The following is a 112,017-nucleotide window of genomic DNA, read 5'->3' as shown; positions in this document are numbered from 1 at the left end:
TTCTCAGCGGGGTCTTCTGGCAGTGGATCCCCGTCGGCGTGGTCCTGCTCATCACGGCGATCACGATGATCATCACGCCACGGCAGGCGCGCGCGTTCGGATACCAACTGCGGCGCGATGACCTCGTGTTCCGTCGGGGGATCCTGTGGCAGCGCGTCGTCGCCGTGCCGTACGGCCGCATGCAGTTGGTCGACATCACGCACGGTCCGCTCGACCGCGGCTTCGGGATCGCGCAGCTCAAGCTCGTCACGGCGGCCGCCTCCTCGGGCATCACCATCCCGGGCTTGACGCAGTCCGCCGCGGAGCAGTTGCGCGACACCCTCATCGACGTCGCCGAGACCCGCCGGACCGGGCTGTGACCGATCCGTCGCGCGCGGGCGGGGCGCTGCCCGGGGACGGTGCGCCGGGCTGGTCGGTTCCGGGGGCCGCGGGGCCGGACGCCGGGGTGTCCGGGGCCGCGCTACCGGGCGACGCCGTCCCCGGTGCCGCGGTGCCCGGCGATGCTCCGTCCACTCACGAGGGCGCGCCTCCCCGGGCGCTCGTGCGGTCGCCGCTGAGCGACGGTGAGTGGCAGCGTCTGCACCCCCTCACGCCACTGCTGCGGGGTGGGCTGTTCCTCGTCGTGATGATCGGTGTGATCGTCGCGAACCTGCGCGAGCGGTTGATCGAGCTGTTCCTGCCCGCCGTGACGGACCTGCCGCCCGGTGTCGTCCCACCCGACCCGGTGGACTTCATCCTGGCCCATAACCTGATCCTGATCGCTGGGGGTGGGGCGCTCGCGGTGCTCATCGTGCTCCTCGTGATCTTCCGGCTGTCGTGGCGGTTCCACACGTTCCGCATCAGCGACGACGACGTCGAGGTGAGGTCGGGAGTCCTCTTCCGCACGCATCGTCGGGCCCCGCTCGACCGCGTCCAGGGGGTCAACCTGACGCGGCCGCTGGTGGCTCGTCTCCTCGGACTCGCGAAGCTCGAGGTGGTCGGCGCCGGTCTCGACTCCAACGTGAAGCTCGAGTACCTGTCGGCGCCTGCGGCCGAGACGGTCCGGGGCGACATCCTGCGGTTGGCATCCGGTCGTCGCCTGGCGGAGCGCGGCGCAGCTGCGGTCGCGTCCGGGTCTCCGGTCCAGCAGGCGGCCGGTGCGGTCGCCGCCGGCATCCAGGGCATCGTCGACGGTGAGGACTTCTCCGACGCCGAACCCGAGAGCATCGTGCGGATCCCGTTCGGACGTCTCGTCGCGTCGCGGGTGCTGAGCGGCTCCACGTTGACGCTCGTGGCGTTGATCGCCGTGATCGTCGTCGCGGCCTCGTTCTCGACGCTCTGGGTGCTGTTCACGATGGTTCCTGCCTTCCTGGCCTTCGGGGCCTACTACGTGCGCTCGATCGCGCGGGGGCTGCGGTACGCGATCGCCCCGAGCCCCGACGGGGTACGGCTCACGTCCGGTCTGTTCACGACGGTGAGCGAGGTTCTGCCCCCGGGTCGTGTCCACGCGATCGAGGTGCACCAGCCCCTGATGTGGCGCCCGTTCGGGTGGTGGAGCATCTCGGTCAACAGGCTGACGGGGCACAGCCGCGGGTCGTCGGACTCGAACGCGGATCCGTTCGCCACAGTGCTCCCCATCGGGACGCGCGAGGACGTCGAGCGCGTGCTGGGGATCCTCGTCCCCGCCCTCCCCGCAGACGAATGGACGTACGTGTTCCGCCAAGGCATCCTGGGTCCGGTGGACGACGATCCCTACGTGAGCACACCTCGCCGGGTCTGGCTGCTGCGGCCCCTTTCGTGGCGGCGCAACGGCGCCGTCGTCTCGGCGGACGCGATCTTCCTCCGCCGAGGTTGGGCGCACCGCACCCTCACCGTCATCCCCTTGGCGCGGCTGCAGTCCATCGGGCTGCGGCAGGGGCCGCTCGCCCGAGCGACCCGCACGGCGACGCTCGCCGCGCACGTGATCCCCGGCACGGTTCGGACCTCGGTCGGGGCTCTCGATCGGGATGCCGCGCTCGCGCTGTTCGACGACACCGCCCGCGCCACGGTCGCGGCGGCGGCGGGCGACCGGAGCCACCGGTGGGCCGGATGAGCGGCGGACGCGACGGTCGGCTCGGTGTCGGCATCATCGGTGCGGGGCGCGTAGGGCCGGTGATCGGGGCCGCCCTCGCGGGCGCGGGCCACGCCCTGACCGGCATCACGTCGGGATCGGACGACGACCGCGTGGAGGCGATCCTTCCCGCTCTCCCGGTGCTGTCGTCGGAGGAGGTCGTGCGCCGCAGCGAACTCGTCGTGGTGGCGGTGCCGCACGACCAGCTCCCGGGGCTCGTGGCCGGGCTCGCTGATATCGGCGCGTGGCAGCCCGGGCAGCTCGTGCTGCACACTGACCCGGCATACGGCGTCGGGGTGCTGGCGCCGGCACTCCAGCGCGGGGCGATCCCGCTCGCCATCCATCCGGCGATCGTGTTCACCGGGGCGTCGTCCATCGACCTCCGCCAGCTCTCGCAGGCGTACGCGGCGGTCACGGCCCCCGCTCCCGTTTTGCCCATCGCCCAGGCGCTCGCGGTCGAACTCGGGTGCGAACCGGTGGTGATCGCCGAGGCCGACCGTCCCGCGTACGCCGAGGCGGTGGCGACGGCGACACAGTTCTCTCGGTCGATCGTTCGCCAGTCGGCCAAACTCCTCGCCGGCGTCGGCGTGGAGAACACCCGGGGCGTACCTTTCGGCGCTCGTGCGCTCCAGCGTCGACCAGGCGCTGGCGGAGGGGACGGGGTCGACCGGCGCGGACGGCATCCCGCCGGACGCTACGATCGACGGATGATCCGCACCATCTCGGATCTGCGCACCCGACTGGCCGAGGCCAGAGGCGCAGATCGCCCGGGCGGTGCTGCGCGCGTCGCTCTCGTCTCGACGCTCGGGGCCCTCCACGACGGACACGTCGACCTCATCCGCACCGCGCGTGAGCGGGCCGACCTCGTGGTGGTGTCGACGTTCGTCAACCCGCTGCGGTTCCGCACGGCGGAGGAGACCGCGGCCTACCCCCGCACCCCCGACGCGGACGCCGATCTGCTGGACGAGCTCGGCATCGATCTCGTGTTCGCGCCGACAGCGGGGGAGTTCCTCCCTGCCGGGACGGCGACCACGCGCGTTTCCGCGGGCGACCTGGGGTTGCGCTACGAGGGACGCACGCGGCCGTTCTACTTCGACGGGGTCCTCACGGTCGAGGCGAAGCTGTTCCACCTCATCCGCCCGGACGTCGCGGTCTATGGCGAGCGCGACCTGCAGCGGGAGTTCCTGGTGCGGCGCATGATCCGCGACCTCGACTTCGGGATCGAGACGGCACTGGTGCCGACCGTGCGCGCGGAGGACGGGCTTCCGATCTCCAGTCGCGTGGGTCTGCTGGAACCGGCGGATCGTCGCGCTGCCGCGAAGCTCCCGGTCGCCCTGGAGGCCGCGGCATCCAATGCCGATCTGGGTGTGGACTCCTGCATCGCCGCCGCGCAGTCCTCGCTGATGGGGGAGCCGCGCATCGGTCTGGAGTACCTCTCGGTGGTCGATCCGGAGACCTTCCTCCCCGTCGACGACGGGCACCGCGGGCGAGCCATCGCGCTCATCGCCGCGACGGTCGGTGGCCACCGGTTCATCGACAACGCGGAGATCTCGCTGCGCTGAGCGGATCCCCGCTCCGGGAAAACGCCCGGCGCCTCGCGGATAAACTCGACGAGACCCCGAGGAGCCTTCACGATGACCGACGCGCCCGCGAACGACGCCGAACCGACCGAAGACGACGTCTTCGAGCAGAAGGCGGTCCGACTCGCCAAGCGGGAACGCCTGCTCGCCGAGCGTGCGGATGCCGCGGGCGGCCCGTACCCGGTCGCCGTGCCGGTCACTGACACGATCCCCGCGCTGCGCGAGCGATACGGCGACCTCGAGGCCGGCGCCGAGACGGGTGTGACCGCGGGTGTCGCGGGGCGCGTCGTGTTCAGCCGGAACACCGGGAAGCTGTGCTTCGCGTCGCTGCAGTCCGGCGACGGCAGCCGCATCCAGGCGATGGTGTCGCTCGCGAACGTGGGCGAGGAGTCCCTGCAGGCGTGGAAGGAGCTCGTCGATCTCGGCGACCACGTGTTCGTCTCCGGCGAGGTGATCTCGAGCCGCCGCGGCGAGCTGTCGATCATGGTCTCGGAGTGGGAGATCGCCGCCAAGGCCGTCCTCCCCCTTCCCAACCTGTACTCGGAGCTCAGCGAGGAGAGCCGCGTCCGCAGCCGCTTCCTCGACCTCATCGTTCGGGATCGTGCCCGCGAAACGGTGCTCGCGCGCGCCAAGGTCAATGCGAGCCTGCGCCGCACGTTCGCCGAGCGCTCGTTCGTGGAGGTCGAGACTCCGATGCTGCAGGTGCAGCACGGTGGTGCCAGCGCCCGCCCGTTCATCACCCACTCGAACGCCTTCGACGCCGACCTCTACCTGCGCATCGCGCCGGAGCTGTTCCTCAAGCGTGCGGTCGTGGGCGGTATCGATCGGGTCTTCGAGATCAACCGCAACTTCCGCAACGAGGGAGCGGACTCGACACACAGCCCCGAGTTCGCGATGCTCGAGGCCTATCAGGCGTACACCGACTACAACGGCATCGCCGACCTCACCCAGACCCTCATCCAGGACGCGGCCGTCGCCGTCGCGGGTTCCACGACCGTGACGTGGGCCGACGGCACCGAGTACGACCTCGGCGGCGAGTGGGACCGCATCTCGATGTACGACTCGCTCTCCGACGCGGCGGGGCGGGCCATCACCCCCGAGACGACGCTCGACGAACTGCGTGCTCTCGGCGCCGAGGCGGGCGTCGACGCGCCCGCTCATGAGACGCACGGCAAGTGGGTCGAGGAGCTGTGGGAGCACTTCGTCAAGGGCGGACTGACCCGTCCCACGTTCGTCATGGACTTCCCCCTCGACACCAGCCCGCTCGTACGTGAGCATCGCTCGATCGCCGGCGTCGTGGAGAAGTGGGACCTGTACGTGCGCGGCTTCGAGCTCGCCACGGGGTACTCCGAGCTGGTCGACCCCGTCATCCAGCGCGAGCGCTTCACCGAGCAGGCGAAGCTCGCGGCCCGCGGTGACGACGAGGCGATGTCCATCGACGAGGAGTTCCTCCGCGCGCTCGAGCACGGCATGCCGCCCACCGGCGGTATGGGGATGGGGATCGACCGCCTGCTGATGGCCATCACCGGGCTCGGGATCCGTGAGACGATCCTGTTCCCGCTGGTGAAGTAGCCGCGGGGCGTTCGAACACCCACTCGGGCAGACGCCCGTGACCCACGAGCGTGCGCACGATCCCGGCGAGGCCGTGCTCGGCGTCGATCGCCAGGGCCTGGTCGGCGTATGCCCCCGCGTGCGTCGATCGACCACCGGCCCATGCGAGCCACGCGCACGCGGCGAGCGGACCGGGACGCTCCGCGCGCGGGCTCGCCGCGGCGACCTGACGGCAGGCCTCGAGCGCGCGGAGAAGCCGCGTCGGTTCGGGCCGCGCACCCTCGCCGCACATCGGGCGGGCGAGGTCAGCGGGGAACGCGCGCCCCTCCGCGAAGGCGAACTGTGCGCGGTAGGTGGCGTCGCCGGTCGCGAGGTCGCCGACCCATTGCATCAGGGCGACGTCTCGGAGCGCGGGCCTCTGGAGGCAGAACGACATCGCGGCCAGCTGCTGGACGTCGAGCGGGGAGTCGGAGGCCACGGCGGCCTCGAATACGGCCGGGGGATCGCCGAGGACATCGATGAGCTTCGCGGCGTCGCTGCGATGGCGTCCGGATAGTCGCTTCGCCGCGCGCGAACGCGAGAGGAGATGCTCGACGTCGGTCAGGAGACGTGCCACGGTTTCGACAGACGCCCGCGCGATCTCCGGGAGCGCCACCGCGGAGAGCTGGTCGCCGTCCACCGCGGGCAGATCGTCGCGCGCCTCGATGTCCGCGAGCGGGAGCGGGCCGTTCTCTGCGGGCGTCAGGTAGCTGTCCCACCCGTCGGCGCCGACGACGAGTGCGTCCGTCACGCGGAGGCCGCAGATGTCGGCCCGCGACCGAACGGCATCGACGAGCTGACGGTGCGGCAGGTCTTCGGCATCCGTGAGACGGCGATCGGAGTAGACGACGGCGGCAATGGCATCCGCTCGCGAGATCTTGCACGCCATCCCGATGACGGTGGAGGCCACGCTGTCGACGTCGACGTCGGCGCCGACCGCCGGGTCGGGCAGATCGACGCGCAGTGCTCCGATCGAACGCCCATCGGCGAACGCGACGAGGGCGAGACTCCGGTGCGGCGTGCACTCGAGCAGGTGGGGGACGAGGGCGAGGAATTCGGCCGAGGATCCGGCGCGGACGATCGTTGACATGCCCATGAGGATGGCCGGGACGATCGGTCGGCCGCCCGGCGAGAACCCCGATCTGGGGAGGGATCGGAAAGTCCGCCGGGTGTGAGGGAGGGGTCGTCCTCCCGACCGATGCACAGGAGATGGTCGTATCCTGAACGGGTGGATGACGTCTGGACTGCCGTGCTGTGGCCGCTGCTGCCGACGCTGGCGGTGTCGGTGATCTTCTTCTTCATCCTCCGCTCGGTGATCCGCATGGACCGCACGGAACGTAAGGCCTACGCCCGCATCGAAGCGCAGGAACGCGCGAAGCGCGGACTCCCCGCCTCCGACAGCACCCCGCGCTGAGCGCCGCCGTTCTCCGAGTGTCGGAGCCGGTCACTACGCTGGGGGGACATTCCGCCCAGGAGGTCCCGTGATCGACACCACGTTCGAGGCGAGCTGGCTCGTCATCGCGCTGTTCGTGATCGATCTCGTCGTGCGCATCGCCGCGGTCATCATCGTCCCGCGTAACCGCCGGCCCACCGCGGCGATGGCGTGGCTCCTCGCGATCTACTTCATCCCGTACGTCGGGGTGCTGCTGTTCCTGCTGATCGGAAACCCGCGTCTGCCGCGCAAGCGCCGACGCAAGCAGGCCGACATCAACCGCTACATCCACGACACGAGCGAGTCGCTCGAGTTCGGCACTCTCCGCCCGAACGCCCCCGACTGGTTCCGCGCGCTCGTGCGCCTCAACCGCAATCTGGGCGCCATGCCCATCGCGGGAGACAACGCCGCGACCCTGATCGCCGACTACCAGGAGAGCCTCGACACGATGGCGGATGCCATCCGCCGGGCGAAACGCTACGTGCACGTCGAGTTCTACATCCTGCAGACCGACGCCTCCACCGACAACTTCTTCCGCGCCCTCGAGGAGGTCGCCGAGCGCGGCGTCGTCGTGCGCGTGCTCCTCGACCACTGGGCCAACCGCGGCAAGCCCTACTACCGTCAGACTCTTCGACGGCTGGATGCCATGGGCGCGCACTGGCATCTGATGCTTCCGGTCCAGCCGCTGCGTGGCCGCTACCAGCGTCCCGACCTGCGCAACCACCGCAAGCTCCTCGTCATCGACGGCGACGTCGCGTTCATGGGGTCGCAGAACGTGACCGATTCGTCCTACAACCTGCGGAAGAACATCCGACGGGGACTCCACTGGGTCGACCTCATGGTGCGCGTCCAGGGTCCCGTCGTCGCCAGCATCAACGCGGTGTTCCTCAGCGACTGGTACAGCGAGACCGACGAGACGCTGACCGACGAGATCGACCTGTTCAGCGTCGAATCCGGCCCGGGCGACCTCGACTGCCAGATCGTCCCCTCGGGTCCCGGCTTCGACTTCCAGAACAACCTGAAGCTCTTCCTGGGTCTGCTCTTCGCCGCCCGCGAGCGCATCATCATCGTCAGCCCGTACTTCGTGCCGGACGAGGCGCTGCTCCTCGCGATCACGACCGCGTGCCAGCGCGGAGTGCACGTCGAGCTCTTCGTCTCGGAAGAGGGCGACCAGGCGATGGTCTACCACGCCCAGCGCAGCTACTACGAGGCGCTGCTCACCGCCGGCGTGAAGATCTGGATGTACCGCAAGCCCTTCATCCTGCACAGCAAGAGCCTGACCATCGACGACGAGGTCGCCGTCATCGGCTCGAGCAACATGGACATGCGTTCGTTCGGTCTCAACCTCGAGATCTCGATGCTCGTGCGCGGCGAGGAGTTCGTGCGCGACATGCAGCGCGTCGAAGACGTGTACCGCACCCTCAGCCGCGAGTTGACGGCGGAGGAGTGGCGGCGCCAGCCGCTCCGCTCGACGATCCTCGACAACCTCGCGCGCCTCACCTCGGCGCTGCAGTAGCCCCGCGGCAGCGCCTACCGCTGCACCACCAGCAGGTCGCCCACCTCGCAGTCCAAAGCGCGGCAGATCGCCGCGAGGGTCGAGTAGCGGATCGCGCGGGCGCGGTCGTTCTTGAGCACCGAAAGGTTGACGATGCTCACGCCGACCAGCTCGCTCAGTCGCGTGAGCGTCATGCCCCGTTCGGCGAGCAGCTCGTCGAGCCGACAATGGATGCCGCTGGGCCCGTCGTCCTCGGTCGCGGGGCTCACACGAGTCCTTCCGTGTCGCGCTGCAGGCGGATCCCGTAGGAGAACACCACGGAGAGGGCGAGAACGCCCAGGCCGACCAGTGCCCAAATGGGCTCGAAGGCCGACCCGATGACGAAGACGTCCCCGGCCGATGGATTCAGTTCGGTGGCGGCCATCATGCGTCCGAGCCCGGTCAAGCCCGCCGACAGGATGCCGCCGATCAGCAGCGAGGCCCCGGCAACGCGCGTCGCGACCAGCAGGGCGCGATGGAAGGGGCGTCCCCACGTCACCAAGAGGAAGAACAGCATCACGGCACCGATGGTCAACAGAGTCGTCAACGCTCCCGCAGCGGTCCCTGACACGAGAAGGCTGCGCGCTCCCGCACTCAGACCGTCGGCGACCACCCAGGCCGATTCGTATCGGGCGGAGACCGTCTGCGCGCCGGTGCCCGTGTGCGCGGTGACGACGGCGGCGTCGGTGAGCAGACTGAAACCCCCGTCGCCCGTGGCGATGCCGATCGCGCTGCGCACGGCGGGGAGAGCGAGCACCGAGCCCATGACGGCGCTCGCGGCGACGAAGAGAGCGACGATGCCGCGCTCCATTCGCGGCGAGACCGGTGTCGGGTCGCTCATCACACGAGTCCTTCCGTGTCGCGCTGCAGGCGGTCGCCGACGGTGAAGACCGTGCCGGCCAGAGCTGCGATGAACGCCGCGCCGAATAGCACCGGCAGGTCGATGATCTGCACCAGACCGCGGTCGTACGTGTAGTCCGACAGGCGGGCGAGCGCGCCGTTGGCCACCATGTTCTGGAAGAACGGGACGCCCGCGAGGCCGACGAGGGTCACGGCGCCCGCGGCGGAGACGAGCGTGGTGTTGCGGCGGCTGAAGATGCGGCCACGCAGGATATCGGCGACGAGGAGCAGCAGCAGCACGACGACGGTCACGACGACCGCCGCGAGGAGCACTTCGGCGATCACGAGCGCCCAGAGGGAGGCGATCGGCAGTTCTGGTGCGACGAGGACGCCGGTGACCAGTTCGATCTGCACGGCGGCGCCGTGGGGCCCGAGTGGCGCCTGCGCGACGGTGTCGAGGAAGGGCGCGGCAACGCGCACATCGCGATTGGGAAGCACTTCGGCGATGCGGATCACGCTGTGCACCACAGCCCACACGGCCAGGCCGAGACCCAGCACCACGAAGAAGAGGAACCCCGCGGTGTCACCGCGGGACAGGATGCGCGAGGTCGGACGGGGGGATGCCATGACTCACTCCTTATCGAAAGTCGTTGTTATCGGTTGTCGATAAGTTATCGATCATCGATGTGCCACGCAAGCCCGCGGCTGCGCCGGGTATGCCCACGGCGAACACGGGTCCGTGGCATCCGACCGCTGGTTACTCTCGATGTACGGCGCGCGGAGGCGTGCCTGTCAGCCCATTCCTGGAGGGACTGAGGATGTTCGAGAGATTCACCGACCGTGCCCGTCGCGTGGTTGTGCTCGCCCAAGAAGAGGCGAAGATGCTCAACCACAACTACATCGGGACCGAGCACATTCTCCTCGGCCTCATCCACGAGGGAGAAGGTGTCGCCGCGAAGGCGCTCGAGTCCCTCGGCATCTCGCTCGACGCCGTGCGCGAGCAGGTGCAGGACATCATCGGTCAGGGCCAGCAGCAGCCCACCGGTCACATCCCCTTCACGCCGCGTGCGAAGAAGGTCCTCGAGCTGTCGCTGCGCGAAGCGCTCCAGCTCGGCCACAACTACATCGGCACGGAGCACATCCTGCTCGGCCTCATCCGCGAGGGCGAGGGCGTCGCCGCCCAGGTGCTCGTCAAGCTCGGCGCCGACCTGAACAAGGTGCGCCAGCAGGTCATTCAGCTGCTCTCGGGCTACCAGGGCAAGGAGCCCGCGGGCGTCGCATCCGGCGCCGGCGAGCAGAACCAGGGTGCAGCCCAGGGCGGGTCGGCCGTGCTCGACCAGTTCGGTCGCAACCTCACGCAGGCCGCGCGCGACAACAAGCTCGACCCCGTCATCGGGCGCGAGAAGGAGATCGAGCGGGTCATGCAGATCCTCTCGCGTCGCTCCAAGAACAACCCCGTCCTCATCGGCGAGCCCGGTGTCGGAAAGACGGCGGTCGTCGAGGGCCTCGCGCAGGCGATCGTGAAGGGCGACGTCCCCGAGACGCTCAAGGACAAGCAGGTCTACTCGCTCGACCTCGGTTCGCTCATCGCCGGTTCCCGCTACCGCGGTGACTTCGAGGAGCGCCTGAAGAAGGTCACCAAGGAGATCCGCACGCGCGGCGACATCATCGTCTTCATCGACGAGATCCACACCCTCGTGGGTGCCGGTGCCGCCGAGGGTGCGATCGACGCGGCATCCATCCTCAAGCCCCTCCTCGCCCGCGGTGAGCTCCAGACCATCGGTGCCACCACGCTCGACGAGTACCGCAAGCACTTCGAGAAGGATGCCGCTCTCGAGCGCCGCTTCCAGCCGATCCAGGTCGCCGAGCCGAGCCTGCCTCACGCGATCAACATCCTGAAGGGGCTGCGCGACCGCTACGAGGCGCACCACAAGGTGCAGATCACCGACGGTGCGATCGTCGCCGCGGCGAACCTCGCCGACCGCTACATCAGCGACCGGTTCCTGCCGGACAAGGCCATCGACCTGATCGACGAGGCCGGCGCGCGCCTGCGCCTGTCGATCCTGTCGTCGCCACCGGAGCTGCGCGAGTTCGACGAGAAGATCGCCAAGGTCCGCGAGCAGAAGGAGTTCGCCTCCGAGGAGCAGGACTTCGAGAAGGCGGCCGCGCTCCGCGACGAGGAGAAGTCCCTGCTCGCCGAGCGTCTGCGCCTCGAGAAGCAGTGGCGCTCCGGCGACGTCGCCTCCCACGCGGTGGTCGACGAGGGTCTGATCGCCGAGGTGCTCGCCCAGGCGACCGGCATCCCGGTGTTCAAGCTCACCGAGGAGGAGTCCAGCCGCCTCATGTTCATGGAGAAGGCCCTGCACCAGCGGGTCATCGGCCAGGAAGAGGCGATCGCGGCCCTGTCGCGCACGATCCGTCGTCAGCGCGCCGGCCTCAAGGACCCGAAGCGCCCCAGCGGCTCGTTCATCTTCGCCGGCCCCACGGGCGTCGGAAAGACCGAGCTGGCCAAGGCGCTCGCCGAGTTCCTCTTCGACGACGAGGGCGCGCTGATCTCCCTCGACATGTCGGAGTTCGGTGAGAAGCACACGGTCTCGCGTCTGTTCGGTGCCCCTCCCGGGTTCGTCGGATTCGAGGAGGGCGGCCAGCTCACCGAGAAGGTGCGCCGCAAGCCGTTCTCGGTCGTGCTGTTCGACGAGATCGAGAAGGCCCACCCCGACATCTTCAACTCGCTGCTGCAGATCCTCGAAGAGGGTCGTCTGACCGACGGCCAGGGTCGCGTCGTCGACTTCAAGAACACCGTGATCATCATGACGACCAACCTCGGTTCGTCGGCGATCGCCGGTGGCCCGGTCGGCTTCCAGATCGAGGGCAGCGCGCAGACCTCGTACGAGCGGATGAAGGGCAAGGTCGACGAAGAGCTCAAGCGCCACTTCAAGCCCGAGTTCCTCAACCGCGTCGACGACGTCATCGTCTTCCCGCAGCTGAACAAGGCCGAACTCCGCCAGATCGTCGGCCTGTTCGTGAAGCGCCTCGCCGACCGGCTGCTCGACCGCGACATGACCGTCGAGCTGTCGGACGACGCGAAGGACAAGCTCATCGAGATCGGCTTCGACCCGACGCTCGGTGCGCGCCCCCTGCGCCGCGCCATGCAGCGCGAGGTCGAGGACCGTCTGAGCGAGAAGATCCTGCACGGCGAGCTCGAGTCCGGCGACCACGTCAAGGTCGGCGTCGAGAACGGGCAGTTCACGTTCGAGAGCGGACCCCGCGGCGACAAGGTCGCGATCGGTGTGGGCGCGGCCGGCGAGATCGCCGCGACGCCCGACACCCTCGCCGGCTGATCCGACGACACGACAGGGCCTGGATGCCACGGCATCCAGGCCCTTCGTCGTCCCCGCCGCGAAGACCGGCGCGTGCCGCGATGACGCCGGGGAGGCGCCCGGCTCGTCGTACGCTGGGACGATGACCACCGCCGCGCCGTTCGTCGTCCGCCCCGCCGGGACCCGCGACGTCCGACGCATCCACGACCTGCTCGAGCCGTTCGTGCAGAAGCGCATCCTGCTCGGCAAGGACCTCGTGGTGCTGTACGGCTCGGTGCAGCAGTTCGTCGTCGCCGAGGCCGACGGAGAGGTCATCGGCTGCGGCGCCCTGCACGTGATGTGGGAGGACCTGGGCGAGATCCGCACGCTCATCGTCCACGACGAGTGGCTCCACCACGGTGTCGGTCGCCGCATCGTCGAGGTGCTCGAGGAGAACGCACGGGCGCTCGGCGTCTCGCGGCTGTTCTGTCTCACCTTCGAGGTGGATTTCTTCACGCGGCGCGGCTTCTCGCCCATCGGTGAGCAGGTCGTCGACCCGGATGTCTACTCGCAGCTCGTCCGCAGCCCCGACGAGGGTGTGGCGGAGTTCCTCGACCTCGCGCACGTCAAGCCGAACACGCTCGGCAACACCCGGATGCTCAAGCAGCTCTGAGCGCGGCGTGGCGTGGCCGCTGAGCCACGCGGCCTACGCTGGAACGATGACCGATGCCCCCCGCAGGCGGCGGCAATCCCCGGCGGTCTACCGTCGACGCCGTCTCGCCGCCGTGCTCCTCGCGCTGCTCGTGATCGGCCTCGTCGTGTGGCTCGTCGCCGCCCCGCCGTGGCGCTCCGCGCCGACCGCCGACCCCGCGCCCGCGGCGAGCTCCGCCGCCCCCGCGCCGTCGGCGCCCGCCTCGCCCTCCGCGCCGGTCGCCTCGCCGTCTCCGTCGGCGAGCCCGAGCCCGAGCGTGCCCGCGGGGCCCGCGGAGTGCGCCGCCGCCGACATCAAGGTCGAGGCCCTGACCGACAAGACCGAGTACGGACAGGGCGAGAATCCGCAGCTGTCGATCCGGCTCACCAACACCTCGGCGAGCCCGTGCACGATGAACGTCGGCACGAGCGCCCAGTCCTTCACGGTGACCAGCGGCTCCGACGTGTGGTGGCGGTCGACCGACTGCCAGTCCGAGCCGAGCGACATGGTCGTGACCCTCGCCGCGGGCCAGCAGGTCACGAGCGCGGCTCCCCTCACGTGGGACCGCACGCGCTCGTCGGTGAGCTCGTGCCAGGGCGAGCGGCCGTTCGCCCCCGGCGGCGGCGCGACGTACCACCTGAGCGTCTCGATCGGTGGCATCCCGTCCGCCGGGACGGCCGCGTTCATCCTGCGCTGATCCGGGCCGCTCGCGCATCAGTGTCCAGAACACGCGGATCGCGCGCCGACGCGTCCGCGTGTCTTGGACACTCAAACCGGGACGGGACCAGGCGAAGAGGGGCGGATGCCAATGGCATCCGCCCCTCCGTCGTCAGTGCTTCTCGCCGAAGACCTCGCCCTCCATCGCGTCGTAGCCCTCTTCCTGCGGATCGCGGTGCAGGCCGCCGGACAGGGCGTACTCCTCCTCGGGGGAGAGCACGAGGCGGTGACGGCCGTAGATCGCGAAGCCGATGAAGATGACGGCGTAGACCACGATGATCGCGACGATCGCCGGCAGGTACGCGGGGTTCAGCAGCAGACCGAAGAAGACGATCGCCGCGATGATCGCCGCCGAGTACGCGCCGAAGAGGCCCCACGGGCTCTTGTACGGGCGGATCGCGTTCGGGAACTTCCGCCGCAGCACGATGAACGACACCATCTGCAGGAAGTACGCCACCACCGCGCCCCACACGGCGATGTTCAGCACGATGGCGCCGGCGGGGCTGGCATCCCCACCCGCCGCCTGCACCACGACGAGGGCGACGAACCCGACCACCGCGCCGAAGACGAGTGCGACCCACGGGGTCTTGCGAGCGCCGGTGAGCGACAGCCAGCGCGGGTAGTACCCGGCGCGCGACAGCGAGTACATGTTGCGGCCGTAGGCGAACATGATCCCCATCAGCGACGCGAGCAGGCCGATGAGCGCGAGGAGCGACAGCAGCGCCGCGGCCTGGTCGCCGACCATGGCGCGGAAGCCGTCGAGCAGCGGCTCGAGCGAGCTGCCCGTGGCGTCGGCGCCGAGGACGCCCGTGTTGAGGAACAGCACGATGAGGCCCGTGATGATGAGCGTGCCGCGTGCCCAGAGTCCCGCGCGGGGGATGTCGCGGGCCGGGTTGTGCGACTCCTCCGCGGCGAGGGGGAGCTCTTCGATGCCGAGGAAGAACCACATCGCGAAGGGGAGGGCGAGCAGGATCGAACCGACGCCGAACGGCAGGAACTCCGACTGTCCCGGATCGGGCACCTGGTTCCACAGCGAGCCCCAGTCGAACGCGCCGGACGCGAGCGACATGATGCCGAAGACCACGATGATGCCGATCGAGATCACCGAGACGACGATCGCGAAGACGAAGGAGATGTTGGCGCCGGCGGCGTTGAGGGCGATGAACACGGCGTACAGGATGATCCACCACACGAACGCCGGGAGGCTGACGCCGGTGAGCAGCTCCAGCGCCGAGTCGGCGTACTGCCCCGAGAAGTAGACGACGACGGCGGTCGTCGCGACGTACTCGATCGTCTCGGCGAGGCCGGTGGCCAGACCGCCCCACGGTCCCATCGCGGAGCGCGCGAACGAGTAGGCCCCGCCGGTGTGCGGCATGGCGGCGGCCATCTCGCCGATCGAAAACGTCAGGCCGTAGTACATGATCACCAGCACGACGAAGGCGATCAGCATCCCGCCGAAACCGGCGAAGCCGATGCCGAAGTTCCAGCCGGAGAAGTCGCCGGAGATGACGGCGGCGACGGCGAGGCCCCACAGGCCCCACACGCCGGCGGAGCGTTTGAGGGTGCGTTTCTCGAAGTACGAGGAGTCGGTCGCGGTATAGGTGGCCCCGGCGACCTTTTTCTGTGAACTGCTCGAGGTGGACATGGAGCCTCCTGATAGATGCGGACAGGCTTCGGGAGCGCCTTTGCGGGAAATCATGGCGTTCTATTGGTCGACCTGTCTACCTTTGGCGTGTAAGTTCCTCGTTACGGCCTCCGATCGAGGAGGCGTCGAGCAGGCGAGAGGGAGACCATGGCGGGCAATCTCACCACCGCGGAATTGGATGCCGCGATCGACTCGGGCGAGATCGACACCGTCGTCGTCGCCTTCCCGGACGCGCAAGGGCGCCTCGTCGGAAAGCGCGTCGCCGCGCGGTTCTGGCGCGACGAGGTCCTTCCGCACGGCGCGGAGGCGTGCAACTACCTCCTCTCCGTCGACGTCGACATGAACACCGTCGACGGCTACGCGATGTCGAGCTGGGAGAAGGGCTACGGCGACATGCTGCTCGTGCCCGACCTCGACACGCTGCGCCGCGTCCCGTGGCAGGAGGGGACGGCGCTCGTCATGGCCGACCTCGCGTGGGAGGACCGCGCGCCCGTGGTGCAGTCGCCGCGTGGCATCCTGAACGCCCAACGCGCCCGGCTCGCGGAGCGCGGGCTCACCCCGTACGTCGGGACGGAGCTGGAATTCATCGTCTTCGACGACTCCTTCCGGGATGCCTGGGCCAAGGGCTACACCGGGCTCACGGCCTCGACCGACTACAACGTGGACTACAACCTCCTCGCCACCACGCGGCTCGAGCCGCTGCTGCGCGACATCCGCCGCGGCATGGACGGCGCGGGGATGTACTGCGAGGGCGTCAAGGGCGAGTGCAACGACGGGCAGCAGGAGATCGCGTTCCGCTACGCCGAAGCGCTCGAGACCGCCGACAACCACACGATCTACAAGAACGGTGCGAAGGAGATCGCCGACCGGCACGGCAAGTCGCTGACCTTCATGGCCAAGTTCGACCAGCGCGAGGGCAACAGCTGCCACATCCACCTGTCGGTGCGCGGCGAGAACGGCGAGGCCGTCATGGCCGGCGACGGGGAGCACGGCTTCAGCCCGCTCATGGAGCACTGGATCGCCGGCATCCTGGCCACCCTCCGCGAGTTCACGCTGCTGTACGCCCCCACGATCAACTCGTACAAGCGGTACGCCAAGGGCTCGTTCGCGCCCACCGGCGTCGCGTGGGGCATCGACAACCGCACGTGCGCGCTGCGCGTCGTCGGCCACGGCGGATCGCTGCGCGTCGAGAACCGCGTGCCCGGCGGCGACGTGAACCCGTACCTCGCCATCTCGGCGATCATCGCGGGCGGTCTGCACGGCATCGAGAACGAGCTGCCGCTGCCCGCGCCACTTACCGGCAACGCCTACGCCGCCGGCGTCGACACCCTGCCGACGACCCTCCGCGAGGCCGCGAAGCTCTTCTCGGAGTCGACCGTGGCGCGTGCCGCCTTCGGCGACGACGTCGTCGAGCACTACCTGAACCAGGCGCGCATCGAGGTGGAAGCCTTCGACGCCGCCGTGACCGACTGGGAGCGCGTGCGTGGTTTCGAGCGTCTCTGATCCGGCCCGGACCCCCGTGGTGGGGCTCACGACCTACCTCGAACGCGCCACGCAGGGCGTGTGGGACGTGCGCGCGTCGTTCCTGCCGCAGCAGTACTTCGATGCCGTGACCGCCTCGGGCGCCACCGCCGTGCTGCTGCCGCCGCAGCCCCGGCCCGAACAGGCTGCCGCCGCGGTGCTCGACGGCCTCGACGGGCTGATCCTCACCGGGGGCCTCGACGTGCAGCCCGAGCTGTACGGCGCCGAGCGCCACCCACTCACCGACCCGCCGCGCGCCGACCGCGACGCGTGGGAGCTCGCGCTCCTCGCCGGGGCGCGGGAGCGTGGCATCCCGGTCTTCGGCATCTGCCGCGGACTCCAGCTCATCAACGTCGCCCTCGGCGGCACGCTGCACCAGCACCTCCCCGAGGCCCTCGGCACCGAGCGCTACAAGATCGGCGGAGGGGTCTTCGCCGAGAACGTCGTCGAAGTGGATGCCGGAACCCGGCTGGCCGGCCTCGTCGGTGCCGGAGCGCTCACCGTCCACAGCTACCACCACCAGGGCATCGATCGTGTCGCCGAAGGGCTGCGGGTCACCGCGCGGACGGACGACGGGCTCGTGCAGGCCATCGAGACCCCCGGCGACGAGTACCTCGTGGCCGTGCAGTGGCATCCCGAGGAGAACCCCGAGGACCGGCGTCTGTTCCTCGGGCTCGTCGCCGCCGCGGCGGCCCACCGCGCCGCACGTTCCTCCGCGCACCAGGGAGTCCCCGCATGAGCACCTTCACCGTCACCGACCCCTCGACCGGCACGCCGATCACGACGCTCGACCGCGCCGAGGTCGCAGAGGTGGATGCCGCCGTCGCCGACGCCGTCCGTGCGCAGCGCGCGTGGGCCGCGCTCGCCCCCGTCGCCCGCGCCGACGCGCTGCGGTCCTTCGCGCGGGTCGTCGAGGCGCACGTCGAGGAGCTCGCGGCGCTCGAGGTGCGCAACTCGGGGCACCCGATCGGCTCGGCCCGGTGGGAGGCGCAGCACGTCGCCCAGGTGCTCAACTACTACGCCGGTTCGCCGGAACGCCTGATCGGGAAGCAGATCCCCGTCGCCGGCGGCCTCGACGTGACCTATCACGAGCCGTACGGCGTCGTCGGGATCATCGTGCCGTGGAACTTCCCCATGACGATCGCCGCGTGGGGCTTCGCCCCGGCGCTCGCCGCGGGCAACGCCGTCGTGCTGAAGCCCGCCGAGCTGACGCCGCTCACCGCCGTGCGGCTCGGTGAGCTGGCGCTCGAGGCGGGGCTGCCCGAGGGGCTGTTCCGGGTGATCGTCGGGTCGGGCTCGGTCGTCGGCCAGCGCTTCGTCTCGCACCCCGACGTGCACAAGGTCGTGTTCACCGGCTCGACCGAGGTCGGCACGGAGGTCGCCGCCGGGTGCGCGCAGCTGCTCAAGCCCGTCACGCTCGAACTCGGCGGCAAGAGCGCCAACATCGTGTTCGCGGATGCCGACCTCGAGAAGGCCGCGGCCGGGGTCCCGGGTTCCGTCTTCGACAACGCGGGCCAGGACTGCTGCGCGCGCAGCCGTCTCCTCGTCGAGCGCAGCGTCTACGACCGGTTCCTCGAGCTGCTCGAACCCGCGGTCGCCGCGTGGCGCGTCGGCGACCCGCGCGACGAGGAAACCCAGATGGGGCCGCTGATCTCGGCATCCCACCGCTCGGCCGTCGCGGGGTTCCTCGACGGGGCCGACGTCGCGTTCCGTGGCTCCGCGCCGGAGGGCGACGGCTTCTGGTTCGCCCCCGCGGTGGTGCTCGCGCAGCCCGGCGACCGCGTCGCGCGCGAAGAGGTGTTCGGTCCGGTGCTCGCCGTGCTCCCGTTCGAGGACGAAGCGGATGCCATCCGCCTGGCCAACGACACCGCGTACGGTCTCGCGGGCTCGATCTGGACCGAGAACCTCGGTCGTGGCATCCGGGTCTCGCGCGGGGTGCGCAGCGGTGTGCTGTCGGTGAACTCGCACTCGTCGGTGCGGTACGCGACCCCCTTCGGCGGCATGAAGGCCTCCGGCCTCGGCCGGGAGCTGGGACCGGATGCCGCCGAGCACTTCACCGAGACGAAGAACGTCTTCTACGCCACCGAGTGACCCCTCTTCACCCACATCCCCACCCGTAAGGAACCACAGCACATGACCATCGACCTCACTCAGCGGCTGCGCGACCGCGTCGCCATCGTCACCGGCGGCGCGTCGGGCATCGGCCTCGCCACGGCACGGCGCTTCGCCGCCGAGGGTGCGCGCGTCGTGATCGCCGACCTCGACGAGACCACCGGCACCGCGGCGGCCGCCGAGGTGGGCGGCGTCTTCCGTCAGGTGAACGTCGCGGACGAGGCATCCGTCGACGCCCTCTTCGACGGCGTCGCGGCCGAGCTCGGCAGCGTCGACATCGCGTTCAACAACGCCGGGATCTCGCCCGCCGACGACGACTCGATCGAGACGACCGAGCTGCCCGCGTGGGACCGCGTGCAGGACGTGAACCTGAAGAGCGTGTACCTCTGCTCGCGCGCGGCGCTGCGGCACATGGTTCCCGCGGGGCGCGGGTCGATCATCAACACCGCGTCGTTCGTCGCGCTGCTCGGGTCGGCGACCTCGCAGATCTCGTACACCGCGTCCAAGGGGGGCGTGCTCGCGATGACCCGCGAGCTCGGCGTGCAGTTCGCGCGGCAGGGGATCCGCGTGAACGCGCTGTGCCCCGGACCGGTGAACACGCCGCTCCTGCAGGAGCTGTTCGCGAAGGACCCCGAGCGCGCGCAGCGCCGGCTCGTGCACGTGCCGATGGGCCGGTTCGCGGAGCCTGAGGAGATGGCAGCGGCCGTGGCGTTCCTGGCATCCGACGACGCGTCCTTCATCACCGCCACCGCCTTCGTCGTGGACGGCGGTATCACCAACGCGTACGTGACACCCCTGTGACCTGCGGCATGACAGGCTGACGGCATGAGCGCCGCGCCCCTCGACGACCTGCGGCGGGCCGTGTACCGGCCCGTGCGCAGCGGCAATGCGCTCGAGGACACCACGGCGCGCATCGTGCAGACGGTGCGGCTCGGGCTCGTCGCTCCGGGGGAGTCGCTCCCCGCGGAGCGCGAGCTCGCCGCGCTGTACGGCGTCAGTCGCGACACGGTGCGCGAGGCGATCCGGGAGCTCTCGGATGCCGGCTGGCTCGAGACCCGCCGCGGTCGCTACGGCGGCACGTTCGTGGTCGACCCCGTCCCGCGGCCCGCCGGTCCCGCGGAGGTCTCGGCCGCCGAGCTCGACGACGTCATCGCGTTGCGCGGCGTGCTCGAACCGGGGGCGGCGTGGGCCGCGGCGGGGCGGACGCTCGCGCCCGAGGAACGCGACGTGCTGTGGGCGCGGCACGAAGCAGCCGCGGTCGCGGGGAGCGACGACTACCGCCGACTCGACACGCTCCTGCACCTGACGATCGCGGAACTCGCCGGCATCCCCTCGCTCGTCCCGCTCGTCGCCGACAACCGCGCGCGCGTCAACGCGTGGCTCGACACGTTCCCTCTTCTGCCGCGCAACATCGACCACTCGACGGCGCAGCACGCCGCGATCGTGTCCGCGATCCTCGCCGGGAGACCGGATGCCGCCCACGCGGCGATGCGCGACCACCTCGGTGGCAGCGAGGCGCTGCTGCGCGGGTTCTTGGCGTAGCTGCGGGGCGGGGTGCGGCTCTCGCTCTCGCGTGACGGCGGGAGGAGATGGGGCGGAGGGAGGATGGCGGCGGGGGTTTGGGTCCTCCGCTCGCCGTATGTCCTCCGTTCGGCACGGGGGCTGGGCTTCGCGGCTGCGGCGTTCAGGGCTGCTGCGGTGACGAGGGGAGGAGATGGGGCGGAGGGAGGATGCCGGCGGGGGTTTGGGTCCTCCGCTCGCTGTATGTCCTCCGCTGGGCACGGGGGCAGGGCCGCCGCAACTCGCGGGGGCGGCCGGGCTAGGCGCGGCTGCGGCGTTCAGGGGCGGCCTCGGTGACGAGGGGAGGGGATGGGGCGGAGGGAGGACGCGTGCGGGGGTCTTGGTCCTCCGCTCGCTGTATGTCCTCCGCTCGCTGTATGTCCTCCGCTCGGCACGGGGGCAGGGGCCAGCGCGAGTTACGGCGGTAGCTCTCGCGGTGACGAGGGGAGGGGATGGGGCGGAGGGAGGACGCGTGCGGGGGTTTGGGTCCTCCGCTCGCCGTATGTCCTCCGCTCGCTGTATCTCCTCCGCTCAGCGCGCGAGCAGGTCGCCGCGACTAGCGGGGGCGGCCGGGCTAGGCGCGGCGTCGGCGTTCAGGGGCTGCCGCGGTGACGAGGGGAGGGGATGGGGCGGAGGGAGGACGCGTGCGGGGGTTTGGGTCCTCCGCTCGCCGTACGTCCTCCGCTCGGCACGGGGCAGGGCTTAGCGGCCCACGGGCCCGGGCGATTCGCCCCGACGCGCCGCGCCGCGGGCACCGCGGATAGGCTCGGAGGATGGCCGGTGGCAAGAAGCGCAAGGGGAAGAAGCCCGACGTGGAGTTCAAGAACACCGCCCTGAGCGACGCCCTGCAGACCCAGGACATGGCCGCGATCGCCTTCGCGCTGCGGCACGGGCCCACGGTCGTGCCGCTCATGCGCGCCGGCGACGCCGACAACCCGCTCGACGTCGGCGAGGTCTGGACCTACCGCGACCCGAACACCGGGCAGATCGCGCTGCTGCTGTTCAGCGACGCCACGCACAAGCCCGAGACGCTCCCGCCGCACGTCGCGCTGCAATCGCCGCAGTGGTTGCGGGCGTTCCTCGACCGCCACCGCGACGAGATCACGACGGTGTTCATCGACATCGCGGGTCCGCATCCCATCCAGGCCAGCCCGGCCGACCTGCTCGCCGCCCTCGACGCCTGACCCGCTCGAGCGGCGGAGCGGCGGCCGGCTCAACTCCTGCTGTTCCGGCTTCCGGACGCCCCGTGGCGCGGGCCCGACCCGATCCGCAGGAGTTGTGCGCCGCACGGCTGTGCGCCCCGGGGGATGGATGCCATGACCGCGACGCCGCGTTCCCGCGACACTCCGCGGGTGAAGTACCTAGGTCGCGCGGGTGAGGAGCCCGTGTAAGACTCGAGGCATGGAGTACCTGATCGCCGGCGCCGTGTGCGCCGCCGGACTCGTGATCCCCGCAGTGCTCGGCTTCACGTCGCCGCACCGCCGTCGCCGTTCCGCCCCGCCCGGGCGCTGATCGGGCCCACGGCCGGCTTCGGCGTCAGAACTCGGGCGCGACCTCGTCGCGTGGCATCCCGCGTACCTTCAGCTCGTTCAATGCCTGCGCGAGCTTGCGCGATGACGCGTCGAGCACCGTGTGATACCCGAGCCGCGCCGCCTCCGACGCGCGCTGCGCCGCCTGCGTGACGTTGCGGATCTCGCCCGTCAGCGTCAACTCGCCGATCGCCGCGAGCCGCTTCGACACCTTGCGGTTCTGCACCGCGTTGGCCACGGCGATCGCGATCGCGAGGTCGGCCGCGGGCTCGACCAGGCGCACGCCGCCGACGGTCGAGACGTACACGTCCTTGTCGGACAGGGAGACGCCCATCCTGCTCTCGAGCACGGCGAGCACCATCGCGACCCGCGACGAGTCGACGCCGTTCACGATGCGCCGCGGGTTGGGGGCGGTCTGCTTGACGGCCAGTGCCTGGATCTCGACGGGGAGCGCGCGCCGGCCCTCCATCGCGATCGTGACGCACGTGCCGGGCTCGGGATCGCCGTGGCCGAGGAACAGGGCGCTCGGGTCGCTGACCTCGGCGATGCCGCTGCCGGTCATGTCGAAGCAGCCGACCTCGTCGGTCGGGCCGAAGCGGTTCTTGAGCGCGCGCACGAACCGCAGCGACGTCTGCCGGTCGCCCTCGAAATGGCAGACGACGTCGACGAGGTGCTCGAGCACGCGCGGCCCCGCGATCGTGCCGTCCTTGGTCACGTGGCCCACGATCACGACGGGGAGCCCGCGTTCCTTCGCGATCCGGATGAGCGTGGATGCCACCTCCCGCACCTGCGCGGGCTGACCCGCCGCCCCGTCGCTGAGCGCGGACGACACGGTCTGCACCGAGTCGACGATGAGCAGCTCGGGCTCGACCTGATCGATGTGGCCGAGGATCGTGGCCAGGTCGGTCTCGGACGCGAGGAACAGCTCGTCGTGCAGCGCGCCGGTGCGCTCGGCGCGGAGCCGGACCTGCGCCGCGGACTCCTCGCCGCTCGCGTACAGCACGCGGCGGCCGGCGCGGGCGCTCTGCGCCGCGACCTCGAGAAGCAGCGTCGACTTGCCGACGCCGGGCTCACCGCTCAGCAGGATGGCGGCGCCGGGCACGATCCCGCCGCCGAGCACCCGGTCGAACTCGCCGACGCCGCTCGTGCGCCGCGGGGCGTCCTGCGTGTCGATCTCGGTGATGCGCCGGGCCGCGCGCGACGCGCCGGGCGCGACGGGAGTGACCGACCGCGTGATGCCCGTCTGCTCCGCCGCCTCGACGACCGTGCCCCACGATTGGCACTCGCCGCACCGCCCGACCCACTTGAGCGTCGTCCATCCGCACTCGGTGCACCGGTACGGAGCGGCGGTGGGAGAAGGACGACGGGATGCCATGCGCCCAGGCTACGCGGGCCCTCCGACATCGCCGGCTCGCCGGGTCACCGGCATCCCGATAAACGCGATCCACGGCAAGAAACGGGGTGGCGACGCGTTCCTCGGCGCGAATCGCGTTTCTCGATGTGAGGTGCGCAGCGGGTGCGCACACGCGGCGCTACGGGCGGGGTCCAGTCGCCGCGAGGGCGCGCACAGCGCCCGGCTCAGCCGCGCAGCGAGTCCGCCACCGTCGTCAGCGCGTCGGCGGAGCGCCGGAGCAGCGTCAGCTCGCGGTCGGAGAACGGCGTCCCGGCGAGGGGCACGGCCCCGGCGGAACTCACGACCGACGGCACCGACAGTGCCATGCCGGAGATGCCGTGGAAGTCCTGCAGCACGGTGCTCACCGGCAGGATCGCGTGCTCGTCCCGGAGGATCGCCTCGACGATGCGCGCGCTCGACAGCCCGATCGCGTAGTTCGTCGCGCCCTTGCCCCGGATGACCTTGTACGCCGCATCGCGGACGTCGACGGCGATGGCATCCAATTCGGCTTCGTCGAAACGGGTGCCGTCGGGGAGGTCGTACTCGGTGATCGGGACCGTGCCGATCGTCGCGGTCGACCACAGCGGGAACTCGGTGTCGCCGTGCTCGCCGACGATCCACGCGTGCACGCTCGAGGTCGCGACCCCCGCGCGCTGCGCGATCTTCCAGCGCAGGCGCGAGGTGTCGAGGACGGTGCCGGACGCGAAGATCCTCTGCGTGGGGAGGCCCGTCGCCTGCTGCGCGAGCACCGTGAGCACGTCGCACGGGTTGGTGACGATGACGTAGATCGCGTTCGGCGCGACCTCGAGGAGATCGGGCATCATGCGCTGGATGATCCCGGCGTTCGTCGCGGCCAGCTCGGTGCGCGTCTGCCCGGGATTCTGCTTCGCGCCGGCCGTGATGACCACGACGTGCGACCCCTCGGCGACCGACACGTCGCTGCCGCCGGTGATGTCGCTCGACCCGGTGAACTGGGTACCGTGCGCGAGGTCGAGGACCTCGGCTTCGACCTTCGCCTCGGCGATGTCGTACAGGGCGACGTGCCGCGCCGACCCGCGGATCAGGGACGCGTACGCGACGCTCGCCCCCACGCTCCCCGCGCCGACGACGGTCAGTTTGGAGTTCTCTATCACGCTCATGGCTCGATCCTGGCACCGGTGTGGGACCGGTGCCAGAGCGGTTTCTCGACGGTGGAGAAGTGGATGCCGAGCCTCAGGTGCCGCGCGGATTCGCGGCATCCCGCCGAGTGTCGTAAGCTGGTCGGCGGTGACGTGTCCGAGCGGCCGAAGGTGCAACTCTCGAAAAGTTGTGTAGGGTAACCCCCTACCGTGGGTTCAAATCCCACCGTCACCGCCACTCTCACCAGATCAGCCCCGCTTTCGAGCGGGGCTGATCTGCGTTACAGCGCCTCGCTGTCAGCTGATGACTCGCGCGTGCCGCGTTCGAGCGACTGCCGGTCGCAGCGCCTCCGCCGCGATCTCCACCAGCCGATGCGACCGCTGCTCCTCGTGCGCGGTGATCGTCACCGCCGCGTCGAGGTCGTTGGCGACGTAGACGTACTGCCCGTAGAGTCCGTCGAGGCGCCACCCGTCGCCGGGGCCCGCCCACGTCGCGAGGCCGTAGCGCGCGAAGTCGCCTTCGCCGCCGGTGTCGACGACGTCCGTGTGCATGGCATCCACCCACTCGGCGCTCACGATCCGCTCGCCGTCCCAGCGGCCGCCGTCGCGAAGCACGCGGGCGATCCGCGCGAGTTCCTCTGTGCGCAGCTCGAGGCCGCTGCCGGCGACGATCCAGCCGCGCGGGCACCGGTGCCATTGCGGGTTGTCGATGCCGAGCGGGTCGAAGAGCCGGGGGAGGAGCCAGTCGCGCACGTCGCCGACCGCCGCGCCGAGCATCCGCATGGCCACGTAGGTGCTGGCATCCGAGTACTGGAAGACCGTGCCGGGGCCGCGGGTCGGGCGGCGGAGCATCTCCTGCGCGAGGTCGGGCCACGGCGCGGGCTCGCGTCCGAACCACGCGAAGTCGATGCCGCTCGTCATCGTGAGGAGGTGCCGCAGCGTGACCGCCTCGACGCCCGCGCCGAGCTCCATGTCGGGCATCATCTCGCGGACGCGCGTGTCGAGCGACAGGATTCCTTCGTCCGCGGCGATCCCCGCAGCCAGCGCGCTGACACCCTTCGACACCGAGTAGATGTTGACGCGGTCGTCGCTGCGCCACCGGTGCTCGGCCACGTCGTCGCCGAGGAGGACATGGATGCCATACGCGCCGAGCGACTCTTCGTCGATCGCCGCCACGATGCGTTCGAGCACGGTGGACGCGGATGCCACGGGCAGACCTTCCTTCGTGGACGGGGTGTTTCGTTCAGGATCGCAGGTCCGCGGCGCCGACTCGCGAGGCGGTTCAGTTCTGAACTAATTCTGAATAGAATGGGTGCATGGCTGCCACGATCATCCGCACGGAGTTCCAGTCTTCCGAGCTAAGTCGCAACTCTTCGGAGGTGTTCGAGGCTGCCGAGGAACATCCGGTCGTCGTGACTCGCCGAGGCGCCGAGTCGCTGGTGCTGATGACGGAGCGTGAGGCGGAGGCGAAGCGCAGCCTGCTGGAGTTCGCGGCCGCGCTGATCGCGGTGACCACGGACGACCGCGGGACTCTCGCCGAGCGCATGGCCGACCGGTTCCCGTGGATGTTCGCTCTCTCGGAGACGGATCGGACGGAGTGTGCTCGGGAGCTCGTCGATGCCGCTCGAGCCTCTTTCGCCACTCAGCAGCCGCACCTCGCCGTCGCGACGATGACGAGCTGGCGGGAAACCGCCGAAGCGATCGCCGCGGGTCTCGGTGCCGCGCCGATCGACTGGATCGAGGAGGACGTGAGCGTGGAGCGCCCGTAGGCGTGGCGAAGGAGGAGCCTGTCTCCCGGCCGATCAAGAAGAGCGAGTTCACGATCGTGTGCGCCAGCAGGCAGGTGCGACGAAGTAGCCGGATCGCCGTCCCTCTCGGCCGTCCGCTATGTCAGCAGATCCATCATCGCCGCCGCCGCGGGGGTGCAGCGGCGGGCGGCGGCGATGACGCCGACGTCCCAGCGGACGTCGTCCTCGAGCGGGATCCGGATCAGGTCGCCGAACTGCGCGAGCAGGTGGTCGGGGAGCAGCACGTACGCGAGTCCGCTCGCGACGATCTCGGCGGCGGCGTTCAGGTCGTTGACCTCGTAGGCCACGCGCTGGACCGCCGCCGCGTCGTCGAAGGCGCGGTCCGTGATCGTCCGCAGGGCCCAGAACGGGCAGAACCCGACGGCGTCGCGCTGATGGAGGTCGCGCAGCGCGAGCGATTCCCGGTTCGCGAGCTCGTGCGACGCACCGACCCCGACGCTGAGGTTCTCGGTGTACAGCGTCTTCACGAAGAGCCCGGGCTCGGACGGTCGACGCAGCGGGGCGACGGCGAGGTCGAGCGAGCCGTCGTTCACGGACTCGAAGAGCCTCACGGTCGGTGACTGGCGGAGTTCGATCCGGACCTGGGGGTGGGCGGCGCGGAAGGACGCGAGCGCGGGCGCCATGCCCTTCCACGCTCCCTGGGTCACCCCGATCGACAGGCTCCCGCTGAGCTCCGCGCCGGTCGGCGAGACGAGGTCGCGGGTGTCATCCACGAGCCTCAGGATGCCACGGGCTCGCTCGAGCAGCACGGTCCCCTCCGGCGTGAGGGCCACCCGGTGGGTGGTCCGATCGAAGAGGGGCGTTCCGAGTTCGGTCTCGAGGCCCTTGATCTGCGCGCTGATGGCGGACTGCACGACGTGGCAGCGGCGCGCGGCCCGGGTGAAACTCAGCTCCTCCGCCGCAGAGACGAAGTACTCGAGTTGCTTGAGCTCCACGCGGCTCCTCCGATCGTTTTCGCAGATGACGCAAATCTCGGACGGTCGTCACGAACGGGGCATGGGCGGCCGATGTATGCGTTTGCATGGATAACGGCGCATCCGCCGCACTCATTCCTCGCCCCGAAAGGCATCCCATGAACTCCACCGCCGGTCTCATCGCTCCCGAAGACGCCGTCCTGCTGATGGTCGACCACCAGAGCGGACTGCTGCAGGTCGTGCGCGACATCTCGATCGCCGAACTGCGCATGAACGTCGCCTCGGTGACCAAGGCCGCCACCCTCGCCGGCGTGCCGGTCATCGCGACCGCGTCGGTGCCCGCCGGAACGAACGGCCCGCTGATCCCCGAGGTGTTCGACAACGCCCCGCACACCACCTACGTGTCGCGCCAGGGGCAGATCAACGCGTGGGACGTCGAGGGCTTCCGCGCCGCGGTCGAGGCGACGGGGCGCAAGACGCTCCTCATCGCGGGCATCATGACGAGCATCTGCGTGGTCGAGCCCGCGCTGGCCGCGCTGGCCGACGGCTACACGGTGTACGCGATCATCGACGCGTCGGGCGCGTACTCGGACGCGTCGCAGCGCATCTCGATCGCCCGTCTGACCCAGGCTGGTGTCGTCGTGGTGGACACCGAGGCCGTCATCAGCGAGCTGCAGCAGACCTGGGCGCGCGCCGACTACGCCGAGTGGGGCGCGCTGCACTCCGCCGTCATCCCGTCGTACTTCGCCGCCGCGGAACTCGCGCAGCGGTCGGCCGCCGAGGCGACCGGTGGGGAGGGTGCGGACGCCGAGGTCAAGTGGGCCGAGGCGCGTCGCGTGAGCGCCTGACGCTCCGGGTATCGGAAGAGGCCCCGCGGTGTGCGCGGGGCCTCTTCGCTTCCCGCGGGACCTTCGCCCCTGCCGTTCCCGCCTGCCGCGCCTAGCGTGCGGGGTATCGGAACGGTTCGAGGAGGTGCCCCGTGGAGAGAATCGTGATCGGTGTCGATGGCAGCGCCGCGTCCCGCTCGGCGCTCGCGTGGGTCGCGGAGCGCTGCGGGCGACACCCCGCCGAGGTCGATGTCATCCATGTCTCTCGGCATCCGGGGTCCGGTGCGGACGACCCGCTCGTCGTCGCGGAGCAGATTCTGGGGGACGCGACGCCGGGACAGGTCGTGCGCGTACATCGCGTGGACGGGCCGGTCGCGCAGACGCTGGGGGAGAAGTCCGCCGACGCGGATCTGCTCGTGATCGGCGTCGACCCGGCGCACCCGGTGCGCGCGGCCCTCGGCGGCTGGCTTCCGGTCCGCGTGATCGGCCGGACGCACGCGCCGCTGTGCATCGTCCCGGCGGGGTGGGCGCCGCGACCGGGTCACCGCGTCACGGTCGGGTGGGAGGACGACCTCTCGTCGACGGAGGCGCTCACCTTCGCGGCGACGGAAGCCCTCGGCCGCGACGGTCGGCTCCGCGTCGTCCACGCGTGGCACCTGCCCGAACCCGCGGCCGACGGCGCGGTGGCGCTCCTGGTGCGGCCCGACCATGTCCTGCAGGAGCATCGGGAGCTCCTGGATGCCGCGGTGCAGACGCTCGAGCGCCGGTTCCCGACCCTGCACGTCGAGGCGGAGTTGACGCGCACCTCCGCCGCCGAGGCGCTCGCGCGGCACTCCGAGACCGCGAGCATGACGGTCATCGGGACCCACCGGGACGGCGTGCTCGCGGGCGGCTACCTCGGGTCGGTGGCGCAGGATCTGCTGTGGCGCACGGGCTGCCCGGTGGTCGTCGTGCCGTCGTCGAGCTTCCCGCCGCGCGGGCACTGAGACCGGAGGAGATCCGGGGAGGGGAGGATGCCACGACCCGGGGCCGTCCTCCCGTCGCCGAATCTCCTCCCCTCCGCCGGTTCCACCGCCGGCGCCGGACGCCCGCGCCGGATCAGACCAGCACGCGGGCCGGGGGCACGACGCAGATCGTGCGGTTCAGTGAACCGACCAGGTCCAGTCCGATCGATCCGATGAACCCGCCCACGACGACCCCCCGACCGTGGGTGCCGATGACGACCATGCTGCTGCGATCGGCCGCGCGGGTGAGCGCGGAGGTGGGGTTGTCGCGCACGAGTTCGGTGACGATACCGAGACCCGGGTACTCGCGGCGGACCTCGGCGACGGCGGCATCCAGGATCTGCTCGTGCTCGGCGGCGACGCGCTGGGTGCTCGGCAGAGCGGACGCGTGACCGCGCAGCACGGAACTGCCCATGAGCCACGAGTGCAGGATGCGCAGCGGAACGTCGGCGGCCGCCGCGGCGCGGGCGGCGAAGAGGAGCGCGGACGCGGACGACGCGTCCTCGTCGAGGCCGACCGTGACCGGATCATCGGATGCCACCCACCCGGCGGGGACGAGCACGGTCGGTGCCCCACTGCGTGCGGCGGCGCGGAGAGGCAGCCATCCGCTCAGCGCCGACCGCATCCGGAACCCGGTCTCGATGCCGAGAACGAGGAGCGCGGCCCCCCGTGCGGCCTCCGTGAGGGTCGCGGGCATGAGCCCGTCCAGACGCACCACGTTGGCCGGCAGACCCGGAACGAGGTCGCGCCAGTGGCGGGCGGCGGCATCCAGGATCCGGTCCGCTGCGACCCGATCGGACAGGAACATGTTCGTGACGAGGACGATGTCGAGCTCGAAGCTCTCGACGCGGGCCCTCTCGGCCGTCCATTCCAGCGCCGCCTCCGACGCGGGGCTGCCGTCGAATCCCAGAACGACCCGCTCCATGGCGCTCTCCTCTCGAACGCCCCGAGAGTAGGCGGCGAGAGGGCGGATCGGGCGGGCCGAAAGTCCCGCGGCGTCAGAGGTCGGGGTGCCCCAGCCGGAAGACCGCGGCCTGCGTGCGCGAGTCCACGCCCAGCTTCATGAGCACGGACGACACGTAGTTCTTCACGGTCTTCTCGGCGAGGCCGAGACGCTCGCCGATCTGGCGGTTGGTCAGCCCGTCGGCGATGAGCGTGAGCACCTGCCGCTCGCGGAGGCCGAGCGACCCCCAGCGCGGGTCGTCGTCGCCGGCGCCGTCGCGCAGGCTCGACGCGGCCTTCGCCGCCGCGGCGGTGTTCAGCAGCGAGCGCCCGGTGCTGACGGCGCGGATGTCCTCGAGCAGGCGCATCGCGCCGATGTTCTTGAGGAGGTACCCGGATGCGCCCGCGAGCACCGCGGCGTACGTCGCGGCGTCGTCGTCGTACGCGGTGAGGATGAGGCACGCGACGTGCGGCATCGACGAGCGGATGCGGCGGCACAGGTCGATGCCGCTCCCGTCGGGGAGGCGCACGTCGAGCACGGCCACGTCGGGCCGGGCGGCCTCGATCCGTGCGAGCGCCTGACGGACGGTGCCGGCTTCGCCGACGACCTCGAAACCGTCCGCGCCGTCGATGAGGTCGGACAGCCCGCGTCGCACGATCTCGTGGTCGTCGACGAGGAACACACGGATCATCGGGGGTCCTTCCGGGAGTCGCCGAGGGGGACGCGCCACTCGGCGCGCGTGCCGTTCGCGCCGGTGTCGACGGTGAGCGAACCGCCGCGGGCCTCGGCCCGCGCGGCGACGTTGGCGAGGCCGCTCCGCCGGGTGTTGCGGATGCCGGACCCGTCGTCGGCGACCACGACCGTCACGCGGTCGCCGTCCACGCCGACGTCGAGCGAGATGCTGTCCGCGTCGGCGTGCCGCACGCTGTTGGTCAGCAGCTCGCGGGCCACCCCGACGATGTCGTCGGCCAGGGAGCCGGTGAGGGCTGTGTCGACGGGGCCGGAGAAGCGCAGCGCCGGCGGTCGCGGCAGGGCGCCCGACACCTCCGCCACGACGTCGATGAGCCGGTGGCGGAGCGAACTCCCGTCCCGCGCCGACAGGGCGAAGATCACCGTGCGGATCTGGGTGATCGCGTCATCCAGCTGACCGATGACCTCGTCGACCCGCGTCCGGTCATGCGTCTCGGCGAGTGTCGCGGCCATCGACTGCAGCGTGAGACCCGCGCCGAAGATCTGCTGGATGACGTGATCGTGCAGGTCGCGCGCGATGCGCGCACGTTCCTCGGTGAGCATCGCCTTCTGCTGCGCGCGGCGCGCGTGGGTCAGTTCCAGCGCGATCGCCGCCTGCGACGCGAGGTCGCCGAGCACCGCGCGCTCGACCTCGGTGAACTCGCGCTCGCCGGGGGCGCGCGCGACGGTCACGACGCCCCACGTGCGCCGACGCGTGCGAAGCGGAGCGGCGACCGCGGGTCCGGTCTCGTCGTCGGCGGTCAGTACGGCGGGGTCGGCGGGACCGGTCGGGCGTGCGGCGGTGGGCACCCGGATGCCACCCCGTTCGAGTGCCGCGCCCGCGAGGCCGCTGCCCGCGATGACCGTCATCCCGAGGATGTCGAGTTCGCCCGTGCCGCGCGCGGCCGCGACCCGGAGCACGTCCGCGACATCGGTCGGCACGAGCACCGTGACCCGGCAGCTCGCCGAGAGGTCGAGCACGCGCCCGGCGATCAGGTCGAACACCTCGTCGGGCGGGGTCGACAGGATCGCCGCGGACAGCTCGGCCGTCGCCGCCGTCCAGGCCGCGCGGGTCCGTGCCTCGTCGAAGAGTCGGGCGTTCTGGATGGCGAAGCCGGCGGTGGATGCCAGACCCCGGACGAGTTCTTCGTCTTCGGCGGAGAACGAGCCGCGGCGCGCGTTCGTCAGGTAGAGGTTGCCGAACACCTCGCCGTGGACCGAGATGGGAGCGCCGAGGAAGGAGTCCATGCGCGGGTGGTGCGCCGGGAAGCCGGCGGCCCGCGGGTCGGACTGCAGGTGCGGCAGCCGGATCACGCGCGGGTCGGAGATGAGCGCGCCCAGGATGCCACGCCCCCGGGGCAGGCGTCCGATCTCGGTGGCATTATCCGGCGTGATCCCGACGTGGATGAACTGATCGAGCGACGCCCGATCGGCGGCGAGCACGCCGAGCGCCCCGAACTCGGCATCCACGAGCTCGACGGCCGCCTCGACGACGCGACGCAGGACGACGGGCAGTTCGATCTCGCCCACCACCGTCTCGACGGCGTGGAGGAGACCGCGCAGGCGATCCTGCGACGATGACGCGCTGTCCGACCCCGAGAGCGCGGTGCCGGTGATCGGTCCTCGACTTTCCGTCGTCATCGGACGCCCCCTCTCCCCGTTTCTCCAATCTACGACCGTGCGCGCGAATCCCGCCACGGCGGGGGACCTTCGACCCGCCGCCCGCGGGCGGGGCGCGGTGGACTGGGGTGGGAGGTTCCCATGGACCACGCACCGAAGAAGCCCGCGACCGTCGCCGAGGTCGGCACGGCCGAGTGCTGGCGCCTCATCGAGACGAAACGGCTCGGTCGGCTCGCGCTCGTCGACGCCGCGGGCGAACCCGTCATCTACCCGGTGAACTTCGCCGTCGCGGACGGCATCCTCTATATCCGCAGCGCGCCCGACGCGAAGCTGCGCCTCCTCACGTCGCACCCGACCGTCGCGTTCGAGATCGACGGCGAGGAGGCCGGCGAGCGATGGAGTGTGGTCGTGCGCGGAGAGGCGGCGCACGTCGACCTGGATGCCGAGCTCCGCCGCAGCCGCGAGACCGGTCTGCGGTCGATGAGCCCGACGCCGAAGCCGCACGTCATCCGCATCGCGCCGCGGAGCGTCACGGGGCGCCGGTTCCGGGAGCGCGAGGAGCGTGAGCCGCTTCCGTCGCTGATCTTCCGGCCGCGCGCCGAGACGCTGCCTCCCGCGGCCCAGCCCCCGCACCCGATCGCGAGCCTCGCGCCGCGCGCGGACGTGTGAGGTTCCGCTGACGCCGTGACCGGCACGGGTCGTGCCGCTCTACTCGATCGGGGGATCGGGGCGACCGATCTCGGCCAGTCGATCCTCCAGGAACACCTGCTCCGCGGCGTTCACCGTGAGTTCTCGCGCGCGCCGGTAGGACCGGGCCGCCGCGTCGGCGTCGCCGAGACGCTGCAGCAGATGGGCCCGGGTGCTGTGCAGGTAGGGGTAGTCGGCGAGCCGGCCGTCGGTCGCCAGCTCGTCGAGGAGCGGCAGCGCGGCGGCGGGACCATCGGCGAACGCCACGGCAGCGGCTCGGTTGAGGGCGACGACGGGGGTGTTCCAGACCTCTAGCAGGAGGTCGTAGAGGTGCACGATGCGCGGCCAGTCGATCAGCTCGGGGGAGGGGGCCACCGCGTGCACGCCGGCGATCGCCGCCTGCAGGGTGAAACGGCCCGGCGGGCCGGATGCCAGCGCCCCCGCCGTCACGGTGAGTCCCTCCAGGATCGCGCGCTGGTTCCACCGCGTCCGGTCCTGGTCGGCGAGGAGAAGGAGTCGACCTCGCTCATCGGTCCGAGCGGCTCGACGCGCGTCGATGAGGAGCAGCAGGCCCAGGAGGCCGCGGGCTTCCGCCTGCTCGGGGAGTAGCGCTGCCAGCGTGCGGGCGAGGTGCACTGCCCGGTCGCAGAGGTCCTCGCGGACGAGCGCATCGCCCTCGCCGGCCGTGTGGCCGGCGCTGAAGAGCAGGTGCACCGTGGTGAGGACACTGTCCAGCCGCTCGGAGAGCTCTGCGCGCCCCGGCACTCGATAGGGGATTCGCGCTGCGGCGATCTTCTTCTTGGCCCGGGTGATTCGCGCGGCCATGGTCGACTCGGACACCAGAAAAGCCCGGGCGACGTCGGGGGTGGGAACACCGCAGACCAAGCGGAGGGTGAGGGCGACGCGGACCTCGGGCGCCAGGGCCGGGTGGCAGCAGGTGAAGACCAGCCGGAGCCGGTCGTCCGGCACCGCCGCATCGGGATCGTCCTCGTCGGCGGGATCGTGCGGGTCGGTGCCGGCCGGCTCCACGAGAAGCGGAAGCTTTCGCCGGAGGGAGACCTCGCGGCGCAGCCGGTCGAGCGCCTGGTTCCGCGCCGCGGTCGTGAGCCACGCGCCGGGTCGCGCCGGAATGCCGTCTCGCGTCCAGGCCTGCAGTGCGCGTACGTAGGCCTCCTGGGCGCATTCCTGCGCGAGGTCCAGGTCGCCCGTGACGCGCACGGTGGCCGACAGGACGAAGGCCCACTCGGAGCGGTGCGCCTCCGCCAGCGCGGCACCGACCGCGTCCACCTGCCCGGCGGACGCGGTCGGTTCGTCGCCCCCGGCGATCAGAACGGATTCGTCGTCGGGTCCACCACGGGACGCACCTCGACGCCCCCACCCGGGGCCGGGCACAGTCTGCCGATCTCGATGGCGTGGTCGAGGTCACGCGCCTCGACCACGTAGAAGCCACCTAAGGCCTCCTTGGTCTCGACGAACGGGCCGTCCGTCAGCGCACCGCCCGTCGTGATCTTCGTGGCCGTCGTCGTGGGCGCGAGCGCGGCGCCGCCCTCGATCGAACCACCGAGTTCAGCGACCTGCCGCGTGAACGTGTCGTGGGCGTCGATCACCGCGCCCCACGCTTCGGGCGACATGTTCGTGTAGAAATTCGGGTCTTCGTAGATGAGGATCGCGTACTTGGCCATGGGATGCCTCCTGCACTGGGTCGCGGGCCGGCCTGTCCGGCTCCGTCATCACTGACGACGAACAGCCTGCCGCCGGATCGACAATCGGGCGAGAACTTTTCGGCAGCAGCACTCCGCGGGTGACCGCGCGCTGCCTCCCTCTGACCCGATCGCTCGCCTGGGCGGCCGGCTCCGCCTCACCGGACGACGACGGTGACCGTCGGCAGGTGCGACAGCACCGCGTGGCTGGTCGAGCCGAGCAGGAACCGCGCGACCGCGCCGCGGCCGTGGCTCCCCACGACGAGGAGCCGCGCCGAGTGGGCCGTGCGGGTGAGCACCTGCGCGGGGTACCCGGACTCGACGATCGTGGTCACCGCGAGGTCCGGATAGTCCTGGCGGAGCCCCGCGAGGGAGATGGCCAGATCCTCCGTGGTGATGTCCTGAATGCGGTCGATGTAGTCCTGGGGGTACTCGTCCAATTCGAACGGCACCGGGACGGGGGACCACGTCATCACCGCGGTCAGGCCCTCGCCCGTGCGGTCGGCCTCGGCCGCGGCGAAGGCGATCGCCCTCTCCGACGCCTCGGACCCGTCGACACCCACGACCACGCCCGCGCGCTCGCGGGACACGATCTCGGGCACGACGACGACCGGGCAGCCGGCCGCGGCGGTGATCCGCACTCCGCGGACGCCGCGGAGCGCCGAGCGGTCCTTCGCGAAGTCGCTGCCGATGACCAGCAGATCGACCTGCTGCGAGACGTCGACCAGCCGCGCCACCGGGTCGCCGCGCTCGATCACCGTCTCGGCATCCACCCCCGCCGCCCGGGCCCTCTCGGCCGCGTACTCCAGGATGGCCTCGGCCCGGCGGGTGGCGTGGGCGATGAGGGTGTCCTCCGCGCCGATGCCCCACGCGGTGCCCACCACCGACACCAGTCGGAGCCGCTCCCGCCGCGCGACCGCGCGCTCGATCGCCCACTGCAGGGCGTTCTGCGCCGCCGAGGCGTCGGTCACTCCGACCGCGATCGTTCCGTTCATGATCGTTCCTCCGCTCGTGCCGTTCGGGCCGCTCGTGGTGCGGACCGGCTCGTTTCCGATCCTCTCGCCCGCCGGGTGAAGCCCGCGGGACCTTCGGCCCACCGCGACGAGGGGCACGGGCGAAGACTCGAGGCAGGCAAACGATCCAAGGAGAGATCATGCGCGCAGCAGTCGTCGAACAGTTCGGTTCGCCCGCCACGGTGGAGGAACGGGCGATTCCCCAACCCGGACCGGGGCAGGTCCTGGTCCGCCTGGAGACCTGCGGCCTCTGCCACACCGACATCCACGCGATGAACGGTGACTGGCCCGTGAAGCCGCCCCTTCCGCTGGTCCCCGGGCACGAGGGTGTCGGCATCATCGAAGGGCTCGGTGCCGGCGTCACGACCCGCACCGTCGGGCAGCGCGTCGCGATGCCGTGGCTCGGCCACGCGTGCGGCGAGTGTCGCTACTGCGTCGACGGGCGTGAGAACCTCTGCGAGCAGCAGTACAACAACGGCTACGGCGTCGACGGCGCCTACGCGGAGTACATGCTCGCCGACGCCCGGTTCGCGGTCCCGGTGCCCGACGGGGTCACCCCGCTCGACGCCGCCCCGCTCACGTGCGCCGGCGTCACCACGTACGCGGCGGTGAAGAACGCCCACGTCACGCCGGGCGAGACCGTCGCCGTGTTCGGTATCGGCGGCCTCGGCCACCTGGCCGTGCAGTACGCGCGGCTCGTCGGCGCCAAGGTCATCGCGGTCGACGTGACGGACGAGAAGCTCCAGCTCGCGACCGAGCTCGGCGCCGACGTCGTCGTCAACGCCCGCACCACCGACGTGGTCGAAGCGATCCGGCAGCAGGGCGGAGCCGACGCCGCGATCGTCCTGGCGGTCGCACCCTCGGTGTTCCGACAGGCTTTCGACTCCCTGAACCGCGGCGGCCGACTCGTGCTGGTGTCGCTGCCCGCGGACGGGGAGCTGACGATCCCGGTGTTCGACACGGTGCTCAAGGGCATCAGCGTCATCGGTTCGATCGTCGGCACGCGCCAGGACCTCGTCGAGGTGTTCGCGCTGCACGCCCTCGGTCGCACGCGGGTCATCACCCAGACCCGTGACCTCGCGGACGTGAACCGCTCGGTGGAGGAGGTGCTCGCGGGTTCGGTGCCGGCGCGTCTGGTCTTCGCGTACCACACGGCCGACCTGGTGCCCGTCACGGAGGCAGTGGAGACCGTCTCGTAGCGCGGTCTCTTTCGGGCCTGCCTCCCACGCCGGCCGGCCCCGCGCGGGGCGGGGCCGGCCGGCTTGCGGCATTCGGCGCGGGGAGGGGTCGGAGTCGTACCGTGCCTGGGCGGACTCCTCCGTCATCCCATCCGAGCGCTGCGCCTCGCGAGGAACCGCGCCGCCGCGGCGTTGTAGTGGCGCACCGACGTGAACCCGGCTTCATCGACGATCTTCTCGAAGGTGCGGATCTCGGCGAGGCGACGCTCGACGACTTCCAGCCGGTACCGTTCGATCTCTCGGCGCGGTGTCGTGCCGTTGGCGGAGAAGACCCTGTGGAGGTGGCTCACACTCACGTTGAGCCTTCGAGCAAGTTCGCTGACGTCGAAGTCCGGGTCGTGGAAGTGCTCTTCGATCACGGCCTGCGACTCCGAGAACAAGTCGGCGCCGGAGGAAACATCGACGGATTCGACGTGTCCGCCGATGACGGGCGAGTCTGTGGCGAGTTCGACCGCGTCGACGGGATGAGTGTGGATGTGCTGCCGGGGAAGGTCTCCCGCGCTCAGGTGTGCCTCGCTCATGTGTTCAACTCCTCGTCTGCGAACAGCGACGAGGCAGGGGCGGCATGAGAGCCGGCCAATCGATCGTCGCTCGGCGCGAAAAGGTTGCCATCTCACCCGCTTGCCGTGATCGGCAGGAGGGCGATCCTGGCCAGAACGAGTCGTCGCGTGGCCGAAAGCGGTTCGGGGAGCCAGTTATCAGACGCGACGCAGAGCGGACCGAGCCTGCCGAGCACTGCTGAATCCCGACATTTCAGAAAGATGCTCGAATGCGCGGGTAACGCCGAAATGCTTGAGCAGGTCGTTCAATTCTCGAACGCGACGCCGTTCGATCTCCGTGCGCGGTGTCGTACCCATGGCCGCGAAGGCCCGCCGCAGTGTCCGCTCCGAAACCAGGACCTCTGCGGCAATCGTCGTGGGGGTCAGGGCGACATCGTTGTAGCGCTGTTCGATCACGTGCATGGCCTCTCCGTAGACCAGATCAGGGCGCGAAGATGGGACGAGTCGTGCCGGCTGCCGCACTGTCTCGAAGACGGCCGCAAGCAGGTTCTCCGATGCGTTCGCGAAGTACCCGGACGTGGTGACGGCGGAGTCGGCCTCGAGCGCACTGTTCGTGAGCGCGCCGGCGATCTTCCACACTTCCGGACCCACGGGCAGCGGTTCCCCGATCCGTTCGCGGACGAGAGGATTGTTGAGCACGGTCGGTTTCAGCTTCCACAGATACCGGGCGGACGCCGACGAAAGGTGGATCGTGATATCGGCTTCGGCGTTCATGAAGACCATATGGTCACGGCTGACGTCCATGGATGTGCCGTCGTATGTGAGCGTCCCGCCTCCCTCGATGGTGATGAAGGCGTACATCGCGCCCGGTTCCGGGATTCCTTCGTAGAGGCCGGTGGGTGACCACGCCCGGCCGATGTAGTAGGAGGACGTTCCCACTCCGTCGGCCTGTAGGCCGGTCGTATCGCCAAGGTTTTTCCACCCGAGCCCCGAGATGTGCTCCTCCATGTACTGCTCCCTCCTCAGTCATTCAGGTCGGCCGTGGACACCGTGCGGTTCTCTTCGGGCCGGCGTTCGTCGAAGCGCATATGGCCCGGCGCGCGGACGCGACGACGCGCGTCCGGCTGTTTCGCCTGGGGGAAGCTGACGGCCAGAGGCTCTCCGGGATCCGGCCCAGGTCGTGGAAGCCATGGCCGCTGTCGGTGCCTCGCGGGCGCTGCTGGTCAGTGCGCCGGCTGCTCTCTGGAAGCCGATCGTGGCCGGACGGTCGTTACTCGAAGCCCCAGATTTCGATGGCGGAGCGTGCTGCGTTGAAAACGCGCGCGGATGCCGCTCGCGCGGTCCGTGATCCTTCGGTTTTCTCATCAAATGGGATAGAAGTATTCCACGGAACGGTTCAATGATGTCGCGTGTGCGATCAAGCGAAGCGGTGATGAGAATATCGCGTCACGAGTCCGACAAGAACCTCCCGTGCGTTCTGGATCTTCCCGTGACTGCGGAATATTTCTCGCGGGAATTGCTCGAGCCCTTCCTCCCCAGCGCGCCTTGTGGGCGATCCGTCCCCATCGGGGTGGGTGGGGCGGGTTCGATGTCGGAGGCCGTCGTTAGCATGCATGCATGTCCTTCGATCCGGTTCCGACACCACGCGATGAGGGGGCTTCGGCCCTCTCGTCGGTGCTGGTCGAGGTGCGGGGAGTGGATGCCGAGCTCGCGTCCGCCGAAGCCCGGCGGGTGCGGGCGCTGGCCCGGGCCGGGCACCTCGCCCTCGACTCTTCCGCCGAGGTGCGGGCGTCGTCGAAAGCGGCGGAGCTGGCGTTGCGGGAGGTCGCGTCCGAGATCGCGGCGGCATCCTCGCTGTCGGATCGGTCGGTGCAGGCGCAGATCGGGCGGGCGATGACCCTCGCCGACGACTTCCCCGTCACACTCGACGCGTGGGAGGCGGGGGCGCTGACCCGCACGCATGTGCGGGTGATCGTGGATGCCGGTCTCCCCCTGCCGCAGGAGCGGAGGCGCGAGTTCGATGTGCTCGCCGTCGCCACCGCCGACGAGTTGAGCCCGGGGCGGTTGAAGACCCGACTGGCCGCGTTGGCGGAGTCGCTCCAGCCCACCACGTTGACGGAGCGGCACCAGCGGGGACGGGTGACCCGGTGCGTGCGGGTCGTGGCGGGAGAGGACGGCATGTCCGACCTGATCGCGACGCTTCCCACGGTGCTCGCGGTAGGGATCTACGACCGCCTCGTGCAGCAAAGCGCCGCAATCATCGACCAGCGTCGAGACGCCGCGCGCGGCGCCACCGCCGCGGGGGAACCTGCGGGTGGCCGTGAGGAAGGCAACGACCGCGGCGACAGCCGTGGCGCCCCGCCCGCTCCCGCGCCCGACACCCGCACCGCCGACCAGGTGCGCGCGGACATCCTCGCCAACCTGCTGCTGACCGCAGCGCCCGATGCCGACCCCACCCGCACCGACGATGGCCCGGGCACCCTCGGCGCGATCCGCGCGCGGGTGCCGGTCGTGGTCCCGGCGTTGACGATGCTCCGCCCCGGCACCGAGAACTCCGACCCCGCGCACCTCGTCGGCCACGGACCCATCGACGCTCCCACGGCCCGCGCTCTGGCCGAGACCACCCCCGTCCCCTGGGACCGGGTCATCACCCATCCGGTCACGGGGGAGGTCCTCCGCACCGACACCTACCAGCGGACCACCGCGATCGACCGGCACCTCCGCGCCCGCGACCGCCACTGCCGCTGGCCCGGCTGCATCACCCCTGCCATCCGCTGCGAGGTCGACCACACCCACGACCACGCCCTCGGCGGACCCACCGACGTCACCAACCTCGCCCACCTGTGCCAAAGACACCACACCCAGAAACAATTCACCCGCTGGAAAGTCCACCAACACCCCGGCGGGGTACTCAAATGGACCTCCCCCACCGGACGCGTCTACATCGACGAACCCCTGCCCTACTCACCCGCCGTCCGATTCCTGCCCGACGACCCCACCCCTGAACCGCCACCCGCGACTGACCCGCCACCCCCGACCGACCATAAACGCGAACCAGCACCGTTCTGAACCTCAGCCGGGCCGTTCTGAGCGGCCCGCCCGGGCGGATGCGGAGTAGGCGAAGCGGGCGTCCGACCGTGCGCGATCAGCGCGGCTTGGACAGGAGATGTACGGGTCGACGAAGGGTTCAGTCACGGTATGCGCCGCGCGTGACCTGCGCGATGATGTCCGCGGTGGAGATCTTCCCGTCGATGTAGAGGTTGGGGTCGTCGATCATCTCGCGGGTCCGCTCCATGTTCCGCGGCGCGGTCCTGTCAGCGAACCGTGCGCACGACCGCGGTGGTGACCGGGGCCGTGACGTCGAACGCCGCGCCGCCGGGCACCGATTCGAGCAGACGCCGCGTGTAGGCGTCGCGGGGGTCGGCGAACACGTCCTCGATCGTGCCGTGCTCGACGACGCGGCCGTGCAGCAGCACGAGCACCTCGTCGCACACGTGCTCCACGACCGCGAGGTTGTGCGAGATGAACAGCATGGTCAGGTCGCGCTCGCGCTGCAGCCGCTCGAGCAGGCGCAGGATCTCGGCCTGGGTCGACACGTCCAACGCCGAGGTGATCTCGTCCGCCACGATCACATCGGGGTCGACCACGAGGGCCCGCGCGATCGCGATGCGCTGGCGCTGGCCGCCCGAGAACTCGTGCGGGTAGCGGTCCACGGCATCCTCCCCGAGGGCGACGGATGCCAGGGCCCCGACGATCCGCGCCCGGTGGCGGCGCAGGCGCGCGCCGACGGGATCGATGGCCTCGGCGAGCGTCTGGCCGATCGTGCGCCGCGGGTCGAGGGACGAGAACGGATCCTGCGGGATGTACTGCACCCGCCGCCGCACGGCCGCGACGGTCGCGCGCTTCGCCGACGCGAGCTCAATTCCGTCGAACACGATCGAGCCGGCCGCGACGCGGTGGAGGCCCACGATCGTCTTGGCCAGGGTCGACTTGCCCGACCCCGACTCGCCCACGATGCCGACCGTGCGGCCGCGGTCGACCCGCAGGCTCACCTCGTTCAGGACGCGGGTGCTCCGGATGCCGTGACCCAGATCGACCGACAGGTCGCTGATCTGCAGCAGAGGGATGTCAGACACGGTCGCGCTCCTCGAGGGGACGGGGGACGGTGGTCAGAGTCGGAGTCGCGGCCAGCAGGGCGCGCGTATAGGGGTGTTGCACTTCGCGTCGACGGAGCTGGTCGGCGGTGAGGCGCTCGACGATCTCGCCGGTGCGCATCACCAGGACCCGATCGCACAGGGCCTCCACCACGCCGATGTCGTGCGAGATGAAGAGGACCGCGGTGCCGTGGTCTCGGTTCAGGCGCTTGAGCTGCCGCAACACGTCGGCCTGCACGGTCACGTCGAGCGCTGTCGTCGGTTCGTCGGCGATCAGCAGACGCGGGTCGGTGACGAGGGAGCTCGCGATTCCGGCGCGCTGCAGCATGCCGCCCGAGAGGTGGAAGGGGTGCTGCCCCATCACCCGTTCCGGCTCGCGGATGCGCATCTCGGCGAGGCCGTCGCGCAGGCGGGTGCGGGACGTCCGTCTCGACAGGCCCAGGTGCACGCGGGCCACCTCCGTCAGCTGCGCGCCCATGCGCAGGGCCGGGTTGAAGGTCGAACCCGGGTCCTGGTACACCAGCCCGATCTCCCGCGCGAGGCGCGAGCGGTTCCCCGGTGACAGCAGGTCGAGGTCGTCGAGGCGGAGCACATCGGCATCCACTGCCACCCCGTCGGCCTGCAGCCGCGCGAGCGACATCGCGGTCATCGACTTGCCCGACCCCGACTCGCCCACGAGGCCGAGGATCTCCCCGGCGGCGATCTCGAACGAGATGTCGTCGACGAGCGTCGTGCCGCTCGGGGCGCGGACGGTCAGCCCGCGCACCTCGACGAGCGCGTCGGGGTGCGCCGCGACGCCCGACTCGCGCCGGCGGGACACCAGCGCACGAGTGCCGCGAGAGCTGCGCGGGTCGAGCCACACGGCCAGCCCGTCGCCGGCGAGCATCGCGGCGACGCCGGCGAACACGAGCATCACCGAGGGGCCCACGACCTGCAGCGGCTGCGAGTACACCGCGGGCAGGCCCTCGTTCAGCAGGCGCCCCCAGTCGAAGTCGGGGCTCTGCACGCCGAGTCCCACGAACGACAGGCTGGAGATGTCCAGCAGCGTCAGCGCAAAGCTCGACGCGATGAGGACCAGCAGGGGTCCGGAGATGTTGGGCAGCAGATGGCGCGAGAACAGGCGGAAACGCGGGACGCCGAGCAGCCTCGCGGTCCCCACGTAGTCGCGGGTGGCGACGGCACCGGTCATGTTCGAGGTGATGCGGGCGAAGCTCGGGACCCCGGCGAGCGCGATCGCGACGATCGCGGACAGCGTCCCGGCGCCGAGGATCGCGGCGATCACGAGCGCGAGGATCAGCGAGGGGAATGCGACCGTGGAGTCGATGACGCGCAGGACGGCTTCGCGGAGCCCGCGCGGACCGACCCACACGAGCCCGCCGATGAGCACGCCCAGCACGACGGATCCGGCCGTGGCCGCGGTGGCCATGAGGAGGGTCAGGCGGGTGGCGACGAGCGTGCGGGCGAGCACGTCACGGCCGAGGTCGTCGGTGCCGAGCCAGTGCGCGGCCGATGGCAGGGACCGGGTGTCGGGCGTCACCGTGGTCGCGGCGGCACCCCACACGAGGGGCGCCACGACAGCGATGACCACCAGGATGACGAGCATGACGAGACCGGCGATGAGGGAGGCCGGGACGTGGCGGGAGCGGCGTTCAGACATGCGTCGGGCCTCCGAGGGTGCGGGGGTCGATAAGGCCCAGCACGACGTCGATGAGCAGGTTGATGAGGATCGCGAGGGCGCCGACGGTGAGGACGATGCCCTGGATGACGGGGAAGTCGCGGAAGATGATCGCCTGCACGACCTCGAGACCCAGGCCGGGAAGGCTGAACACCGTCTCGATGACGATGGCGCCGCCGAGCATGCTCGCGAGGATCAGGCCCGTGAGCGTCAGGGTGCTGGCCATGAGGTTCGGCAGCGCGTGCCGGATGTACAGGCGCGCGGCCGGGAGCCGCCGGCCCCGCGCGGTGCGGATGTAGTCCTGATGGAGCACCGCGTAGGTCTCCTGCACCACGACGCGGGCGACGGCGAAGGTGGGGCCGAGGGCCAGGGCGAGGATCGGCAGCACATAGGCGGACTGCGTCGACGCGCCGCCGGCCGGCAGCACCTTCAGCCAGATCGCGAACACGACCACGAGCAGCGTGCCCGCCACGTACGCCGGGACCGAGGCGAAGAACCCGGCGACCGCGCCGAAACCGACGGCCAGCCAGGGGCGGCGACCGCTGCGCGTCAGCACCCCGACGGTCATGCCGACCGGGATGGCGACCAGGAGGACGACGACGATCGCGCCGAGCGCCGTCGTCGCGGTGTACGGGAGCTTGGTGGCGATCGTGTCGGTGACGGGTGTGTTGTACCGGAAGCTCTGCCCCAGATCGAACGTGAACAGCCCCCGCAGGTAGTCGAGGAACTGCACCGGCAGCGGGTCGTTCAGGTGCAGGCGCTCCCGCAGCGCAGCGACCGCGTCGGGCGAGGCGTTGGGCCCGAGGATCGCCACGGCCGGGTCGCCCGGGATGAGCGGCACGATGAGGAACGTCAGCAGGACGAGGAGCCCGAGCGAGAGCGCGAGCCCGCCGAGGCGGCGGAGCGCGAAGGAGCCCCACCCGCTGCCCCCGCCCCGCCGACGCACCGGCGGAGCGGGGGCCTCGGCGATCACCGCGAGGTCGACGGCCGACATCAGTCCCCCGTGTTCCCGGTGAGTGCGACGCCGCGGGCGATCGGAGCCTGACGGTGCTGCCAGTCGAAGACGGGCTCGAGCTCGGCGCCGAGGCGCAGGAGCGTCGCCTCGTCGTACGGTGCGCCGACCAGCTGAGCACCCAGGGGCATCCCGTTCGCCCCGGTGTGCACCGGGAGCGAGATCGCCGGGAGACCCGCGATGTTGCAGAACGCCGTGAACGAGATCGTCGAGAACTCCGTCAGGCGCTCGCCCGCGGGATCCTCGTTCGCCTCGTCGTACACGGAGCCGACGAGCGGCGTCGGGACGGCGGTGGTGGGCGTCAGCAGCACGTCGAAGTCGCGTCCCCACTGGGCGTTCACCTGACGCGTTTCCCACTGCAGGAGCGCCGCGATCTCGGCGTACTCGCCCGCGTGGAAGGACGCCGCGCGGTCGTAGCGGTACCGGATGTAGGGCTCGAGCTTGTCGGCATCCTCGATCGGGGAGGCCCAGGTCGAGGCACTGATGATGAGATCGGCGAAACCGCGGGTCGCGCGCTCGCTGAAGAGGAACGGCGACACCGGCGTGACGTGGTGGCCGAGCGCCTCGAGGGCGCGCGCCGCGACGAGCGCCGCTTCGCGGTTCTCGGGGTGCACGGCCACGCCGGTCGGCGCCTCCAGGAGCAGGCCGACGCGCAGCCGCGGTCCGGCGGCGCGGATCTCCTCGAGGTACGGACGCGCGGGCGCGGGGGCGGAGTACCAGCCGAGCGGGTCGAGCTGGGCGAGGGTGTCGAGCACCCCGGCTGCGTCCTCGATGGTGCGCGTGATGGCGCCCTCCGTGGTGGAGTGCTCCCACGCGCGCACGTCGTTCGGGATGCGCCCGCGACTCGGCTTGAGGCCCACGAGTCCCGTCGCGGCCGAGGGCACGCGGATCGAGCCGCCGCCGTCCGAGGCGTTGGCGATGGGGGAGATGTCGGCCGCGACCGCGGCGGACGCCCCGCCCGACGACCCGCCGGAGGTGTAGTCGAGGTTCCAGGGGTTGCGCGTCTTGCCATGGCGGGTGTTCTCGGTGGCGGTCAGCGCGCCGAACTCGGGGCTGTTCGAGCGCCCGAAGAGCACGAAGCCGGCGTCCTCGATGAGGTCGACGGTGATCTCGTTGGCTTCGGCGGGGCGCTCCGCCACGGACATCGACGAGTAGGTGAGGGGCTGGTTGCGGACCCCCACGAGGTCCTTGATCGGCATCGGCACGCCTTCGAACGGGCGCGCCTCGCCGCGGCGGAGGCGGTCGTCGGATTCACGGGCGCGGCGCAGCACGTCGTCGCGGTCGATCCACACGATCGCGTTGACGGCGGGGTTCACCTCGGCGAGGCGGTCGAGGTAGTGCTGGGCGGTCTCCACGGCGGAGACCTCGCCCGCGCGCAGCTTCCGCGCGAGCTCGGTGGCGGAGATGGAGGAGGAGATCATGATGGTTCCCTTCGGGGCGCCGGGCACGCGGCCCGGCGCCCCCGTGTGATCACTGGGCGATACGGAAGATGGGGTCGTCGAGCGCTCCGCCGAGCATCTGCACGGTGAAGCCGGGGCGGGAGGCGTAGATGAACGCGTCGTTGAGCAGCGGGAGAGTGTCGGAGCGGTCGACGAGCGCCTGGACGGCGGTGTCGAGCTGTCCGCATCGCGCCTTCTGGTCGGCCTCCGCGTTGGCGGCGGCGAACGCCGCGGATGCCGCGTCGTTCGTCACGGCGCCGTAGTTCGTGCCGCCCTGGTCGATGGTCGGACCGGTGAAGTTCAGCAGCGGGCTCGCCAGCGACCCGAGGAAGTTCAGGTCGGCGAACACGGTCAGGTCCCAGTCGCCGGGCTTGGCGACGACGGTCGTGATCCAGCTGCCGACATCGGTGTTCGTCAGGTCGACCGTGGCCCCGGCGGCGCGGAGCGCCTCGGCGATGTACTCGTTGCCGGCGCCGGCGGGGCCGACGATCGTCGGCGCGACGAGACGGATGGTCTTGCCCGACAGGGCGGAGGTCGCGGCGGTCACGTTCTGCGACGGAATGGTGATCTTCGAGTCGGCGACGCAGGCGACGTCGGGGGCGCCGAGGTTCGTGAGCACGTCACCGGTGTCCTGCGACGTGACGTTGCCGAACATGGCGCGGTCGATCGCCTCGACGACGCCCTTGCGGGTCGCCTGGTCGGTGAAAGGGCTGCCTTCGCGCTCGTTGAAGATCAGGTAGCTGTCCGAGAAGTGGTCGACGGTCACGGTGTACCCCGGCTGCCCCTGGAAGCGGTCGCGGGTCGTTGCCTGGATCTTGCCGATGTCGAGCTGCCCGCCCAGGATGAGGTTCGCGGTCGCGGTCGCGTCGGGCGAGACGGTGTATTCGAGGTTCTTCGCGGGAGTGCCGGCGACGGCGGTGCTCCACTTCGGCCACGCGGCGTAGTCGTCGCGCAGAGCGAAGTCGTACTTCACGCCGGGCTCGGCGGAGGTCAGGACGTACGGGCCGGATTCGCTGCCCTTCGCCGTGCCCGCGGCGAGACCCGCGGGGTCGGCCAGGCCGGCGGGGCAGATGATGCCGCTGCTGGCCACCGACATGGCATCCACCATGTACGGCCACGGGTTCGCGATGTCGATCGTGACGGTGCCGGCGGCGTCGTCGGCGGTGATGGTGGGGGTGTTGCCGGGGCCGAAGGTGTAGACGACCTGGGTCGAGCCGCTGTTCGGTCGGGCGAAGTAGTCGAGCGAGTTCTTCACCACGGTCGCGGTGATCTTGGTCCCGTCCGAGCACGTGGCGTCGGTGCGCAGCGTGAACGTCGCCTGGGTGGGCGTGGAGGTCCACGCGGTCGCGATGCCCGGGACGAGTCCCCCGGCGTCGCGTCGGACGAGGGTGTCGTACGCGGTCCGCGCCAGCAGGAAGTCGGGCAGCGAGGTGCTGAGCGTCGGGTCGAACGTCGCGGGGATGTCGATGGTCGTGCGGATGGTGTCGGTGGACGGGGACGTCGTCGAGGACGTCGTCGTGCACCCGGCCGTCGCGATCGCGACGGTCAGTGCGAGGGATGCGGCGATGACGCCGTGTCGCTTTCTCATGGTCTGCCTCTCGGGTGAGTCGGGTCTGGAGGGTCGGGTCGGGTGTGGCGGGTCGGGCGTGTGGCGGGTCGGGTGTCAGTCGAGGACTTCGTAGACGTCGATGGTCGTGTCGCCGTCGTGGGCGTACGCGCGGCCGACGAACATCGAGCGCGTGAGCCACTGCAGGTGGGGCGCGACGGTGCGGAAGCGCGGCGTGGTGAGGAAGTACTCCCCGGCGCCGTCGGTGGCGGGCGGGCGGACGACGCCCACGTTGACCACGTCGATGACGTCTCCGTCGGTGGTGCGGATCAGGTAGCGCGCCTCGACGTCGTAGCTGCCGTCGGCGCGCGCGAGGCACCAGTCGCCCCCGCCCGGGATGATCTCGCCCTCGACGTCTCCCGTCACCGGTCCACCGGTGATCGGGATGAATTCGAGAACGTCGTCACCCCGCTTCTCGAGCGGGATGCCGGGGTCGACGCGAGCGACGACGGTGAAGCAGGGGCGGAGCGATGGAGCGGGTTTCATCTGTGCCTCCACGGCGGAAGAGCGACGCATCGTTGCGTGGTTTCCCCGAGTATCCCGATAGTGGATGGCCTAGTCAACAGCATTCACTAACTCGTAACATCAGGCGACGGCATCCGAAATTTCCCCGAAAAGTCGGGGCTCGGCCCGTGCAGGATGGAACGACGGAGAAGGAGACCCACCATGACCGAGCGCACCAGCGACATCGCGATCGTCACCGGGGCGGGCAGCCCGGAGGGGATCGGCATGGCATCCGCGCTGCTCCTCGGTCGGGCCGGAATGCGCGTGGTCGTCGCCTCGACCACGGATCGCATCCACGACCGCGTCGCCGAGTTGCGCGCCGCCGGAGTGGACGCGCACGGCGTCGCCGCCGACCTGACGCGCGCGGACGGAGTGGATGCCGTCGTGGCCGCCGCCCTCGACGCCTTCGGCGCGCCGACCGTGCTCGTGAACAACGCGGGCATGACCTCGACGTCGAACCCCGACGAGCCGGCATCCATCGACGAGATCTCCATCGCGCAATGGACCGCCTCGATCGACCGGAACCTCACGACCGCGCTCCGGATGACGCGGGCCGTCCTCCCGGGCATGCGCGCGGCCGGCTACGGGCGGGTGGTGAACGTCGCCTCGATCTCGGGTCCCGTCATGGCGTACGCGGGCGACGTGGCGTACCACGCGGCGAAGGCCGGGATGCTCGGTCTGACGCGCGCGGCCGCCGTCGACGTGGCGGCCGCCGGAATCACGGTGAACGCCGTCGCGCCGGGCTGGATCGCCACGTCGTCGTCGAGCGACCACGAGCGCGCGATGGGCAGCGCGACCCCCGTCGGCCGCCCGGGAACGCCGCAGGAGGTGGCCGCGGTCGTCGCCTTCCTGGCGTCGCCCGGGGCGTCCTACGTGACGGGCCAGCTGATCGTGGTCGACGGCGCGAACTCGATCAACGAGGAGCGCGGATGATCGTCGATGACGGCGGGATGCCATGACCGCGCGTCGTCCGGGAGGGCGGTGATGCGCCCGCCCGGGTCTCGGGGGCGCGGGCGACGGGATAGCCTGGCCTCCTCGCCACGCGAGGCCGCCGGTCCGCGGGGCGCGCGAACCGGACGCCAGATCGGGGGGTCGTCATGACCGAGGAAATCAGGACCCGACGCAAGCGGGGGTCCATCACGCGCGCCGAGATCGTCGACGCCGCGCTGCGGCTGATGGACGGCGAGGGCGAGTCCGCCCTGACCTTCTCGCGGCTCGGAGCCGAGCTGAAGTCCTCCCCGACCGCGGTGTATCGGCACTTCACGAGTCGCGACGAGCTGCTCGAGGCGCTCGCCGACCACCTCGACGGCATCTCGCTCGCGGGCTACGTGCCCACGGACGACTGGCGCGCGGATCTGACCGACCTGGCGTGGCGCGCGTGGCACACCGCGGAAGCGCACCCGGCCGCGGCGGCGTTGACGCTCCTCACCGTCGCGAACAGCATCAACGAGCTGCGCGCGGTGGAGTGGATCCTGCGGGCCATGGCGGTCGCCGGGCTCCGCGGGCGCGCGGCCGTGGTGCAGTACCAGGTGTACGCGCAGACCGTCCTGGGTGCCGCGTCCGCCTACGGTGCGCGCCTCGCCAGTGCGCGGACCCGCGAGGTCGCGGACGGCTGGATCCAGGTGTACGCGCCCACGGATCCGTCGCAGTACCCGCACGCTGAGGCCGCCAAGGCCGATCTCGCGATGATCAACTACCGCGAGGTGTTCGCGCAGCAGCTCGAGATGTACCTGTCGGCGCTCGAGCTGACGGTGACGCGGACCGGCTGAGTCGCGGACGCGGGTCCGTCCGGCCGCTCAGCCGAGGGTGACGAGCCGCCCCTCCCAGGGCCCCGGCCGTTTCCACGCCACCTCGTGGTCGACGTCGAGCAGCGCGCCGCAGTGCTCGCAGACCTCGGATCGATCGGATGCCACGCCGCAGGCGCCGCAGATCACCGTGAACGCCGGCTTCTCGTGCTCGGACGGGCGGTGTTCGTGCGCCCAGGCCGCGTACGCCTGCAGGATCGGCAGCGCGTCGGTCGCGGCGCGCGTGGGGAAGTACTCCACACGCGGGCGCGGTCCCGTCGTGTAGGGCCGGGCCTCGAGCAGGCCCGCCGACACCATGCCCGACAACCGTGACGAGAGCACATTGTCGGCGGCATCCAGTCGACGTTTGAAGTCGTCGAAGCGACGTGCGCCCGCGAGCACCTCGCGAAGGATCAGCAGCATCCACGGGTCGCCGACGGCGTCGATTCCGCGCGCGATCGGGCAGACGTTCCCGCTCCAGTCGGACCTCAGGGGCATGGCATCCTCCTCTCACTTGCTTGAAGCAAGCATACGCGCTAGCGTTCGGGTACTTACTCCTTTGAAGAAAGTAAATGACGTGAGCGAGACGACGGCAGTGCTGAGTGCGAGGTCCATCGGCGGCTGGACGGCGCGCTCGCGCGCGTACACGGCGCTGAACCTGCTCGGCTCGGTCGCCGTCGCGGCCGCCGCCGGTGCGGGCAGCCCGCTGTTCGTGTACGAACAGGGGTGCTGGGGCTTCGGCGACGGGACGCTGACCGTGATGTTCTCGGTGTACGCGTTCACGCTGCTGCTCACGCTCCTGACCGCCGGGTCGCTGTCCGACCACGTCGGCCGTCGACCCGTGATGGTGGGGGCGATCATCCTGCTGATCGTGGCCTGCGGCATCCATCTCTGGGCGACGTCGCCCGAGTGGGTGATCGCCTCCCGTGCCGTGCAGGGGGTCGCGACCGGTGCGGCCACCAGCACCTTCACGGCGATGGTGTCGGAGACGGTGCCCCCGCGCTCCCGCGGGCGCCTCACGCAGATCGCCGGCACGGCGCCGATCGGCGGTCTCGCGCTCGGGGCGCTGTTCGCCGGGATCGCCACCGCCGTCGCGCCCGAACCGGTGCTCGCGGTGTTCGCGCCGATCGTCCTGCTGCTCGTCGTCGCGATCGGCGCGGTCTTCTTCACGCCCGAGTCGTCGTCGCGGGTCGCGGGCGCGTGGCGCTCGCTGGTTCCGCACATCGCGGTCCCGCGTCGGCTGCGGCCCGAGTTTCTCCGCGGAGCATGGCTCGTCTCGGCCGCCTGGATGAGCTCCGGCCTGTTCCTCGGCCTCATGCCCTCGCTCGCGCACCACACGCTGCAGCTCGACACCGTCGCGGGGACCGTCCTGGTGTTCCTGCAGCCCGGGGTCGCCGCCGTCGCAGGACTCGCCTCGACGGGACTGGCGCCGCGCACCGCGGCCGTGCTCGGCGCGCTCGGGTGCGCCGTCGGTGGCATCCTGATGGTCGTCGGCATCGCGACGGCGTCCACGGTGATCGTCGTGGTCGCCGCGATCGCGGCCGGTATCGGCAACGGGATCGGGTTCGCGGCGGTCCTGCGTCCCCTCAACGCGGCAGCGCACACGCACGAACGAGGCGGCCTCATGGCGGCGATCTACGTCGTCGCCTACCTCAGCTACGGCGTGCCCGCGCTCGTCGCGGGCCAGCTCGCGACCGTGTTCGCGCTGCCCGCGACGGCGATCGGATACGCGACGTTCCTCGCCGTGGTCGCCCTCGTCGCGCTGGCGCTGCGCGCCGGTGTTCCGGGCCCTGGTGCCACCGATGGCGCCTCGACTCGCGGCGTCGGCGCCGGTGCCCTGACCCCCGCCCGTTCGGGCGGACGAGAACACTCCGCGTGAGCGGACTCGAACAAGGAGAGAAGAAATGACAGAGATCTCGGATGCCGTTGTGCTCGTCACGGGTGCGAACGGCGGGCTGGGCACGGAATTCGTGCGGCAGGCCCTCGCCGGCGGCGCGAAGAAGGTCTACGCGGCGGCGCGCTCGCCGCGGCAGTGGGACGACCCCCGAGTCGTGCCCCTCGCGCTGGACGTGACCGACGAGGCCGCGATCGAACGGGCGGCGCAGGATGCCGCGGACGTCGACGTGCTCATCAACAACGCCGGCATCCTGCGTCAGGGCGACCTGTTGACAGGTGACGTGGCGGACGTCCGCGCCCAGCTGGAGACGAACCTCTTCGGCCCGCTGCTGCTGACGCGTGCGTTCGCGCCGCGCCTCGTGGCCGCGAAGGGCGCGGTGATCAACGTCGCGTCGGTGCTGTCCTGGCTGGCGTGGGGCAAGGGCTACAGCATCTCGAAGGCGGCCCTGTGGTCGGCCACGGAGGGGCTGCGCCTCGAGCTCGAACCGCAGGGCGTGCAGGTCGTGGGTGCGTACCTCGCCTTCACCGATACCCCGATGAACGACGGCCTGACCGACCAGCCGATGAACGACCCCGCCGACGTCGTCGCTGCGATCTACGACGGGTTGCGCCGCGGGCTCGGCGAGGTCCTCGCCGACGACACGACGCGCGCGGTCCGCGCCGGGTTGTCGCGCGTGGCCGACGCGGCCTGAGGTGGGGCGTGGGCGCGTCTCCGCGGAACTTCACCCTCTGCATTTCTCGGTGAGGAAATGCCTGATTCTTGGGTGATTCGTTCAGGTTTGGAGGCGCGTCACCCCTCCTCCCTCCCCACGGTGCTCGCGTCGGCCCGATGCGCGGAGAACGCGCGCAGGAACTGAGCCGCGGATTGCGTAACATCCGCCCGTAACTGGTCGTCCTCGGATTCGTCGCCAGCCAGATGGAGCTGCCGGATAGCTGCTTCGACCCAAGGAGACTGAATGTCGGCGAGACGTGAGACAGCCGACGCGATAGTGGCGTGAACGGGTTCGCTGTGCGATGGCGTCTGCGTCGAGGCCGCCGCGACCGCCGCCGCGGCGGGCCCACCCGGTGAATACATGATGACAAACGCCAGGTCGTAGGCATCCTTTTCTTGCTCACGACTCAGGAAGGCCGCGGATTTCGCCGCTACATAGCCGCCAAGGCTTGCGAACCTCAACCGCACTCGATCTGGGGCATCGGGAAAATCGGCTCGTACCGTATCGGTCACGATCAATTCACGTTCGGTCGGTTCGTGAAGAGCGGCAGCGGGGCCCGCCAGATTCTTGGCAGCCGCTTCCGTCGCTCCGGGCAGGTGGATTGCTTGCCCCGGATGGTCGTACACGTCGCAGAGCAGATCGAGTCGAACGAGAGCCTCGCCGAGACGGCCGACCCACTTCCACCCGGCCGAATTTTCTACCGGAGTGAATCCGCCCTCCGCGAGCGAGCGATCGAGCCATCCGAAGTCGAGATCGTCTCTGTCGTAAACGAAGCCGAGTTCGAACAGGAGGTCGACATCGGTCGTGCCAAGGTGCCGGTGGGGGGCAGCAGAAGCGAGGAAGTCAGGGTTCAGGCCGCCGATGACGACAAAGTCCGTGGAGTGGCTCCCCGCCAGAATGGCGAATCGGATCAGCGCTTCTTCGGCACGAGTGCGGGCCGCGAGGCTTCGTGGCTCAGAATCCAATCGCCACCTCCCGCATGTGCTCGGCTGCGTCGGTGCCGCGGCCGCCGATTCGAAGGAGGTCGGCGTACACGCGGACGGGGGAAGCGACGTTCTTGTGTTTCGATTCCCGGGCGAAATCGAATACATAGTCCGCCGCGGAACGAAGGTGAATCCGTCCGCCGCGGTCGACGGGGCTCACCTCGGCATCTTCAGTCAGCCGTTCAAGAGCATGATCGAATCCGTCCTCGGGTACGTAAAGGATCATGTCGGGCACATTCGTCACAAATGGGGCGATGTCGTCCGCCCCCGCCCAACCCGACATAGCCCAAGGAACGTCTCCGAGTGCCCTGTGGGCGAGCGCCTCCCATTCGTGGGGCTCGCGATGGAGCGTGTGCAAGTCGATGCGTCGTTCCTTATGCGGCGATCGCACATAGTGTCCCGCCCAGTCGCTGAGCAGTCGCCCCTGATCGCGGAGCTCGCGCGTCGACGTAGGGCCTCTCTCGGGACCGAACTTGGCGGTGTAGCCCTCCTCGTCGAACATCGTGAGAATCTTTGCTACCTGTCCGGGTGAGATGCCTGTCGCCTGGGCGATCTGAGCGATTCGGTCGACTCCGTTCCACGTCTTGGCGAGGCCGACGGGATGTTCCTGGCGTCGTGAGAGGACGAATTCGGCGACCGAGCCTGCACTGCGTGACCACGACACCGTGGTGGTAGCGCTCTGAGGTAGCGGTCGTGGCTTGAGCCGCGTGATGAACAGGTGGGGAGGGAGGGAGATATCCGCGTACCCGCTCGCGTCCGCCCAAGATAGGCCTCTTTCGGTCAGCAAACGGATGGATCCGGGGCTCAGGTGGCGCGCGGTCACCACCAGCCCGCTCGAGTCGTCTGACGCCACCCCGTCGATCGCACGGCGGACGTCGGCAGGGAATCCCTCCCCGGCCCAGATCGGTCGCAGCATGACCTCGGGCGCGTTCGCAGCGAGAAGCACTCCATCGGCGACCGCCTCGGGCCTCAGCGCGTGCGGGACAACGCTCATCAAGACAGCGACTCCCGGGTTTATTCCTTTCAGCACGGTTGTCAGTGTATCGAGATAGAACACAGTTGTTTGGAATAAACCCTCCGGATCCTGGAGGAGGAAAGAACCGAAGCCGACATCCGTCCCGGGCGCCCTCTGCCTTGGCATCCAACCTTGCCGCTCGAGAGGACTGATGCGGCGGTTCGCAAGTGCCCCTTCCGGCGGGGCGCCCCTTGCGATGATGTCGGGATGGATGCCCCCACCGACGATGCCGCGGCCGGCACCGTCGCCCCGACCTCGCCCGTCGACCCCGACGCCCGCCGCGCCCACGCGCTCGTCGTCGGCGTCGTCGCGACCGTCGCCTTCGTCGCTCTACGGCTGTTCGTCGCGCTGTCCGGATCGGCCCCGCTGCCGATCGACGCGTGGTGGGACGCCACGATGGCCTCGCTCGCGTCGCCCGTCGTCGTGATCATCGCGTGGGTGCCCGCGATCGTCGGCGGCACGATCGGCATGATCCTCATCGGGGTCGCGACGACCATCGCGTTCCTCATCCTCCGACGGCCGTGGGATGCCCTCAACGTCGGCGGAGCCATCGCCCTCGTCGTCGCGATCGGCGCCCCGATGGCCGCGGTGATCGCGCGGGCACGACCGACGGACTCGCTCGCCGAGACCGTCGCCACCTCGTTCCCCTCCGGCCACACGGCCGTGGCGACGACGATCGTCGTGACGCTCGGCCTGATCCTCCGACGGCGGTGGGTCTGGGCGATCGGGGTGACCTGGGTCGTCCTCATGATGTGGAGCCGGACCTACCTCCACGCCCACTGGCTCTCCGACGTCACGGCGGGCGCCCTGGAGGGTCTCGCGGTGTCCACGCTCGTGTGGGCGGCTATTGAAGTGGCGCGCGAGCGGCGAGCGCAACGGGCTGCCGCTTCCCGCGACCTGAGCGCTACGGTGCACGGATGACATCCGCCAGCGCAGCAGCCGACAAGGCGCAGGATTCCACCGCTTTCCGAGTCGCCGCCCGCATCGGGTACGTGGTCCTCGGACTGTTGCACCTCCTCATCGGCGTGATCGCCATCGCCATCGCCACCGGCGGGGCGGGCGACAGCGCCGACCAGTCCGGTGCTCTCGCCCAGATCGCCGCCGCCCCCGCGGGGATGCTGCTGCTCTGGGTCATCGTCGTCGGGCTCGTGGCCCTGGCGATCTGGCAGATCAGCGAGGCGATCGTCGAGCGGACCCCGGATGCCAAGAAGCGCTGGGGCTACCGCGTGAAGTACATCGGCACGGCGGTGGCGTACGCGGCGATCGCCGGCACGGCGTTCACGGCGGCGATGGGCGGCCGCTCCGAGTCGTCGGCATCGACGCGGAACCTGAGCGCCAATCTGCTCCAGGCCCCGGGCGGCATCTTCCTGCTCGTCCTCATCGGCCTCGTCGTCGCGGCGATCGGCGCATCGTTCGTCGTCCGCGGCATCACCCGAGCGTTCCTCAAGAACCTCTCCGTTCCGAGCGGCCCGGCCGGTCGTGGCATCCGGGTGTTCGGCACGGTCGGTTACGTCGCGAAGGGGATCGCGGTGGGGGTCGCCGGCATCCTGTTCATCGTCGCGGCGCTCACGCACGACCCGAACGCCGCGAGCGGCCTCGACGGCGCGCTCCGTTCGCTCGCGGGTCTGCCGTTCGGGCAGGTCGTGCTGTGGCTCGTCGGGGCGGGGCTCGTCGTGTACGGCGTTTTCTGCTTCGCCCGCGCCCGCTACGCCCGGATGTGAGACGTCAGGGCCGTCCGGCGACGTAGTGCCACCGCACCTCGGCGGCGGTGAGCGCGCGCGTGTAGATCGCGGCGTACTGGATGCTTCCGGTGAAGAACGACGGACCGTCGTAGTCGATGCTGCCGATGGACGTGCCGTTCGCCCACGCGAGGAGCTTGCCGCAGCCGATCTTCCAGTACCCGTCGTACGGCTCCGCGGTGGTGATGCCGGTGTTCGTGGCGACGAGGATGCCATCGACGTACAGCGCCATCCCCGCGGAGGAGAGCGACGCGACCACCGCGTGCCATTTCCCGTCGGCGTACGAGGTGCCGGCCGGCGTGGCGATCGTCACCACCTGACCGGGATAGACGCCGAACACGATCCGGCCGTCCGTGTCGAGGTAGACGTGCCGGTCGTACTGGCCGTCGGCGGCGGACTGATCCGCGGAGCCGAACCCGATGATCTTTCCGTTCGCCTTCGTCGTCGTGCGGAACCAGGCCTCGAGGGTGAAGGTGTCGGGGCTCGACACCTTCCCCGGCACGTACAGGCACTGGCCGTTGCCGAACGCCACCGAGTTCGCCGGCGAGTCCCGCACGCACCCCACGGAGGTGTCTTTGACAGGCGTGATCGCGAAAGTCGCCTTCGGCAGCGACGCGCCCCGAAGATCCGGTTCGTTCGTGCCGCCCGCGCCGCTGACGGCGAACGCGCCCTTCGTCGCGGACGAGGTCGCCGTCGAGCTCTCGGCGGCGGCGCACGTGAAGAAGGGGTTGGTGGCGGCCGTGTCCGTCGTGTTGCCGATCCGGGCGCCGAACGCCGCGGTCGTCGTCGCGACCGTGGTGAGCAGGACCACCGCGGCGACGGTGACGACCAGCACCGGCACGAGGATGCGGCGAGCCCGACGGTCCGGGCGCACGCGGAGCCCGGATGCCACGGCCACCGGGTCGTCGTCCCGCACGAGCAGCGCGGCGGCGAGCGGGATCAGGCAGAACGCGATGAGCAGCAGCCGCGTCGCGAGATCGGGGTCGGGTACCGGGACGAGCGAGAACGCCCCGGTCGTGAGGCGTTCCGTGGTCTCGACCACCGCGTCCTCGCCGCTCACGAGCCGCACGGTGCCGGCGAGGACGGGCAGGAGGCCGGTGTTGACGACGTGCAGCAGGGCGCCCGCCCCGTCGTCGGTGCCGCGGTAGTCCAGGAGCCGCACGTCGAACCAGGGCCGGAGCCACAGCGTGACCAGCGTGACGGTCACGGCCCAGCCGGTCAGGCGCACGCTCCAGATCCAGCGGACGTCGGCACGGCGGGCCCACGTGATCGCCTCGGTGAGGACGCCGCCGAGGAGCAGCCAGGGTGCGGCCGTGAGGAGGAAACCGGCGCCGGGCACGAGGGCGACCGCGCGGCCGATGACCTGTGCCGGCGCGACCGTCCACCCGTCGGGTGCGCCGTTGAGATCGCCGCGCGTCGTCAACCCGTCGGGACCGACATCCACGACGCGGTGCGTGACCGTCCGGTCGCCGACGGTGAACGTGAGGACGTCGCCGGTCGAATACGTCTCGGCCGGCGCGGTCACGACGAGCGTTCCGACCGGCGCCGTCGTCCCCATGCTGGGCGTCTGGATGGCGAACAGGCGGATGCCGGAGACGGCGAACACCGCGGCGACCGTGAGGGCGAAGAAGACGACGGCGATCGCGACGACGAGGGCCGCGCGTCTTCCTCTCGCCGGGCGATCGGTCGCCGCGGTGTCGGACGTCACGGAGGAGCTCAGGCGTCGGTGCTGAAGTCCCAGGTCAGCGGCTGCGAGACCTGGAGACCGGCGTACGTGTTGCCCGCGCTGGAGGGGAGCGTGACCGCGAAGGTGAACGGGATCGTCGCTCCGGCGGCGACCGAGGTCGCGTTGATCTTGTTGAGGATGTCGATCTTCGCGGAGAAGCCGGAGAGGCTTCCGGAGTAGATCGTGGTGCTGCCCTGCGTGATCACCAGGGTCAGCGTGGCGCACAGGTTCGTGGCGGAGCCGTTGGGGGAGCCGTTGTTCGACTGCGTGCAGCTGCCGGGGGTGAGGCTGAAGGCCTTGGCCGCGGCGGTTCCGGTGTTCTTGATCTTGATGTCGGTCGACACCGTCTGACCTGGCACCATCGTCACGCTGCCGCCGTACTTGTTGATCGTGGCGCACGTCGCGGCGTTCGTGGAGACCGAGCCCCCGTCGGTGCTGTTGCAGATCACGGTGTTGTCGGCGTTCGTCTCCTGCATGATGAGCGTTCCGGTGGCGGCGGTGTCCGCGGTGTTGCGGATCTGCGCGGTGAAGGCGGCGACGGTCGGCGAGAGACCGAGCGCGAGGATCAGTGAGGCGACGCTGCCGGCGAGCAGCACGGGCAGGGACAGCCGGCGTCGGCGCGACGGCGTGGGGTTCTGGGCGGACACGAGGACTCCTGTCGGTGCGGGCGATGCGGGTGCTGCCCGGTCTATCGCGGCACCGCGGGGGCTCGGCGGAGTGGCGTTCGGTCCGTGGGCGGGTGGGATGCGGGCCGCGCAGGAGCGCGCGCCGACGGGGGAGGGGCGTCGCCGCGCCGACGGGAACGGGCGCTTCACCCGTGGCATCCCCCGATCGAGCCCGGGTTCGCCCTCTGCCGGACTCAGCCGCGCGGGCGCGCGCCCGCGATGAGCAGCGCCAGTCCCAGCTCGAACGCCCGCGTCGCCACCGGGTCGACGGGATCGTGGTGCTCGAGCGTCGCGTAGGCCGCGGCGAAACGGGGCACCGTGTCTTCCTGCCCGGTGGGGTCGAACATCACGGTCGGTCCCGACATGTCGAGGACGCTCCCGAGGATGAACGACTCGAAGGCCGTGAGGAGGGGCAGGATGTCGTCGCTCGTCCACCCCACGCGTTCGGCCGCCCGCGCGAAGTCCTCGTACTGCGACATCAGCCGGGGCACCGAGGAGCGGTGCGACATCAGCAGCGGGATGGTCTTCGGATGCCGACGGAAGGCGTCGCGGTACGAGCGCGCCCAGAGGGCGAGGCCCTCCTCCCATTCCCGCTCGCGCAGCGCGGTCGAGTCGATGCGGGCGGACACGAGCGCGCGCACGTCCTCGATGAGCGCCGCGAGGTTCGGTACGTGGTTGTACAGCGACGTCGGGTGCACCTTGAGCCGATCGGCGACGCGGCGGATGCTCGCGCCGTCCGACCCGTCCCGGTCGATGAGCGCGAGCGCGGCGCGCGCGATCGCGTCGCGGGACAGTTTCGGGTGCGACGGTCGGGGCACGACGGTCCTTTCCTCGGAACACCGGAACACGTTTTAACCTACGCCGTATGTTTCCTGTTCGGTATGCTTCACAGCGATCCCGCGCCCCATGGAGCCCCGCATGACCGACACCCTGTTCGACTACTTCGCCCACGGTGAGCTGCCCACCCCGACGCTCCCGGCCGCCGAGGCCGTCGCGCTGCTGCGCGAGGTGCACGGCCTCGACGTCGAGCTGCACAGCCTCGGCAGCCAGCAGGACCAGAACTTCCTCGTCCGGCCGGCGGGCGGGGGTGAGCCGCTGGGTGTCCTCAAGATCAGTAACCCGGTCTTCAGCGAGACCGAGATCGACATGCAGGATGCCGCGGCGGCCGCCGTCGCGAAAGCCGAGCCCGGGCTGCGCATCCCCGAGATTGTCGTGGGTCCCCGCGGCCCGCTGACCGGGTGGTGGGAGACGAGCCAGGGCCGCCTGCACGCGCGGATCATCTCGTTCGTGCCCGGCGCGACTCTCACCGGCTCCGGCTACCTCGCCCCGCGCGTGGTCGAGCGTCTCGGCGAACTCGCCGCCGCCGTGAGCGTCGCGCTCGCGGGCGAGACCCACCCGGCCTCCGGACGCGTGCTGCAGTGGGACCTCCGGCACGCCGAGCGCGTGATCGCCGAGATCGCCGAGACCGAGCCCGACGCCGAGGTGCGGGAGTACTGCGCCGCGACGACGGCCGCGGCGCTCGCCGCCCTTGCTCCCGTCGCCGACGGCCTGCCGCGCCAGCTCGGTCACTTCGACGTCACCGACGACAATGTCCTGCGCCCGCACGGCGTCGGGACGCTCCCCGACGCCGTGATCGACTTCGGCGACGTCATCGACTCGTGGGCCGTGGGCGAGATCGCGGTGACGGTGTCGTCGGTGCTCCATCACGACGGCGCGACCTACGCGTCGACGCTGCCGGCGATCGCGGCGTTCGACCGCCGTCGCCCGCTCTCCGACGACGAGATCACGGCGCTGTGGCCGCTCGTCGTGCTGCGCGGGGTCGTCCTGGTGCTCAGCGGCCGCCAGCAGGTGCGGCTCGACGACGCGAACGACTACGCGAGCGGCGCGCTCGACCGCGAGTTCGAGATCCTCCGCCGGGCCGCCGCGGTGCCGCTCGAGGTCGCGACCGCGCGCATCCGCCACGTGCTCGGCCGCCCCTCCGCCGACGCCGCCGTATGGGCGGGCCCGGCGATCCTCCCCGCCGGCATCCATCCCGTCGTGCTGGATGCCACGACCCTGTCGCCCCTGTCCGACGAGGGGGCGTGGCTCGACGCGGACGCCCTCGAGTCCGCGGCGCAGCGCCTGCTCGACGACGGCGCCGACGCGGTCGTCCTCCCCGCCCTCGCCCCGGTTCTCCTCGGCGCCCCCGCCCGCACGCCCGAGGAGCCGGCAACCGTGCCGACGGCCGCGTCGGTGTGGTTCGCCCGGCCGACGCGCCTCGAGCTCCCGGGCGGTGCCCTCTCGGTGCGGGTGGGGGATGGCATCCTGAACTCCTCCACGGAGGTTCCCGCGCGAACCCGCGTCCGCGTGCTGCTCACGACCCTCGATCCCGCCGACATCCCGGATGCCGTGCGCCCGAGCGACCTGCCCGGCTGGCGCGCCGTGATCGGCGACGCGACCCCTGCGCTCGGCGTCGCCGCGCCGACGGCCGCCCCCGACGACCTGCTCGAACGGCGCGAGGCCGTCGTCGCCGAGGTGCAAGAGCACTACTACTCCCGGCCGCCCCGCATCGAGCGCGGCTGGCGCGAGTACCTCGTCGGCGTCGACGGGCGCGTGTACCTCGACATGGTCAACAACGTCGCGTCGGTCGGACACGCGCACCCGCGCATCCACGCCGCGGTGTCGCGTCAGTCGCGGCTGCTGAACACCAACTCGCGCTTCCACTACGCCGCGATCACCGAGTACGGTGAGCGACTCGCGGCGCTGCTGCCCGACGAACTCGACACGGTGTTCTTCGTGAACTCGGGCTCCGAGGCGGTGGACCTCGCGATCCGCCTCGCGATGGCCGCGACGTCCCGCCAGCACATCGTCGCGATGGCCGAGGCGTACCACGGCTGGACCTACGCGAGCGACGCCGTGTCGACCTCGATCGCCGACAACCCCAACGCGCTCGAGACCCGTCCCGACTGGGTGCACACGGTCGACGCCGCGAACTCGTACCGCGGTCGTCACCGCGGATCGGATGCCACGCGCTACGCCCCCGAAGCCGTCGAGCGCATCCGCGCGCTGGCCGCCGACGGCCACGCGCCCGCGGGCTTCCTCAGTGAGACGTTCTACGGCAACGCCGGCGGCGTCGCCCTCCCCGACGGCTACCTGCGCGAGGTCTACGCCGCGGTGCGCGAGCTCGGGGGCCTCGCGATCGCCGACGAGGTGCAGGTCGGGTTCGGCCGCCTCGGGTCGTGGTTCTGGGGCTTCCGCCAGCAGGGCGTGGTGCCCGACATCGTCGCGGTCGCCAAGTCGATCGGGGCCGGCTTCCCGCTCGGCGCGGTCATCACGCGCCGCGAGATCGCCGACCGGTATCGCACCCAGGGCTACTTCTTCTCCTCCACGGGCGGCTCGCCGCTGTCCTCCGTCGTCGGCATGACCGTGCTCGACATCATCGAGGACGAGGGGCTGCAGGAGAACGCCCGCGTCGTCGGCGGACACCTCAAGGCCCGTCTCGAGGAGTTGGGGGAGCGGCATCCGCTCGTCGGCACCGTGCACGGATCGGGGCTGTACCTGGGCCTCGAGTTCGTGCGCGATCGCGAGACCCTCGAGCCCGCGACCGAGGAGACCGCCGCGATCTGCGACCGCCTGCTCGAACTCGGCGTCGTGATGCAGCCCACCGGCGACCACCAGAACGTGCTCAAGATCAAGCCGCCGCTGTGCGTCTCGCGCGAGTCCGTCGACTACTTCGCCGACATGCTCGACCGGGTGCTGTCGACCGGGTTCTGATCGCGCAAGCCCCGCACGACGCGAAGCTCGGGGGAGTACACCGGAACCAGTCACTTTCCACCCGAGAGGAACCGCCATGCGTGGAGTCATCATGCACGCCGCCGGAGACGTCCGCGTCGAAGACCGCGACGACCCGACCATCCAGGAACCGACGGATGCCATCATCCGTCTCGCCGCGTCCTGCATCTGCGGGTCCGACCTGTGGCCGTACCGCGGGGCGGACACGGTGGATGCCACCCCCATGGGCCACGAGTACGTCGGGGTCGTCACCGAGATCGGCGACGCCGTGAAGAACGTGAAGGTGGGCGACTTCGTCGTCGGCTCCTTCATGGCCTCGGACAACACGTGCGAGATCTGCCAGGCGGGCTACCAGTCGCGCTGCGTCCACGTCGTCCCGATGGGACGCGTCGGTACGCAGGCCGAGTTCGCCCGCATCCCGCTCGCCGACGGCACGCTCGTCGCGACCCCCGGCCAGCCGGACCCCGACCTCATCCCGTCGCTCCTCGCCGCGAGCGACGTCCTCGGCACCGGTTGGTTCGCCGCGGTGGCCGCCGAAGTAGGCCCCGGGAAGACGGTCGCGGTGGTCGGCGACGGAGCCGTCGGACTGCTCGGCATCCTGGCCGCGAAGCAGCTCGGCGCGGAGCGCATCATCGCGATGTCGCGGCACGCCGACCGGCAGGAGCTCGCGCGCCGCTTCGGGGCCACCGACATCGTCGAGGAGCGTGGCGACGAGGGCATCGCGAAAGTCAAAGAACTGACGCACGGACTCGGCGCGCACTCGGTCATCGAGGCCGTCGGCACTCAGCAGTCGATGGAGCAGGCCGTGCGCTCGACCCGCCCCGGCGGGCACATCGGTTTCGTCGGCGTCTCGCACGACGTCACGCTCGAGGGGCAGGAGCTGTTCCGCTCCGCCGTGCACCTCCACGGGGGTCCCGCGCCCGTTCGGCGGTTCCTGCCCGAGCTGATCCAGCTCATCTGGGACCGCAAGATCGACCCGGGTGCCGTGTTCGATCTCACCCTCCCGCTCGAGGAGGCCGCAGAGGGCTACCGCGCCATGGACGAGCGCCGCGCGACGAAGGTCCTGCTCACGGTCTAACCCGCCTCAGCGCCGCGACACGTACGCGCGCCACAGCAGGCGCGCGTGTCGCACCTTGGCGCGTTCGACGCCGTCCTGGTCGCGGCGTAGCGCGCTGACCCATTCGGCGACGCGGCTCGCCGTGGCATCCAGGATCATCCGGAGGTCCTTGTGCCGCGCGGGCGGGACGCGCGCCTCCTCGGACGTCAGCCGTCCGCGGGCCGCGAGGTCGTCGTCGAGGTGCTGCCGCACCAGGCGGGCGACGCCGACGGCGTGGCCGTTGATGATCGAGTGCGCCGCGCCCTCGATCTCCCAGCGCCGCGCATCGCGGGTCCGCGCGACGAGACGCGAGTGCAGGCGCCGCGGGGAGGGGCGGTCGAACTCGCCGCGGATGAGGAGCAGTCGCGCGTCCACGAGACGGATCCGGTCCGAGATGCGGTATCGCAGCATGTGGGGCAGCGCCTCGGCGAAGTACAGGAATCCGCACAGCAGGTAGGCCGAGACCGCCATCACCGCGATGTGCAGGGACTCCCGCGCGGTGGACTGCACGAAGCGCACGCCCTGCACGATCGCCGACGCCTCGCTCTCGTCCACGACGGGGCTCACGAGCACCGCGTGCGACAGATCGTGCCGGCGCGTGAGCACCTCGGTCACGACCTGCGTCCCCATCGAGTGTCCGAGCAGCACGGGATTCTCGAGCCCGTAGTGCGCGATCACGCCCTCGACCTGATCGGCGAAGAACGCCGCCGTCGGTTCGCCACCGGATGCCGGCATCCCGGCGAATCCGGGGAGGTCGAGCGCGTACACGTCACCGTGCTCGGCGAGCAGCGGCGCGATGAACTCGAAATAGCTCGCGGCGACGCCGATCCCCGCGACGAGGACGAACGCGCGACCGGCGGCTCCGGTCGACACGATCGTGACCCGCGTCTGCGCGGTCCCGCGCCGGAACGTCTGCACGTCGACGTCGGCGGGGCGGGTGTCGTCGGGCATCCGTCCAGGATGCCGCACTCCGCGGCGGAGGCTGTCAATCCCGGGGCCCGTTGTGTCGCGCCGACCTAGCGTGTCGCCATGACCGATGCTCCCCGTGACCATGAAGAAGAGACCCTCGGCGCCGTGCACGAGGGACAGGACCCCGTAGAGAAAGATCCCTCGGACTGGGTCACCGGCGACGAGCCGATGACCGCGCCGCAGCGCAGCTACCTCGACACCCTGGCCCGCGAGGCTGGGGAGGAGATCACCGCCGACCTGACGAAGGCCGAGGCCTCGGAGCAGATCGACCGCCTGCAGCAGGAGACCGGACGCTCGAACGGCTGACCCGTGCCCGCCCCGTCGCTCAGGCGGGGCGGGATTCGTCGGCCAGGGGGCGCAGCCGCTCCATGTGCTGCTTCTCGGCGCGGGCCACTTCGTCGAGGAAGTCGGCGACGACCCGACGCTGAGAGGCATCCAGGCGGGAGGCGGCCTCGGCCACCGACGAGCGGCGCACCGCGAGGAGATTACGGGCGGGCGAATCCTCGTCGATCGTGGCGCGCACCACGATCGAACGCCGGTCCCCGGGGAACGGCACGCGCTCGACCCAGCCGGCGTCGGCGAGACGGTCGATGAGGGCCGTGGTCGCGGCCGAGGAGATGCCGAGCATCTCCGCCAGGAGTCGGGGGGTCACCGGCTCGTCGCCGGCCTCGCGGTCGAGGAGGAACCGCAACACCTTCGCGTCGTTGGGGCCGATCCCGAGGGAGTGCAGCGCTTCGCGCTCGGAGACGGCACCGGATTCGGACAGGTCGCTGACGGCCTTCACCACTTCTTCTTCCGTGGTCATGTGTTCGTCACCCCCTGGACGGGTTGTCTCGTCGTTCTGGTATCTCGCGTTCTGATCAAGTAGCGAACCGATATATTCACCATCGTACCTGTCAGCCACGCGAAGCGGCAGGGCCCTTCGCATGCCCCGCTGACGTAGGATGCGGAGGTGGAGAACGGCTCGCAGACGTCGCGCTATTGGTACGGCGCGAGCGAAGACGACCGCCGCCGAAAGGCGGTGGAAGTCCTTCAGGCGTTCCGCGTCTACCGCGCGGCGGAGGTCGCGATGCGGCGCCGCACGCGTGAATCCATGTCGATGGGCGAGAACGAACTGCTCGTGCTCCGCTACCTCCTTCGGGCCTCCGGCCAGGGACGCCAGGTCTCGCCGAGCGAGCTGACGCGTTATCTCGGGGTGTCCACCGCCTCGACGACCGCGATCATCGATCGCCTCGAGAAGTCGGGCCACGTCACCCGCGTCCCGCACCCGAGCGACCGACGCAGCATCTACATCGTCGCGACGGCCGCGAGCGACGCCGAGGTGCGCGCCACGCTCGGGTCGATGCACTCGCGCATGATGGCGGCCGTGATCGACATGACGCCGGAAGAGTGCGAGACGGTCATCGCGTGTCTCGGCCGACTTCAGGATGCCGTCGACCAGGTCGACCCGCATCACGAGGTCGCGGAGTCGCCGATGGAGGCCGACGTCACCCTCTGATCAGAATGCGCATCCTGCGTAAGAAACTAGGAAGCCTAGTTGAATTCTGAGTATTAGGAATCCCCTCGGGTCCGTGAAACCATGAGGGCATGGACGAAAATGCGATCGAGGCACGCCTCAGCGTGACCGCCGTCGACACCGTCCAGACGGTGGACGGGGTGCCCGTGGCATCCCTCCATTCAGTCGTTTCGCGACTTCGCCTGGACTACCCGGGAGAGGACCCGGCGCACATCGAGACGGTGGTCCTGCGGGAGTGGGAGGCCTTCTCCGCGGGGCGTCCGCTCGTCGTCCCGACGGCCGTCGAAGAGGGCGCGCGCGAGATCCTCGACCAGCGGACGGCCTGACTCAGGCCTTGCTCTCTCCGGTCCCCGGTTCCGGGACCAGGAGCAGACCGCCGGAGGAGTTCGCCGAGTTCGCGAGGTCTTCGATCCACGCGCGGCTGAGCAGCGCTGGCTCCGGGTCGTCGAACACGAACCGCAACGGGATCGACGGGTGCAGCCACACGGTGCTCCGCCCCACCTCCTGGCCCGGGCCGTGCGTCCACGAGAGCGTGAAACTCTCGCCTCGGCGCAGCTTGGTCGCGATGACGACCTTGACGTGCGCGAGTGCACGATCCTCGATTTCGATCGGAGTCGCTACGTCGCCGTAGAAAAGCGTTCCCACGTCGTTAGTTAACCCCGCACAAACGTCCAGCATCGGGGGGTTGATTCTGCACCCGGTGCCGTGGCATTCGCGCGTCGGCCATCGTTTCGCTCGGATAGGCTCGCATTCATGGGCCGATTCATCTACGACACCGTCGCGAACGCCGTCGACATCGATGACCGCACGCTGGCGCATCTCCGCATCGTGGTGATGAACAAGCTCCGACGCTCCGAGTCGTTCATGTTCGACGTCGAGGTCGGCGACGGCAGCGGTCGACGCAGCTTCTGGATGCACCCGTCCGTGCCGATCCAGTTCCACTTCTACGGCAGCCGCCAGCCGCGCATCAACCGCGTGTGGGTCGAAGACCTCATGCTCGCGGCATCCGGTCCCAACGGCCTCGCGATCACGCCGGAGCCGTCCGAGGACACCCTCGTCGAAGAGGGCTGACCTCAGCTCTTCGACGTGCCCTTCGCGGCGCTCTCGGGGGCGATGTCCTCGGGGACGAGCATGATCCCGCCCGAGGAGTTGGCCGAGTCGGCCAGACGCTCGATCCACTCACGGCTGAGCTTGGTGGGCTCGGCGTCCTCGAAGACGAACCGGAGCGGGATCGCCGGGTGCAGCCACAGCGTGCTCCGGCCCCGCGGCTGGTCCTCGGGGTGCTGCCATGACAGTGTGAAGCTCTCGCCGCGGCGCAGCTTGGTGGAGATGACGACCTTGAGGTGCGCCAATGCGCGGTCTTCGATGTGGACTGCCGTCCCGCCGCCGCCGTAGAAGATCGTGCCCATGGCATCCACGATACCGGCGGGATTCCGGGGATCTATGTGGCCGCCGCCGGGGTGTCAAGGCCACCCATTGCGCGAGGCGGCTCTGTCAGTGTGGGTGGCGACCACGGAAGGACCCCCGTGATGGATTCCCGCTTCCCCCTCATGCCCGAACCCGGTGGCGCCGACGACCTCCCCGACGTGTTCGATCAGTTGACCGGGATCGACGTCGTCGACGGCGAGCTGATCCCGCGCTCGTCGCCGCCCGCCGCAGAGTGATCTCCCAGGCCCCTCGAAGTCGGCGCCGCTAGCGTCGGGAACATGTCCGACCCGCTGGACGACCAGCAGATCACCGTATCCGGGGCCTCGCTGCGCGCCATGCGCGACGAGTTCCAACGCTTCCTCATGGAGTACCGGTTCGGTCTCGCCGAGGTCGAGACGAAGATCTCGATCCTGCGCGAAGAGTTCCAGGAGATGCACGACTACAACCCCATCGAGCACGTCTCGAGCCGGGTCAAGTCGCCGGACAGCCTCGTCGACAAGGTCCGCCGCAAGGGGATCGAGGCCGACTTCGACTCCATCCGCGCCGCGATCACCGACATCGCCGGCATCCGGATCACCTGCAGCTTCGTCGACGACGCATACCGCCTGTCGAACCTGCTGACGCAGCAGGACGACATCACGGTGCGCGACGTGAAGGACTACATCGCCCGTCCCAAGGCGAACGGCTACAAGAGCCTGCACGTGATCGTCGATGTGCCGGTGTTCCTCTCGACCGGCCGCGTCGACGTGCCGGTCGAGGTGCAGTTCCGCACGATCGCGATGGACTTCTGGGCGAGCCTCGAGCACAAGATCTATTACAAGTACGACCGCCTCGTCCCCGACGAGCTGCTGGCCGAGTTGAAGGATGCCGCCGACACGGCCGCGGAGCTCGACGCACGCATGGAGCGACTGCACCGGCAGATCCGCGGACCCCGCCCCGGGGTGGTCTCGCTCTGACCCGACGGGTCACAATGGGGGGATGAGCGACGCGGCGGCCCTCCTCGATGCGGCCGCCGCCGACCTGCTCGCCCTCCCGCCCGCGCAGTTCACCGCGGCCCGCAACGCGCGCGCCGAGGAGGTCGGCGGAACCGTCGGACGGCGCATCGCGAAGCTCCGAAAGCCGACGCTCGCGGCGTGGGCGGTGAACCTCCTCGCTCGCGACGGGCAGCTCGGCGAAGCCGTCGAGCTGTCGCAAGCGTTGCGCGAGGCGCAGGACGACGCGGATGCCGCGGAGATGACGCGTCTGGGGCGCCAGCGCCGTCAGCTGGTGGCCGCCCTCGCGCGGCGCGCGGCCGACCTCGCGGCCGAGGCCGGTGCGCCCCTCAGCGCGACGATGCGGGACGCGGTCGAGAAGACCGTCAACGCGGCGATCATCGACCCGCACGCGGCGGCGATGATCCTCACCGGGAGGTTGGTGGCATCCGTCGATCTCGCCGACGACACGGATCCGAGCGCGGCGGTGGCCGGTTCCGTGCCGGAGGGTGCCCCCGTCGTCGAGGCTCCCGCGCGGGACGACCTCGCGCAGCGCCGGGCGCGCAAGGCGGCGGAGCGCGCGGTGCGCGAGGCGGAGCGGGCGCGCTCGGACGCCGACCGCGCGCTGACGGGCGCGAAGACGCGGGAGGCGACCGCTCGCGAACGGGCCGACCGGGTCCGCGAACGGCTGGAGTCGCTCCGCGCCGAGATCGCCCGGGTGGAGAAGGATGCCGAGGCGGCCGACGCGGCCGTCGACGCGGCGCAGGAGGCGACGACGGCGGCGCGGGAGACGGCGACCGCCCGGGGGCGGGACCTCGACCACGCCCGCTCCGCGCTGGAGGGACTGTCGTGAGCGCTGTCGACGACCTCCTCGCCACGGCGCGGGGCCGGCTCGCCGACGCCCCGCGCGAGCGGATCGGCGAACTGCAGGAGGGGCGGCGGTTGCTCGGCATCCCGCGCGCTCCCCGCATCGTCGACCGCGGGCGCGCGTGGCACCTCGGTGTGCTGCTCCTTACCGACGACGCCGTCCTCGCGACCGGCGACATCGTGCGCTCCCGGGCGGAGGTGCGCCGGGGGTTCGCGGCCGAGTCGCAGCGGCGTCGCGCCGAGCTCGCGGCCGCCGCCCACCGCGGGGGCGTGCCCGAGGGGCAGACGGTGCACATCGGGTGGCATCCGCTCGATCTCGAAGCCCTCGACGACCGGTCGGCGCCGCTCGCGCTGCGCGCCGGCGAGCCCGTGGTGCGGTGGAGCGCGCAGGGCGGGTACATGCCGCTCGCGCGATATCTCGACGAGCGCATCGACCTGCTCGTGCATCCGCCGGAGCGCGCATAGGAACCCGCGCGCATAGTCGGGGGTCGGTCGGGTGTCAACAGCGGTGACACCGACGCTTCGTGGAAACGACGCTGGTCTATCGTGAGCGACGTGCAGCAGGTATGGCCAGGATCCAGTTATCCCCTCGGGGCCACGTACGACGGCAACGGGACGAACTTCGCTCTCTTCAGTGAGGCGGCGGAGCGCGTCGAGTTGTGCCTGTTCGACGAGGACGGGACCGAGACGTGCTTCGAGCTCGTCGACGTCGACGCCTTCGTCTGGCACGCGTACCTCCCCAACATCCAGCCCGGGCAGCGGTACGGCTACCGCGTGCACGGTCCCTACGACCCGGCGAACGGCCAGCGGTTCAACCCGAGCAAGCTCCTGCTCGACCCGTACGCCAAGGCCGTCGAGGGACAGATCGATTGGGGCCAGCCCGTCTTCAGCTACGAGTTCGGCGACCCCGACTCGTTCAACGACGAAGACTCCGCCGCGCACATGATGAAGGGCGTGGTCATCAACCCGTTCTTCGACTGGAGCGGCGACCGCCGCCCCAAGACCCCCTACGCCGAGAGCTTCATCTACGAAGCGCACGTCAAGGGCCTCACGCAGCTGCACCCCGACGTGCCCGAGGAGTTGCGCGGCACCTACGCCGGCATCGCGCACCCCGCGGTCATCGACCACCTGCGCAAGCTCGGCATCACCGCGATCGAGCTGATGCCCGTGCACCAGTTCGTCAACGACTCCACGCTCGAGGAGAAGGGGCTGTCGAACTACTGGGGCTACAACACCATCGCGTTCCTCGCGCCCCAGAACACCTACTCCTCCACGGGTGACCACGGTCAGCAGGTGCAGGAGTTCAAGGCCATGGTGAAGGCCCTGCACGCGGCGGGCATCGAGGTCATCCTCGACGTGGTCTACAACCACACCGCCGAGGGCAACCACATGGGCCCCACGCTCTCCATGCGCGGCATCGACAACGAGGCGTACTACCGCCTCGAAGACGACGACAAGCGCTACTACACCGACTACACCGGCACCGGCAACAGCCTCAACGTCGGCAACCCCCACACGCTGCAGCTGATCATGGACTCGCTGCGCTACTGGGTGCTCGACATGCACGTCGACGGGTTCCGCTTCGACCTGGCATCCACCCTCGCCCGCGAGTTCTACGAGGTCGACCGTCTGGCGGCCTTCTTCGAACTCGTGCAGCAGGATCCGGTGGTCTCGCAGGTCAAGCTCATCGCCGAGCCGTGGGACGTCGGCCCCGGCGGGTACCAGGTCGGCAACTTCCCGCCCCAGTGGACGGAGTGGAACGGCAAGTACCGCGACACCGTCCGCGACTTCTGGCGCGGCGAGCCGCAGGCGCTCGGCGAGTTCGCGTCGCGCCTCACCGGCTCGGCCGACCTGTACGAGCACTCGGGGCGTCGGCCCGTGGCATCCATCAACTTCGTCACCGCGCACGACGGGTTCACGCTCCGCGACCTGGTCTCGTACAACGAGAAGCACAACGAGGCCAACGGCGAGGACAACAACGACGGCGAATCGCACAACCGCTCCAGCAACATGGGCGTGGAGGGGCCGACCGACGACCCCGAGGTGCGCACGCGCCGCGCGCAGCAGCAGCGCAACTTCATCGCGACGCTGCTGCTCAGCCAGGGCGTGCCGATGCTGCTGCACGGCGACGAGCTGGGCCGCACCCAGGGCGGCAACAACAACGGCTACGCGCAGGACAACGAGATCACGTGGGTGGACTGGTCCAGCGTCGACCATCCGCTCATCGAGTTCACCGCGGCCCTCGCGCGCCTCCGCAAGGAGCACCCCACCTTCCGCCGCAGCCGGTTCTTCGACGGCCGTCCGGTGAAGATGGAGGAGGGGGACAACATCCCCGACGTGGTGTGGCTGCGGCCCGACGGCACGCTCATGCAGCCCGAGGACTGGGACTCCGGCTTCGGCCGCGCGGTCGGCGTGTTCCTCAACGGCCAGGGCATCCGCGAGCGCGACCGCCGCGGCGAGGCCATCAGCGACGACCACTTCCTCGTGCTCTTCAACGCCGGCGACGAGCCGGTCGACTTCCACGTGCCCGACATCCAGTACTCGCCCGAGTGGGACGTGTACGTCGACACCGCGGGCGAGCGCGCCAACACCGAGCCGATCGCGCCCGGCGAGGCGCTCAAGCTCGAGCCGAAGTCGCTCATCGTGCTGCGCGAGCACCACCTGCCCGAGCCCGAGATCGACCACACGGTCGCTGCCTCGCTCACGGCGCAGATCGCCATCACCGCCACCGACGACCTGCCCGGGCAGGCACCCAAACCGGAGCTCTGATCGAAGAATGCGGCATCCGCTTTCGACCTACCGCCTGCAGATCCGCGAATCCTTCCCCCTCGGCACCGCCGCCGAGGTCACGGGCTATCTCCGTGACCTCGGGGTGTCGTGGGCGTACCTGTCGCCGCTGCTCGAGGCGACGCCCGGGTCCGACCACGGCTACGACGTCGTCGACGTCACGCGCGTCGACCCCGCGCGCGGCGGCGCCGAGGGGCTGGCGCGGTTCGCCGAAGCCGCCCGCGCCGAGGGGCTCGGCATCCTGATCGACATCGTCCCGAACCACATGGGCGTCTCCGAACCCCGGACGAACGCCTGGTGGTGGGACGTACTCCGCCAGGGACGCGCCTCCGCCCACGCGGACGCGTTCGACATCGACTGGGAGTTCGGCGGCGGCAAGGTGCGCGTGCCCGTGCTTGGCGCCGACCTCGCCGACGTGATCGACGAGATCTCGTACGACCCGACGCCCGCGGCCGACGCCCCCGACGGCCTGATCCGGTACTACGACCACGTCTTCCCGGTGGCCCCGGGAACGGGGACGCCGGACGTCCGCGCTCTCCTCGACGCGCAGAACTTCGAGCTGCGGTTCTGGCAGGACGAAGCGGCCGACCTCAACTACCGCCGCTTCTTCGCCGTCACGACGCTCGCGGGTGTGCGGGTCGAGCGTCCCGAGGTGTTCGACGCGACGCACGCCGAGATCCTGCGCTGGGTGCGCGAGGGCCTCGCCGACGGCCTGCGCGTCGACCACCCGGACGGTCTCGTCGACCCCGGCGGCTACCTCGACCGGCTCGCGACGGCGCTGCGCGAAGCGGGCGGCGAGGACGCCGGGTACGTGCTGGTCGAGAAGATCCTCGAGCACGGCGAGGCGCTGCCGTCGTGGTGGAAGACCGCGGGCACCACCGGGTACGACGCGCTCGCCGAGGTCGACCGCGTGCTCACCGACCCCGCGGGCGAGGCGGCGCTCGATGCGCTCGACGCGCGGTTGCGCGTCGACAGCGGCCTCCCGGCGCTGACCGGCTGGCACGACCTCATCCACGACACCAAGCGTCGCATCGCCGACACGATCCAGGTGTCCGAGATCCGGCGCATCGTGCGCGGGCTCCCCGCCGCGCTGCGCGAGGAGTTCGGCGCCGAGGCGCTGCAGGACGCGCTCGCCGAGATCCTCGCGTGCTTCCCCGTCTACCGCTCGTACCTCCCGGCCGGACGGTCGCACCTGGATGCCGCCGTCGGCGAGGCCGAGGAGCGTCGGCCCGAGCTCGGCGACGTGCTCGAGGCACTCGTGCCGGCGCTGACCGACACCGATCTCGAGATCGCGTGGCGCTTCCAGCAGACGACCGGTCCGGTGATGGCGAAGGGCGTCGAGGACACCGCGTTCTACCGCTACACCCGCCTCGGATCGTTGACCGAGGTCGGCGGCGACCCGGCGGAGTTCTCGCTCGACGTCGACGGTTTCCACGCCGCGCAGGCGGCGCGGCAGGCGTCGTGGCCCACCGCCATGACGACCCTGTCGACCCACGACACCAAGCGCGGCGAGGACACCCGCGCCCGCATCGCCGTACTTGCGGAGATCCCGGCGCGGTGGGCCGAGGTGCTCGAGGAGTTCCGGGGCATCGCCTCGACCGGGCACGGCCCGTTCGACGCGCTGCTGTGGCAGGCGATCGTCGGGGCCTGGCCGGGCTCGGCATCCACGCGCTCCGGTCTCGCGGAGTACCGCGAGCGGCTGCACGCGTACGCCGAGAAGGCCGCACGCGAGGCGTCCGAGGTCACCGGCTGGTGGGAGCAGGACGAGGCGTTCGAGGAGCGCATGCACGCCGTCGTCGACGCGGCGACGGGCCCCGCGGCATCCCGTGTCCAGGCCTTCGTGGACGAGATCGCCGCCGACGGCTGGTCGAACGGACTCGCCGCGAAGCTGCTGCAGATCACCGGACCCGGCGTGCCCGACGTCTACCAGGGCTCGGAGCTGTGGGAGCAGTCGCTCGTCGACCCCGACAACCGTCGGCCGGTGGACTTCGCGGAACGGGCGCGCCTGCTGGCGGCGCTGGACGCCGAGGACGCGACGCTTCCCCCGGTGGATGCCACCGGCGCGGCGAAGCTGCTCGTGACCTCGCGCGCACTGCGCGTGCGGCGCGACTGCCCCGAGCGGTACGCGCTGTACCGCCCGCTCGAGGCCGCGGGCGCGGCATCCGGGCACGTCGTCGCGTTCGATCGCGGCGGTGTCTCCGCCGTCGCGACCCGCCTCCCGCACGGCCTGCGGGCGGCCGGAGGCTGGCGCGACACCGTGCTGCTGCGCCCCGACGTCGCCGCGGTCGATGTGCTGACGGGGCGCCGGTTCCCCGGCGGCCCGGTGCCGCTCGCGGAGCTGCTGAGCGACCTCCCGGTCGCTCTCCTGGTCGACGAACCGGCCTGCTCCTGATCGATACATCCCGCCCGGGCGGAAGAGAGGATGCCATGAGCGTCGAACTGTGGGCACCCAAGGCCGACCGCGTGCGGCTGCGGCGGCTGGACGAGAGCGGCGAGAGCGTCGTCGAAGACGTCGAGCTCGCGCCGACGGAAGGCGGTTGGTGGAGTGCGGACGTGCGCCTCGCGGACGGTGAGCGCTACGGCTTCGTCCTCGGCGACGGCGACGACCTGCGCCCCGACCCGCGGTCGCGGCGGCAGCCGGGCGGGGTGCACGAGGCATCCGCGTGGTTCGATCCCTCGACGTTCTCGTGGACGGATGCCACCTGGACCGGGCGCCAGCTCGCGGGCGGCCTCATCTACGAGCTGCACCTCGGCACCTTCACGCCCGAGGGGACCCTGGATGCCGCGATCGACCGGCTCGACCACCTCGTCGATCTCGGCGTGACCCACGTCGAGCTGCTCCCGGTCAACGGCTTCAACGGCGTCTGGAACTGGGGCTACGACGGCGTCCTCTGGTACACCGTGCACGAGGCGTACGGCGGCCCGGCCGCGTACCAGCGCTTCGTCGACGCCGCGCACGCCGCGGGGCTCGCGGTCGTGCAGGACGTGGTCTACAACCATCTCGGACCGTCCGGGAACTACCTGCCCGAGTTCGGCCCGTACCTCCGCGAGGGCAGCCGCAACACGTGGGGCGACTCGATCAACCTCGACGAGGACGCCGTGCGCTCCTACATCGTCGAGAATGCGCTGATGTGGATGCGCGACTACCACGTCGACGGACTCCGCCTGGATGCCGTGCACGCGCTGCTCGACCATCGTCCGGTGCACGTGCTGCAGGAGATCGCCGAACGCACCGACGCGCTGTCGGCACATCGTGGCATCCCGCTCACCACGATCGCCGAGTCGGACATGAACGACCCGAAGCTGATCCTGCCGCGCGAGGCCGGCGGGTACGGGCTCACCGCGCAGTGGTCGGACGACTGGCACCACACGGCCCACGTCGCCCTGACCGGCGAGACGATCGGGTACTACGAGGACTTCGCTGCGCTCGAGGCGTTCGAGAAGGTGTCGGAGGGCGGGTTCTTCCACGACGGCACGTACTCGTCGTTCCGGGGTCGCGCGCACGGCCACGTCGTCCCCGCGGAGGTGCCGAACTGGCGTCTCGTGACGTTCGCGCAGGACCACGACCAGATCGGCAACCGCGCCGCCGGCGACCGCCTGTCGCAGAGCCTGCCGTTCGACCGCCTCGCCGCGGCCGCCGTGCTGACCCTCACCGCCCCTGGCACCCCGATGCTGTTCATGGGCGAGGAGTGGGGCGCCACGACCCCGTGGCAGTTCTTCACGTCGCACCCCGAGCCCGAGCTCGGCGAGGCCACCGCCAAGGGCCGCGTCGCCGAGTTCGAGAAGATGGGCTGGGACGAGTCGGTGGTCCCCGACCCGCAGGACCCCGAAACGTTCCGCCGGTCGAAGCTCGACTGGGCCGAGCCCGCGGCCGACGGCCACGCCGAACTCCTCGCGCTGTACCGCGAGCTGGCGAAGCTGCGGCGCGCGCGTCCCGAGTTGACCAACCCCTCCCGCCACGGCCTGTCGGCGCGCACGACCGAGGCCGTCGGCGGCCGCGTGTACGAGCTGCGCCGCGACGACCTCGTCGTGCTCGTGAACCTCTCGGATGCCGCGGCCTCCGTGCCCGTGGCATCCGGTTCCGGGGTTCTCCTGGCAACGGTCGACGGCGTGACGCTCGACTCCGGTGTGCTCGAGGTGCCCGCGGGGGGCGCCGCGATCGCGGGCCCGGCGCTCTGACCGGGAACGCCCCGGCGTCGGCGCCGCTAACTCGACGGGGGCGAGGAGGCGGACCGGGTCCACGCACCGCCGGTCAGCGTGTGACGGAACCACCCCGAGATCCGGGCAGCTTCCTGGGGGTCGTCCAGATCGTAGATGGGCGCTTCGTACGTGAGGATGTCTTTGCCATCGAGCACGGGCGTACGTCCATCCAGGGTGCCGATCTTCGTAGGCACCGGCCCTTCCGATGACGCGAGTGAGCCTCCGGTGATCGGGTTTCCAATGAGAACAGGATTCGCCCCCGCGAGATCCAGAGCGATCACCGTCGGGAGTATCGATGCGCGCCCCGCGCAGCAGTGCGCAGCGGGCGTGCCCGTGCAATCGATCAGAAGGACTGCGTCATCCGCCCCGTCGCCCGTGAGATCCTTCGCCCCGATCAGACGGGTGTCGAGGATGCCGGTCCCGGAACCTGAGCTGTCGAAGGTCTCTCCCTTCCCCCCGGAGAGCTGCACGGGTTTCGATGGGCCCCACCCGACGCAGGCTCCGGCGGGGACGAGCAGGGTGCCCACAGACTGGTCGGATATCGAGGGCACCGCGGTAGAGGCGGCGTCGATGGTGATGGAGAGTGCCCTCGCATTGCGGGGCAGATTCGTCTCAGCCAGGTAGTCGAACGTCGAGATCACCGCGGGAATGAAGGCGAGCGCGAGCGATACCCGTCCGACGAGTTTCCCGGCGAGCTTGCCCGCAGCGTTCTCCTGCATACCTCGCTGTCGCAGAACTTCACCGAGCAGACGCGCGACCTTTTCATCGGCATTGTTCACGCACGTCAGTACGGCGCCGGAGACCTTGCCGACATCGTCTGCTGAGGCGAAGGAAGACCAGCAGTTCGCCATCGCGAGCGCTGCGGCCAGCTGTCCCTCCGCCTGGCCGACTCCCCACGCGACGAGTTGCTGGGCGATCGTCGACGAGACGAATTGTGCGACGGACGGTGCGGGTAGCTCCATGAGGTACTGAGCGGAGTACCCCCGCAGTGCGCTGGCGGGGATACCGAAGCTGACCTCTTTGCCTGCGGCGACGTAGCGGCCGTGGTTGAGCAACTCCGCCATGGACGTCGCGACCGTCTTGTCGAGGTTCCCCACGGTGTCGATCATCGATCCGAGAGAGTTCTCGGAGCTGGAGTTGTACTCCCACGCAGGAGTGACGGCGAGACTCACGGGGAACCCGTATCCGCGGTTTGCACGTGCCTTCACGACGAGAAGGCCGGGGTTGGCCTTGTCGTATCCGGCGCAGAATCGTACCGGGTCGTCCACCGCGGTCCCGACGGGGAGATCGATCACCCAGTTCGGCGTCGGGAAATCGCACTCGGGTAGCTCCACCCGTGTTGTGAAGATGTTTCCGAGCGACCAATGCAGGGCCTCAGCAGCCGTGGTCGCCGTGTCCGTTGCCCACTGGCTGACGGCTTGGCCAGCGCTCTTGGCAGCGTCGACGACCTTGCCGATGGCATCCTTCGATCCGGCGATGAAGTCGTTCCACCACGACAGGTGGTGCACCACGGCGGTGACGGTCCGTCGGTCCGGCGACAACGTCGACGTCACCGCGCGCCAGGTGCCGTATTCAGCGTCCCAGTACGCGAAGGTCGCAACGGCGTCCTCCGGCAGAGGCGCCGCGTAGGTGCGTGTGAGGGTGACACCGCTGTCGGGAAGCGGGCCGTCGAACTCGATACTCATCGCGGTACCTACGACGAAATCCGTCATCATGCCCGCATCGGTGATGCCCTGGGTGGCTTCCGGATCGAGAACCGCGGGCTCGATCGTCGGCTGCACCGGGCCCTCTACCGACGCGCGGATCGCCGTGGGCCGACCTGTGGCGGTGTCCGGAGTGCACGCGACGAGGATTCCCGCGAGGAGAACGACGGTGGCGAAAGCCCCGAAACCGCGAAGTGGAACAGCGCGCCGACGGGTCTTCCTCAACCTTGTTGTGTCGACCATCACACGCGCCCTCGATCTCGCTTCGCGTCGACCCGGGATCGGGTGCGCCCCCACGGTGCAGGATACCGGCGAAGCGAAGATGCGTGTTGCGCGCCGTCAGTCGACCGAGGGTCGGATCAGGCGCAGGCCCGACACCACCGCCGGGGGCAGCAGCACGATCAGCGCGACGATGACCGCCGTGATCGCAATGGGCGTGCTCAGCGGCGTGCCCGTCAGGCGCTCCACGGCGAGCCACGACAGTCCCCACGCGAGCGCGAGGGCGGGAGCGACGCGCCACCCGCTGCGCCAGGCGATCGCGAGGCCGATGATCGCGACCACGACGAGCACGACGACGCCGATCGCGCTCGCCGCGTCCTCCCACGACGGCGGTGCCACGGTGGTCAGCCAGGCCGAGATGTTGGCGACGGTGGCGAGCGTCACCCACCCCAGGTGCAGGCCCGTGACCCCGTCGATCAGCACCGAGTCGACGACGCCGCCGCGCGGGTCGCGCGTGACGACCGCGGTCCGGAACGCCCAGCCCAGCGCCGCGAGCAGCAGCACGATCACCACGACGGTGAGGAACAGCGTGCCGAAACGCGCGGCGACCAGCCACAGTCCGTTCAGCACCATGGTCACCGCGATCGGCCAGCCCATCGCACGCTGACGCTCTGAGGCGCGCTGGCGGGGGAGGGCCTGACAGATCGCGTACGCGATGAGGCCGAGGTAGATGACGGACCAGATCGAGAAGGCCGGGCCCGCGGGCGCGAGGTACGACCCGCTGGTGTCGAGCGCGCCGCCCTGCTGATCCTGGACGGCGGTGTTGCCGAACGCACCGGCACCGATCACGGCCGCGATGAGCATGAACGACACCGCGGACAGGACGACGATCTGTCGAACGAGGTCCGAGCCGCGGGCGTTCGAGGAGGTGTGACGCGTCGAGTACATACCGAAACACTAGAAAAGCGAGACAGTTTGCGCACGCGGTTGACACAGCGCGCGTGATCGAGCCGCGTCAGGCGGCCAGCGCTCGCGCGGCGAACGTCCGGAGCAGCAGCGTCGGCTGCTCGACGGACACGGTCCGCACGAGTGCGGCGACGTCGTCGAAGGCATCCGCGTCGAAATACCCCGCGGCGCGGTACACGGCCATGCGTGCCACGAACGCCTCCGCCGTGGGCTCGGGATGGAACTGCGTCGCCCACAGCGAGACGCCCGCGCGATACGCCTGAACCGGACACGCGTCGTTGCGCGCGAGGAGGGTCGCGCCCGGTGGAACCTCCGCCGTGCCCTCCTTGTGCGCCGTGAGCGCCTCGAAACGGGGGTTCAGGATGCCGAACAGCTCGTCGTCCGCGCCCTCCGCGGTGAGCGCGATGTCGGTGGGGCCGGTGCCCTCGGGATGATCGAGCGTCACGACGCCCCCGAGCAGACGCGTCACGACCCCGATCCCGAAGCACGTGAACATCACGTTCGTGCGGCCGTCGAGAGCCGTGGATGCCAGGGACTCCAGGTCGCGCTCGAGCCGCAGCTGCACGTCGGTCTTGTCCGGATCGGTGACGTTGAAGGGGCTTCCGCCCACGACGACTCCGGTGTAGCGCTCGAGATCGGCGGGGAGGGGTTCGCGGACCAGGTCGTGGTGCACGAGCTCGTCGCTCGCCACCCCGAGACCGTCACGGAACGACGCCCACTCGGCGACCGCCGCCTCGCGCTGCGGGCGCGCGCAGACGTACAGCAGTCGACCGGTCATCCGAGGATTCTATTCGCCCCGGGCTCGCCGCCCCGAGGCCGTGACCTGCCGCGACAATGGGGGTATGACCACCGCGACCCTGCTCGTGACCGACGTCGAGAACCTCGGCGAGGTCGTCGCCCTCCTGCGCGAGGCCGCCGCCGAGCTCGACTGCGGCCTCACGGTCCGCACCCTCGCCGGAGACGACGTGGACGAAGCCGAGACGGCGGCGGCGGCGCGCCGCGACCGGGAGCGCAAGCGCCTCCCGATCCCGGTGAAGGTCGACCTCCACGCCCTTTCGGACGGACCCGTGGATGCCGAAGCGGTCCTGCGCGGCGCGCGAGTGCGGGGGCTGCGCGGCGGCGCGACGGTCGACGAGGTGCGGCGCACGACGAAGCGCTGAGCGGTAGCGGCCTCCGCCGGTGGGCGGCGTCGTCAGCGAGACGACCGCGCGGTGCGGCCGCGGACGATGCCGACGAACGTCTCGACGTCCTCGGTCGTCGCATCACGCCGCCACGCGAGGGCCACGGTCGACACCGGGCCGTCGGCCAGCACCCGGTACTCCACGTCGCGGCGCTGGTGCGCCCGCGCGAGCGACATCGGGACGATCACGACACCGACGCCCGCCGCCACGGTCGCGATCGCCTCGGCGGTGTCGACCGGGGGCGCGAACGCCGGGGGAATGGCATCCGGGATCTGCGCTCCCAGGACATCGTCGGCGGGGACGATCACGACCTCGCCGGCGATGTCGGCCGCCGTGATCTCCTCGTCGGCCGCGGTCAGCGGCGACTCCGTCGACATGACGACCACGGGGAGCTCGTCGTACAGGGGGATGACGTGCAGGTCGTCTGCGCCGTCGATCGGGAGGCGCACGAGCGCCGCGTCGACGTCGTCGAGGGCCGCGCGTTGGGTGGACGCCGCGATCTCACGCAATTCCAGCGACACGTGCGGCATCCGCTCGCGCCACACGCCGATCCACTTCCCGGGGGTCGCGCCCGGGACCGCGCCGAGGGTGAACGTCCGCGGCTCTTCGCGAGGTGCGGGAGCCGGTTTCCGCGGCCGGCGCGCCGGGGCGGCCTTGCGCGCCGGCGCTGCAGCGCGCGGACGGCCCGTGCCACCGCGCGAACCCCGTGGTCCGCTCCCGCTCTTCGCCATCCCCCCAGGCTAACGTGGGGGAATGGTCGGCATCCTGGCTCTCGTCTTCGCGGGGCTCGCGGCCCTGCTCCACGTCTACATCTTCGTGCTGGAGAGCGTGCGCTGGTCGCACCCCAGCGTGTGGCGCATCTTCGGACTCACCTCGCAGGAGGCCGCCGACACCACCAAGCCCATGGCGTACAACCAGGGCTTCTACAACCTCTTCCTCGCGATCGGCGCGGCGGTCGGTGTGGTTCTCTGGGCCGTCAACGGTGTCGGCGATGTCGCCGGCCGGACGCTGCTGCTGTTCTCGCTCGGATCCATGCTCGCGGCGGCCCTCGTGCTCATCACCTCGGGGCGGAAGTACCTCCGGCCGGCCACGATCCAGGGGACGCTCCCGCTGATCGGTTTCGTGCTGACGCTGCTCGCCTGATTCTTCGACGTCGAGGGAATTCGCGGCGGGAATCTCGACGTCGAGGAAATCGCGAGCCCGGAATTCGTTCGACGTCGAGACGAATCCGCCCCGGAAAAGGCGAAACCCGCACGTTCCGGAGAACGTGCGGGTGATGGATGCCGTGAAGCGTGTGCCTCAGGCCGCCAGACGAAGACCCCGTCGATCGGTGGCGACGGCTTCGCCGTCGTTGATGATCTCGTCGTCCCCGATGAGCGAGCCGACCGCCACGCGGGCGTTCGACCCGACCTGCGTGCGGACGCCGATGTGCGCGCCGGCGCCGATCACCGCGCCCGAGCAGATGTGCGCGTGCGGTTCGATGTGCGCCTCCGGCCCGATCACGGCATCCGACTCGATCCAGGCGCCGCGGCCCACACGGACACCGGCCGCGATCTGCACTCCGGGTTCGACGTACGCGCCGTTCTCCACCAGTGCCGACGGGTGGACCTTCGCGCCGTGCGCGACGAGTCCACGACCGTTGACGTGCTTGCGGTAACGCAGCGTCTCGCCGTGGTCGTTCTCGATGTCGATGTAGTTCTTTCCCACGATCCCCTCCGATCGGCTCTCGGGTGAGCCGACTTGTGTGACAACCGATGCGGGCTCGATCTCATTCCCGTGCATGGTTGTTCGGCGCGGACGCCCGGTCGGATTCCCGCCGGACCACGGTATTTTCCGCTGCGCCGGTTTGTCTCAGACCGTTGTCGCACGCTCGAGCGCACAGTGACGGCGGGTTGACAGCGGGGCGGAGAACACTCACTGTCCGCCGCGCCCGTCAGCCGATACGGTGACCCCATGCCGTGGCGGACGTACTGGCCTGCACTCGCTCTCTCCGTGCCTGTGGGGAGCGCCGTCGGTGCGCTGTGCGGTGCTCTCCTCTTCGCCGCGGGTTCCGGCTGGGGATCGGCTCTCGCGCTGATCTCGACGGGAGTGATCGGCGGCGCCGTGAACGCGTCCTTCGCGGCCGCCGGTGGACTCGTCGCGGTGGCGATGGTGACACGGCGAGGCGGTACGCGCGTGATCGGCGCGGCCGTGGGGGGAGCAGCCGCGGGCGCGTCCGCCTTCTGGGTGGTCGCCGTCGTGTACTTCGCGATGCTCGGCGGTGCGTCCGCGATCCTCGTCGTCATCCCCGCCGTTGTCCTGGCGGGGGTCGCCGCCGCGGTGGCGTCGGCCGCGTGCGCCGTGTTGACGTCGGGGGCGGAATTCCTCGACCAGCGGTTCGGCCGACGGTCGCTCACGCCCGGCGCCTGACCGCTCCGAGCACAGCCCTCGTCAGCGCGGCGCCTCCGGCCACGTCACGGGCGGAGGGCGTCGAAAGCTTCCCGGACGTTGGCGGTGTCGTACACGATGTGCAGCTCGCTGATCCGTCCGTCGTCGTCGACCTCCGCGATGTCGACCACCCGGAACGGTGCGGGGGTGCCGTTCGACAGCGTCCAGTCGAAGTCGAACCAGAACGCGATCGACTTCTCCGCGTGGAAGACCGTCCGCAGGGTCAGCTTCGATTCGCCGGTGTCGGCGAACAGTCGCGGGTAGAAGTCCTGTGCGCGGAGGTCGCCGTACAGCGGGGAATGCACGATCGCGTCGGGGGCGAAAAGCTCGAGCACGCGGCGCGGATCGCCCGATTCCAGCGCGGCCAGGTAGTCCTCGGCAAGGGGCATGCGTCGATGCTATTGCCCGTCGGGCCTTCGCCCGTGTCGTGTCATTCCGGCTGGCAGGTGGGGCACCAGAAGACGTTGCGCTCGCTCGTCGCCGACGCGCCCAGGCTGGTGGCGCGGATGGGCGTGCCGCACCGGCGGCACGGTGCTCCCTCGCGGCCGTAGACCCACATGCGACGGCCCGGGCGGTTGTCTCCGGTGAAGGTGCGTTCGGCGCGGGGGAGGTTCGCGTGGATCATCCGATGGCCGAGCGCGATCGTCGCCGCCACGTCGATCTCGTTCGCGGGGGTGGTCGGGGCGACGCCACGGACGAACAGCAGCTCGTTCGCGTACACGTTGCCGAAGCCGGCGACGTTGCGCTGATCGAGCAGCGCGACGTGGACGGCGCGGGTGTCGGCCAAGACCCGTCGGACGGCCTCGGCCTCGTCCCAGTCGGGACCGAGCAGGTCGGGACCCAGGTGTCCGACGACCCGGTCCTCGTCGGCCGTGGGCAGCACCTCGACCATGGCGAGGTCGAACCCGACGGTGTCGGCACCCGTGACCCCGACGATCGCCCGCGCCTTGAACGCGGGGCGGCGCCACCGTTCGCCCGGACGATAGACATCCCACCGGCCCTCCATCTTGAGGTGCGAGTGGAGCGTGTAGGCGCCGATGCGTTCGAGCAGGTGCTTCCCGCGCGCGACCACCTCGTGCACCGTCTCCCCGCGCAGATCGGCGGTGGCGCTGCCCGGGACGCGGATGTCGAACCTCGTCACTTCGCGGCCCGCGAGCGCGGCGGAGAGCTTCGCGGCCGCGCGGTGGACGGTATCGCCCTCAGGCACGGGCGGCCTCGCGCAGCGTGTCGCCCGCGGTGAGGCGGCGCAGGGTGAGTCCCCGCGGCGACTCCACGAACCCGGCCTCGCGCAGCGCGCGGCCCACTGTGGTGCCGAAGACGAACTCTCCGTTGACCTGTTCGACGGTGAGCGTGTCGAGTCGGCGTCGGCGCGAGGTCTCCGCCAGATCGCGGGCGGCGGCCTGAAGCCGAGCCTCGTCCTCCGTGAAGGCGAGAGCGCTGCGCCCGCCGCGCTCGAGGTACAGGGTCAGCTCCCCGTCGACGAGCACGACCAGACCGCCCGCCTTCCGCCCCGGGCGGTGGGTCACCCCCTCCAGCGCGGGCCAACCGAGCGCCGCTCCGTAGGGGTTCGCCGGGTCGGTCGCGGCGAGGGTGACGGTCCGCAACGGCGGCGGTTCGGCGACCGCGGCGAACTCGCGCAGCCGGTCGACGGTGGCCGACGCCGCGAACTGCGCGGCGCCGAGTTTCTCGATCACGTACCCGCGGCGGCAGTGCCCCGCCTCCTCGAAGCCGGCGAGGATGCGGTACACCTGCGCGAAACCGCCCGGCACGCCCTCGGACTGCACGGCGCCGCGCGTGACGACGCCGTAGCGGTCGAGGAGGAGGCTCGCCGTCGCGGTCGCCCGGGCCGCGGCATCCGGTTCCCGATCGGGGAGGAGCGACCAGCGCCCACCGAGCGACGGCGGCCGGGGAGTCGAGGTCGGCCGCGGCAGGGTCGCTCCGCGGTACATGCGCGCACGGGGGGCCCGGCGCGCGACGCGATGGGCCTGTCCGCCGCCGCCGAGCAGCGCGCGGACCGGAGCGAACGTGTCGTTGGTCACGCGACCGGCCCACGTGAGCGCCCACAGCGCGTCGTTGACCGACTGCTCGTTCTCGGCCCCGACCAGCTGCTTCAGCTGCGCGGCGAAGTAGGCGCCGCCGCCCTCGAGCGCCGCCAGCAGGCGGGCTTCGAGCGAGTCGGGTGCGGGATCCTCGGGGTCGTCGGGGTCTTGCAGCGTGAAGGGTGCCGCTTCGGCGGGGTGCAGGGCGATCCACCCGTCCCGCCCGGGCAGCGTCCCGTGCCCCGACCAAACGACCTCGCCCGTCGCCGTCAGCTCGTCGAGCAGGGCGGGGGTGTAGTCCGCGACGCGCGAGGGCAGCACCAGGGACTCCCACGCGCTCGCCGGGATAGGGACGCCCGCGAGCTGTTCCACCACCGCGAGCACGCCGTCCACGCCCTCGAGCGGCCGCGTGAGGTGCTGCCACACCGGGAGGAACCGCGCGTACGCGGACGGGGGAACGGGTTCGACGCTGCCGCGGATCGCCGCGAGCGAGCGCATCCGCAGCCGACGCAGGACCTCGGAGTCGCACCACTCGGTGTCGTCGCCGCGCCCGCCCGCCGCTTCGGGCAGGAAGAAGCCGCTCGCCAACCGCCCCTGCGACTCCAGGCGCTGCAGCGTGAGGCGCGCGACCGCGACCCCGACGCCGAGGCGCTGGGCCACCGCGTCGGTCGTGAACGGCCCGTGCGTCCGGGCGTAGCGCGCGACGAGGTCGCCGAGCGGGTCGGCCACGGGTTCGAGGAAGGCGTTCGGGATGCCGACGGGCAGGGCCGCGCCGAGCGCGTCGCGCAGGCGCCCCGCGTCCTCGATGCCCGCGACGCGGGAGACGCCGGCGATCGTCACGGGGATCGCGCGCCGCTCATCGACGAGCGTCTGCAGGTGCGCGGAAGCCTCGCTGAGCGACTCGCCGTCGAGACGGGCGGCGACCTCGGTGGCATCCAAGGGTCCGAGGAGGCGCAGGAGGTCGGCCACGCCCTCGACCCCGCGTGCCCGGCGGTCCGGATCGAGCCGCTGCGCCTCGCGCTCGAACTGCGCGATGACCTCGGGGTCGAGCAGCTCGCGCATCTCGACCTTGCCGAGCAGCTCGCTCAGCAGTGCCGGGTCGACCGACAAGGCGGCCGCGCGGCGTTCCGCGAGCGGCGAGTCGCCCTCGTACATGAACGCGCCGACGTACCCGAACAGCAGGTCGCGCGCGTACGGCGACGGCTGGCTGGTGGTGGTCTCGACCAGGCGGATCCGGCGTTCGCCGATCTGCCGCGCCACGCGGAGCAGCGCGGGGAGGTCGTAGACGTCCTGCAGCACCTCGCGCAGCGTCTCGAGGATGATCGGGAAGGACGGATGCCGCCGGGCCACCTCGAGCAGCTGGGCCGAGCGCTGGCGCTGCTGCCACAGCGGCGACCGGCGGTTCGGGTTCAGCCGCGGAAGCAGCAGCGCGCGGGCCGCGCACTCGCGGAAGCGCGAGGCGAAGAGCGCGGAGCCCCCGACCTCGTCCGTGACGATCTGCTCCAGTTCGTCGGGTTCGAAGACGAAAAGGTCGGCTCCGGGCGGTTCGGCCGCGGCATCCGGAACCCGCGCGATGATGCCGTCGTCGCTCGCGACCGCGGCGCCCTCGACGCCCAGTCGCTCGCGGATCCGCGCGTTGACCGCCAGCGCCCACGGCGAATGCACCTGCATGCCGTACGGCGAGTGCAGGATGATGCGCCAATCGCCGACCTCGTCGCGGCTGCGCTCGACCGTCAGCGTGCGGTCGGTGGGGAGGCTGCCGGTCGCCTCGCGCTGCTCGGCGAGGTAGGCGAGGAGGTTGGTGATCGCGTTGTCGTCGAGGCCCGATTCGCGCAGGCGCTCCTCGGCCTTCGCGCGGTCGGCGCCCGCGATGTCGCGCGAGAACTTGCCGAGCGCTTCGCCGAGCTCGGCGGGGCGGCCGAGGCCGTCGCCATGCCAGAACGGCAGCTTCCCCGGCTGGCCGAACGCTGGGACGACGTTGACGCGGTCGTGCGTGATCTCGACGATGCGCCAGCTCGTGGTGCCCAGGGTGAAGACGTCGTTCACCCGCGACTCGTAGACCATCTCTTCATCGAGTTCGCCGACGCGGGCGTTCTGCGATTCGCCCGCGACGAACACGCCGAACAGGCCGCGGTCGGGGATCGTGCCGCCGCTCGTGACCGCGACGCGCTGCGCGCCGGGACGGCCGGTGAGGGTGCCCGCGTCGCGGTCCCACACGAGCCGCGGCCGGAGCTCGGCGAACTCGTCGGACGGGTAGCGCCCCGCGAGCAGATCGAGCGTCGCCTCGTACGCGGAGCGGGGGAGCGAGCGGAACGGCGCGCTGCGCTTGACCGTCTCGAACCACTCCTCGACGTCGATCGCCCCGAGGGCGCAGGCCGCGACCGTCTGCTGCGCGAGGATGTCGAGCGGGTTCTGCGGGACCGCGATCGCCTCGATCTTGCCCGACAGCATGCGTTCGGTGACGACCGCCGTGTGCAGCACGTCGCTGCGGTGCTTCGGGAAAAGCGCCGCGCGGCTCACCTCGCCGACCTGGTGGCCCGCGCGACCGACGCGCTGGAGACCGGATGCCGCGCTCGGCGGCGCCTCGACCTGGATCACGAGGTCGACCGAGCCCATGTCGATGCCGAGCTCGAGGCTGCTGGTCGCGACGACGCAGCGCAGGGTGCCGGACTTCAATTCGTCTTCGACCTGGGCCCGTTGCTCTTTCGAGACCGAGCCGTGGTGTGCCTTCGCGAGGATCGCGGCGACGCCCGCGGACGACCCCGCCTGCGCCATCATGCTGGCGGGAACGGTCGGCTCTGGGACGTCGATGCCCTGCCGTTCGGCGTAGATCTCGTTCAGGCGCCCGGTCAGCCGCTCGGCCAGCCGGCGCGAGTTGGCGAAGACGATGGTCGAGCGGCGCTCGAGGATGCGGTCGACGATCGCCTCTTCGACGTGCGGCCACACCGACCCGGACATCTCGGTGCTCTCGGGCCGCTCGGAGAACCACTCGCCGTCGCTCGGCTCGTCGGGGGCGGGGCTGCCGGGCGGGGGCGGCGGGTTGAGCATGTCGTCGACGGGCACGACCACCGACAGATCGAAGGCCTTGGTCGCTTTCGGCGCCACGATATCGACCGGCTGCGCACCGCCGAGGAACCGGGCGACCTCATCGATCGGCCGGACGGTCGCCGAGAGTCCGATGCGCTGTGCCGGGGCGTCGAGGAGCGCGTCGAGCCGCTCGAGGCTCACCGCGAGGTGCGCACCGCGCTTGGTCGCGGCGACCGCGTGCACCTCGTCGATGATGACGGTGCGGACCCCGCGCAGGGTCTCGGCCGCCTGACTCGTGAGCATCAGGTACAGCGACTCGGGTGTCGTGATGAGGATGTCGGGGGGATCGGTGACCAGCTTGCGTCGGTCGCTCGACGTGGTGTCGCCCGAGCGCACGCCCACCGTGACCGCGGGCACGTCGATCCCGAGTCGCCGGGCGGACTGCCCGATGCCGACGAGCGGCGACCGCAGGTTGCGCTCGACGTCGACGCCGAGGGCCTTGAGCGGTGAGATGTACAGGATGCGGGTACGCGTGGGCGCCTTCTTCGCGCCGCGGCGCGGGGGAGTGGCATCCGGAACCTCGGGCGCCTTCTCGCGGAACACCCGGTCGATCGCGAACAAGAAGGCAGAGAGCGTCTTGCCCGATCCGGTCGGCGCGACCACGAGGGCGTTGCGGCCGGATGCCACGGACTCCCACGCCCCCTTCTGGGCTGTGGTGGGCGCCGAGAACGCACCGCGGAACCAGTCCTGCGTCGCAGGACCGAATCTGTCGAGTACGTCGGCCATGCCGACATCCTCCCCCGGACCTCCGACATCGGGCCGGGGTTGACGTTCGCTGGTCGCGGAACGCCCGGGCCGGCTCAGATCAGGGCGCGCGCTCCGTCAGCCGTCCGTCCTCCAGCTCCAGCCGCAGGTCGAGCCCGAGGCGCGCGAGGAAGGCGTCGTCGTGGCTGACCAGGAGCACCGCCCCGCGCGGTACGCCTGCAGCGCCGACACGAGCTGGTCGACGGTGTCGAGGTCGAGGTTGTTCGTCGGCTCGTCGAGTACGAGGAGTTGCGGCGGGGGATCGGCGAGCAGCACACGGGCGAGCGCGACGCGGAAGCGCTCGCCGCCGGACAGCGATCCGACGGGACGAGTGACGGCGTCTCCCCGCACGAGGAATCGGGCGAGCCGATCGCGGACGGCCGGGACGGGGACGTCCGGCGCCGCCGTGCAGACGGTGTCGAGGACGGATGCCGTGTCGTCGAGGTCGTCGAGACGCTGAGGCAGGTAGCCGACGCGATCCACGCTCGCTCGGGCGTGGACCGCCGCCGCCGTCCCGTGCACGACGCTCTCCAGCAGCGTCGTCTTCCCCGCACCGTTCCGCCCCACCAGGGCGACCCGCTCGCGGCCGGTGACGATCCATTCGCGTTCGCCGTCGCCGAGGACGAGGATGCGCCGACCCGGCGCGTTTCCGGGATCCGGCAGGTCGATGCGCACCACGTCGTCGTCGCGGACGCGGGCCGCAGCCTCGTCCAGCGCCGCGCGCGCGGCATCCTCCTTCCCCTTCATCTCGCTGCTCAGACGACCCGCGCTCACCTGCGCCGCGTTCGCGCGGTTGCCCGCGATGATCCCCGGAACCCGCTTCTCGACCTGCGCTTTGTGCGCGACGCGGGCGCGGGTGGCGAGCTTGTCGTGCGACTCGATGCGTTGGCGTCGCTCGCGCCGCAGGCTCTGCGCGGCGTCGCGCTCGGCGCGCACGGCTGCTTCCTGTTCGGCGTCGCGGTGCGCTCGCCAGACGCTGTACGGACCGCCGACGACGCTCAAGGTGTGGCCGTACAGCTCGGCAGTGGCATCCATCAGCTCGAGGAGGGTCACGTCGTGGCTCACCACGATGAGCGTGCCGGGCCACGTCCGGACGAGCTCGCTCACCCGTGCCCGCGCGTCGCGGTCGAGGTCGTTGGTCGGCTCATCGAGCAGCGTGATGTCGGCCGCGCGGGCGCGCAGCCCCACGAGCGCCGCCAGCATCGCCTCGCCGCCCGAGAGTTCGCCGACGGTTCGATCGAGCGCACCGGATGCCAGGCCGACGTCGGCCAGGAGAGTGTGGGCGCGCGACTCGACGTCCCAGTCGTCGCCGACGGCGTCGAAATGGTGCGGAGACACATCCCCGGACTCGATCGCGCGGAGAGCGGTGAGCGCCGTCTCGACGCCGAGGATCGAGGAGACCGGGCGACGAGGATCGGCCGCGAGACGCTGGGGCAGCATCGCGACCTCACCGGATGCCGAGAACGCTCCGGACGTCGGCGCGATCTGCCCCGCGGCGACGCGCAGGAGCGTGGACTTGCCGGCGCCGTTGCGGCCGACGAGACCGGTGCGCCCGCGGCCGAGGGAGCCCGAGACGTCGTCGAGGGCGACGGTTCCGTCCGGCCACACGAGGCGGACGCGGTCGAAGACGAGAGAAGGGGACGGTGATGACATGACGAGACTCCGGGAACGCGGGATGCGCGGACACCGGACCCGTCCGCATCAGCGGAGGGCGGCCGAGAAAACGGCGGGTCGACGGGTCAGCGCGCGGACAGGGGCGCGGAAGCGTCGACGTTCTTCACCGGAGGAGACCTCGTTCTCGGGGGCAGGGCTGCCCACGTTAGCCGTTCGGTCCCCTCTTTCTCAACCCTCGGATGCCGTGGATCTCGCGGCCAGCCGCGCGTCGAGGAATGCGCGCACGTCGGCCAGCTCCTCCTCGGACACGGAGTGGGTCAGCCCCGGGTAGACGCGGCCCGTCAGCTCGCTGTGGGCGGGCAGCCACTGCGCGGTCATGTCGATGAGCGCCTGAGGGATGACGTCGTCGCGCGACCCGCGGCCCCAGAAGACCGGCGGCCGGCGCTCGGCCAGGACCGCGTCGCCGGGCAGCTCGCCGCCCGCGGCGTACCCGGCGAGGACGACCGCGAACGACACGGCCTCCGGTGCGACCCGGAGCGTCTGGATGGCGACCGCGCCGCCCTGCGAGAAGCCGAGGAGTCCGACGGGACGGTCGCCGAGATGCGCGGCGATCCACGCGAGGAGGGACTCGGCGGCGAGTGTGACGGCGCCGGGATCGCGGCCGTTCAGCCCCTCGATCGGGTACCAGGACGCCCCGGGCGTCGGCCACGGGGGCGTCAGCGGTGCGCGGACGCTCGCGACCGCGACCTCGTCCGGCAGGTAGGGGACCAGGCCGAAGAGGTCGTGCTCGTCGGCCGCGTACCCGTGCAGCAGGAGCAGCACGGGGCGCTCGCCGATGTCGGCCGGCGGCACGGACCAGCGGACGACGGACGGGTCGAGGATCGGGCGCTCGCTCATGCGGCCATTGTGGCGCAGGCCTCCGACACGGGCGCCGGGGCGTGGCATCCACCCCTCCTCCCCAGGCAGCGGAGAGCCCGGGTTCGTCCCCATCGCGTCCCGAACGCGTAGGTATCGCCGCGGACCGTTGATATACAGGGAGCATGCCTGTCCGCACACCCGACCCCGAACCCGGCGACAACGGCGACGAGCGCGAGCCGCTCTCGACGCCCTTCTCGGGCGCGCCCGCCGGCTCCGGTCCCAACACCAACCCGGCGTGGCTGAGCGAGGTCGAACTCGCCGAGGCGCGTCGACGACTGCCGATGCTGTACGTCGAGGCGCTGCCGGTGCGGACCGACGGCATGGGCGCGGTGACGCAGGTCGGCATCCTGCTGCGCGCGACGCCGCTCGGCGAGATGACACGCACCCTCGTGTCGGGACGCGTGCGGTACGGCGAGACCGTGCGCGACGCGCTGTTCCGTCACGTCGAGAACGACCTGGGTCCCATGGCCTTCCCGCTCCTCCCGCCGCAGCCGGCGCCCTTCACGGTGGCGGAGTACTTCCCGCTCCCGGGCGTGAGCGCGTTCCACGACGACCGTCAGCACGCGGTCTCGCTGGCCTTCGTCGTCCCGGTCACCGGCACGTGCGAACCGCGCCAGGACGCGCTCGAGGTGACGTGGCTGTCGCCCGAGGAGGCGGCATCCGATGCCCTCTCCGCCGAGATGGAGGGCGGCCGCGGCACGCTCATCCGCCTCGGGCTGGCTTCTGTGGGCGCGCTGCGCTGAGCCTCGTCGGAGCCGGATGCCGATGGACACCTCCCTCGTCGATCTCGCGATCGCGTTGCCCGTCGTCCTGGCGCTGGCCGCGCTGATCGCGCTCGTGCTGCGCCGCGTGTTCGGCCCCGCGCGGTCGCTGAGCATGCCCACCATGACGGTGATCGGCGTGCTGGGGGTGAGCGTCGGGCTGCTGCTGTCGGCGTGGGTCGGCGGCGCCGCGCGGCTCTGGGTGCCCACGACGATCCTGTTCTCCGTCGGTGCGAGCCTCGGGCTGTCGGCGATCGTGGCCGCGGTCGTCGCCGCCGCCCGTCGCGACGGCGGCGACATCGACGTGCCGGCGCTGCTGCGCGCGGGGGAGTCCGACCGCGTGGAGTTCAAGGAGACCGCGCGGTGGAACGTCCGCGAGAACCGCAAAGACCCGCGCATGGAGATCGCGATCGCCAAGTCGGTCGCGGCGTTCCTCAACTCGCGCGGTGGAACGCTCGTGATCGGCGCGGACGACACCGGCACGGCCATCGGGCTCGATCGCGACCTCGCGACCATGCGCACGCCCGACCACGACCGGTTCGAGCTGTGGCTGCGCGACATGCTCTCGAAGGCGATCGGCCGCAACGCCGCGGCGCAGCCGCGCATCGTCTTCGCCTCGGCCGGCGACGGTCACCCCTCGGTGTGCGTCGTGGTGTGCCGCCCCGCGGCGCGGCCGGTGTTCCTGACCCAGCCCAAGGACGGCGGCTCGGTCACCGACCTGTGGGTCCGTGTGGGCAACTCCAGTCGGGCCTTGGGAGTCGACGAGGCCGTCGAGTACGTGGCGCGGCACTGGCGCCCGTCGGCCTCGACGCTCGTGCTCGGCCGTCCCTCCGCGCGCTGAGCCGCGGCCGCGGTCCGACGGCGGCGCCCGCGCGGGGCCGCGTCAGCGCGTGGTCTCGCGCGCGATCGCGGCGATGAACGCGTCGATGTCGGACTCGGTCGTGTCGAACGAGCACATCCAGCGCACTTCGCGGCGCGCCTCGTCCCAGTCGTAGAAGCGGAAGCTCTCGCGGAGGCGGTCGGCGACCCCCTCGGGCAGGATCGCGAAGACGCCGTTCGCCTGCGTCGGCTGCGTGAACTCGACGCCGCGGATCGAGCCGTCGGCGAGCCCCGCCTCGACCCCCGCGCGCAGCCGATGCGCCATGGCGTTGGAGTGCCGGGCGTTGCGTAGCCACAGGTCGTTCTCGAGCAGGGCCACCAACTGCGCCGACACGAAGCGCATCTTGCTCGACAGCTGCATGTCGAGCTTGCGCAGGTAGGTGAGACCCGTGGATGCCGCGGGGTCGAGCACCACGATCGCCTCGCCGATCATCGCGCCGTTCTTCGTGCCGCCGAAGCTCAGCACGTCGACCCCGGCGTCGCGGGTGAACGCCCGGAGAGGGAGGTCGAGCGCCGCGGCGGCATTCGAGATGCGGGCGCCGTCCATGTGCAGCCGCATGCCGCGCGCGTGCGCGTGGTCGGCGAGGGCGCGGATCTCGTCGGGCGTGTACAGGGTGCCGAGCTCGGTCGACTGCGTGATCGAGACGACGAGCGGCTGCGCGCGGTGCTCGTCGCCCCAGCCCCACGCTTCGCGGTCGACGAGTTCGGGCGTGAGCTTGCCGTCGTCGGTCGGAACGGTGAGCAGCTTGATGCCGCCCACGCGCTCGGGCGCCCCGCCCTCGTCGACGTTGATGTGAGCCGTGGATGCCGAGATCACGGCGCCCCAACGGGGGAGCATCGACTGCAGACCGACGACGTTCGCGCCCGTGCCGTTGAACACCGGGTACGCCTCGACGCCGGCGCCCAGCAGGCCCGCGAACAGCTCCTGCAGACGCGAGGTGTAGACGTCCTCGCCATAGGCGACCTGGTGCCCCTCGTTGGCCGAGGCGATGGCGGCCAGGACCTCGGGGTGGATGCCGGAGTAGTTGTCGGACGCGAAGCCGCGGACCGCGGTGTCATGCAGGGGGGTCACCTCTCCAGCGTAGTCACCGGCTCAGCGCCAGCCGCTTCTCCCCAGGCGGTGAATCATCGGAGTTATCCCCCCGTGGGGTGCCTCCGTTCCCCGCGTGTCCCCGGCGTCCGGAAGGATGCCCGTGTGGACATCGATCCGGAACTCTGGCAGCACGTGAGCGAGATCTTCCCGCCCGCGGTCATCGCCCGCGCGCGGTGGATCGTCGCGTCGGGGTCCGTCGACGTCGGCGAGACCGAGTTCGGGAGCGACGCCATCGTCGCCTCGGCCGAGTGCTTCGGGTCCGCGGGGTACGAGCACCTCGAGGTGCGTGTCTCCCCGGACATCTCCGCGCTCTCCGCGTGGTGTTCGTGCGACCAAGGACCCGCCTGCTCCCACGTGTGCGCCGCGACGGTGGTGCTGCTCACGCGCCTCATGGGCGATCACGAAGCGTCCCGCCCGGAGTGGCAGCGCACTCTCGACGACTTCTTCGGCTCGCCCCTCGATGTCGACATGTCGGAGGAGGAACTGTGTCTCTTCCTCTCCGTCCGTCGGCCGTCCGGGTACGTGCGCGGCAATGCCCTGACGATCGTTGCGCGCCCCGGGATGCGCGGTGCACGGGGGAAGTGGATCAAGGGTCGCGCGACGTGGACGAGCCTCTCGTCGCTACCCGCCCGTCCCGATGCTCAGGCAGCCGTCGACAGCCTCGGTCGCCTGGGGCGGTCGTCGTTCCGCGGGTACGCCGGCGATGAATGGATGCCGCTTTCCGACGTTCCCCCGCATTCGCTCTGGACACATCTGGAGGCGCTGAGTGCGGCTGGCGTACCGATGGTGTCCGGCGCGAGCGCGCACCGGGAAGTGAAGGTGTGGGAGACCCCCGTGTCGGGGTCGGTCGAGATCGAGCGTCGCGGGGCCGAAGTGCACCTGCGCGGAACCCTGTCGTCGATCCCCGAGACACTGTCGCGACTGCCCTTCTGGGTCGTCGGAGACCCGGCCGTTGCCGTCGTCTTCGTGGACGGACTCGACGGCGACGACGAGGCCATCACTCTCGCTCGCATCGACCCTCCGGCCGTCGGACCGCTGCGCGGCCTGCTCGAGCGCCGCGAGCCCCTGGTCATCGCCGCGGAGGCGGAGGATGCTTTTCGCGGGCAGTACCTTCCCCGTCTGCAGAGTGCGGCTCCGGTCATCTCTCCCGGGAGTTCGTTCGATCTCCCGGCCCCGCCGATGCCCGTCCTCGAACTCGCGGTCGAGTTCGACGACGAGGGAGCAAACGTCGCCTGGTGGTGGGACCGGTCGCTTTCGAGGGGGCGCTCCCATGCCGCTTACGAGGCAGGCATCGCCGTGCGCGTCGCCGAGGTGCTCGACGATGTGCATTTCGTGCTGCCGGTGCCCGAGTCGTGGGGTGCGAGCGAGGCAATGCGTCTGTCTCCCGCGTCCGCTGCGGTGTTGGCCGCCGAGGTGCTTCCCCTCCTTCGTGACCTCCACGGCGTCCGCGTCCGAACGGAGGGCGATGGTCCGGGGCTGCGCCCCGCGGACGACGTCCCCACTGTGGAGCTGTCCACCGGTGCCGACGATGGGAGCGATTGGTTCGATCTTCGCGCGCGCGTTCGTGTGGGTGAGGAGGAAGTCGATTTCACCACGCTTTACACGGCCCTCGCCCTGGGAGACCGCGTGCTTTTCTTGACCGACGGCCGATACGCGCGCCTCGACGGCCCCGAGTTCGATCGGCTCCGGGAAATCATCGATGAAGCGCGGGCCCTGACCGACGCGACGGGGGATTCGGTCAAGGTCAATCGCTATGACCTCGCGCTGTGGGACGACCTCGCCGAGTTGGGGATGATCACCGCCCACGAGGCCGACTGGTGGCTGAGGGTCCAGGGGTTGGCATCCGGGGCTGCCGTCGAGCCCGTCCCACCGCCCGTCGGTCTCCGTGCCGCGCTCCGCGAGTATCAACTGGCGGGTCTCGCCTGGCTGCACTTCCTGCGCGTCAACGGCCTCGGGGGCATTCTGGCGGACGACATGGGGCTGGGAAAGACCGTTCAGACCATCGCGATGATGGAGACCGCTCGCGAGGCGGATCCGACGATGGCGCCGTTCCTGATCGTCGCTCCGACGAGCGTGGTCGGCAACTGGGCGCGGGAGTGCGCGACGTTCGCTCCGGGGCTGGTGGTGGTCAGCGTGGGTGCGACCGAGACGCGCCGCGGGGCGACTCTCGCGCAGGCGGTGGCCGGCGCGCACGTCGTCGTCACCAGCTATGCGCTGTTCCGCCTCGAGCAGGAGCAGTATGCCGACCTCGAATGGTCGGGGCTCGTCCTCGATGAGGCTCAGCAGATCAAGAACCCCGCCTCACGCGGCTACCGCGCCGCCCGGGCGCTGTCGGTGCCCTTCAAACTGGTGATCACGGGGACCCCCATGGAGAACAACCTCTCCGAACTCTGGGCTCTGGTGTCGCTCGTGGCGCCCGGTCTCCTCGGGACGCGCGAGTCGTTCCAGAAGATGTACCGGAACCGGATCGAGAAGCATTCCGACGCCGATCGCCTCGCGCAGTTGCGCCGACGCATCCGTCCCTTCCTCCTGAGACGCAGCAAAGAACTCGTCGCGTCCGAGCTCCCGCCCAAGCAGGAGATCGTCATCGACATCGAGCTGCACCCGGCGCACCGCCGCCTCTACGACCGGCGATTCCACCGCGAGCGGCAGCGACTGCTGGGGTTGCTGGACGACGTCGCGAGCAACCGCTTCGAAATCTTCCGTTCGCTGACGATGCTGCGCCAGCTGGCCCTCGACCCGACGTTGATCGGCGAGGCAGAAGCGCCGTCCGCCAAGCTCGACGCGCTCGAGACGCTTCTCGTCGAGGCGGCGGCGGAGGGGCATCGCATTCTCGTGCTGAGCCAGTTCACCCGGTTCCTCAAGGCCGCACGACAGAGATGCGAAGAGGCGGGCGTGGCATCCGGGTATCTCGATGGGTCGACGACGAACCGGCAAGCCGAGATCGATCGGTTCCGCGAAGGGACGGACCCGGCGTTCTTCGTCTCTCTGAAGGCGGGCGGGGTGGGGCTCAACCTCGTGGAGGCGGACTACGTCGTGCTTCTGGACCCCTGGTGGAATCCGGCGGTCGAGGAGCAGGCGATCGACCGCGCGCACCGCATCGGTCAGACACGCCCCGTGATCGTCTACCGACTCGTCGCGGCGGGCACCGTGGAGGAGAAGGTGGTCGCTCTCCGTGAATCCAAGAGCGCGCTGTTCGCGCAGGTCCTCGACGGTGACGGCGGCGAAGGGTCCTTCTCCGGTGGCTCGGCGTTCTCGGCGGACGACCTGCGTCGCCTCTTGGAGTAGTAGATCGCCGTGCTGCGGGGAACGGGTGGCTGAGGGGCCGACGGTGCCGCGATCGCCCGCCTCCGGTCACCGCCGAGGCCCTGGCCGATGTCGGAGGGGGTGGCTAACGTGTGCCGCATGACCGAGACACCCCCGTCCGCCGCCGCCGTCCCGGGCGGCGCCGCCGACCGGCGGGCGTTCCTCGGTGTTCTCGTGAACACGGCGGCGGCCAACGTCACGACGAGCTACCTGTGGTTCGCGCTGACCTTCTGGGTGTACCTCGAGACCCGGTCGGTGCTGGCGACCGGCATCATCGGCGGCGCCTACATGCTTCTGCTGGCGGTGTTCGCGATGCTGTTCGGCACGATCGTCGACCGGCACCGCAAGCACCGCGTCATGGTGGTGTCGGGGATCGTCACGCTCGTGGCGTTCCTCATCGCGGGAGCACTGTGGCTCGCTTTCCCCGAGCGTGCGCTGCTCGACCTCGGTGGCCCGTGGTTCTGGATCTTCTCCGGGGTGGTGCTCGGCGGCGCCGTCATCGAGAACATGCGCAACATCGCGCTGTCGACGACCGTGACCCTCCTCGTCCCCGAGGATCGCCGGGCCAACGCGAACGGTCTCGTCGGGACGGTGCAGGGGCTGTCGTTCGTGGTCACGAGTGTGTTCAGCGGGCTGTCGGTCGGGCAGCTCGGCATGGGGTGGACGCTGGCGATCGCGATCGTCCTCACCCTGGCGGCGCTGCTCCACCTGCTCACGATCCGCATCCCCGAGGAGCGCCCCGCGCGCACGGGCGAGCGCGCTCCCGCCGTCGACGTGCGCGGCGCGGTCCGAGCTGTGCGGGCTTCGCCCGGCCTGTTCGCGCTGCTGATCTTCTCGACCTTCAACAACCTCATCGGCGGTGTCTACCTCGCCCTCATGGACCCCTACGGTCTCCAGCTCTTCACGGTGGAGGGGTGGGGCCTGGTTCTCGGTGTCACCGCCACCGGATTCATCATCGGCGGCGCCCTGGTGGCGAAGTTCGGGCTCGGGCGCAACCCGATCCGCACCATGCTGCTCATCGTGATCGGCATGGGCGTGCTGGGTGCCGCCTTCACCCTCCGCGACTGGTGGTGGCTGTACGTCGCCGGGATCTGGGTGTATATGGCGCTCATCCCCGCGGTCGAGGCAGCCGAGCAGACCGTAATCCAGAAGGTCGTCCCCTTCGAGACGCAAGGACGCGTCTTCGGTTTCGCCGCCGCTTTCGAGTCGGCGTCGGCCCCGATCACCGCGTTCCTCATCGCCCCGATCGCGGAGTTCGCGATCATCCCCTACATGGACGGTGCCGATGGCAGAGCGACCTGGGGCTGGCTGCTCGGTGACGGAATCGGGCGCGGAATCGCGCTCGTCTTCGTCGTCGCGGGTCTGGTGATGGTCGTGGTGGGCGCGGCCGCGTTCCTCACGCGCTCGTACCGCGTGCTGTCGCGGCAGTATCAGGAGGCGCCGTCCGGCGACGCGTCCGCCCCGCCCGAGGCTCCCGGCCCCGAGGACGAAGCGTCCTCGCTCGCCGCGCGCGCCGGAGGGGTCCCGGATGCCGAAGCCCCCGCGCCGGAGAGTGGGCCTCCGCGGGCCGGCTGACCCGCGCCGACCGCCGCGTCAGCCCGCCGCGAGCTCGATCGTCACGTCGTTGATGTCCTCCGCGGGGTCGTCCCACAGGCCGAGGTACGCGAGCGCGAGCGCGTCCTCGAGGCCCGCGAGGCTCTTCACGCGGAACACCACGGCCGCCGCGGACGGGTCGCGTCCGGCATCCCGAGCCGCCTTCGTGAAGCCCTGCGCGACCGCGCGCGTCCACGCTTCGCTGGCAGCCTTGACCGCGGCGTAGTTCGCGCCGCCCGCGAGGGGTCGCGCGACCGAGGTGGAGGACACGATCGCGAGGCGACCGGCATCCGAGGTCCTGAGGTCCTCGTCGAACGAGCGCGTGACGTTCCGCAGCGCGGTGAAGGACTTCAGCAGGAACGCGAAGTCCTCGTCGCTCTGTCCCGCGAGCCCGCCGCCGCCGCGCCACCCTCCGACGAGGTGCAGGATGCCGTCGACCCCGCCGTGTGCGGCGTGCACGCGGTCGCGCAGGGCGTCCACGGCATCCGGGTCGGTGAGATCGCACTGCTCGGTCACGACGCCGTCGATGTCCTCGGCGACGGATGCCAGCCGCCCGGCGTCCGAGCCGACGACGATCGCCGTGGCCCCCGCCGCGCGCAGCGCGCGAGCGACGCTGCGCCCCGCCGCGCTCGTACCGCCGGCGAGCAGGACCGTTCGGCCTTCGACGCCCGTGTCCATGCCGTCTCCTCCGTGGTTCGGTTCGACCGACGGCGGTCGCTCCGCGACGAACCGTCGTGCGGACATCGTGTCCGACACGCCGCCCCGACCGCCACCCCCGCGGCGTGTCGGCCGCGGGGGTGGCGCGACGGTTCGCCCTAGGAACCGGCGTCGTCCCCTCAGTCGCGGCCGGTGATGCCCTCGGTCGAGGCGATCACGGGGCGCATCTTCTTCTCCAGCGCCTCGAAGAACATCGACAGCGGGAACTCGTCGTCCAGCACCGCGTCGGTGTACCCCTTGGGGAGTCCGGCCAGCACGTCGTCCGACAGTCCGCGCGCCCACACCGACGCAGGGTGCGGCGTGACGACCGAGCGGACCAGGTCGTACGCGGCCAGCCAATGCGCCGTCTTCGGGCGGTCGATCGAGCGCCAGTACAGCTCGTCGATCGCGTCGGCCAACGCCACGACCGCGGCGGGGACCTCGTCCCAGTCGAACGCGAGCGACGTGTCGGTCCAGTGCAGCACGCGGCGCTGGTGCAGCCACGCGAAGAGCAGCTGTCCGCCGAGCCCGTCGTAGTTGCGCACGCGCGAGCCGGTGATGGCGAAGCGGAAGATGCGGTCGAAGATCACGGCGTACTGCACGAGCTCGGCGTGTTCGAGCATCGCCTGCTCGGTGGCATCCAGGTCGTCCCGCGCCGACAGGCGCTTCTGGATCTCGACGCACTCGCGGAACGCCGTGAGGTCGCAGCGCAGCTCCTCGAGGGAGTAGAGGAAGAACGGCATCCGCTGCTTGATCATGAACGGGTCGAACGGGAGGTCGCCGCGCATGTGCGTGCGGTCGTGGATGATGTCCCACATCACGAAGGTCTGCTCGGTGAGCGCCTGGTCGTCGAGCATCCGGGCGGCAGCGTCCGGCAGCTCGAGCTTCGTGATCTCGGCGGCCGCGCGGGTCACGCGGCGATAGCGCGCGGCCTCGCGGTCCTGGAAGATCGCGCCCCACGTGAACGTCGGCACCTCGCGCATCGCGACGGTCTCGGGGAAGAGCACCGCCGAGTTCGTGTCGTACCCGGGCGTGAAGTCGACCAGACGCAGCGAGACGAACAGGCGGTTGGTGTACTCGGTCTCGAGGCGCGCGATGAACTCGGGCCAGATGACCTCGACGAGCACAGCCTCGACGTGCCGCTCGCGCGACCCGTTCTGCGTGTACATCGGGAACACGACGAGGTGACGGATGCCGTCGACCCGGTGCTCCTGCGGCTGGAAGGCCACGAGCGAGTCGAGGAAGTCGGGCACCCCGAAGCCGCCGTCGCGCCACCGCTCGAAGTCGACGACGGACGCGCGGAGGTAGGCGTCGTCGTGCGGGAACAGGGGGGTGAGCGCGGCGATCGCCTCGACGATGTCGGCGACCAGGGCGGTGGCGCGCGGGTGGTCCGTCGCCTCGGGGACGGAGCCGTCGGCGGCCTGCAGCGACTGCAGTGCGACCGCGGCATCCTTCAGGAGAGCCCAGGCCGGGGTGTGTTCGACCGTGGCCGCGGTGTGCCCGTCGAGCAGATCTCGCGTGGAACGCGTGGGCGTTGCGAGGGACATGGTGGCCTCCGATCGATACTGCGGGAAAAATTCCTGTCAAAGATGGATGCTAACGGAAAACTTACGTCTCGCGCGAGAGGGGAGGTGGCGGTCACTGGTACTGTCAGCGCATGTCCGAGGGTTCCGTCCGCCGCGTGCGTCTGGATGACGCCGTCGATGCCGCGATCGTGCGCGAGATCTCGCTCGACGCGCGCGCGACCCTCGCGCACCTCTCCGAGAAGGTCGGGCTGTCCGTCTCGGCCGTGCAGTCGCGGCTGCGCCGCCTGGAGTCGCGCGGAATCGTCCGGGGCTACCGGCCGGTGCTCGACGCGGAGGCGCTCGGGCGGCCCCTCGCGGCGTTCGTCGAGATCACGCCGCTCGACCCCGCGCAGCCCGACAACGCCCCCGAACTGCTCGCGCACCTGAGCGCGATCGAGGCGTGCCACTCCGTCGCCGGCGACGCCGCGTACATGCTGTTCGTGCGCGTCCCGACGCCGCGCGATCTCGAGACGCTCATCCGCGACATCCGCGCCGCCGCACAGGTCAACACGCGGACCACGATCGTGCTGCAGACCTTCTTCGAGGCCCGCCCCATCGAGCCCGCGGACTACCCCGGCTGACGCGCCCGGGCGGCTGCCTGCCCCCCCGGCTGGCGCGCCGCCCGCCGACCTTCCGGTCCGGTGTCCAAGACACGCGGACGCGGCTCGCGGTCGTCCGCGTGTCTTGGACACTGAACGTGTATCGGGGCGCCCCGACGCTGCGTGCGCGAATACATCCCGCGGTGGATGCCGGGCGCCCGGCGTTCCGCGTAGCGTGACAGGGATGCGCATCGCCCTGCGTCCCCTGCTCCGGTACCAGCTGGTCGTCGACCTCGTCGCGGCCGGTCTCTTCGGGCTGTTCTCCTTCGTCATCGAGCTCGAGCCCGGGGACGTGCTCGGCAACCTCGGTGCGCTCGTCGTCGTCGCGCTGTTCTCGGCCGCGTTCGCGTTCCGCCGTCTGCACCCCGGGGTGGCGCTGCTGCTGGCGTGGGTGGCGGCGATCGCGCAGATGTCGTTCCTGCGGTCGCCGAGCCCCACCGACGTCGCCGTCTTCGTCGTGCTCTACACCGCGGCCGCCTACGGCAGTCGCCGGGTGTATTGGGCCGGCTTCGTCTCGACGTTCGTCGGTGCGGTGACGGCCACGGTGTACCTCATCCTGCGGGGCGGTCAGGAGATCTTCCATCCCGAGAACGCCTTCGCCATCCTCGCGGTGCTGCTGACGTCGGGCTTCGCGTTCCTGCTGTCGTGGGGATCGGGTGCCCTCGTGCGCACGACCCGGCGCGCCGCCGAGAACGCTGCGGCGCAGCGCGCGGCCGAGGAGGCGACGATTGCGGAGCAGGAGCGGGTCCGCATCGCCCGTGACATGCACGACGTGGTCGCGCACTCGCTCGCGGTGGTGATCGCCCAGGCCGACGGCGCCCGCTACGCCGCCGCCCAGAACCCGGCGGCCGCGACCGACGCGCTGTCGACGATCTCGACCACCGCCCGGGCGGCCCTGTCCGACGTCCGTCTCCTGCTGCAGCAGCTGCGGCACAGTCAGGCGGACGGGCCGCAGCCGACCCTCGCCGACGTCGAGTCGCTGTACGCCCAGGTGCGCGCGGCAGGGGTCGAGCTGGAGACGACGGTCGATCCCGCCCCCGTCGCGGAACCGCCCGCGTCCGTGCAACTCGCCCTCTACCGCATCCTGCAGGAGGCGCTCACGAACGCTCTCCGCCACGGCGTCGACCGGCGCGTGGCGGTGCGCTTCGCGTGGCATCCGGATCGGGTCGAACTCACCGTGCGCAACCGCCTCGGCGACGGACCTCCGTCGTCGTCGGGAGGACACGGCGTGATCGGCATGCGCGAGCGCGCGCAACTCGCCGGCGGGACACTGTCGGCGCAGCCCGAGTCCCGCGACTTCGTCGTCCGCGTGAGCCTCCTGATCGGCCCCGCCGCGTGACCGGGTCGGGGGTCACCCGGCAGAGTGGATGCCAACCCGCCCCCGCTCCTCGGAAGGACCCGCACCGATGACTCCGCCGATCCGCGTCGTGCTCGTCGACGATCAGGCGCTGTTCCGCGCCGGCATCCGGATGGTGCTGGATTCGCAGCCCGACCTGGAGGTGGTCGGCGAGGCATCCGACGGACGCGAGGGCATCGACGTCGTGCGCGCGACGCGCCCCGACATTGTGCTGATGGACGTGCGGATGCCGGTCATGGACGGTCTCACGGCCACCGCGGAGATCCTCCGCGAGCCCGATGCCCCGCGCGTCGTCGTACTGACGACGTTCGACCTCGACGAGGCCGCGGCCCGCGCCATCCAGCACGGCGCGAGCGGATTCCTGCTCAAGGACTCGGATCCCGAGTTCCTGCTGTCCGCGGTGCGGACGGTGCACGCGGGGTCGGCCGTGATCGCTGCGCAGGCCACCCGTGACCTGTTCGCGCACATCGCGCAGGGCGGCGCGACCGAGCCGCTGCCGGCGAGCTACAGCGCCCTGACCGATCGCGAGCGCGAGATCTTCGCCCTCGCGGCGGCGGGGCTCAGCAACGCCGAGATCGCCGCGCGGGAGTTCCTGTCGGAGGCGACGGTGAAGACGCACGTGAGTCGCATCCTGACTAAGCTCGCCCTCCGCGACCGCGTGCAGCTCGTCGTCTTCGCGTACCGCCACGGGCTGGTCTGAGCGGGGTCGGCGCCGCGTCTGCGTCGGCGTAACCTCAGTGATTCGCCGTGGGTCGGTGGCATCCGGCCGAATTCGACTGAGGTTGTGCGGATCGGTGAGGTTGGAGGTGGCGCGAGGCGCCGGGTCTGCGTCGGCGTAACCTCAGTGATTCGCCGTGGGTCGGTGGCATCCGGCCGAATTCGACTGAGGTTGTGCGGATCGCGGAGCGAGCGCCGCCGCGGCTCAGTCCGCGGTGAGCTCGGGGTCGTGCGCCCACGTCGGGGCGAGGGCGCGGATGCGCGCGGCGCGCCACTGCCACATCGCCCAGAGGCCGGGCCACAGGGCGGGGGCCGCGGCGCCGCCGATCGTGAGGCGCTCGCGCCACAGCGTCCGGTTCGGGTCGCCGGGTGCGGCTGAGACCGCCATCTGGTGGTCCCAGACGTCGAGCGCCGCGAGCGGCCCGGTGAGGGGGACGCCCCAGTCGCGGAACACGCGGACCCGGCCGTTGCCGTCGGAAGTCTCGCGGTCGGCGACCGAGATCAGCTGTCGTCCCACAGGGAACACCCCCACCGCGCGCATCTGCACCGGCACGTCGTCGCCCGAGGAGAACGATGTCGGAGCCTCTTCGAGCGTCTCGACGTCGAGCAGGGGTCCGTAGAGTTCCGCGACCGCGCGCGGGGAGTGCAGGGCTCGCCAGGCGGCATCCGGATCGCAGTCGATCTCGAACTTCAGCAGAATGCGCATGCTCGCATCGTGCCACCTCCGGCCCGAAACGACGTCGGGTTGACGGGCCGGTCCCGCGGAGCCGCTCGTCGTAGGCTCGAGGGATGCCGAACACCCCCGAAGCGCTCGCGCAGGCGAACTACCAGGTGCGTCTCGAGTGGGGCGAGGGCGGGCTCGCACGGCTCGCACCCGCACACGTCGTGATCGTCGTGCAGACGCTCGGTCTGACCGCCCGCGTGCTCGCCGCCGCCGAGAACGGCGAGGCCCTCCCCGTGGAGGAGGACGCCGCGGATCGCCTGGCGCTCGCCGCGGAGGCAACCGGTGCGCACGTCGTGGTCGCGGGGATCCGCAATGCGGCGGCCGTCGCCGCCCACGTGCTCGACGTGCAGCGCTCGCGCGGCGACCGGACGAGCATCGCGGTGATCGCGGTGGGCGACGCCGACGCGGGCGGCCCCCGGTTCGCCGTCGAGGATCTGCTCGGCGCGGGTGCCGTCGTGGCCGCGCTCGGCGACCTCGGCATCGATCACGCCTCGCCCGACGCCGCTGTCGCGGGCGAAGGGTTCCGCGCGCTGCGCGGGGCCGTGCGGCACCTCCTCACCGCGAGCGGTACCGGGCGTCTGCGCGCCGACGCGGGCGAGCGCGACCTCGTGCTGGCCGCGGCCGCGCGGGATGCGGCATCCGTCGTCCCGGTGCTGAAGAGCGGCGTCTTCACCGCGGTGTGAGACCCCCCGCTCAGCGCGGCGTCGCCGCGGCGAGCCGGGTCGCGGGGCTGATCTCGCGGTGCACCCACGTCAGGGCGAAGCGCGGGTCGAAGTACGGTGCGCACTTCGCGCACGACGTCGGCCGCGTCGCACGGCGGTGCCGGTAGGCGACGTGTCCGGCCGGGCACGTGCCCACCCACGGCGCCAGTTCGTTCGCGGTCTCGCCGGCGTGCGTCGTTCCGCCGACGTACCCGAGGTCGCGGGCCGCCCGCTTCCACGACGGGCCGTGGCCCGCCGCAGCGCCGGCCAGAGCGTGCGCGACCTCGTGCAGGAGCGTCTGGTGGTTGGTGTCGTCGTCGTAGCGCGCGGCGAGGTAGCGCGAGACGCTGATGCGGCGGCGGCCGTAGTCGCAGAGCCCGGCGCGGCGCTTGGCGTTGTCGAAGGCGAACGACCACGACTCGTCGAGGTGCAGGGCGATCAGTGCCTCTGCCCAGACGCGCACACGCTGCAGATCGGACATGACGGAAATCGTAGAGAGGGGCTCCGACGTCAGCTCGCCACGACCGCGCGAGCCCGCCGGCGCTCGGCGGCGTCGATCGCGAGCAGCGTCGACTCGAGTTCGGCGTCGCTGGCCCCCGCGTTCTGCCGGAGGAACAGTGCGCGCTTGAAGTCGCGGCGGGCGGCCTCGAAGTCGCCCTCGTCGTAATGCACCTTGCCGCGGTGCTGGACGGCGAACGCGGCGATGCCCGCCCAGCCCTGCCCCTCGGCCTCTTCCGCGCATGTCGTCAGCTCCTGCTCGGCGGCGGCGAACGCCCCGCGGCACTGCTGGATCGTGGCGTGCAGGATGCGGGCGCGCAGCAGGTCGCGGCGGGTCCCGGCCATGCGGGCGACGCGCACCGACTGCTCCGAGATCGTCAGGGCCTCGTCGAAGCGATCGAGCACCTTCAGCAGCCAGGTGCGCTCGAGAAGGGCCGGGAGACTGCGCTGCGAACCGATCTCCTCGAGCCGCTCCGCGCACTCGCGAGAGTCGGTGATCTCGCGCAATGTGTCGGGGTCGTACCCGTGGATATAGCTCACCGTCGCTCCTCTCGAATGGCCGATGCTTCCAGTCTGCGGTGCGCGCGCCCGATGCTCCGCCTCGCCACACCGGCGGGTCGCGAACCCGCTCCGGGGAGCGTTCCGGCGCGCGTCGTCAGCGGTCGAAGATGGATGCCGAGGGCTTGGGTGAGGGTGTCGCGTCGGCATCCGTCGCCGGACGCGCGTCGCGGATGAACTCGTCGATCTCGGCTCCCTGGGCGACCTTCGCGGGGTGGGGGCCCGCGGCCATGAGACGCGGCAACCACTCGACCGGGAGCGGCGCGGCGGAGGCGGCGACGACGAGGTTGCCGAACCGGCGGCCCTTCAGCACCTGCACCTCGGCGAGCACGATGACCTCGGGGAGCACCTCGCGCACCGTCGCGACCTGGCGCCGCGCGAACGCCAACCCGGGGCCGTCCGAGACGTTGACGAGCAGCACGCCGTCGGGCGCCAGGAGTGCCGCGGCCTCGCGGTAGAACTCGACGGTCGTGAGGTGCGCGGGCGTCTGCGCGCCGGAGTAGACGTCGCTCACGAGCAGGTCGACGGCGCCGTGCAGGCCCGCGGGCAGTCGACCGAGGCCCGCGCGGGCGTCGCCGATGCGGACACGGATCGCGGCCCCGCGGGGGAGGGGGAGATTCTCGCGCACGAGGTCCCACAGCGCCGGCTCCAGCTCGATGACCTGTTGTCGCGATCCCGGTCGCGTGGCCTCGACGTAGCGAGGGAGCGTCAGGGCACCCGCGCCCAGGTGCACCGCGGTGAGCGGTTGTCCTGGCATCCGGAGTCTGTCGATGACCGCACCCATGCGCGCGACGTACTCGAAGTGCAGGTGCGTCGGATCGTCGAGGTCGACGTGCGACTGCGGGGTGCCGTCGACGACGAGTTCCGACCCCGACACGTAGGTGGACGCGGTCACCCGCGCGATCGCCCCGTCGGACAGTCGCGCCGTCGGCGCATCGTCCGGTTCCACCCGCATGCGTGCCATCCCTCCACGCTAGCCCGCCGGGCTCGTCCCGCCGGGCTCACGCACCTACGCGGACGGGGATGGGGGTGGATGCCACGGACTCGGGGGTCACCAGGGAGACCGTGTTCTCGGGGAGCGGGGTCCAGCCGTCCAGGGGGATGCCGGTCGTCGCGACCAGGCGCGCACCGGAGGAGGTGCGGCGGGTGAAGAGGACGTTGTAGCCGTCGCCGTGACCCGGCGGGAGGTCGGCGAGGTCGAGCCCGCGCGCGGCGAACGCGGCGAGCGGGGCGGGGCGACCCGCCGACGAGTGCACCGCGACGAGGGCGCTCGGGGTGAGCAGCAGCGCGTTGAGACTCGCCTCGGGGTACGACGCGCGGACGTCGGCGACGGCATCCGCGATCCGGATCGGGTCGACGTCGGTTCCGGGGGTGACCGCGCGGCGCAGGCGGGCGAAGTACAGCTCGCTGTCGTTGGTGCCGCGGAGCGTCGCGCGCTCGTCGTCGGTCAGCGCGTCGCGCAGGCGATCCGGGGGCGTGATCGCGCCGTTGTGCTCGAACACCTCGTCGCCGAACAGGAACGGCTGCGCCTCCCGCTCGCTCGAGCCCGTTCCGGCGCTGCCGAAGCGGAGGTAAAGGAGAGCGGCGGTCGTCGGTACGCGGACCGCCCGGGCGAGGGCGTCGCGCGTGGCCGGACGTCCGGGTGCGACCTTGGCGGCGACTCCCCGTTCGGTGCGCCAGCCGGCACCCCAGCCGTCGGCGTGCACGCGGGAGAGGGCGGCGAAGGATGCCAGGACGTCGTCGCCCAGCGTGGCGGCGACGTTCGTCGGCTCCGGGCCGACGTAGGCGAGCATGCGAGACATGGCACCTCCGAGACGGGCGATCACAGATTGGATCCACATGTAGTATGTTTGGATCCTACCCGGAGGTAACCCGTCCCCCATGAACCCGCCCCCCACCGCAGACGCCGCGACGGCCTCGGCATCCGCGCCCGCTGCGCCGTCAGTGGGCGGATCCGCGATCGACGTCGGTGCGGAGCGCGCGCGCACCGCCGGCTCGACCCTGACCAGCCACTTCAACGCCGCCGGCGCGGCCCTGCCGACGCACGCCGTCGTGGCCGCCGTGGTGGACCACCTGCGGCTCGAGGAGCAGAAGGGCGGGTATGAGGCGGCCGCGGAACGCCGCGCCGACCTCGACGCGGTGTACGCCTCGGCCGCCCGGCTCGTGGGCGCGGACACCCCCGAGATCGCCCTCTTCGACAGCGCCTCGACGGGCCTCCGCATCCTGCTCGACGCCCTTCGACCGGCCGCGGGGCAGCGCATCATCGCGTCCAGCAGCACGTACGTCAGCCACGCGCTGCACCTCATGAGCCTCGCACGCGAACGCGGCATCGACCTCGTGATCGCGCCGTACGACGCGCACCGTCGGGTGGACGTCCCGGCACTCGAAGCCCTGATGTCCGACGGGGTACCGTCGATCGTGACGGTCGCCCACGTGCCCACGTCGTCGGGTCTCGTCGAGCCGGCCGCCCAGATCGGGGAGGTCGTGCAGCGCTACGGAGGCACCTACATCCTGGATGCCACGCAGTCGGTCGGTCACCTGGCGGTCGACGTCCGCGAGATCGGGTGCGACGTCTTGGTCACGACGGGCCGGAAGTTCCTCCGTGCCCCGCGCGGCACCGGCTTCGCCTACGTGCGCGACACGCTGCTCGAGCGTCTGCTCCCCATCGCCCCGGACGTGCGCGGTGCGCACTGGACCTCGAGCGCGGACTGGGAGCTCGTCCCCTCGGCGCGACGCTACGAGACCTGGGAGGGGCCGCTCGCGGCGCGCCTCGGACTCGGCGTCGCCCTCGACGAGGCCGCCGCCCGTGGCATCCCCGAGACGGAAGGGTGGCTCGTCGAGACCGGTGCCCGCCTGCGGGAGGCGCTCGCCGAGATCGACGGCGTCACGGTCGCCGACCCGGCGGGAAGCCCTTCCGCCCTCGTGACGTTCGTGATCGACGGTGTGGCCTCGGCCGACGCCGTCGTCCAGCTCGCGCGCCGCGGAGTGCGGGTCGTGTCGGTGCCCGCGACCCACGGCCAGTGGGATCTCGGCGACCGCGGCGTGCCCAGCGTCGTCCGCGCGTCCGCCCACGTCTACAACGACGACTCCGACATCGCCGCCCTCGTCGACGGGGTGGCCGCGATCGCGACGGGAATCCTCCGGTGAGCGGGGTGGTGTCGGCCGACGTCGTCGTGCTGGGGCTCGGCATCCACGGGATGTCCACCGTCGCCTCGCTCGCGGCCCGCGGCGTCCGGGTGATCGGCATCGACCGTTTCGCGCCGGGGCACTCCCGCGGGTCCTCCCACGGGCGCACGCGCATGATCCGCCGCGCGTACCCGAACCCGGTGTGGAACCCGCTGGTGGAGAAGGCCTTCGATGCGTGGGAGGCGCTCGAGCGTGCCTCGGGCGAGACGCTGCTGCACCGCACCGGCGGACTGTACGCGCACGAGGGGGCGTCGCAGCTGCAGGGCCCTGACTGCGTCCTGGTCGGGGATCGCGCCGAGATGGCCGCCCTCATGCCGTCGTTCGCGGTGCCCGAGGGCTACCGCGCCGTCTACGACCCGTCCGCCGGGGTGCTCGAGGCCGAGCGGTCGCTGATCGCCCTCCGTCGCCTCGCCGAGGCCGCGGGCGCCGACCTGCACGACGGCGAGCGGGTGCTCGGCTGGGACACGGTCGCCGACGGCGTCGAGGTCCGCACCGACCGAGGGGTCGTCCGCGCGAACCGTCTCGTGGTCGCGGGCGGCTCGTGGGCCGGTGCCCTGCTGCCGCAGCTGTCCGATCTCCTCGAGGTGTGGCGGATCCTCACCGTCACGGTCCGTCCCGGCCAGCCCGCGGGGATCCCGTCGGCGCTCGGAGCGTTCTCGGTCGATCGTGCCGAGGGGCTCGTCTTCGGCATCCCGGATGCCGACGGCAACGGCGTCAAGCTCGGAGTGGATGCCGGAGAGGTCTGGGACCCCGAGACCCCCGTCACGCCGCCGACGCCCGCCGAAGCCGACGCGCTGCGCGACCTCCTGCACGCGTACGTCCCCGCCCTCGACACGGAGCCGGTCGAACTCGCCGCGTGCCTCTACACGATGACCGAGGACAAACGTTTCATCATCGGGCCCCTGGCCGACGCCCCCGAGGTCATCGCCGTCTCGGCGTGCTCGGGGCACGGCTTCAAGTTCGGTCCCGCGATCGGTGACGCCGTCGCCGACCTCGCCACGGGGATCGAACGCCCCGATCTCGACTTCATCTCGACGGCCCGCCGGGGGATCTGACATGACCATCGCGCTCGCCGCTCCGCACCACGCCGCCGTCGAGGCGGGACGCTCCGCGATCGCTGCGGGCGGCAACGCGCTCGACGCGGCGCTCGCCGCGGCCGCGATGCTCACCGTGGTGTACCCGCACCAGTGCGCCGTCGGCGGTGACCTCATCGCCCTCGTCCGCCGCCCGGACGGCTCCACCGTCGCCGTCGTCGCGGCCGGCACCGCGCCCGCCGCGATCGCCGACGTCGCCGCGGCCTGGACCGAGGTCCCGCGCGCCGGGGCCGGGTCGGTCACGGTTCCGGGGATGTTCGCCGGATGGCAGGCGATCGCGGGACTCGGCGCCGCCCTGCCGCTCGCGCGCGCGCTCGAGGACGCCGCCGCGGCGGCGGAGGAGGGCACGACGGTCAGCGCGGGTCTCGACCGCGCGCTGGTGTCGCGCGCCGACGCGATCCTCGCGGACCCGGGGCTCCGGGACGTCTTCACGCGCGACGGCGCGCTCCTGGTCGAGGGGGACGCGCTGGTCCAGCCCGCGCTCGCCCGGTCGCTGCGCCGGATGGCGGCCGACCCCCACGACTTCTACGCCGGCGACATCGCGCGGTCGCTGGTCGCGACGCTGCGCGCCGACGGCGGCACCCACACCGCGGAGGACTTCGCGTGCTACCGCCCCGAGGTCACCGAGGCGCTGACCCGCGAGATCGGCGACGCCCGGTACAGCGTCGCGCCGCCGCCGTCCGTGGGGGCCATCCTCGTGGGCGTCGCCGCCGCGAGCGAGCGCGAGCCCGGCGCGGCGGAGCTGCTCGAGGCGAGCGTCCTCGGCGTCCAGGCGCGCGGCGCGCACCTCGGCGATCCCGCCGCGGGTCACCGTCGACGTCGAGGCGATGCTCGCGCTCGAGGCGCGTCCCTTCCAGGGCCCGCTCGAGCCCCGGCCGCAGGGCGACACCGCCGCGGTGGTCGCGATCGACGACGACGGCTACGCCGTCACGATCGTGCAGAGCGTGTACCAGACCTTCGGTTCTGGACTGCTCGACCCCGCGACCGGCATCCTGCTGCACAACCGCGGCGGCGCGTTCTCGGTCGACCCCGCCTCGCCGGCAGCGATCCGCCCCGGCGCCCGTCCGCCGCACACGCTCGCCCCCGCGATCGTCGACCGCGGAGACCTGACGGTGGTGGCCGGATGCCAGGGCGGCCGCGCTCAGCCGTGGATCCTCGCCCAGCTCCTCCCGGACGCGACCGACCCCGCCGTCGACCTCGACGAGCTGCTCGGCCGTCCGCGCTGGGTGATCGGGGACCGCGACCTCGGCCACGACCGCCTCACGCTCGTCACCGAACCCGGTGTCGCTCCGGAGGTCGTGGAGCGCGCCGAGTTCCTCGGACTCGGCATCGCGTCCTTCCCCGGGCCCGCCGACGAGGCCGGCCACGTCCAGATCGTCCGCCGATCGCGCACCGCCGGGGTGCGCGATGCCGCGAGCGACCCCCGCGCCGACGGGGTCGCCGCCCTCGTCCCGGCATCCTGAACCCACCCGCATCGCCCGCACCACCGCAGCAAGGAGACCCGATGACCGCCGACCGGTACTGGAGCGACCCCCTCACCCCGAGCGAGATCGTCGAGATCACCGCGCTGGTGCGCGCGGACGACCGCATCGGCGCCGAACCGCGCTTCTGGGGCATCGCCGTCGAGGAGGGTCTGGCCCGCA

Annotated in this window: 105 protein-coding genes, 1 tRNA gene and 3 pseudogenes (2 of these 109 running past the window's edge); 58 read left to right on the top strand and 51 right to left on the bottom strand. The window is 71.0% G+C overall.

Annotated features, from left to right (window positions below; all coding sequences use genetic code 11):
* The 5 genes and pseudogenes from RKD05_RS04290 to lysS form a co-directional block, all read left to right on the top strand.
* Positions 1–359 carry the 3' portion of a PH domain-containing protein gene (locus RKD05_RS04290; RefSeq protein ID WP_424708250.1) on the top strand. 238 nt of this gene lie to the left of the window's left edge, so only the last 359 of its 597 coding nucleotides appear in the window; its start codon lies beyond the left edge, outside the window; the stop codon is at positions 357–359.
* Complete coding sequence (locus tag RKD05_RS04285) at positions 356–2,071, top strand: PH domain-containing protein (protein WP_424708248.1); 1,716 nt, start codon at positions 356–358, stop codon at positions 2,069–2,071. Before RKD05_RS04290 ends, RKD05_RS04285 begins: the two co-directional genes overlap by 4 nt.
* Positions 2,068–2,800, top strand: a pseudogene (locus RKD05_RS04280) (DUF2520 domain-containing protein). Before RKD05_RS04285 ends, RKD05_RS04280 begins: the two are co-directional and overlap by 4 nt.
* Positions 2,797–3,651: a pantoate--beta-alanine ligase gene (gene panC / locus RKD05_RS04275; RefSeq protein ID WP_424708247.1), complete on the top strand. Its 855-nt coding sequence runs from the start codon at positions 2,797–2,799 to the stop codon at positions 3,649–3,651. The pseudogene RKD05_RS04280 and the gene panC overlap by 4 nt, the downstream one beginning before the upstream one ends.
* A 72-nt stretch (positions 3,652–3,723) precedes the next feature.
* Positions 3,724–5,241, top strand: coding sequence for a lysine--tRNA ligase (gene lysS, locus RKD05_RS04270; protein WP_424708245.1), 1,518 nt, complete (start codon positions 3,724–3,726; stop codon positions 5,239–5,241).
* Here the strand turns inward: lysS and RKD05_RS04265 are convergent.
* Positions 5,192–6,349 (bottom strand): DUF4192 family protein, encoded by a 1,158-nt coding sequence (locus RKD05_RS04265; protein ID WP_424708243.1) that lies wholly within the window; start codon positions 6,347–6,349, stop codon positions 5,192–5,194. The two genes, lysS and RKD05_RS04265, sit on opposite strands and share 50 nt — an antisense overlap.
* 138 nt (positions 6,350–6,487) lie before the next feature.
* On the opposite strand from RKD05_RS04265, the gene RKD05_RS04260 reads away from it, so the two are divergent.
* Entirely contained in the window at positions 6,488–6,673 is a 186-nt protein-coding gene (locus tag RKD05_RS04260) for a hypothetical protein (protein ID WP_022879137.1), read from the top strand.
* Positions 6,674–6,743: 70 nt separating this feature from the next.
* Positions 6,744–8,207, top strand: coding sequence for a cardiolipin synthase (gene cls / locus RKD05_RS04255; protein ID WP_424711766.1), 1,464 nt, complete (start codon positions 6,744–6,746; stop codon positions 8,205–8,207).
* Positions 8,208–8,221: 14 nt separating this feature from the next.
* On the opposite strand, the gene RKD05_RS04250 is transcribed toward cls, so the two are convergent.
* Genes RKD05_RS04250 through RKD05_RS04240 form a run of 3 tightly spaced genes read right to left on the bottom strand, consistent with a single transcriptional unit; the run spans position 8,222 to position 9,692 of the window.
* Positions 8,222–8,455, bottom strand: coding sequence for a helix-turn-helix domain-containing protein (locus RKD05_RS04250; protein WP_424708241.1), 234 nt, complete (start codon positions 8,453–8,455; stop codon positions 8,222–8,224).
* Positions 8,452–9,066, bottom strand: coding sequence for a hypothetical protein (locus RKD05_RS04245; protein WP_424708239.1), 615 nt, complete (start codon positions 9,064–9,066; stop codon positions 8,452–8,454). The genes RKD05_RS04250 and RKD05_RS04245 overlap by 4 nt, the downstream gene beginning before the upstream one ends.
* Positions 9,066–9,692: a hypothetical protein gene (locus RKD05_RS04240; RefSeq protein ID WP_424708238.1), complete on the bottom strand. Its 627-nt coding sequence runs from the start codon at positions 9,690–9,692 to the stop codon at positions 9,066–9,068. Before RKD05_RS04240 ends, RKD05_RS04245 begins: the two co-directional genes overlap by 1 nt.
* 191 nt (positions 9,693–9,883) lie before the next feature.
* Between RKD05_RS04240 and RKD05_RS04235 the strand changes: the two genes are divergently transcribed.
* The 3 genes from RKD05_RS04235 to RKD05_RS04225 all read left to right on the top strand — a co-directional run bounded on the left by RKD05_RS04235 (position 9,884) and on the right by RKD05_RS04225 (position 13,752).
* Positions 9,884–12,406: an ATP-dependent Clp protease ATP-binding subunit gene (locus RKD05_RS04235; RefSeq protein ID WP_424708236.1), complete on the top strand. Its 2,523-nt coding sequence runs from the start codon at positions 9,884–9,886 to the stop codon at positions 12,404–12,406.
* 121 nt (positions 12,407–12,527) lie between these two features.
* Entirely contained in the window at positions 12,528–13,037 is a 510-nt protein-coding gene (locus RKD05_RS04230) for an amino-acid N-acetyltransferase (protein ID WP_424708234.1), read from the top strand.
* Between the two features lie 46 nt (positions 13,038–13,083).
* Positions 13,084–13,752: a hypothetical protein gene (locus tag RKD05_RS04225; protein ID WP_424708233.1), complete on the top strand. Its 669-nt coding sequence runs from the start codon at positions 13,084–13,086 to the stop codon at positions 13,750–13,752.
* Positions 13,753–13,884: 132 nt separating this feature from the next.
* Here RKD05_RS04225 and RKD05_RS04220 read toward each other — a convergent pair whose 3' ends face one another.
* On the bottom strand, positions 13,885–15,417 hold the full coding sequence (locus tag RKD05_RS04220) for an amino acid permease (RefSeq protein ID WP_022879145.1): 1,533 nt from the start codon (positions 15,415–15,417) through the stop codon (positions 13,885–13,887).
* Between the two features lie 147 nt (positions 15,418–15,564).
* On the opposite strand from RKD05_RS04220, the gene RKD05_RS04215 reads away from it, so the two are divergent.
* The 6 genes from RKD05_RS04215 (at position 15,565) to RKD05_RS04190 (ending at position 21,794) form a co-directional block, all read left to right on the top strand.
* The gene (locus RKD05_RS04215) at positions 15,565–16,920 is read left to right on the top strand and encodes a glutamine synthetase family protein (RefSeq protein ID WP_424708231.1); all 1,356 of its coding nucleotides are present in this window, start codon (positions 15,565–15,567) and stop codon (positions 16,918–16,920) included.
* Positions 16,901–17,677, top strand: a complete 777-nt coding sequence (locus tag RKD05_RS04210) for a gamma-glutamyl-gamma-aminobutyrate hydrolase family protein (protein WP_424708229.1) — start codon at positions 16,901–16,903, stop codon at positions 17,675–17,677. The genes RKD05_RS04215 and RKD05_RS04210 overlap by 20 nt, the downstream gene beginning before the upstream one ends.
* A complete protein-coding gene (locus RKD05_RS04205) occupies positions 17,674–19,029 on the top strand; it encodes an aldehyde dehydrogenase family protein (protein WP_424708228.1) in 1,356 nt (451 codons plus the stop codon). Before RKD05_RS04210 ends, RKD05_RS04205 begins: the two co-directional genes overlap by 4 nt.
* Positions 19,030–19,071: 42 nt before the next feature.
* Positions 19,072–19,851: a 3-oxoacyl-ACP reductase gene (locus RKD05_RS04200; protein WP_424708226.1), complete on the top strand. Its 780-nt coding sequence runs from the start codon at positions 19,072–19,074 to the stop codon at positions 19,849–19,851.
* Between the two features lie 24 nt (positions 19,852–19,875).
* The gene (locus tag RKD05_RS04195; RefSeq protein WP_063258968.1) at positions 19,876–20,592 is read left to right on the top strand and encodes a FadR/GntR family transcriptional regulator; all 717 of its coding nucleotides are present in this window, start codon (positions 19,876–19,878) and stop codon (positions 20,590–20,592) included.
* Between the two features lie 791 nt (positions 20,593–21,383).
* Positions 21,384–21,794 carry a dehydrogenase gene (locus tag RKD05_RS04190; protein ID WP_424708225.1) on the top strand — a complete coding sequence of 137 codons (411 nt, stop codon included), beginning with the start codon at positions 21,384–21,386 and terminating at the stop codon, positions 21,792–21,794.
* A gap of 352 nt (positions 21,795–22,146) precedes the next feature.
* Here RKD05_RS04190 and radA read toward each other — a convergent pair whose 3' ends face one another.
* Together radA and RKD05_RS04180 are read right to left on the bottom strand one after the other, a co-directional pair.
* Positions 22,147–23,514 (bottom strand): DNA repair protein RadA, encoded by a 1,368-nt coding sequence (gene radA / locus RKD05_RS04185; protein ID WP_424708224.1) that lies wholly within the window; start codon positions 23,512–23,514, stop codon positions 22,147–22,149.
* Between the two features lie 203 nt (positions 23,515–23,717).
* Positions 23,718–24,671: an L-lactate dehydrogenase gene (locus RKD05_RS04180; RefSeq protein WP_424708222.1), complete on the bottom strand. Its 954-nt coding sequence runs from the start codon at positions 24,669–24,671 to the stop codon at positions 23,718–23,720.
* 126 nt (positions 24,672–24,797) lie between these two features.
* On the opposite strand from RKD05_RS04180, the gene RKD05_RS04175 reads away from it, so the two are divergent.
* Positions 24,798–24,888, top strand: a tRNA-Ser gene (locus RKD05_RS04175).
* Positions 24,889–24,947: 59 nt separating this feature from the next.
* Here RKD05_RS04175 and RKD05_RS04170 read toward each other — a convergent pair.
* Positions 24,948–25,859, bottom strand: a complete 912-nt coding sequence (locus RKD05_RS04170) for a serine hydrolase domain-containing protein (RefSeq protein WP_424708220.1) — start codon at positions 25,857–25,859, stop codon at positions 24,948–24,950.
* Between the two features lie 107 nt (positions 25,860–25,966).
* On the opposite strand from RKD05_RS04170, the gene RKD05_RS04165 reads away from it, so the two are divergent.
* A complete protein-coding gene (locus tag RKD05_RS04165) occupies positions 25,967–26,419 on the top strand; it encodes a type II toxin-antitoxin system prevent-host-death family antitoxin (RefSeq protein WP_424708218.1) in 453 nt (150 codons plus the stop codon).
* A 116-nt stretch (positions 26,420–26,535) separates the two neighbouring features.
* On the opposite strand, the gene RKD05_RS04160 is transcribed toward RKD05_RS04165, so the two are convergent.
* Complete coding sequence (locus RKD05_RS04160) at positions 26,536–27,393, bottom strand: LysR family transcriptional regulator (protein WP_424708217.1); 858 nt, start codon at positions 27,391–27,393, stop codon at positions 26,536–26,538.
* A gap of 137 nt (positions 27,394–27,530) precedes the next feature.
* Here RKD05_RS04160 and RKD05_RS04155 point away from each other — a divergent pair, with 137 nt between their 5' ends.
* Together RKD05_RS04155 and RKD05_RS04150 are read left to right on the top strand one after the other, a co-directional pair.
* On the top strand, positions 27,531–28,220 hold the full coding sequence (locus tag RKD05_RS04155; protein WP_424708216.1) for an isochorismatase family protein: 690 nt from the start codon (positions 27,531–27,533) through the stop codon (positions 28,218–28,220).
* Between the two features lie 131 nt (positions 28,221–28,351).
* The gene (locus RKD05_RS04150; protein WP_424708214.1) at positions 28,352–29,185 is read left to right on the top strand and encodes a universal stress protein; all 834 of its coding nucleotides are present in this window, start codon (positions 28,352–28,354) and stop codon (positions 29,183–29,185) included.
* A 112-nt stretch (positions 29,186–29,297) separates the two neighbouring features.
* On the opposite strand, the gene RKD05_RS04145 is transcribed toward RKD05_RS04150, so the two are convergent.
* The 3 genes from RKD05_RS04145 to RKD05_RS04135 all read right to left on the bottom strand — a co-directional run bounded on the left by RKD05_RS04145 (position 29,298) and on the right by RKD05_RS04135 (position 32,516).
* Positions 29,298–30,128 carry a universal stress protein gene (locus RKD05_RS04145; protein WP_424708213.1) on the bottom strand — a complete coding sequence of 277 codons (831 nt, stop codon included), beginning with the start codon at positions 30,126–30,128 and terminating at the stop codon, positions 29,298–29,300.
* 73 nt (positions 30,129–30,201) lie between these two features.
* Positions 30,202–30,837 (bottom strand): response regulator, encoded by a 636-nt coding sequence (locus RKD05_RS04140; protein WP_022879173.1) that lies wholly within the window; start codon positions 30,835–30,837, stop codon positions 30,202–30,204.
* Positions 30,834–32,516: a GAF domain-containing protein gene (locus tag RKD05_RS04135; RefSeq protein ID WP_424708211.1), complete on the bottom strand. Its 1,683-nt coding sequence runs from the start codon at positions 32,514–32,516 to the stop codon at positions 30,834–30,836. The genes RKD05_RS04140 and RKD05_RS04135 overlap by 4 nt, the downstream gene beginning before the upstream one ends.
* A 120-nt stretch (positions 32,517–32,636) precedes the next feature.
* On the opposite strand from RKD05_RS04135, the gene RKD05_RS04130 reads away from it, so the two are divergent.
* Positions 32,637–33,164, top strand: coding sequence for a pyridoxamine 5'-phosphate oxidase family protein (locus tag RKD05_RS04130; RefSeq protein WP_424708209.1), 528 nt, complete (start codon positions 32,637–32,639; stop codon positions 33,162–33,164).
* Positions 33,165–33,203: 39 nt separating this feature from the next.
* On the opposite strand, the gene RKD05_RS04125 is transcribed toward RKD05_RS04130, so the two are convergent.
* The 3 genes from RKD05_RS04125 to RKD05_RS04115 all read right to left on the bottom strand — a co-directional run bounded on the left by RKD05_RS04125 (position 33,204) and on the right by RKD05_RS04115 (position 35,877).
* The gene (locus RKD05_RS04125; RefSeq protein WP_424708207.1) at positions 33,204–34,469 is read right to left on the bottom strand and encodes an RNA polymerase sigma factor; all 1,266 of its coding nucleotides are present in this window, start codon (positions 34,467–34,469) and stop codon (positions 33,204–33,206) included.
* Between the two features lie 38 nt (positions 34,470–34,507).
* Entirely contained in the window at positions 34,508–34,864 is a 357-nt protein-coding gene (locus tag RKD05_RS04120; RefSeq protein ID WP_424708206.1) for a YciI family protein, read from the bottom strand.
* 176 nt (positions 34,865–35,040) lie between these two features.
* The gene (locus RKD05_RS04115; protein WP_424708204.1) at positions 35,041–35,877 is read right to left on the bottom strand and encodes a universal stress protein; all 837 of its coding nucleotides are present in this window, start codon (positions 35,875–35,877) and stop codon (positions 35,041–35,043) included.
* Between the two features lie 158 nt (positions 35,878–36,035).
* Here RKD05_RS04115 and adhP point away from each other — a divergent pair, with 158 nt between their 5' ends.
* The gene (adhP, locus tag RKD05_RS04110; protein ID WP_424708203.1) at positions 36,036–37,094 is read left to right on the top strand and encodes an alcohol dehydrogenase AdhP; all 1,059 of its coding nucleotides are present in this window, start codon (positions 36,036–36,038) and stop codon (positions 37,092–37,094) included.
* Positions 37,095–37,216: 122 nt separating this feature from the next.
* Here the strand turns inward: adhP and RKD05_RS04105 are convergent, their stop codons facing one another.
* Both RKD05_RS04105 and RKD05_RS04100 read right to left on the bottom strand, forming a co-directional pair.
* Positions 37,217–37,654: a helix-turn-helix domain-containing protein gene (locus tag RKD05_RS04105; protein WP_424708202.1), complete on the bottom strand. Its 438-nt coding sequence runs from the start codon at positions 37,652–37,654 to the stop codon at positions 37,217–37,219.
* A 177-nt stretch (positions 37,655–37,831) separates the two neighbouring features.
* The gene (locus RKD05_RS04100) at positions 37,832–38,641 is read right to left on the bottom strand and encodes a hypothetical protein (RefSeq protein WP_424708200.1); all 810 of its coding nucleotides are present in this window, start codon (positions 38,639–38,641) and stop codon (positions 37,832–37,834) included.
* A gap of 609 nt (positions 38,642–39,250) precedes the next feature.
* On the opposite strand from RKD05_RS04100, the gene RKD05_RS04095 reads away from it, so the two are divergent.
* Positions 39,251–40,702, top strand: a complete 1,452-nt coding sequence (locus RKD05_RS04095) for a DUF222 domain-containing protein (protein ID WP_424708198.1) — start codon at positions 39,251–39,253, stop codon at positions 40,700–40,702.
* A 245-nt stretch (positions 40,703–40,947) separates the two neighbouring features.
* On the opposite strand, the gene RKD05_RS04090 is transcribed toward RKD05_RS04095, so the two are convergent.
* The 6 genes from RKD05_RS04090 to RKD05_RS04065 all read right to left on the bottom strand — a co-directional run bounded on the left by RKD05_RS04090 (position 40,948) and on the right by RKD05_RS04065 (position 48,005).
* On the bottom strand, positions 40,948–41,769 hold the full coding sequence (locus RKD05_RS04090) for an ABC transporter ATP-binding protein (RefSeq protein WP_424708196.1): 822 nt from the start codon (positions 41,767–41,769) through the stop codon (positions 40,948–40,950).
* Positions 41,762–43,444 (bottom strand): dipeptide/oligopeptide/nickel ABC transporter permease/ATP-binding protein, encoded by a 1,683-nt coding sequence (locus RKD05_RS04085; RefSeq protein ID WP_424708194.1) that lies wholly within the window; start codon positions 43,442–43,444, stop codon positions 41,762–41,764. The genes RKD05_RS04090 and RKD05_RS04085 overlap by 8 nt, the downstream gene beginning before the upstream one ends.
* Complete coding sequence (locus tag RKD05_RS04080) at positions 43,437–44,456, bottom strand: ABC transporter permease (protein ID WP_424708193.1); 1,020 nt, start codon at positions 44,454–44,456, stop codon at positions 43,437–43,439. Before RKD05_RS04080 ends, RKD05_RS04085 begins: the two co-directional genes overlap by 8 nt.
* Positions 44,456–45,895, bottom strand: a complete 1,440-nt coding sequence (locus tag RKD05_RS04075; RefSeq protein WP_424708192.1) for an amidase — start codon at positions 45,893–45,895, stop codon at positions 44,456–44,458. Before RKD05_RS04075 ends, RKD05_RS04080 begins: the two co-directional genes overlap by 1 nt.
* A gap of 49 nt (positions 45,896–45,944) precedes the next feature.
* Positions 45,945–47,501 (bottom strand): ABC transporter substrate-binding protein, encoded by a 1,557-nt coding sequence (locus RKD05_RS04070; protein WP_424708191.1) that lies wholly within the window; start codon positions 47,499–47,501, stop codon positions 45,945–45,947.
* A gap of 75 nt (positions 47,502–47,576) precedes the next feature.
* Positions 47,577–48,005, bottom strand: coding sequence for a DUF3237 domain-containing protein (locus RKD05_RS04065; RefSeq protein WP_424708190.1), 429 nt, complete (start codon positions 48,003–48,005; stop codon positions 47,577–47,579).
* Positions 48,006–48,185: 180 nt separating this feature from the next.
* Between RKD05_RS04065 and RKD05_RS04060 the strand changes: the two genes are divergently transcribed.
* Together RKD05_RS04060 and RKD05_RS04055 are read left to right on the top strand one after the other, a co-directional pair.
* Entirely contained in the window at positions 48,186–48,956 is a 771-nt protein-coding gene (locus RKD05_RS04060) for an SDR family NAD(P)-dependent oxidoreductase (protein WP_424708188.1), read from the top strand.
* Between the two features lie 164 nt (positions 48,957–49,120).
* Positions 49,121–49,792, top strand: coding sequence for a TetR/AcrR family transcriptional regulator (locus RKD05_RS04055; RefSeq protein WP_424708186.1), 672 nt, complete (start codon positions 49,121–49,123; stop codon positions 49,790–49,792).
* A gap of 27 nt (positions 49,793–49,819) precedes the next feature.
* On the opposite strand, the gene RKD05_RS04050 is transcribed toward RKD05_RS04055, so the two are convergent.
* A complete protein-coding gene (locus RKD05_RS04050; RefSeq protein ID WP_424708184.1) occupies positions 49,820–50,305 on the bottom strand; it encodes a winged helix-turn-helix transcriptional regulator in 486 nt (161 codons plus the stop codon).
* Positions 50,306–50,384: 79 nt separating this feature from the next.
* Between RKD05_RS04050 and RKD05_RS04045 the strand changes: the two genes are divergently transcribed.
* Together RKD05_RS04045 and RKD05_RS04040 are read left to right on the top strand one after the other, a co-directional pair.
* Positions 50,385–51,686 (top strand): MFS transporter, encoded by a 1,302-nt coding sequence (locus RKD05_RS04045; protein ID WP_424708183.1) that lies wholly within the window; start codon positions 50,385–50,387, stop codon positions 51,684–51,686.
* 25 nt (positions 51,687–51,711) lie between these two features.
* Positions 51,712–52,395 carry an SDR family oxidoreductase gene (locus RKD05_RS04040; RefSeq protein ID WP_424708182.1) on the top strand — a complete coding sequence of 228 codons (684 nt, stop codon included), beginning with the start codon at positions 51,712–51,714 and terminating at the stop codon, positions 52,393–52,395.
* Positions 52,396–52,493: 98 nt separating this feature from the next.
* Here the strand turns inward: RKD05_RS04040 and RKD05_RS04035 are convergent, their stop codons facing one another.
* Together RKD05_RS04035 and RKD05_RS04030 are read right to left on the bottom strand one after the other, a co-directional pair.
* Positions 52,494–53,381 carry a hypothetical protein gene (locus RKD05_RS04035; RefSeq protein WP_424708180.1) on the bottom strand — a complete coding sequence of 296 codons (888 nt, stop codon included), beginning with the start codon at positions 53,379–53,381 and terminating at the stop codon, positions 52,494–52,496.
* A complete protein-coding gene (locus RKD05_RS04030; RefSeq protein WP_424708179.1) occupies positions 53,371–54,540 on the bottom strand; it encodes a type IV toxin-antitoxin system AbiEi family antitoxin in 1,170 nt (389 codons plus the stop codon). Before RKD05_RS04030 ends, RKD05_RS04035 begins: the two co-directional genes overlap by 11 nt.
* 81 nt (positions 54,541–54,621) lie before the next feature.
* Here RKD05_RS04030 and RKD05_RS04025 point away from each other — a divergent pair, with 81 nt between their 5' ends.
* Together RKD05_RS04025 and RKD05_RS04020 are read left to right on the top strand one after the other, a co-directional pair.
* On the top strand, positions 54,622–55,335 hold the full coding sequence (locus tag RKD05_RS04025; RefSeq protein ID WP_424708177.1) for a phosphatase PAP2 family protein: 714 nt from the start codon (positions 54,622–54,624) through the stop codon (positions 55,333–55,335).
* Positions 55,332–56,135, top strand: a complete 804-nt coding sequence (locus RKD05_RS04020) for a DUF1206 domain-containing protein (protein WP_424708175.1) — start codon at positions 55,332–55,334, stop codon at positions 56,133–56,135. Before RKD05_RS04025 ends, RKD05_RS04020 begins: the two co-directional genes overlap by 4 nt.
* 4 nt (positions 56,136–56,139) lie before the next feature.
* On the opposite strand, the gene RKD05_RS04015 is transcribed toward RKD05_RS04020, so the two are convergent.
* The 3 genes from RKD05_RS04015 to RKD05_RS04005 all read right to left on the bottom strand — a co-directional run bounded on the left by RKD05_RS04015 (position 56,140) and on the right by RKD05_RS04005 (position 59,362).
* On the bottom strand, positions 56,140–57,861 hold the full coding sequence (locus RKD05_RS04015; RefSeq protein ID WP_424708173.1) for a LamG-like jellyroll fold domain-containing protein: 1,722 nt from the start codon (positions 57,859–57,861) through the stop codon (positions 56,140–56,142).
* An 8-nt stretch (positions 57,862–57,869) separates the two neighbouring features.
* Complete coding sequence (locus RKD05_RS04010; protein ID WP_424708171.1) at positions 57,870–58,526, bottom strand: hypothetical protein; 657 nt, start codon at positions 58,524–58,526, stop codon at positions 57,870–57,872.
* Between the two features lie 212 nt (positions 58,527–58,738).
* A complete protein-coding gene (locus RKD05_RS04005) occupies positions 58,739–59,362 on the bottom strand; it encodes a TetR/AcrR family transcriptional regulator (RefSeq protein ID WP_424708169.1) in 624 nt (207 codons plus the stop codon).
* Between the two features lie 100 nt (positions 59,363–59,462).
* Here RKD05_RS04005 and RKD05_RS04000 point away from each other — a divergent pair, with 100 nt between their 5' ends.
* Complete coding sequence (locus RKD05_RS04000; protein ID WP_424708168.1) at positions 59,463–62,297, top strand: aminotransferase class III-fold pyridoxal phosphate-dependent enzyme; 2,835 nt, start codon at positions 59,463–59,465, stop codon at positions 62,295–62,297.
* 76 nt (positions 62,298–62,373) lie between these two features.
* Entirely contained in the window at positions 62,374–63,393 is a 1,020-nt protein-coding gene (locus RKD05_RS03995) for a zinc-dependent alcohol dehydrogenase family protein (protein ID WP_424708166.1), read from the top strand.
* Between the two features lie 6 nt (positions 63,394–63,399).
* Here the strand turns inward: RKD05_RS03995 and RKD05_RS03990 are convergent, their stop codons facing one another.
* On the bottom strand, positions 63,400–64,362 hold the full coding sequence (locus RKD05_RS03990) for an alpha/beta fold hydrolase (protein WP_424708165.1): 963 nt from the start codon (positions 64,360–64,362) through the stop codon (positions 63,400–63,402).
* A gap of 78 nt (positions 64,363–64,440) precedes the next feature.
* Here RKD05_RS03990 and RKD05_RS03985 point away from each other — a divergent pair, with 78 nt between their 5' ends.
* The gene (locus RKD05_RS03985) at positions 64,441–64,686 is read left to right on the top strand and encodes a DUF3072 domain-containing protein (protein WP_424708164.1); all 246 of its coding nucleotides are present in this window, start codon (positions 64,441–64,443) and stop codon (positions 64,684–64,686) included.
* A 19-nt stretch (positions 64,687–64,705) separates the two neighbouring features.
* On the opposite strand, the gene RKD05_RS03980 is transcribed toward RKD05_RS03985, so the two are convergent.
* Complete coding sequence (locus tag RKD05_RS03980) at positions 64,706–65,185, bottom strand: MarR family winged helix-turn-helix transcriptional regulator (RefSeq protein ID WP_022879207.1); 480 nt, start codon at positions 65,183–65,185, stop codon at positions 64,706–64,708.
* Positions 65,186–65,332: 147 nt separating this feature from the next.
* Here RKD05_RS03980 and RKD05_RS03975 point away from each other — a divergent pair, with 147 nt between their 5' ends.
* Both RKD05_RS03975 and RKD05_RS03970 read left to right on the top strand, forming a co-directional pair.
* Positions 65,333–65,878, top strand: coding sequence for a MarR family winged helix-turn-helix transcriptional regulator (locus RKD05_RS03975; RefSeq protein WP_424708162.1), 546 nt, complete (start codon positions 65,333–65,335; stop codon positions 65,876–65,878).
* 89 nt (positions 65,879–65,967) lie between these two features.
* Entirely contained in the window at positions 65,968–66,222 is a 255-nt protein-coding gene (locus tag RKD05_RS03970) for a hypothetical protein (RefSeq protein ID WP_424708160.1), read from the top strand.
* Between the two features lies 1 nt (position 66,223).
* Here the strand turns inward: RKD05_RS03970 and RKD05_RS03965 are convergent, their stop codons facing one another.
* Positions 66,224–66,541: a hypothetical protein gene (locus tag RKD05_RS03965; protein WP_022879210.1), complete on the bottom strand. Its 318-nt coding sequence runs from the start codon at positions 66,539–66,541 to the stop codon at positions 66,224–66,226.
* A gap of 108 nt (positions 66,542–66,649) precedes the next feature.
* Between RKD05_RS03965 and RKD05_RS03960 the strand changes: the two genes are divergently transcribed.
* Positions 66,650–66,967: a hypothetical protein gene (locus RKD05_RS03960; RefSeq protein ID WP_022879211.1), complete on the top strand. Its 318-nt coding sequence runs from the start codon at positions 66,650–66,652 to the stop codon at positions 66,965–66,967.
* Positions 66,968–66,969: 2 nt separating this feature from the next.
* On the opposite strand, the gene RKD05_RS03955 is transcribed toward RKD05_RS03960, so the two are convergent.
* The gene (locus RKD05_RS03955) at positions 66,970–67,305 is read right to left on the bottom strand and encodes a hypothetical protein (protein ID WP_022879212.1); all 336 of its coding nucleotides are present in this window, start codon (positions 67,303–67,305) and stop codon (positions 66,970–66,972) included.
* Positions 67,306–67,425: 120 nt separating this feature from the next.
* On the opposite strand from RKD05_RS03955, the gene RKD05_RS03950 reads away from it, so the two are divergent.
* From RKD05_RS03950 to treZ, 7 genes are all read left to right on the top strand, one after another.
* Complete coding sequence (locus RKD05_RS03950; protein ID WP_022879213.1) at positions 67,426–67,560, top strand: hypothetical protein; 135 nt, start codon at positions 67,426–67,428, stop codon at positions 67,558–67,560.
* Between the two features lie 42 nt (positions 67,561–67,602).
* Positions 67,603–68,280, top strand: a complete 678-nt coding sequence (locus RKD05_RS03945; RefSeq protein ID WP_022879214.1) for a GTP pyrophosphokinase — start codon at positions 67,603–67,605, stop codon at positions 68,278–68,280.
* 22 nt (positions 68,281–68,302) lie between these two features.
* Entirely contained in the window at positions 68,303–69,148 is an 846-nt protein-coding gene (locus RKD05_RS03940) for a transposase (RefSeq protein WP_424708158.1), read from the top strand.
* Positions 69,145–69,627, top strand: coding sequence for a glutaminase (locus RKD05_RS03935; RefSeq protein ID WP_424708157.1), 483 nt, complete (start codon positions 69,145–69,147; stop codon positions 69,625–69,627). Before RKD05_RS03940 ends, RKD05_RS03935 begins: the two co-directional genes overlap by 4 nt.
* 81 nt (positions 69,628–69,708) lie before the next feature.
* Positions 69,709–71,931, top strand: a complete 2,223-nt coding sequence (glgX, locus tag RKD05_RS03930; RefSeq protein WP_022879217.1) for a glycogen debranching protein GlgX — start codon at positions 69,709–69,711, stop codon at positions 71,929–71,931.
* Between the two features lie 7 nt (positions 71,932–71,938).
* Positions 71,939–74,341 carry a malto-oligosyltrehalose synthase gene (gene treY / locus RKD05_RS03925; protein ID WP_424708155.1) on the top strand — a complete coding sequence of 801 codons (2,403 nt, stop codon included), beginning with the start codon at positions 71,939–71,941 and terminating at the stop codon, positions 74,339–74,341.
* Positions 74,342–74,376: 35 nt separating this feature from the next.
* Entirely contained in the window at positions 74,377–76,128 is a 1,752-nt protein-coding gene (treZ, locus tag RKD05_RS03920; protein WP_424708153.1) for a malto-oligosyltrehalose trehalohydrolase, read from the top strand.
* A 26-nt stretch (positions 76,129–76,154) separates the two neighbouring features.
* Here the strand turns inward: treZ and RKD05_RS03915 are convergent, their stop codons facing one another.
* The 3 genes from RKD05_RS03915 to RKD05_RS03905 all read right to left on the bottom strand — a co-directional run bounded on the left by RKD05_RS03915 (position 76,155) and on the right by RKD05_RS03905 (position 79,815).
* Positions 76,155–77,930, bottom strand: a complete 1,776-nt coding sequence (locus RKD05_RS03915; RefSeq protein ID WP_424708152.1) for a hypothetical protein — start codon at positions 77,928–77,930, stop codon at positions 76,155–76,157.
* A gap of 261 nt (positions 77,931–78,191) precedes the next feature.
* Entirely contained in the window at positions 78,192–79,019 is an 828-nt protein-coding gene (locus tag RKD05_RS03910; RefSeq protein ID WP_424708150.1) for a tryptophan-rich sensory protein, read from the bottom strand.
* Between the two features lie 67 nt (positions 79,020–79,086).
* Positions 79,087–79,815, bottom strand: coding sequence for a glutamine amidotransferase-related protein (locus tag RKD05_RS03905; RefSeq protein WP_424708149.1), 729 nt, complete (start codon positions 79,813–79,815; stop codon positions 79,087–79,089).
* A 64-nt stretch (positions 79,816–79,879) separates the two neighbouring features.
* Between RKD05_RS03905 and RKD05_RS03900 the strand changes: the two genes are divergently transcribed.
* Complete coding sequence (locus RKD05_RS03900) at positions 79,880–80,197, top strand: hypothetical protein (protein ID WP_424708147.1); 318 nt, start codon at positions 79,880–79,882, stop codon at positions 80,195–80,197.
* Between the two features lie 32 nt (positions 80,198–80,229).
* Here RKD05_RS03900 and RKD05_RS03895 read toward each other — a convergent pair whose 3' ends face one another.
* A complete protein-coding gene (locus RKD05_RS03895) occupies positions 80,230–80,949 on the bottom strand; it encodes a LysR substrate-binding domain-containing protein (protein ID WP_424708145.1) in 720 nt (239 codons plus the stop codon).
* Between the two features lie 22 nt (positions 80,950–80,971).
* Here RKD05_RS03895 and RKD05_RS03890 point away from each other — a divergent pair, with 22 nt between their 5' ends.
* Positions 80,972–81,361, top strand: coding sequence for a DUF1304 domain-containing protein (locus RKD05_RS03890; RefSeq protein ID WP_022877678.1), 390 nt, complete (start codon positions 80,972–80,974; stop codon positions 81,359–81,361).
* Positions 81,362–81,517: 156 nt separating this feature from the next.
* Here the strand turns inward: RKD05_RS03890 and RKD05_RS03885 are convergent, their stop codons facing one another.
* Complete coding sequence (locus tag RKD05_RS03885; RefSeq protein WP_022877677.1) at positions 81,518–81,925, bottom strand: UDP-3-O-(3-hydroxymyristoyl)glucosamine N-acyltransferase; 408 nt, start codon at positions 81,923–81,925, stop codon at positions 81,518–81,520.
* 246 nt (positions 81,926–82,171) lie between these two features.
* On the opposite strand from RKD05_RS03885, the gene RKD05_RS03880 reads away from it, so the two are divergent.
* Positions 82,172–82,627, top strand: coding sequence for a hypothetical protein (locus tag RKD05_RS03880; RefSeq protein WP_424708144.1), 456 nt, complete (start codon positions 82,172–82,174; stop codon positions 82,625–82,627).
* 44 nt (positions 82,628–82,671) lie between these two features.
* Here RKD05_RS03880 and RKD05_RS03875 read toward each other — a convergent pair whose 3' ends face one another.
* From RKD05_RS03875 to RKD05_RS03855, 5 genes and pseudogenes are all read right to left on the bottom strand, one after another.
* Positions 82,672–83,034, bottom strand: a complete 363-nt coding sequence (locus tag RKD05_RS03875) for a nuclear transport factor 2 family protein (RefSeq protein ID WP_022877676.1) — start codon at positions 83,032–83,034, stop codon at positions 82,672–82,674.
* 41 nt (positions 83,035–83,075) lie between these two features.
* On the bottom strand, positions 83,076–83,852 hold the full coding sequence (locus RKD05_RS03870) for a DNA-formamidopyrimidine glycosylase family protein (RefSeq protein WP_424708142.1): 777 nt from the start codon (positions 83,850–83,852) through the stop codon (positions 83,076–83,078).
* Positions 83,845–88,497, bottom strand: coding sequence for an ATP-dependent helicase (locus tag RKD05_RS03865; protein ID WP_424708140.1), 4,653 nt, complete (start codon positions 88,495–88,497; stop codon positions 83,845–83,847). Before RKD05_RS03865 ends, RKD05_RS03870 begins: the two co-directional genes overlap by 8 nt.
* Before the next feature lie 79 nt (positions 88,498–88,576).
* Positions 88,577–90,168 (bottom strand): annotated as a pseudogene (locus tag RKD05_RS03860) (ABC-F family ATP-binding cassette domain-containing protein).
* A gap of 189 nt (positions 90,169–90,357) precedes the next feature.
* Positions 90,358–91,026 carry an alpha/beta hydrolase gene (locus RKD05_RS03855; RefSeq protein ID WP_424708139.1) on the bottom strand — a complete coding sequence of 223 codons (669 nt, stop codon included), beginning with the start codon at positions 91,024–91,026 and terminating at the stop codon, positions 90,358–90,360.
* 143 nt (positions 91,027–91,169) lie between these two features.
* Here RKD05_RS03855 and RKD05_RS03850 point away from each other — a divergent pair, with 143 nt between their 5' ends.
* The gene (locus tag RKD05_RS03850; protein WP_022877671.1) at positions 91,170–91,790 is read left to right on the top strand and encodes an NUDIX hydrolase family protein; all 621 of its coding nucleotides are present in this window, start codon (positions 91,170–91,172) and stop codon (positions 91,788–91,790) included.
* A gap of 22 nt (positions 91,791–91,812) precedes the next feature.
* Entirely contained in the window at positions 91,813–92,649 is an 837-nt protein-coding gene (locus RKD05_RS03845) for a helix-turn-helix domain-containing protein (RefSeq protein ID WP_424708137.1), read from the top strand.
* A gap of 42 nt (positions 92,650–92,691) precedes the next feature.
* Here RKD05_RS03845 and RKD05_RS03840 read toward each other — a convergent pair whose 3' ends face one another.
* Positions 92,692–93,759 carry a threonine aldolase family protein gene (locus tag RKD05_RS03840; protein WP_424708135.1) on the bottom strand — a complete coding sequence of 356 codons (1,068 nt, stop codon included), beginning with the start codon at positions 93,757–93,759 and terminating at the stop codon, positions 92,692–92,694.
* A gap of 123 nt (positions 93,760–93,882) precedes the next feature.
* Between RKD05_RS03840 and RKD05_RS03835 the strand changes: the two genes are divergently transcribed.
* Together RKD05_RS03835 and RKD05_RS03830 are read left to right on the top strand one after the other, a co-directional pair.
* On the top strand, positions 93,883–97,068 hold the full coding sequence (locus RKD05_RS03835; protein WP_424708133.1) for a DEAD/DEAH box helicase: 3,186 nt from the start codon (positions 93,883–93,885) through the stop codon (positions 97,066–97,068).
* 117 nt (positions 97,069–97,185) lie between these two features.
* Positions 97,186–98,661 (top strand): MFS transporter, encoded by a 1,476-nt coding sequence (locus RKD05_RS03830; RefSeq protein ID WP_424708132.1) that lies wholly within the window; start codon positions 97,186–97,188, stop codon positions 98,659–98,661.
* Between the two features lie 18 nt (positions 98,662–98,679).
* On the opposite strand, the gene RKD05_RS03825 is transcribed toward RKD05_RS03830, so the two are convergent.
* A complete protein-coding gene (locus RKD05_RS03825) occupies positions 98,680–99,357 on the bottom strand; it encodes an SDR family NAD(P)-dependent oxidoreductase (RefSeq protein WP_424708130.1) in 678 nt (225 codons plus the stop codon).
* A gap of 158 nt (positions 99,358–99,515) precedes the next feature.
* Positions 99,516–100,922: a DUF6421 family protein gene (locus tag RKD05_RS03820; RefSeq protein WP_424708128.1), complete on the bottom strand. Its 1,407-nt coding sequence runs from the start codon at positions 100,920–100,922 to the stop codon at positions 99,516–99,518.
* Positions 100,923–101,062: 140 nt separating this feature from the next.
* Here RKD05_RS03820 and RKD05_RS03815 point away from each other — a divergent pair, with 140 nt between their 5' ends.
* The 3 genes from RKD05_RS03815 to RKD05_RS03805 all read left to right on the top strand — a co-directional run bounded on the left by RKD05_RS03815 (position 101,063) and on the right by RKD05_RS03805 (position 103,596).
* A complete protein-coding gene (locus RKD05_RS03815) occupies positions 101,063–101,521 on the top strand; it encodes an Lrp/AsnC family transcriptional regulator (protein ID WP_026095597.1) in 459 nt (152 codons plus the stop codon).
* Positions 101,522–101,723: 202 nt separating this feature from the next.
* Positions 101,724–102,878 carry a sensor histidine kinase gene (locus tag RKD05_RS03810; RefSeq protein WP_424708126.1) on the top strand — a complete coding sequence of 385 codons (1,155 nt, stop codon included), beginning with the start codon at positions 101,724–101,726 and terminating at the stop codon, positions 102,876–102,878.
* A gap of 67 nt (positions 102,879–102,945) precedes the next feature.
* A complete protein-coding gene (locus tag RKD05_RS03805) occupies positions 102,946–103,596 on the top strand; it encodes a response regulator (RefSeq protein WP_063256796.1) in 651 nt (216 codons plus the stop codon).
* 222 nt (positions 103,597–103,818) lie between these two features.
* On the opposite strand, the gene RKD05_RS03800 is transcribed toward RKD05_RS03805, so the two are convergent.
* Positions 103,819–104,319: a hypothetical protein gene (locus RKD05_RS03800; RefSeq protein WP_424708124.1), complete on the bottom strand. Its 501-nt coding sequence runs from the start codon at positions 104,317–104,319 to the stop codon at positions 103,819–103,821.
* Between the two features lie 83 nt (positions 104,320–104,402).
* Between RKD05_RS03800 and RKD05_RS03795 the strand changes: the two genes are divergently transcribed.
* Positions 104,403–105,020, top strand: a complete 618-nt coding sequence (locus RKD05_RS03795) for a 2-phosphosulfolactate phosphatase (RefSeq protein WP_424708122.1) — start codon at positions 104,403–104,405, stop codon at positions 105,018–105,020.
* 10 nt (positions 105,021–105,030) lie between these two features.
* Here RKD05_RS03795 and RKD05_RS03790 read toward each other — a convergent pair whose 3' ends face one another.
* From RKD05_RS03790 to RKD05_RS03775, 4 genes are all read right to left on the bottom strand, one after another.
* Positions 105,031–105,519, bottom strand: coding sequence for a SprT-like domain-containing protein (locus tag RKD05_RS03790; protein ID WP_424708120.1), 489 nt, complete (start codon positions 105,517–105,519; stop codon positions 105,031–105,033).
* A gap of 29 nt (positions 105,520–105,548) precedes the next feature.
* The gene (locus tag RKD05_RS03785) at positions 105,549–106,076 is read right to left on the bottom strand and encodes a hypothetical protein (RefSeq protein ID WP_424708119.1); all 528 of its coding nucleotides are present in this window, start codon (positions 106,074–106,076) and stop codon (positions 105,549–105,551) included.
* A gap of 115 nt (positions 106,077–106,191) precedes the next feature.
* The gene (locus tag RKD05_RS03780) at positions 106,192–107,058 is read right to left on the bottom strand and encodes a spermidine synthase (protein WP_022879916.1); all 867 of its coding nucleotides are present in this window, start codon (positions 107,056–107,058) and stop codon (positions 106,192–106,194) included.
* Between the two features lie 37 nt (positions 107,059–107,095).
* Positions 107,096–107,896 (bottom strand): class II glutamine amidotransferase, encoded by an 801-nt coding sequence (locus RKD05_RS03775; protein ID WP_424708117.1) that lies wholly within the window; start codon positions 107,894–107,896, stop codon positions 107,096–107,098.
* Between the two features lie 79 nt (positions 107,897–107,975).
* Here RKD05_RS03775 and RKD05_RS03770 point away from each other — a divergent pair, with 79 nt between their 5' ends.
* The 5 genes and pseudogenes from RKD05_RS03770 to RKD05_RS03750 all read left to right on the top strand — a co-directional run.
* Positions 107,976–109,241, top strand: a complete 1,266-nt coding sequence (locus RKD05_RS03770; protein WP_424708116.1) for an aminotransferase class V-fold PLP-dependent enzyme — start codon at positions 107,976–107,978, stop codon at positions 109,239–109,241.
* Positions 109,238–110,335, top strand: a complete 1,098-nt coding sequence (solA, locus tag RKD05_RS03765) for an N-methyl-L-tryptophan oxidase (RefSeq protein ID WP_424708115.1) — start codon at positions 109,238–109,240, stop codon at positions 110,333–110,335. The genes RKD05_RS03770 and solA overlap by 4 nt, the downstream gene beginning before the upstream one ends.
* Position 110,336: 1 nt before the next feature.
* A pseudogene (locus tag RKD05_RS03760) lies at positions 110,337–111,116 on the top strand (gamma-glutamyltransferase); the annotation flags it as partial.
* Between the two features lie 85 nt (positions 111,117–111,201).
* Complete coding sequence (locus RKD05_RS03755; RefSeq protein ID WP_424711764.1) at positions 111,202–111,837, top strand: gamma-glutamyltransferase; 636 nt, start codon at positions 111,202–111,204, stop codon at positions 111,835–111,837.
* 41 nt (positions 111,838–111,878) lie between these two features.
* Positions 111,879–112,017, top strand: partial view of a primary-amine oxidase gene (locus tag RKD05_RS03750; protein ID WP_424711762.1) — the 5' end (the start) only. Its footprint extends 1,889 nt past the window's final position; the window shows 139 of its 2,028 coding nt (coding positions 1–139); it begins with the start codon at positions 111,879–111,881; its stop codon lies off the right edge, out of view.

Origin of the sequence: Microbacterium sp. SLBN-111, assembly GCF_049739645.1 — a bacterium.
Lineage (GTDB): Bacteria > Actinomycetota > Actinomycetes > Actinomycetales > Microbacteriaceae > Microbacterium.
Note: the sequence above shows the minus strand (reverse complement) of the source record. Positions and strands in the feature narration are given on the sequence as shown.

Coding starts and splice junctions, on each gene's coding strand:
- RKD05_RS03850 (WP_022877671.1), top strand. CDS start 91,170: ATGCCTGTCCGCACACCCGACCCCGAACCCGGCGACAACGGCGACGAG.
- radA (WP_424708224.1), bottom strand. CDS start 23,514: ATGGCATCCCGTCGTCCTTCTCCCACCGCCGCTCCGTACCGGTGCACC.
- RKD05_RS04065 (WP_424708190.1), bottom strand. CDS start 48,005: ATGAAACCCGCTCCATCGCTCCGCCCCTGCTTCACCGTCGTCGCTCGC.
- RKD05_RS03820 (WP_424708128.1), bottom strand. CDS start 100,922: ATGTCCCTCGCAACGCCCACGCGTTCCACGCGAGATCTGCTCGACGGG.
- RKD05_RS04030 (WP_424708179.1), bottom strand. CDS start 54,540: ATGCCAAGGCAGAGGGCGCCCGGGACGGATGTCGGCTTCGGTTCTTTC.
- RKD05_RS04230 (WP_424708234.1), top strand. CDS start 12,528: ATGACCACCGCCGCGCCGTTCGTCGTCCGCCCCGCCGGGACCCGCGAC.
- RKD05_RS03780 (WP_022879916.1), bottom strand. CDS start 107,058: ATGGCACGCATGCGGGTGGAACCGGACGATGCGCCGACGGCGCGACTG.
- treZ (WP_424708153.1), top strand. CDS start 74,377: ATGAGCGTCGAACTGTGGGCACCCAAGGCCGACCGCGTGCGGCTGCGG.
- RKD05_RS04075 (WP_424708192.1), bottom strand. CDS start 45,895: ATGATCTCCTCCTCCATCTCCGCCACCGAGCTCGCGCGGAAGCTGCGC.
- RKD05_RS04245 (WP_424708239.1), bottom strand. CDS start 9,066: ATGAGCGACCCGACACCGGTCTCGCCGCGAATGGAGCGCGGCATCGTC.
- RKD05_RS03865 (WP_424708140.1), bottom strand. CDS start 88,497: ATGGCCGACGTACTCGACAGATTCGGTCCTGCGACGCAGGACTGGTTC.
- RKD05_RS03875 (WP_022877676.1), bottom strand. CDS start 83,034: ATGCCCCTTGCCGAGGACTACCTGGCCGCGCTGGAATCGGGCGATCCG.
- RKD05_RS04180 (WP_424708222.1), bottom strand. CDS start 24,671: ATGAGCGTGATAGAGAACTCCAAACTGACCGTCGTCGGCGCGGGGAGC.
- RKD05_RS03985 (WP_424708164.1), top strand. CDS start 64,441: ATGACCGATGCTCCCCGTGACCATGAAGAAGAGACCCTCGGCGCCGTG.
- RKD05_RS04070 (WP_424708191.1), bottom strand. CDS start 47,501: ATGAGAAAGCGACACGGCGTCATCGCCGCATCCCTCGCACTGACCGTC.
- RKD05_RS04140 (WP_022879173.1), bottom strand. CDS start 30,837: ATGATCCGTGTGTTCCTCGTCGACGACCACGAGATCGTGCGACGCGGG.
- RKD05_RS04235 (WP_424708236.1), top strand. CDS start 9,884: ATGTTCGAGAGATTCACCGACCGTGCCCGTCGCGTGGTTGTGCTCGCC.
- RKD05_RS04265 (WP_424708243.1), bottom strand. CDS start 6,349: ATGTCAACGATCGTCCGCGCCGGATCCTCGGCCGAATTCCTCGCCCTC.
- RKD05_RS03810 (WP_424708126.1), top strand. CDS start 101,724: ATGCGCATCGCCCTGCGTCCCCTGCTCCGGTACCAGCTGGTCGTCGAC.
- RKD05_RS04190 (WP_424708225.1), top strand. CDS start 21,384: ATGGCCGGTGGCAAGAAGCGCAAGGGGAAGAAGCCCGACGTGGAGTTC.
- RKD05_RS04220 (WP_022879145.1), bottom strand. CDS start 15,417: ATGTCCACCTCGAGCAGTTCACAGAAAAAGGTCGCCGGGGCCACCTAT.
- RKD05_RS04050 (WP_424708184.1), bottom strand. CDS start 50,305: ATGCCCCTGAGGTCCGACTGGAGCGGGAACGTCTGCCCGATCGCGCGC.
- RKD05_RS03855 (WP_424708139.1), bottom strand. CDS start 91,026: ATGAGCGAGCGCCCGATCCTCGACCCGTCCGTCGTCCGCTGGTCCGTG.
- RKD05_RS04020 (WP_424708175.1), top strand. CDS start 55,332: ATGACATCCGCCAGCGCAGCAGCCGACAAGGCGCAGGATTCCACCGCT.
- RKD05_RS04205 (WP_424708228.1), top strand. CDS start 17,674: ATGAGCACCTTCACCGTCACCGACCCCTCGACCGGCACGCCGATCACG.
- RKD05_RS04085 (WP_424708194.1), bottom strand. CDS start 43,444: ATGTCTGAACGCCGCTCCCGCCACGTCCCGGCCTCCCTCATCGCCGGT.
- RKD05_RS03960 (WP_022879211.1), top strand. CDS start 66,650: ATGGGCCGATTCATCTACGACACCGTCGCGAACGCCGTCGACATCGAT.
- RKD05_RS03990 (WP_424708165.1), bottom strand. CDS start 64,362: ATGCCCGACGACACCCGCCCCGCCGACGTCGACGTGCAGACGTTCCGG.
- RKD05_RS04200 (WP_424708226.1), top strand. CDS start 19,072: ATGACCATCGACCTCACTCAGCGGCTGCGCGACCGCGTCGCCATCGTC.
- RKD05_RS03910 (WP_424708150.1), bottom strand. CDS start 79,019: ATGTACTCGACGCGTCACACCTCCTCGAACGCCCGCGGCTCGGACCTC.
- RKD05_RS04060 (WP_424708188.1), top strand. CDS start 48,186: ATGACCGAGCGCACCAGCGACATCGCGATCGTCACCGGGGCGGGCAGC.
- RKD05_RS03955 (WP_022879212.1), bottom strand. CDS start 67,305: ATGGGCACGATCTTCTACGGCGGCGGCGGGACGGCAGTCCACATCGAA.
- RKD05_RS04055 (WP_424708186.1), top strand. CDS start 49,121: ATGACCGAGGAAATCAGGACCCGACGCAAGCGGGGGTCCATCACGCGC.
- RKD05_RS04130 (WP_424708209.1), top strand. CDS start 32,637: ATGGACCACGCACCGAAGAAGCCCGCGACCGTCGCCGAGGTCGGCACG.
- RKD05_RS03775 (WP_424708117.1), bottom strand. CDS start 107,896: ATGTCTCGCATGCTCGCCTACGTCGGCCCGGAGCCGACGAACGTCGCC.
- RKD05_RS03980 (WP_022879207.1), bottom strand. CDS start 65,185: ATGACCACGGAAGAAGAAGTGGTGAAGGCCGTCAGCGACCTGTCCGAA.
- RKD05_RS03790 (WP_424708120.1), bottom strand. CDS start 105,519: ATGTCCGATCTGCAGCGTGTGCGCGTCTGGGCAGAGGCACTGATCGCC.
- RKD05_RS04115 (WP_424708204.1), bottom strand. CDS start 35,877: ATGAACGGAACGATCGCGGTCGGAGTGACCGACGCCTCGGCGGCGCAG.
- RKD05_RS04095 (WP_424708198.1), top strand. CDS start 39,251: ATGTCCTTCGATCCGGTTCCGACACCACGCGATGAGGGGGCTTCGGCC.
- RKD05_RS03995 (WP_424708166.1), top strand. CDS start 62,374: ATGCGTGGAGTCATCATGCACGCCGCCGGAGACGTCCGCGTCGAAGAC.
- adhP (WP_424708203.1), top strand. CDS start 36,036: ATGCGCGCAGCAGTCGTCGAACAGTTCGGTTCGCCCGCCACGGTGGAG.
- RKD05_RS04100 (WP_424708200.1), bottom strand. CDS start 38,641: ATGGAGGAGCACATCTCGGGGCTCGGGTGGAAAAACCTTGGCGATACG.
- RKD05_RS04105 (WP_424708202.1), bottom strand. CDS start 37,654: ATGAGCGAGGCACACCTGAGCGCGGGAGACCTTCCCCGGCAGCACATC.
- RKD05_RS04025 (WP_424708177.1), top strand. CDS start 54,622: ATGGATGCCCCCACCGACGATGCCGCGGCCGGCACCGTCGCCCCGACC.
- lysS (WP_424708245.1), top strand. CDS start 3,724: ATGACCGACGCGCCCGCGAACGACGCCGAACCGACCGAAGACGACGTC.
- RKD05_RS04145 (WP_424708213.1), bottom strand. CDS start 30,128: ATGGAGCGGGTCGTTCTGGGATTCGACGGCAGCCCCGCGTCGGAGGCG.
- RKD05_RS04155 (WP_424708216.1), top strand. CDS start 27,531: ATGAACTCCACCGCCGGTCTCATCGCTCCCGAAGACGCCGTCCTGCTG.
- panC (WP_424708247.1), top strand. CDS start 2,797: ATGATCCGCACCATCTCGGATCTGCGCACCCGACTGGCCGAGGCCAGA.
- RKD05_RS04165 (WP_424708218.1), top strand. CDS start 25,967: ATGGCTGCCACGATCATCCGCACGGAGTTCCAGTCTTCCGAGCTAAGT.
- RKD05_RS03970 (WP_424708160.1), top strand. CDS start 65,968: ATGGACGAAAATGCGATCGAGGCACGCCTCAGCGTGACCGCCGTCGAC.
- RKD05_RS03890 (WP_022877678.1), top strand. CDS start 80,972: ATGGTCGGCATCCTGGCTCTCGTCTTCGCGGGGCTCGCGGCCCTGCTC.
- RKD05_RS03830 (WP_424708132.1), top strand. CDS start 97,186: ATGACCGAGACACCCCCGTCCGCCGCCGCCGTCCCGGGCGGCGCCGCC.
- treY (WP_424708155.1), top strand. CDS start 71,939: ATGCGGCATCCGCTTTCGACCTACCGCCTGCAGATCCGCGAATCCTTC.
- RKD05_RS04040 (WP_424708182.1), top strand. CDS start 51,712: ATGACAGAGATCTCGGATGCCGTTGTGCTCGTCACGGGTGCGAACGGC.
- RKD05_RS04080 (WP_424708193.1), bottom strand. CDS start 44,456: ATGTCGGCCGTCGACCTCGCGGTGATCGCCGAGGCCCCCGCTCCGCCG.
- RKD05_RS04215 (WP_424708231.1), top strand. CDS start 15,565: ATGGCGGGCAATCTCACCACCGCGGAATTGGATGCCGCGATCGACTCG.
- RKD05_RS04000 (WP_424708168.1), top strand. CDS start 59,463: ATGACCGACACCCTGTTCGACTACTTCGCCCACGGTGAGCTGCCCACC.
- RKD05_RS03940 (WP_424708158.1), top strand. CDS start 68,303: ATGAGCGACGCGGCGGCCCTCCTCGATGCGGCCGCCGCCGACCTGCTC.
- RKD05_RS03900 (WP_424708147.1), top strand. CDS start 79,880: ATGACCACCGCGACCCTGCTCGTGACCGACGTCGAGAACCTCGGCGAG.
- RKD05_RS03905 (WP_424708149.1), bottom strand. CDS start 79,815: ATGACCGGTCGACTGCTGTACGTCTGCGCGCGCCCGCAGCGCGAGGCG.
- RKD05_RS04120 (WP_424708206.1), bottom strand. CDS start 34,864: ATGGCCAAGTACGCGATCCTCATCTACGAAGACCCGAATTTCTACACG.
- RKD05_RS04225 (WP_424708233.1), top strand. CDS start 13,084: ATGACCGATGCCCCCCGCAGGCGGCGGCAATCCCCGGCGGTCTACCGT.
- RKD05_RS03950 (WP_022879213.1), top strand. CDS start 67,426: ATGGATTCCCGCTTCCCCCTCATGCCCGAACCCGGTGGCGCCGACGAC.
- RKD05_RS03805 (WP_063256796.1), top strand. CDS start 102,946: ATGACTCCGCCGATCCGCGTCGTGCTCGTCGACGATCAGGCGCTGTTC.
- RKD05_RS03945 (WP_022879214.1), top strand. CDS start 67,603: ATGTCCGACCCGCTGGACGACCAGCAGATCACCGTATCCGGGGCCTCG.
- RKD05_RS03825 (WP_424708130.1), bottom strand. CDS start 99,357: ATGGACACGGGCGTCGAAGGCCGAACGGTCCTGCTCGCCGGCGGTACG.
- RKD05_RS04135 (WP_424708211.1), bottom strand. CDS start 32,516: ATGACGACGGAAAGTCGAGGACCGATCACCGGCACCGCGCTCTCGGGG.
- RKD05_RS03755 (WP_424711764.1), top strand. CDS start 111,202: ATGCTCGCGCTCGAGGCGCGTCCCTTCCAGGGCCCGCTCGAGCCCCGG.
- RKD05_RS03795 (WP_424708122.1), top strand. CDS start 104,403: ATGCCGAACACCCCCGAAGCGCTCGCGCAGGCGAACTACCAGGTGCGT.
- RKD05_RS04240 (WP_424708238.1), bottom strand. CDS start 9,692: ATGGCATCCCCCCGTCCGACCTCGCGCATCCTGTCCCGCGGTGACACC.
- RKD05_RS03895 (WP_424708145.1), bottom strand. CDS start 80,949: ATGGCGAAGAGCGGGAGCGGACCACGGGGTTCGCGCGGTGGCACGGGC.
- RKD05_RS03880 (WP_424708144.1), top strand. CDS start 82,172: ATGCCGTGGCGGACGTACTGGCCTGCACTCGCTCTCTCCGTGCCTGTG.
- RKD05_RS04195 (WP_063258968.1), top strand. CDS start 19,876: ATGAGCGCCGCGCCCCTCGACGACCTGCGGCGGGCCGTGTACCGGCCC.
- RKD05_RS03770 (WP_424708116.1), top strand. CDS start 107,976: ATGAACCCGCCCCCCACCGCAGACGCCGCGACGGCCTCGGCATCCGCG.
- RKD05_RS03845 (WP_424708137.1), top strand. CDS start 91,813: ATGGACACCTCCCTCGTCGATCTCGCGATCGCGTTGCCCGTCGTCCTG.
- RKD05_RS03800 (WP_424708124.1), bottom strand. CDS start 104,319: ATGCGCATTCTGCTGAAGTTCGAGATCGACTGCGATCCGGATGCCGCC.